The organism is Ramlibacter sp. JJN2-2R (assembly GCF_057747835.1).
The window spans coordinates 1,329,304-1,439,614 of sequence record NZ_CM173226.1; the positions used below are offsets into that span (position 1 = coordinate 1,329,304).

At 72.3% G+C, this 110,311-nt stretch carries 107 protein-coding genes (1 of these 107 cut by a window edge); 60 read left to right on the top strand and 47 right to left on the bottom strand.

Going from position 1 to position 110,311, the window contains the following annotated elements; genetic code table 11:
* Positions 1 to 9: 9 nt before the first annotated feature.
* Positions 10 to 771 carry a YdcF family protein gene (locus AC3ANR_RS06550; RefSeq protein WP_488291073.1) on the bottom strand — a complete coding sequence of 254 codons (762 nt, stop codon included), beginning with the start codon at positions 769 to 771 and terminating at the stop codon, positions 10 to 12.
* A 73-nt stretch (positions 772 to 844) separates the two neighbouring features.
* Between AC3ANR_RS06550 and msrA the strand changes: the two genes are divergently transcribed.
* The 3 genes from msrA to AC3ANR_RS06565 all read left to right on the top strand — a co-directional run bounded on the left by msrA (position 845) and on the right by AC3ANR_RS06565 (position 3,825).
* Positions 845 to 1,381 (top strand): peptide-methionine (S)-S-oxide reductase MsrA, encoded by a 537-nt coding sequence (msrA, locus tag AC3ANR_RS06555; protein ID WP_488291074.1) that lies wholly within the window; start codon positions 845 to 847, stop codon positions 1,379 to 1,381.
* A 10-nt stretch (positions 1,382 to 1,391) separates the two neighbouring features.
* Positions 1,392 to 1,748: a hypothetical protein gene (locus AC3ANR_RS06560; protein ID WP_488291075.1), complete on the top strand. Its 357-nt coding sequence runs from the start codon at positions 1,392 to 1,394 to the stop codon at positions 1,746 to 1,748.
* 64 nt (positions 1,749 to 1,812) lie between these two features.
* Positions 1,813 to 3,825 (top strand): TonB-dependent receptor, encoded by a 2,013-nt coding sequence (locus AC3ANR_RS06565; RefSeq protein ID WP_488291076.1) that lies wholly within the window; start codon positions 1,813 to 1,815, stop codon positions 3,823 to 3,825.
* A gap of 3 nt (positions 3,826 to 3,828) precedes the next feature.
* Here AC3ANR_RS06565 and cueR read toward each other — a convergent pair whose 3' ends face one another.
* Positions 3,829 to 4,254: a Cu(I)-responsive transcriptional regulator gene (cueR, locus tag AC3ANR_RS06570; RefSeq protein ID WP_488291077.1), complete on the bottom strand. Its 426-nt coding sequence runs from the start codon at positions 4,252 to 4,254 to the stop codon at positions 3,829 to 3,831.
* Positions 4,251 to 6,452 (bottom strand): heavy metal translocating P-type ATPase, encoded by a 2,202-nt coding sequence (locus tag AC3ANR_RS06575; protein WP_488291078.1) that lies wholly within the window; start codon positions 6,450 to 6,452, stop codon positions 4,251 to 4,253. Before AC3ANR_RS06575 ends, cueR begins: the two co-directional genes overlap by 4 nt.
* A gap of 148 nt (positions 6,453 to 6,600) precedes the next feature.
* Between AC3ANR_RS06575 and AC3ANR_RS06580 the strand changes: the two genes are divergently transcribed.
* Positions 6,601 to 6,792, top strand: a complete 192-nt coding sequence (locus AC3ANR_RS06580; RefSeq protein WP_488291079.1) for a heavy-metal-associated domain-containing protein — start codon at positions 6,601 to 6,603, stop codon at positions 6,790 to 6,792.
* 4 nt (positions 6,793 to 6,796) lie between these two features.
* Here AC3ANR_RS06580 and AC3ANR_RS06585 read toward each other — a convergent pair whose 3' ends face one another.
* The 13 genes from AC3ANR_RS06585 to pdxH form a co-directional block, all read right to left on the bottom strand.
* Positions 6,797 to 9,001, bottom strand: coding sequence for a copper-transporting P-type ATPase (locus AC3ANR_RS06585; protein ID WP_488291759.1), 2,205 nt, complete (start codon positions 8,999 to 9,001; stop codon positions 6,797 to 6,799).
* Between the two features lie 75 nt (positions 9,002 to 9,076).
* Positions 9,077 to 9,646, bottom strand: a complete 570-nt coding sequence (locus AC3ANR_RS06590; RefSeq protein ID WP_488291080.1) for a hypothetical protein — start codon at positions 9,644 to 9,646, stop codon at positions 9,077 to 9,079.
* 100 nt (positions 9,647 to 9,746) lie between these two features.
* Positions 9,747 to 10,010: a heavy-metal-associated domain-containing protein gene (locus AC3ANR_RS06595; RefSeq protein ID WP_488291081.1), complete on the bottom strand. Its 264-nt coding sequence runs from the start codon at positions 10,008 to 10,010 to the stop codon at positions 9,747 to 9,749.
* A gap of 65 nt (positions 10,011 to 10,075) precedes the next feature.
* Positions 10,076 to 10,972 carry a ribose-phosphate diphosphokinase gene (locus AC3ANR_RS06600; RefSeq protein WP_488291082.1) on the bottom strand — a complete coding sequence of 299 codons (897 nt, stop codon included), beginning with the start codon at positions 10,970 to 10,972 and terminating at the stop codon, positions 10,076 to 10,078.
* Positions 10,969 to 12,501, bottom strand: a complete 1,533-nt coding sequence (locus AC3ANR_RS06605; RefSeq protein ID WP_488291083.1) for a thymidine phosphorylase family protein — start codon at positions 12,499 to 12,501, stop codon at positions 10,969 to 10,971. The genes AC3ANR_RS06600 and AC3ANR_RS06605 overlap by 4 nt, the downstream gene beginning before the upstream one ends.
* 44 nt (positions 12,502 to 12,545) lie before the next feature.
* Positions 12,546 to 12,899, bottom strand: coding sequence for a copper-binding protein (locus tag AC3ANR_RS06610; protein WP_488291084.1), 354 nt, complete (start codon positions 12,897 to 12,899; stop codon positions 12,546 to 12,548).
* Positions 12,896 to 13,378 carry a DUF411 domain-containing protein gene (locus AC3ANR_RS06615; protein WP_488291085.1) on the bottom strand — a complete coding sequence of 161 codons (483 nt, stop codon included), beginning with the start codon at positions 13,376 to 13,378 and terminating at the stop codon, positions 12,896 to 12,898. The genes AC3ANR_RS06610 and AC3ANR_RS06615 overlap by 4 nt, the downstream gene beginning before the upstream one ends.
* Positions 13,375 to 13,911: a cupredoxin domain-containing protein gene (locus tag AC3ANR_RS06620; protein WP_488291086.1), complete on the bottom strand. Its 537-nt coding sequence runs from the start codon at positions 13,909 to 13,911 to the stop codon at positions 13,375 to 13,377. Before AC3ANR_RS06620 ends, AC3ANR_RS06615 begins: the two co-directional genes overlap by 4 nt.
* 17 nt (positions 13,912 to 13,928) lie before the next feature.
* Positions 13,929 to 15,338 (bottom strand): multicopper oxidase family protein, encoded by a 1,410-nt coding sequence (locus AC3ANR_RS06625; RefSeq protein ID WP_488291087.1) that lies wholly within the window; start codon positions 15,336 to 15,338, stop codon positions 13,929 to 13,931.
* 11 nt (positions 15,339 to 15,349) lie between these two features.
* Positions 15,350 to 16,762, bottom strand: a complete 1,413-nt coding sequence (locus AC3ANR_RS06630; protein WP_488291088.1) for a TolC family protein — start codon at positions 16,760 to 16,762, stop codon at positions 15,350 to 15,352.
* 12 nt (positions 16,763 to 16,774) lie between these two features.
* On the bottom strand, positions 16,775 to 17,089 hold the full coding sequence (locus AC3ANR_RS06635) for a hypothetical protein (RefSeq protein ID WP_488291089.1): 315 nt from the start codon (positions 17,087 to 17,089) through the stop codon (positions 16,775 to 16,777).
* A 90-nt stretch (positions 17,090 to 17,179) separates the two neighbouring features.
* Complete coding sequence (locus AC3ANR_RS06640; protein ID WP_488291090.1) at positions 17,180 to 17,602, bottom strand: hypothetical protein; 423 nt, start codon at positions 17,600 to 17,602, stop codon at positions 17,180 to 17,182.
* A gap of 45 nt (positions 17,603 to 17,647) precedes the next feature.
* Entirely contained in the window at positions 17,648 to 18,295 is a 648-nt protein-coding gene (gene pdxH, locus AC3ANR_RS06645; protein ID WP_488291091.1) for a pyridoxamine 5'-phosphate oxidase, read from the bottom strand.
* Positions 18,296 to 18,453: 158 nt separating this feature from the next.
* Here pdxH and AC3ANR_RS06650 point away from each other — a divergent pair, with 158 nt between their 5' ends.
* The 3 genes from AC3ANR_RS06650 to AC3ANR_RS06660 are packed head-to-tail and all read left to right on the top strand — an operon-like array spanning position 18,454 to position 21,639.
* Positions 18,454 to 18,918 carry a (2Fe-2S)-binding protein gene (locus tag AC3ANR_RS06650; protein WP_488291092.1) on the top strand — a complete coding sequence of 155 codons (465 nt, stop codon included), beginning with the start codon at positions 18,454 to 18,456 and terminating at the stop codon, positions 18,916 to 18,918.
* Between the two features lie 16 nt (positions 18,919 to 18,934).
* Positions 18,935 to 21,103 (top strand): xanthine dehydrogenase family protein molybdopterin-binding subunit, encoded by a 2,169-nt coding sequence (locus tag AC3ANR_RS06655; protein WP_488291093.1) that lies wholly within the window; start codon positions 18,935 to 18,937, stop codon positions 21,101 to 21,103.
* Positions 21,100 to 21,639, top strand: a complete 540-nt coding sequence (locus AC3ANR_RS06660) for a nucleotidyltransferase family protein (protein ID WP_488291094.1) — start codon at positions 21,100 to 21,102, stop codon at positions 21,637 to 21,639. Before AC3ANR_RS06655 ends, AC3ANR_RS06660 begins: the two co-directional genes overlap by 4 nt.
* A 10-nt stretch (positions 21,640 to 21,649) precedes the next feature.
* Here the strand turns inward: AC3ANR_RS06660 and AC3ANR_RS06665 are convergent, their stop codons facing one another.
* From AC3ANR_RS06665 to AC3ANR_RS06680, 4 genes are all read right to left on the bottom strand, one after another.
* On the bottom strand, positions 21,650 to 22,459 hold the full coding sequence (locus AC3ANR_RS06665) for a 3-hydroxybutyrate dehydrogenase (RefSeq protein WP_488291095.1): 810 nt from the start codon (positions 22,457 to 22,459) through the stop codon (positions 21,650 to 21,652).
* Positions 22,456 to 23,967: an AMP-binding protein gene (locus AC3ANR_RS06670; protein WP_488291096.1), complete on the bottom strand. Its 1,512-nt coding sequence runs from the start codon at positions 23,965 to 23,967 to the stop codon at positions 22,456 to 22,458. Before AC3ANR_RS06670 ends, AC3ANR_RS06665 begins: the two co-directional genes overlap by 4 nt.
* 81 nt (positions 23,968 to 24,048) lie before the next feature.
* The gene (locus AC3ANR_RS06675) at positions 24,049 to 24,609 is read right to left on the bottom strand and encodes a LuxR C-terminal-related transcriptional regulator (protein ID WP_488291097.1); all 561 of its coding nucleotides are present in this window, start codon (positions 24,607 to 24,609) and stop codon (positions 24,049 to 24,051) included.
* Positions 24,610 to 24,713: 104 nt separating this feature from the next.
* Entirely contained in the window at positions 24,714 to 25,295 is a 582-nt protein-coding gene (locus tag AC3ANR_RS06680) for a gamma-glutamylcyclotransferase (protein ID WP_488291098.1), read from the bottom strand.
* Positions 25,296 to 25,408: 113 nt separating this feature from the next.
* Between AC3ANR_RS06680 and edd the strand changes: the two genes are divergently transcribed.
* Together edd and eda are read left to right on the top strand one after the other, a co-directional pair.
* Positions 25,409 to 27,247, top strand: a complete 1,839-nt coding sequence (gene edd, locus AC3ANR_RS06685; RefSeq protein ID WP_488291099.1) for a phosphogluconate dehydratase — start codon at positions 25,409 to 25,411, stop codon at positions 27,245 to 27,247.
* A complete protein-coding gene (gene eda, locus AC3ANR_RS06690; protein WP_488291100.1) occupies positions 27,238 to 27,888 on the top strand; it encodes a bifunctional 4-hydroxy-2-oxoglutarate aldolase/2-dehydro-3-deoxy-phosphogluconate aldolase in 651 nt (216 codons plus the stop codon). The genes edd and eda overlap by 10 nt, the downstream gene beginning before the upstream one ends.
* A gap of 129 nt (positions 27,889 to 28,017) precedes the next feature.
* Here eda and AC3ANR_RS06695 read toward each other — a convergent pair whose 3' ends face one another.
* The 4 genes from AC3ANR_RS06695 to AC3ANR_RS06710 all read right to left on the bottom strand — a co-directional run bounded on the left by AC3ANR_RS06695 (position 28,018) and on the right by AC3ANR_RS06710 (position 31,140).
* Positions 28,018 to 28,677 (bottom strand): NUDIX hydrolase, encoded by a 660-nt coding sequence (locus tag AC3ANR_RS06695; protein ID WP_488291101.1) that lies wholly within the window; start codon positions 28,675 to 28,677, stop codon positions 28,018 to 28,020.
* A 29-nt stretch (positions 28,678 to 28,706) separates the two neighbouring features.
* Positions 28,707 to 29,051 carry a SorB family sulfite dehydrogenase c-type cytochrome subunit gene (gene sorB, locus AC3ANR_RS06700; RefSeq protein ID WP_488291102.1) on the bottom strand — a complete coding sequence of 115 codons (345 nt, stop codon included), beginning with the start codon at positions 29,049 to 29,051 and terminating at the stop codon, positions 28,707 to 28,709.
* Between the two features lie 11 nt (positions 29,052 to 29,062).
* Positions 29,063 to 30,283 carry a SorA family sulfite dehydrogenase catalytic subunit gene (sorA, locus tag AC3ANR_RS06705; RefSeq protein WP_488291103.1) on the bottom strand — a complete coding sequence of 407 codons (1,221 nt, stop codon included), beginning with the start codon at positions 30,281 to 30,283 and terminating at the stop codon, positions 29,063 to 29,065.
* 83 nt (positions 30,284 to 30,366) lie between these two features.
* Entirely contained in the window at positions 30,367 to 31,140 is a 774-nt protein-coding gene (locus AC3ANR_RS06710) for an SDR family NAD(P)-dependent oxidoreductase (protein ID WP_488291104.1), read from the bottom strand.
* 123 nt (positions 31,141 to 31,263) lie between these two features.
* Between AC3ANR_RS06710 and AC3ANR_RS06715 the strand changes: the two genes are divergently transcribed.
* The 9 genes from AC3ANR_RS06715 (at position 31,264) to AC3ANR_RS06755 (ending at position 40,865) form a co-directional block, all read left to right on the top strand.
* Positions 31,264 to 31,458: a CopG family transcriptional regulator gene (locus tag AC3ANR_RS06715; RefSeq protein WP_488291105.1), complete on the top strand. Its 195-nt coding sequence runs from the start codon at positions 31,264 to 31,266 to the stop codon at positions 31,456 to 31,458.
* 72 nt (positions 31,459 to 31,530) lie between these two features.
* Entirely contained in the window at positions 31,531 to 31,788 is a 258-nt protein-coding gene (locus AC3ANR_RS06720; protein WP_488291106.1) for a CopG family transcriptional regulator, read from the top strand.
* A gap of 34 nt (positions 31,789 to 31,822) precedes the next feature.
* Positions 31,823 to 32,320 carry a GNAT family N-acetyltransferase gene (locus AC3ANR_RS06725; RefSeq protein ID WP_488291107.1) on the top strand — a complete coding sequence of 166 codons (498 nt, stop codon included), beginning with the start codon at positions 31,823 to 31,825 and terminating at the stop codon, positions 32,318 to 32,320.
* A 346-nt stretch (positions 32,321 to 32,666) separates the two neighbouring features.
* A complete protein-coding gene (locus AC3ANR_RS06730) occupies positions 32,667 to 33,536 on the top strand; it encodes a MotA/TolQ/ExbB proton channel family protein (RefSeq protein WP_488291108.1) in 870 nt (289 codons plus the stop codon).
* 26 nt (positions 33,537 to 33,562) lie between these two features.
* Entirely contained in the window at positions 33,563 to 33,994 is a 432-nt protein-coding gene (locus tag AC3ANR_RS06735) for an ExbD/TolR family protein (RefSeq protein ID WP_488291109.1), read from the top strand.
* Positions 33,995 to 34,007: 13 nt separating this feature from the next.
* Positions 34,008 to 34,448 carry an ExbD/TolR family protein gene (locus AC3ANR_RS06740; RefSeq protein ID WP_488291110.1) on the top strand — a complete coding sequence of 147 codons (441 nt, stop codon included), beginning with the start codon at positions 34,008 to 34,010 and terminating at the stop codon, positions 34,446 to 34,448.
* Positions 34,445 to 35,101 (top strand): energy transducer TonB, encoded by a 657-nt coding sequence (locus AC3ANR_RS06745; protein WP_488291111.1) that lies wholly within the window; start codon positions 34,445 to 34,447, stop codon positions 35,099 to 35,101. The genes AC3ANR_RS06740 and AC3ANR_RS06745 overlap by 4 nt, the downstream gene beginning before the upstream one ends.
* Before the next feature lie 269 nt (positions 35,102 to 35,370).
* A complete protein-coding gene (locus AC3ANR_RS06750) occupies positions 35,371 to 38,217 on the top strand; it encodes a TonB-dependent receptor plug domain-containing protein (protein WP_488291112.1) in 2,847 nt (948 codons plus the stop codon).
* A 218-nt stretch (positions 38,218 to 38,435) separates the two neighbouring features.
* Entirely contained in the window at positions 38,436 to 40,865 is a 2,430-nt protein-coding gene (locus AC3ANR_RS06755; RefSeq protein ID WP_488291113.1) for a catalase, read from the top strand.
* A gap of 6 nt (positions 40,866 to 40,871) precedes the next feature.
* Here AC3ANR_RS06755 and AC3ANR_RS06760 read toward each other — a convergent pair whose 3' ends face one another.
* The 7 genes from AC3ANR_RS06760 to AC3ANR_RS06790 all read right to left on the bottom strand — a co-directional run bounded on the left by AC3ANR_RS06760 (position 40,872) and on the right by AC3ANR_RS06790 (position 49,692).
* On the bottom strand, positions 40,872 to 42,200 hold the full coding sequence (locus AC3ANR_RS06760; protein ID WP_488291114.1) for an MFS transporter: 1,329 nt from the start codon (positions 42,198 to 42,200) through the stop codon (positions 40,872 to 40,874).
* A 3-nt stretch (positions 42,201 to 42,203) separates the two neighbouring features.
* A complete protein-coding gene (locus tag AC3ANR_RS06765; RefSeq protein WP_488291760.1) occupies positions 42,204 to 43,190 on the bottom strand; it encodes an oligopeptide/dipeptide ABC transporter ATP-binding protein in 987 nt (328 codons plus the stop codon).
* Positions 43,191 to 43,195: 5 nt separating this feature from the next.
* On the bottom strand, positions 43,196 to 44,209 hold the full coding sequence (locus AC3ANR_RS06770) for an oligopeptide/dipeptide ABC transporter ATP-binding protein (protein WP_488291115.1): 1,014 nt from the start codon (positions 44,207 to 44,209) through the stop codon (positions 43,196 to 43,198).
* 3 nt (positions 44,210 to 44,212) lie between these two features.
* Positions 44,213 to 45,022, bottom strand: a complete 810-nt coding sequence (locus AC3ANR_RS06775; protein ID WP_488291761.1) for an ABC transporter permease — start codon at positions 45,020 to 45,022, stop codon at positions 44,213 to 44,215.
* Between the two features lie 214 nt (positions 45,023 to 45,236).
* Positions 45,237 to 46,157, bottom strand: a complete 921-nt coding sequence (gene oppB, locus AC3ANR_RS06780) for an oligopeptide ABC transporter permease OppB (RefSeq protein ID WP_488291116.1) — start codon at positions 46,155 to 46,157, stop codon at positions 45,237 to 45,239.
* Positions 46,158 to 46,231: 74 nt separating this feature from the next.
* The gene (locus tag AC3ANR_RS06785) at positions 46,232 to 47,845 is read right to left on the bottom strand and encodes a peptide ABC transporter substrate-binding protein (RefSeq protein ID WP_488291117.1); all 1,614 of its coding nucleotides are present in this window, start codon (positions 47,843 to 47,845) and stop codon (positions 46,232 to 46,234) included.
* A gap of 29 nt (positions 47,846 to 47,874) precedes the next feature.
* Positions 47,875 to 49,692, bottom strand: coding sequence for an ABC transporter substrate-binding protein (locus AC3ANR_RS06790; protein WP_488291118.1), 1,818 nt, complete (start codon positions 49,690 to 49,692; stop codon positions 47,875 to 47,877).
* Positions 49,693 to 49,810: 118 nt separating this feature from the next.
* Here AC3ANR_RS06790 and AC3ANR_RS06795 point away from each other — a divergent pair, with 118 nt between their 5' ends.
* Genes AC3ANR_RS06795 through AC3ANR_RS06805 form a run of 3 tightly spaced genes read left to right on the top strand, consistent with a single transcriptional unit; the run spans position 49,811 to position 53,524 of the window.
* Positions 49,811 to 50,749 (top strand): ABC transporter permease, encoded by a 939-nt coding sequence (locus tag AC3ANR_RS06795; RefSeq protein WP_488291119.1) that lies wholly within the window; start codon positions 49,811 to 49,813, stop codon positions 50,747 to 50,749.
* Positions 50,746 to 51,831: an ABC transporter permease gene (locus AC3ANR_RS06800; protein ID WP_488291120.1), complete on the top strand. Its 1,086-nt coding sequence runs from the start codon at positions 50,746 to 50,748 to the stop codon at positions 51,829 to 51,831. Before AC3ANR_RS06795 ends, AC3ANR_RS06800 begins: the two co-directional genes overlap by 4 nt.
* 7 nt (positions 51,832 to 51,838) lie before the next feature.
* The gene (locus AC3ANR_RS06805; protein WP_488291121.1) at positions 51,839 to 53,524 is read left to right on the top strand and encodes an ABC transporter ATP-binding protein; all 1,686 of its coding nucleotides are present in this window, start codon (positions 51,839 to 51,841) and stop codon (positions 53,522 to 53,524) included.
* 16 nt (positions 53,525 to 53,540) lie between these two features.
* Here AC3ANR_RS06805 and AC3ANR_RS06810 read toward each other — a convergent pair whose 3' ends face one another.
* From AC3ANR_RS06810 to AC3ANR_RS06820, 3 genes are all read right to left on the bottom strand, one after another.
* Positions 53,541 to 54,026: a hypothetical protein gene (locus AC3ANR_RS06810; RefSeq protein WP_488291122.1), complete on the bottom strand. Its 486-nt coding sequence runs from the start codon at positions 54,024 to 54,026 to the stop codon at positions 53,541 to 53,543.
* Between the two features lie 101 nt (positions 54,027 to 54,127).
* Positions 54,128 to 55,051, bottom strand: coding sequence for an NAD-dependent epimerase/dehydratase family protein (locus AC3ANR_RS06815; RefSeq protein WP_488291123.1), 924 nt, complete (start codon positions 55,049 to 55,051; stop codon positions 54,128 to 54,130).
* Positions 55,052 to 55,061: 10 nt separating this feature from the next.
* Positions 55,062 to 55,538: a thioredoxin family protein gene (locus AC3ANR_RS06820; RefSeq protein WP_488291124.1), complete on the bottom strand. Its 477-nt coding sequence runs from the start codon at positions 55,536 to 55,538 to the stop codon at positions 55,062 to 55,064.
* A 102-nt stretch (positions 55,539 to 55,640) separates the two neighbouring features.
* Between AC3ANR_RS06820 and AC3ANR_RS06825 the strand changes: the two genes are divergently transcribed.
* The 7 genes from AC3ANR_RS06825 to AC3ANR_RS06855 all read left to right on the top strand — a co-directional run bounded on the left by AC3ANR_RS06825 (position 55,641) and on the right by AC3ANR_RS06855 (position 65,184).
* Positions 55,641 to 56,984 carry a TldD/PmbA family protein gene (locus AC3ANR_RS06825; protein ID WP_488291125.1) on the top strand — a complete coding sequence of 448 codons (1,344 nt, stop codon included), beginning with the start codon at positions 55,641 to 55,643 and terminating at the stop codon, positions 56,982 to 56,984.
* Positions 56,984 to 58,273 carry a metallopeptidase TldD-related protein gene (locus tag AC3ANR_RS06830; RefSeq protein ID WP_488291126.1) on the top strand — a complete coding sequence of 430 codons (1,290 nt, stop codon included), beginning with the start codon at positions 56,984 to 56,986 and terminating at the stop codon, positions 58,271 to 58,273. Before AC3ANR_RS06825 ends, AC3ANR_RS06830 begins: the two co-directional genes overlap by 1 nt.
* A gap of 167 nt (positions 58,274 to 58,440) precedes the next feature.
* A complete protein-coding gene (locus AC3ANR_RS06835; protein ID WP_488291127.1) occupies positions 58,441 to 60,492 on the top strand; it encodes a M3 family metallopeptidase in 2,052 nt (683 codons plus the stop codon).
* Positions 60,489 to 61,007: a GNAT family N-acetyltransferase gene (locus AC3ANR_RS06840; protein ID WP_488291128.1), complete on the top strand. Its 519-nt coding sequence runs from the start codon at positions 60,489 to 60,491 to the stop codon at positions 61,005 to 61,007. Before AC3ANR_RS06835 ends, AC3ANR_RS06840 begins: the two co-directional genes overlap by 4 nt.
* Positions 61,008 to 61,021: 14 nt before the next feature.
* Positions 61,022 to 62,791 (top strand): bifunctional metallophosphatase/5'-nucleotidase, encoded by a 1,770-nt coding sequence (locus tag AC3ANR_RS06845; protein WP_488291129.1) that lies wholly within the window; start codon positions 61,022 to 61,024, stop codon positions 62,789 to 62,791.
* 77 nt (positions 62,792 to 62,868) lie between these two features.
* Complete coding sequence (locus AC3ANR_RS06850; RefSeq protein ID WP_488291130.1) at positions 62,869 to 64,677, top strand: DUF885 domain-containing protein; 1,809 nt, start codon at positions 62,869 to 62,871, stop codon at positions 64,675 to 64,677.
* Positions 64,678 to 64,905: 228 nt separating this feature from the next.
* Positions 64,906 to 65,184: a cupin domain-containing protein gene (locus tag AC3ANR_RS06855; RefSeq protein WP_488291131.1), complete on the top strand. Its 279-nt coding sequence runs from the start codon at positions 64,906 to 64,908 to the stop codon at positions 65,182 to 65,184.
* A 93-nt stretch (positions 65,185 to 65,277) separates the two neighbouring features.
* On the opposite strand, the gene AC3ANR_RS06860 is transcribed toward AC3ANR_RS06855, so the two are convergent.
* The gene (locus AC3ANR_RS06860; RefSeq protein WP_488291132.1) at positions 65,278 to 67,278 is read right to left on the bottom strand and encodes a S9 family peptidase; all 2,001 of its coding nucleotides are present in this window, start codon (positions 67,276 to 67,278) and stop codon (positions 65,278 to 65,280) included.
* 129 nt (positions 67,279 to 67,407) lie between these two features.
* Between AC3ANR_RS06860 and AC3ANR_RS06865 the strand changes: the two genes are divergently transcribed.
* Positions 67,408 to 69,576, top strand: a complete 2,169-nt coding sequence (locus tag AC3ANR_RS06865) for a prolyl oligopeptidase family serine peptidase (protein WP_488291133.1) — start codon at positions 67,408 to 67,410, stop codon at positions 69,574 to 69,576.
* 164 nt (positions 69,577 to 69,740) lie between these two features.
* Positions 69,741 to 70,151, top strand: coding sequence for a hypothetical protein (locus tag AC3ANR_RS06870; protein ID WP_488291134.1), 411 nt, complete (start codon positions 69,741 to 69,743; stop codon positions 70,149 to 70,151).
* Here the strand turns inward: AC3ANR_RS06870 and AC3ANR_RS06875 are convergent.
* Positions 70,148 to 72,304 (bottom strand): prolyl oligopeptidase family serine peptidase, encoded by a 2,157-nt coding sequence (locus AC3ANR_RS06875; protein WP_488291135.1) that lies wholly within the window; start codon positions 72,302 to 72,304, stop codon positions 70,148 to 70,150. The genes AC3ANR_RS06870 and AC3ANR_RS06875 overlap by 4 nt on opposite strands.
* A gap of 79 nt (positions 72,305 to 72,383) precedes the next feature.
* Here AC3ANR_RS06875 and AC3ANR_RS06880 point away from each other — a divergent pair, with 79 nt between their 5' ends.
* Entirely contained in the window at positions 72,384 to 73,082 is a 699-nt protein-coding gene (locus AC3ANR_RS06880; protein WP_488291136.1) for a hypothetical protein, read from the top strand.
* Between the two features lie 7 nt (positions 73,083 to 73,089).
* Here AC3ANR_RS06880 and AC3ANR_RS06885 read toward each other — a convergent pair whose 3' ends face one another.
* The 8 genes from AC3ANR_RS06885 to AC3ANR_RS06920 form a co-directional block, all read right to left on the bottom strand.
* Entirely contained in the window at positions 73,090 to 73,566 is a 477-nt protein-coding gene (locus AC3ANR_RS06885; RefSeq protein ID WP_488291137.1) for a hypothetical protein, read from the bottom strand.
* Positions 73,554 to 74,387: an FAD:protein FMN transferase gene (locus AC3ANR_RS06890; RefSeq protein WP_488291138.1), complete on the bottom strand. Its 834-nt coding sequence runs from the start codon at positions 74,385 to 74,387 to the stop codon at positions 73,554 to 73,556. The genes AC3ANR_RS06885 and AC3ANR_RS06890 overlap by 13 nt, the downstream gene beginning before the upstream one ends.
* Before the next feature lie 5 nt (positions 74,388 to 74,392).
* Complete coding sequence (locus AC3ANR_RS06895) at positions 74,393 to 74,938, bottom strand: FMN-binding protein (RefSeq protein WP_488291139.1); 546 nt, start codon at positions 74,936 to 74,938, stop codon at positions 74,393 to 74,395.
* A gap of 4 nt (positions 74,939 to 74,942) precedes the next feature.
* Positions 74,943 to 76,289, bottom strand: a complete 1,347-nt coding sequence (locus AC3ANR_RS06900) for a hypothetical protein (protein WP_488291140.1) — start codon at positions 76,287 to 76,289, stop codon at positions 74,943 to 74,945.
* A 36-nt stretch (positions 76,290 to 76,325) separates the two neighbouring features.
* Positions 76,326 to 77,564, bottom strand: a complete 1,239-nt coding sequence (locus tag AC3ANR_RS06905) for a cytochrome-c peroxidase (protein ID WP_488291141.1) — start codon at positions 77,562 to 77,564, stop codon at positions 76,326 to 76,328.
* Positions 77,565 to 77,774: 210 nt separating this feature from the next.
* Positions 77,775 to 78,779: an AI-2E family transporter gene (locus AC3ANR_RS06910; RefSeq protein WP_488291142.1), complete on the bottom strand. Its 1,005-nt coding sequence runs from the start codon at positions 78,777 to 78,779 to the stop codon at positions 77,775 to 77,777.
* 82 nt (positions 78,780 to 78,861) lie between these two features.
* Positions 78,862 to 79,284, bottom strand: a complete 423-nt coding sequence (locus AC3ANR_RS06915; protein WP_488291143.1) for a universal stress protein — start codon at positions 79,282 to 79,284, stop codon at positions 78,862 to 78,864.
* A 41-nt stretch (positions 79,285 to 79,325) separates the two neighbouring features.
* Entirely contained in the window at positions 79,326 to 79,769 is a 444-nt protein-coding gene (locus AC3ANR_RS06920) for a universal stress protein (RefSeq protein WP_488291144.1), read from the bottom strand.
* Between the two features lie 131 nt (positions 79,770 to 79,900).
* Between AC3ANR_RS06920 and AC3ANR_RS06925 the strand changes: the two genes are divergently transcribed.
* The 11 genes from AC3ANR_RS06925 (at position 79,901) to AC3ANR_RS06975 (ending at position 90,693) form a co-directional block, all read left to right on the top strand.
* Positions 79,901 to 82,213, top strand: a complete 2,313-nt coding sequence (locus tag AC3ANR_RS06925; protein ID WP_488291145.1) for a heavy metal translocating P-type ATPase — start codon at positions 79,901 to 79,903, stop codon at positions 82,211 to 82,213.
* A gap of 14 nt (positions 82,214 to 82,227) precedes the next feature.
* A complete protein-coding gene (gene ccoS, locus AC3ANR_RS06930) occupies positions 82,228 to 82,365 on the top strand; it encodes a cbb3-type cytochrome oxidase assembly protein CcoS (RefSeq protein ID WP_488291146.1) in 138 nt (45 codons plus the stop codon).
* A 58-nt stretch (positions 82,366 to 82,423) separates the two neighbouring features.
* Positions 82,424 to 83,857, top strand: a complete 1,434-nt coding sequence (gene ccoN, locus AC3ANR_RS06935; protein WP_488291147.1) for a cytochrome-c oxidase, cbb3-type subunit I — start codon at positions 82,424 to 82,426, stop codon at positions 83,855 to 83,857.
* Between the two features lie 19 nt (positions 83,858 to 83,876).
* On the top strand, positions 83,877 to 84,506 hold the full coding sequence (gene ccoO / locus AC3ANR_RS06940) for a cytochrome-c oxidase, cbb3-type subunit II (RefSeq protein ID WP_488291148.1): 630 nt from the start codon (positions 83,877 to 83,879) through the stop codon (positions 84,504 to 84,506).
* Between the two features lie 26 nt (positions 84,507 to 84,532).
* Complete coding sequence (locus tag AC3ANR_RS06945) at positions 84,533 to 84,670, top strand: cbb3-type cytochrome oxidase subunit 3 (RefSeq protein ID WP_488291149.1); 138 nt, start codon at positions 84,533 to 84,535, stop codon at positions 84,668 to 84,670.
* Positions 84,671 to 84,680: 10 nt separating this feature from the next.
* Positions 84,681 to 85,598, top strand: a complete 918-nt coding sequence (gene ccoP, locus AC3ANR_RS06950) for a cytochrome-c oxidase, cbb3-type subunit III (RefSeq protein WP_488291150.1) — start codon at positions 84,681 to 84,683, stop codon at positions 85,596 to 85,598.
* Positions 85,599 to 86,867: 1,269 nt separating this feature from the next.
* The gene (gene ccoG, locus AC3ANR_RS06955; protein ID WP_488291151.1) at positions 86,868 to 88,298 is read left to right on the top strand and encodes a cytochrome c oxidase accessory protein CcoG; all 1,431 of its coding nucleotides are present in this window, start codon (positions 86,868 to 86,870) and stop codon (positions 88,296 to 88,298) included.
* 18 nt (positions 88,299 to 88,316) lie between these two features.
* Positions 88,317 to 88,583, top strand: a complete 267-nt coding sequence (locus tag AC3ANR_RS06960; RefSeq protein WP_488291152.1) for a FixH family protein — start codon at positions 88,317 to 88,319, stop codon at positions 88,581 to 88,583.
* A gap of 7 nt (positions 88,584 to 88,590) precedes the next feature.
* Positions 88,591 to 88,893: a hypothetical protein gene (locus tag AC3ANR_RS06965; RefSeq protein ID WP_488291153.1), complete on the top strand. Its 303-nt coding sequence runs from the start codon at positions 88,591 to 88,593 to the stop codon at positions 88,891 to 88,893.
* A 103-nt stretch (positions 88,894 to 88,996) separates the two neighbouring features.
* Complete coding sequence (locus tag AC3ANR_RS06970; RefSeq protein WP_488291154.1) at positions 88,997 to 90,058, top strand: PAS domain-containing sensor histidine kinase; 1,062 nt, start codon at positions 88,997 to 88,999, stop codon at positions 90,056 to 90,058.
* Positions 90,055 to 90,693, top strand: a complete 639-nt coding sequence (locus tag AC3ANR_RS06975; protein ID WP_488291155.1) for a response regulator — start codon at positions 90,055 to 90,057, stop codon at positions 90,691 to 90,693. Before AC3ANR_RS06970 ends, AC3ANR_RS06975 begins: the two co-directional genes overlap by 4 nt.
* 19 nt (positions 90,694 to 90,712) lie before the next feature.
* Here AC3ANR_RS06975 and AC3ANR_RS06980 read toward each other — a convergent pair whose 3' ends face one another.
* Positions 90,713 to 91,453 carry a hypothetical protein gene (locus AC3ANR_RS06980; protein ID WP_488291156.1) on the bottom strand — a complete coding sequence of 247 codons (741 nt, stop codon included), beginning with the start codon at positions 91,451 to 91,453 and terminating at the stop codon, positions 90,713 to 90,715.
* Between the two features lie 220 nt (positions 91,454 to 91,673).
* Between AC3ANR_RS06980 and AC3ANR_RS06985 the strand changes: the two genes are divergently transcribed.
* The 7 genes from AC3ANR_RS06985 (at position 91,674) to AC3ANR_RS07015 (ending at position 98,244) form a co-directional block, all read left to right on the top strand.
* Positions 91,674 to 93,077 (top strand): efflux transporter outer membrane subunit, encoded by a 1,404-nt coding sequence (locus AC3ANR_RS06985; RefSeq protein WP_488291157.1) that lies wholly within the window; start codon positions 91,674 to 91,676, stop codon positions 93,075 to 93,077.
* Complete coding sequence (locus AC3ANR_RS06990; protein ID WP_488291158.1) at positions 93,074 to 94,342, top strand: efflux RND transporter periplasmic adaptor subunit; 1,269 nt, start codon at positions 93,074 to 93,076, stop codon at positions 94,340 to 94,342. The genes AC3ANR_RS06985 and AC3ANR_RS06990 overlap by 4 nt, the downstream gene beginning before the upstream one ends.
* A complete protein-coding gene (locus tag AC3ANR_RS06995) occupies positions 94,339 to 95,076 on the top strand; it encodes an ABC transporter ATP-binding protein (protein ID WP_488291159.1) in 738 nt (245 codons plus the stop codon). Before AC3ANR_RS06990 ends, AC3ANR_RS06995 begins: the two co-directional genes overlap by 4 nt.
* Position 95,077: 1 nt before the next feature.
* Positions 95,078 to 96,286 (top strand): ABC transporter permease, encoded by a 1,209-nt coding sequence (locus AC3ANR_RS07000; RefSeq protein ID WP_488291160.1) that lies wholly within the window; start codon positions 95,078 to 95,080, stop codon positions 96,284 to 96,286.
* Positions 96,287 to 96,441: 155 nt separating this feature from the next.
* Positions 96,442 to 96,819: a response regulator gene (locus tag AC3ANR_RS07005; protein WP_488291161.1), complete on the top strand. Its 378-nt coding sequence runs from the start codon at positions 96,442 to 96,444 to the stop codon at positions 96,817 to 96,819.
* A gap of 59 nt (positions 96,820 to 96,878) precedes the next feature.
* Entirely contained in the window at positions 96,879 to 97,628 is a 750-nt protein-coding gene (gene fnr / locus AC3ANR_RS07010; protein ID WP_488291762.1) for a fumarate/nitrate reduction transcriptional regulator Fnr, read from the top strand.
* Positions 97,629 to 97,641: 13 nt separating this feature from the next.
* Positions 97,642 to 98,244 (top strand): hemerythrin domain-containing protein, encoded by a 603-nt coding sequence (locus AC3ANR_RS07015; RefSeq protein WP_488291162.1) that lies wholly within the window; start codon positions 97,642 to 97,644, stop codon positions 98,242 to 98,244.
* 1 nt (position 98,245) lies between these two features.
* On the opposite strand, the gene AC3ANR_RS07020 is transcribed toward AC3ANR_RS07015, so the two are convergent.
* Positions 98,246 to 98,458 carry a DUF3606 domain-containing protein gene (locus tag AC3ANR_RS07020; RefSeq protein ID WP_488291163.1) on the bottom strand — a complete coding sequence of 71 codons (213 nt, stop codon included), beginning with the start codon at positions 98,456 to 98,458 and terminating at the stop codon, positions 98,246 to 98,248.
* A gap of 151 nt (positions 98,459 to 98,609) precedes the next feature.
* Here AC3ANR_RS07020 and AC3ANR_RS07025 point away from each other — a divergent pair, with 151 nt between their 5' ends.
* The 11 genes from AC3ANR_RS07025 to AC3ANR_RS07075 all read left to right on the top strand — a co-directional run bounded on the left by AC3ANR_RS07025 (position 98,610) and on the right by AC3ANR_RS07075 (position 109,875).
* Entirely contained in the window at positions 98,610 to 98,957 is a 348-nt protein-coding gene (locus AC3ANR_RS07025; RefSeq protein ID WP_488291164.1) for an Hpt domain-containing protein, read from the top strand.
* A gap of 5 nt (positions 98,958 to 98,962) precedes the next feature.
* Complete coding sequence (locus AC3ANR_RS07030; RefSeq protein ID WP_488291165.1) at positions 98,963 to 100,147, top strand: PP2C family protein-serine/threonine phosphatase; 1,185 nt, start codon at positions 98,963 to 98,965, stop codon at positions 100,145 to 100,147.
* 66 nt (positions 100,148 to 100,213) lie between these two features.
* Entirely contained in the window at positions 100,214 to 101,086 is an 873-nt protein-coding gene (locus AC3ANR_RS07035) for a glycoside hydrolase family 16 protein (RefSeq protein WP_488291166.1), read from the top strand.
* Positions 101,086 to 102,006, top strand: a complete 921-nt coding sequence (locus AC3ANR_RS07040) for a hypothetical protein (protein ID WP_488291167.1) — start codon at positions 101,086 to 101,088, stop codon at positions 102,004 to 102,006. Before AC3ANR_RS07035 ends, AC3ANR_RS07040 begins: the two co-directional genes overlap by 1 nt.
* 57 nt (positions 102,007 to 102,063) lie before the next feature.
* Positions 102,064 to 102,405, top strand: coding sequence for an STAS domain-containing protein (locus tag AC3ANR_RS07045; RefSeq protein ID WP_488291168.1), 342 nt, complete (start codon positions 102,064 to 102,066; stop codon positions 102,403 to 102,405).
* Between the two features lie 10 nt (positions 102,406 to 102,415).
* Positions 102,416 to 102,847, top strand: a complete 432-nt coding sequence (locus AC3ANR_RS07050) for an ATP-binding protein (protein ID WP_488291169.1) — start codon at positions 102,416 to 102,418, stop codon at positions 102,845 to 102,847.
* Between the two features lie 11 nt (positions 102,848 to 102,858).
* Positions 102,859 to 104,688, top strand: coding sequence for a glycosyltransferase (locus tag AC3ANR_RS07055; protein ID WP_488291170.1), 1,830 nt, complete (start codon positions 102,859 to 102,861; stop codon positions 104,686 to 104,688).
* Between the two features lie 34 nt (positions 104,689 to 104,722).
* Positions 104,723 to 106,054 carry a DUF3131 domain-containing protein gene (locus AC3ANR_RS07060; RefSeq protein WP_488291171.1) on the top strand — a complete coding sequence of 444 codons (1,332 nt, stop codon included), beginning with the start codon at positions 104,723 to 104,725 and terminating at the stop codon, positions 106,052 to 106,054.
* On the top strand, positions 106,054 to 107,517 hold the full coding sequence (locus tag AC3ANR_RS07065) for a DUF3131 domain-containing protein (protein ID WP_488291172.1): 1,464 nt from the start codon (positions 106,054 to 106,056) through the stop codon (positions 107,515 to 107,517). Before AC3ANR_RS07060 ends, AC3ANR_RS07065 begins: the two co-directional genes overlap by 1 nt.
* Positions 107,511 to 108,893: a DUF3131 domain-containing protein gene (locus AC3ANR_RS07070; RefSeq protein WP_488291173.1), complete on the top strand. Its 1,383-nt coding sequence runs from the start codon at positions 107,511 to 107,513 to the stop codon at positions 108,891 to 108,893. Before AC3ANR_RS07065 ends, AC3ANR_RS07070 begins: the two co-directional genes overlap by 7 nt.
* Positions 108,894 to 108,918: 25 nt before the next feature.
* Positions 108,919 to 109,875, top strand: coding sequence for an aldo/keto reductase (locus AC3ANR_RS07075; protein ID WP_488291174.1), 957 nt, complete (start codon positions 108,919 to 108,921; stop codon positions 109,873 to 109,875).
* A gap of 4 nt (positions 109,876 to 109,879) precedes the next feature.
* Here AC3ANR_RS07075 and AC3ANR_RS07080 read toward each other — a convergent pair whose 3' ends face one another.
* Positions 109,880 to 110,311, bottom strand: partial view of a hybrid sensor histidine kinase/response regulator gene (locus AC3ANR_RS07080; protein WP_488291175.1) — the end only. It continues 1,536 nt past the right edge of the window; the window shows 432 of its 1,968 coding nt (coding positions 1,537-1,968); its start codon lies beyond the right edge, outside the window; its stop codon occupies positions 109,880 to 109,882.

The window sequence follows — 110,311 nt, forward strand, 5'->3', positions numbered from 1 at the left end:
GCGGCGGCGCTACCGCTGCATCAGCAGTGCAAGCGCCTCGCGCAGCACGACGCGCGAATCGCTCAGGCCCTCGGCCGAGGGAATCCACTGCAGCAGCGGCCGCACCTGGGGCGCGATGAAGCCGGTGGGGGCCGGGGTGACCTGGAAGCCCGCGCGCTCGAACTCGCGCACCGCGCGCGGCATGTGCCAGGCGTGCGTGACCAGCGCGATGCGCTCCACGCGCGCCGGGGCCAGCAGCGCGCGGGTGCGTTGCGCGTTCTCCTGCGTGTCGCGCGATTCGCCCTCGACCCAGCGGGGCTCGATCCGGTAGTCCTGCGCCAGCACGCGCCGCGCGACCTCGCCTTCCGGCGCGATGCCGCCGTTGGCCGCCGCCCAGCCGATGCCGCCCGAGAATGCCAGCGGCTTGCCGGCCTGGCGCGCCAGCCGGGCGCCGTAGCGCAGCCGGGCCAGCAGGTGTCCGTTGGGCTGCGGCTCGGCGTACTCGGGCGCGTTGCGCATGACGCCGGCGCCCAGCACCACGATCGCCTGCACGCGTTCGAGCTCGGCCCGCGCGATGGGGCGCGTGCCGGGCAGCAGCGCGTCCGACAGCAGCATCGCCATCCCTTGGCAGCTCAGCGCCCAGAGCACGACGGTGCCCACGAGCGCCACCACGATGCCGGCCTTGCGCCGGCGGCCGGTCGCCAGCGCCAGGCCCGCGAGCACCAGCAGCGACGGCGCGGCCGGCGGCAGGGCGAGGGCGGCGAGCACCGGTTTCCACTCTCCAAAGTTCATGGGGCGATGCTAGCCCGGCAGGCGGGGCGGCCCCGCGCCCGCTACAGTTGCCACCTTTGCGGGAGACAAGGCCATGGACGAACAGACCATCGTGCTCGGCGGCGGCTGCTTCTGGTGCACCGAGGCGGTCTACGTGCGGGTGCGCGGCGTCACCGACGTCGAGTCCGGCTACGCCAACGGCTCGGTGGACAACCCCAGCTACGAGCAGGTGTGCACCGGCACCACCGGCCACAACGAGGTGGTCCGGCTCACCTACGACCCCTCCCGGATCAGCACACGCCAGATCCTGGAGATCTTCTTCGTCGTGCACGACCCGACCACGCTGAACCGCCAGGGCAACGACACGGGCACCCAGTACCGCAGCGGCATCTACTACACCACCGAGGAGCAGAAGCAGGTGGCGCAGGACCTCATCCGCGAGATGAGCCAGGACAAGCTGTTCGGCCGGCCCATCGTCACCGAGGTGCTGCCGCTGGCCAGCTACTGGCCGGCCGAGGAGTACCACCAGGACTTCTTCGCCAAGAATCCGCACCAGGGTTATTGCATGGCGGTGGCCGCGCCCAAGGTCGCCAAGTTCCGCAAGACCTTCGCCGAGCTGTCGAAGGACTGAGTCGCAAGCCGTGCTGCGCCGCCTCTGGTCCTGGTCGCTCGTCGCCGCGCTGCTGCTCGCGCAGACGTTCGGCGCGATGCACGGCGTGGCGCACGCGCGCGTGGTTGGCGCCGGACCTGCCGCCGTCAGCAGCGCACCCGGCACCGGCGCGGCCCAGCCCGTCGTGGCCGGACTGTTCAAGGCGCATGACGACGCCGGCTCCTGTCGGCTGTACGACCAGCTGACCCACGGCGACCTGCTGCCGGCGATCGCGCCGGCCGCCCCGCACGCACCGGCGGCCCCGCCGCCTGCCGCCCAGCCACGCAGCGGCGCTCGCGCGCTGCCCGTGGCGGGCTGCCCCGCCCGCGGGCCTCCCTTCCTCGCCTGACCGCATCGGTGGGCGCGTGCCGATGGCCGCGCCCGTGTCGTGTCATTGACGAGGTGTTCCTTCCATGCCTTCCCTTCCCGCGCGCGGCGCCGCCGCCGCGATCCTGGCCATTGCCGCCGCTGCCGCCGGGGCGCAGCAGCCGCCCCGCGCCGCGACCCTGAAAGAGGTCACCGTCACCGGCAACCCGCTGGGCGACGACGACGTCACCACCCCGGTCGTGCGCTATTCCGGCACCGGGCTGCTGCTGCGCTCGCAGTCGACGCTGGGCGAAACGCTCAGCGGCACGCCCGGCGTCTCGAGCACCTACTTCGGGCCGAACGCCAGCCGCCCCGTGATCCGCGGCCTGGACGGCGACCGCATCCGCATCCTGAGCAACAGCGGCGCGTCGCTGGACGTCTCGAACCTGAGCTACGACCATGCCGTCGCCTCGGATCCGATCACGATCGAGCGCATCGAGGTGCTGCGCGGCCCCGGCGCGCTGCTGTACGGCGGCAACGCGGTCGGCGGCGTGGTGAACCTGATCGACAACCGCATCCCGCGCGAGCCGCTGCAGGCCGCGGCCGGGCGCGCCAACCTGGGCTACGCCAGCGGCAGCCGCGAGGCGAGCGGCGCCGTGATGGTCGAAGGCGGCAGCGACCGCTTCGGCCTGCACGCCGACGCGTCCAGCCGTCGCAGCGACGACGTCGCGGTGCCGGCCGAGCTGGCCTGCACGCAGGGCGGCGCCGCGCGCGTGCAGCGGCGCATCTGCAATTCCGCCGCCCGGACGCACAGCGGCGCCGCCGGCGGCTCGCTGTTCTTCGACGGCGGCTACCTGGGCGCCTCCCTCGCAGACTACCGCAGCGACTACGGCGCGGTGTCCGAGGACGAGGCGACCATCCGCATGCGCTCGACGCGCTCGGCGCTGGAGGGCGAGGTGCGCGGCCTGCGCGGGCCGCTGCAGTCGGTCAAGGCCCAGGCCAGCCACACGGACTACCGGCACACCGAGTTCGATGCCGGCGTGGCGGGCACGGTGTTCCGCAACCGTGGCGACGACCTGCGCGTGCAGGCCCGGCACGTCCCCATCGGGCCGTTGCGGGGCGTGGTGGGCCTGCAGCTGGAGCGCACGCGCTTTTCCGCGGACGGACAGGAGGCGTTCGCGCCGTACAGCCGCACGGGATCGGCGGCCGTCTTCGCGTACGAGGAGCTCGCGCGCGACTGGGGCAAGCTCAGCTTCGGGCTGCGCGGCGAACAGGTGAAGGTGGAGTCGCTCGGGCACCCGACGCTGGCACGCTTCGCACCGGGCAGCCGCAGCTTCTCGCCGCTGAGTGCCTCGGCCGGCGCCCAGTGGAAGTTGGCGCCCGAGTGGCAACTGAGCGCCAGCGTGGCGCGCACCGAACGGGCGCCCAAGGACTACGAGCTGTTCGCCGACGGCCCGCACCTGGCCACCGCCGCCTACGAGCTGGGCAACGCCGCGCTCGGCACCGAACGCTCGACCAGCCTGGACGCCGGCGTGCGCTGGCAGCGCGGGCCGCAGCGGATGGAAGCGCGCGCCTACAGCACCTCGTTCGCCAACTACGTCGCGCTGCTCGCCACCGGCGCCACGCGCGACGCCGACGGCCAGCCCCTGCCCGAGTTCGCCTACCGGCCGGTGCGCGCGCGCCTGCACGGCGTGGAAGCCAGCGGCAGCCAGCGGCTGGCCGCCTCGCCGGCGACGCTGGACCTGGAGTGGCGCGCCGACCTGGTGCGCGCCACCAACCTGGACGCCGGCGAGCCGTTGCCGCGCATCGCGCCCGCGCGCGTGGGCGCGACGCTGGTGTGGAACCGCGAGGCCTGGGGCGCGCGGGTCGGCTTCGACAGCTTCGCCGCCCAGCGGCGCGTGCCGGCGGCCGAGCGCCCCACCGCCGGCTACACGCTGTGGAACGCCGCGCTCACCTACCGCATGCAGGCCGGCCCTTCGACCCTGCTGTGGTTCGCGCGCCTGGACAACGCCACTGACAAGCTCGCCGCCAGCGCGACGTCGATCCTCACCCAGACCGCGCCCGGACGCGTGCCGCTGCCGGGCCGCAGCCTGAAGCTGGGCGTGCAGGCGGCGTTCTGAGCGTCAGTGGCGGGCTGCCGCCTGGGCGCCGAGCTCGTCGAGGATGGGGCAGTCGGGCCGCTCGTCGCCGTGGCAGCAGTGCACCAGGTGCTGCAGCGTGCGGCGCATCGCCTCCATCTCCGCCATCTTGCGAGTGAGGTCCTCGACGTGGCGGCTGGCGATGCGGCGCACGTCGGCGCTGCTGCGGCGCTTGTTCTGCCACAGGCGCAGCAGCTCGGCGATCTCGGCCATCGAGAAGCCCAGGTCCCGCGCGCGGCGGATGAAGCGCAGCGTGTGCACCTCGCTCTCGCCGTACTGCCGGTAGCCCGACTCCGTCCGGTGCACGGCCGGCAGCAGGCCGAGGGATTCGTAGTGGCGCACCATCTTGGCCGACACGCCCGAGCGGCGCGCCGCCTCGCCGATGTTGAACAGCTCCAGGGTCGCAGTCATCGCGCAGTCCCCTTCCAGCGGCGCAGCAGCAGCGCGTTGGTCACCACGCTGACGCTGCTGAAGGCCATCGCCGCGCCGGCGATCACCGGGTTGAGCCAGCCGAGCGCGGCGAGCGGGATGCCCACCACGTTGTAGACGAAGGCCCAGAACAGGTTCTGCCGGATCTTGGCGTACGTGCGGCGCGAGATGTCGATGGCGTCGGCCACGAGCGCCGGGTCGCCGCGCATCAGCGTCACGCCCGCGGCATGCATGGCCACGTCGGTCCCGGTGGACATCGCGATGCCCACGTCCGCCGCCGCCAGCGCCGGCGCATCGTTGATGCCGTCGCCGACCATCGCCACGGTCCGCCCGCCGGCCCGCAGTTCGCCGACGATGCGCGCCTTGTCCTGCGGCAGCACCTCGGCGCGCACCTCGTCGATGCCGAGCTGGCGGCCCACCGCGCCGGCCGCGCCCGCGTTGTCGCCCGAGACCAGCACGGTGCGCACACCCTGCGAGCGCAGGGCCCGCACGCCGGCCGCCGCGCTGGCCTTGACCGTGTCGCCGAAGGCCAGCAGGCCCAGCAGGCGCGGCGTTGCCCCCACGTCGGCCAGCCACGACACGGTCTGGCCCGCCGCCTGGGCCTGCGCCGCGGCGTCGCCGAGCACGCCGGTGTCGACGCCCAGTTCCTTCATCCAGGCCGAGCTGCCCAGGCGCAGCTCGCTGCCGGCGACGCGGCCGGAGATGCCGCGCCCGGCCACGGCCTGCACGCCCTGGGCGGCCGGCCCGGCCACTCCCTGCTCGCGCGCCGCCACCAGGACGGCGCGCGCCAGCGGATGCTCGCTGCCGGCCTGCAGCGCCGCGGCCAGCGGCAGCAGCGGCGCGCCGGCCCCCGGGGCCGCCATCGCCTGCACGAGGCGCGGCTTGCCTTCGGTGAGCGTGCCGGTCTTGTCGAACGCCACCACCTGCACCTTGTGCGCCACTTCCAGGGCCTCGGCGTCCTTGATCAGGATGCCGTGCCGCGCGGCCACGCCGGTGCCGGCCATGATGGCCGCCGGCGTGGCGAGCCCGAGCGCGCAGGGGCAGGCGATGACCAGCACCGCCACCGCGTTCAGGATGGCGTGCTCCCAGTCGCCGGTGGCCAGACCCCAGCCCACCAGCGTGGCGAGCGCGATGCCGATCACGACCGGCACGAACACGGCGCTGACCTGGTCGACCAGCCGCTGGATCGGCGCCTTCTTGGCCTGCGCCGATTCGACCAGCCGCACGATGCGCGCCAGCGTGCTCTCGGCGCCGAGCGCGGTGGCCTGCACCACCAGCAGGCCTTCGGCATTCATGGAGCCGCCCGTGACGGCGTCGCCCGGATGCTTGGCCACCGGCAGGCTCTCGCCGGTGATCATCGATTCGTCCAGGTGGCTGCTGCCTTCCAGCACGCTGCCGTCGGCCGGCACGCGCTCGCCGGGACGCACCACCAGCCGGTCGCCGGGAACGACCTGGGCCAGCGGCAGCTCGACCTCGCGGCCCTCGCGCTGCACGCGCGCGGTGTCCGGCCGCAGCGCGTTCAGCGCGCGGATCGCCTCGGTGGTCTGGCGCTTGGCGCGGCCCTCGAGCCATTTGCCGAGCAGCACCAGCGTGATCACCACGGCCGACGCCTCGAAGTACAGGTGCGGCATGCCGTGGCTGCCGTGCGCCAGCAGCATGTACACGCTCAGGCCGTAGCCGGCCGAGGTGCCCAGCGCCACCAGCAGGTCCATGTTGCCGCTGCCGGCGCGCAGGGCCGCCCAGCCGGCGCGGTAGAAGCGCGCGCCCAGCCAGAACTGCACCGGCGTCGCCAGAGCCCACTGCAGCCAGCCGGGCAGGGCCCAGTCACTGCCCGCGGCCATCGCACCCATCTGCAGCAGCAGCGGCAGCGACAGCAGGGCGGCCGCGAGGACCGGCCAGGCCGTGTGCAGGGCGGTGTCGCCCGCGCCGGCCGGCGCGTCCTCGCGCACCACGTGCGCCTGGTAGCCGGCCTTCTGCACCGCGGCGGACAGCGAGCCGATGTCGGTGCCGCCATCGAGCAGGCAGACCTCGGCGGTCTCGGTCGCGAGATTCACTTCGGCGCTGGCGACGCCGGGCACTTTCTTCAGCGCGCGCTCGACGCGGCCGACGCACGAGGCGCAGGTCATGCCGTCGATCTGGAGCCGGACGGCCGGGCCGGAGGGGAGCGTTGCAGTGGTCATGGCAGTAGTGTGAACCTTACCATCATGGAAAGGTCAAGCGCCTGGCCGGAAAGCCGGTGCCGGCGTGGGGCCGGCGCCTCGCCCGGTTGACCTTGCCCCTGTGGCAACCTCCAGGATGACGCTTCCATCGAACCCAAGGAGAACCCGGATGCATGAATTCAAGCTGCCCGCGATGAGCTGCGGCCACTGCGTCAACGCCGTGACGGAGGCCGCCCACGAGGTGGACTCCCAGGCGCGCGTGGAGGTCGATCTCGCCCGCAAGGAAGCGCGCGTGGAGTCGGCGCAGCCGCGCGAGCGGTTCGTCGCCGCCCTGACCGAGGCGGGCTACACGCCGGCCTGAGGCGTCACTCGACCCGGACGGTCCGCAGCCGCAGCGCGTTGGCGATCACGCTCACCGAGGAGAGCGCCATCGCGGCGGCGGCGACCACCGGCGACAGCAGCAGCCCGAAGAACGGATACAGCACGCCGGCGGCCAGCGGCACGCCGGCGACGTTGTAGACGAAGCTCAGGAACAGGTTCTGCCGGATGTTGCGCATCGTGGCGTGCGACAGCCGGCGCGCGCGCACGATGCCCATCAGGTCGCCCTGGAGCAGCGTGATGCCGGAACTCTCCATCGCCACGTCGGTGCCGGTGCCCATGGCGATGCCCACTTCGGCGGCAGCGAGCGCCGGCGCATCGTTGACGCCGTCGCCGGCCATCGCCACCACGCGGCCTTCGCCGCGCAGTCGCTGGACGATGGCGGCCTTGTCCTCGGGGAACACCTCGGCCACGACCTCGTCGATCCCGAGCTGCCGGCCCACGGCCTGCGCTGTCGTCCTGCCGTCGCCGGTGAGCATCACGATCCGCACGCCGGCCTCGCGCAGCGCCTGCAGCGCGGCGGGCGTGGTGGCCTTGATCGGGTCGGCGATGGCCACGAAGCCGGCGAGCCGGCCGGCCACCGCGACGTAGATGACCGTCGCCGACCGGGCGCGCTGCTGCTCCGCGGCCGCATCGAGCGGCGCGACGTCGATGCCGTGCTCGGCCAGGAACCTGGCGGCGCCGCTGACCACCTGGGCCCCGCCGATCCGGCCGACCACCCCCTTGCCGACCGGCGAATCGAAGTCGGTGACGTCCGACAGCGCCAGCTGGCGTTCCTGCGCCGCCGCGAGCACCGCCATCGCCAGCGGGTGCTCGCTGGCGCGCTCGACGCTGGCGAGCTGGCGCAGCAGGTCGTCGGCGGCGAATCCGCCGGCCGGCTCGACGTGCACCACCCGCGGCCGCCCTTCGGTGAGCGTGCCCGTCTTGTCCACCACCAGCGTGTCGATTTTCTCCATCCGCTCCAGCGCCTCGGCGTCCCGGATCAGCACGCCGTGCTGGGCGCCGCGCCCCACGCCGACCATGATGGACATCGGCGTGGCCAGGCCCAGCGCGCACGGGCAGGCGATGATGAGCACGGCCACGGCGGCGACCAGCGCGTAGGAGAAGGCGGGACTCGGCCCCCACGTGAGCCATGCGACGAAGGTCGCGATGGCGACCAGCACGACGACCGGCACGAACCAGCCCGCCACCTGGTCGGCCATGCGCTGGATCGGCGCGCGGCTGCGCTGCGCGGCGGCCACCATGTGCACGATCTGCGACAGCAACGTGTCGGCGCCGACCTTCTCGGCCCGCATCACGAAGCCGCCGGTCTGGTTGATCGTGCCCGCGGTCACCTTGGACCCCGGTGCCTTGGCCACCGGCATCGGCTCGCCGGTGACCATCGATTCGTCGACGGTGCCCTTGCCCTCGGTGAGTTCGCCGTCCACGGGCACCTTCTCGCCGGGACGCACCCGCAGGCGTTCGCCGACCACGATGGCGTCGATCTGCAGGGTCTCGTCGCTGCCGTCGTCGTTCACGCGCACGGCGGTCTTGGGCGCGAGGTCGAGCAATGCCTTGATCGCGCCGGACGTCTTCTCCCGTGCCCGCAGTTCCAGCACCTGGCCGAGCAGCACCAGCACGGTGATCACCGCGGCCGCCTCGAAGTAGATCGCGACCGCGCCCTGCGGGTCGCGCAGCTCGGCCGGGAACAGGCCCGGCGCCAGCGTGCCGACCATGCTGTACAGCCAGGCCGCGCCCGTGCCCAGCGCGATCAGCGTGAACATGTTCAGGCTGCGGTTCACCACCGAAGCCCAGCCGCGGACGAAGAACGGCCAGCCCGCCCACAGCACGACCGGCGTGGCCAGCACCAGCTGGATCCAGTTGGACGTCTGCGAGCCGACCAGGTGGTGCAGGTCGACCAGGTGCCCGCCCATCTCGAGGACGACCACGGGCAGCGCGAGGGCCAGGCCGATCCAGAAGCGGCGGGTCATGTCGCGCAGTTCGGGGCTCTCGCCCGCTTCGCCCGTGGCGATGACCGGTTCGAGCGCCATGCCGCAGATCGGGCAGTGGCCCGGCCCCATCTGCCGGATCTGCGGATGCATCGGGCAGGTGTATTCGATCTCCTGGCCCGGCCGGGCCGGAGGGACGGGCACCCGCGCGGCGGCGTGGCCGTGGAGGTGGTGCGGGTGGCCCGCATGCTGCTCGGTCGGCATGGCGCGTTGCAAGGTGTTCTCCTCGTGCTGACTGGGCCCCGTCTCGTCCCCGGCCATGGATGGTGGGGCGGTGCCTTACTTGCGCGGCACGGCCGCCTCGCGGTCGACCATCATCTGCATCATCTGTTCCATCATGGCCATGCGGCGCTCCATCCTGCCGTGCATGTCCATCATGCCGCCCATGCCTTGCGGGCCCATGCCCGGTGCCGGTGCAGCGCCGCCGCGCGCCTGGGGCGCGGGCCCGCCCGGGCCGCCGGGGCCGGCTTGCGGACCGGGTCCGCCGGGCGCGGCGCCCATCGCACCCATGCCGCCCATGCCGCCCATGCCGCCCATGCCCTGGCCGGCGCCCATCGGACCCATCTGGCCCATCATGTCCATGCCGGACTGCATCAGCTTCATGTGCTCTTCGAGCAGTGCCTGGCGCTCGGCCGGCGTCCTGGCCGCCTGCATGCGATGGTGCATGTCCTGCATCCTGCGCATCTGCTCGGCGAAGCGGTCGCCCGCTGCGGGCCCGCCCGGCGCGGGGGACGCCGCCACGGGCGGCCCGCCGGCCGGATGGTGCGCCGCGTGATCCTCCTCGCCCACCTGGGCGGCGGTCGCGCAGCCGCCGAGGGCCAGCAGCACGACGAGGGACGAATAGTTCATGGCAATGCTCCTTGACTGGGATGCTCCAGCATGGACCGGGCCGGCGTCCGCCGCTTGACGGTCGTCAAGCGACGGTGCTGCCCGGCGCGACCGCGCTGGCTCAGGCGCAGCGGCGGGCCGCGCCGCCGCAACAGCAGCCACCGGCGGCGCTGGCGGGGGCCGGGTCGGACAGCGGCTCGGCCTGGTAGCTCGCGCCGCCGAGCGCGGCCAGCAGCGCGTCGTCCGTCGCGCTGCTGCGCACGCGGGCCGTGCGCTGGGCGACGTCGACTTCGACGGCGGCCGTGGGATCGACGCCGCGCACGGCGGCCGTGATGCGGGCGGCGCAGCTGCCGCAGTGCATGCCGGGGATGTGGAACGTGGTCATGGAAGCTCCTGGTGGTGACGCTCCCACTGTGAAGCTTCCCATGGTGGGAGGGTCAAGCGCGGCGGCTAGGGAGCGCGCTCCAGAAACGGTCGGACGGCCGCGGCCACGTCGGGCAGCACATCGATGGCATTGCTGGGATCGGGCACGGTATTGCAGGTCACGATGCGCTCGGCGCCCGCCTCCATGAGGTGCCGGCGCGCCTCGTCCGAGAACAGCGCATGGACGCCGATGCACAGCGGCGCGCGGCCGAACGCCGAGCGCACGTGGCGCACGGCCTCGGCCATGGTGTGGCCGCTGGAGATGATGTCGTCGATGAGCACGGGCGTGCGGCCCGCGGCGGCGCCGGGGTCGGGCAGGCTGATCTCCACATGGCGGTCGCCCAGCCGCGTCTTGGCGAGCACCTGCGCGGGGCAGCCGGCACGCCGCGCGACCTCGCCGGCCCACTGCTCGCTCTCGCTGTCGGGGCCGATGACCACCGGCCGCGGCACGTTGGCCGCCAGCCAGCGCGCGATCGCCGCGGCGCTGGCGACCACCGACGACGGGATCGTGTAGACGACGTCCAGCGACGGATGGCGGTGCAGGTGGGGATCGACGGTGACGAGCCAGTCGAACGCCTGCGAGACGAACCGGCCGAAGCTGCGCGAAGTCACCGCCTCGCCGGGCTGGAACCGCGCGTCCTGCCGCATGTAAGGCAGGTAGGGCGTGACGAGGCCCACGCACTTCGCGCCCATCTCGCGCGCGGTGTCGGCCATGTACCAGAGCCCCAGCGCCTGGGGGTCCGGGTCGCGCAGCGCCGCGACCAGCACCACCTGCAGGTCCTGCACGTCGCTGGCCAGGCGGAAGTACGACTCGCCGTCGGGAAAGCGGCGGTGTTCGACGGCGCCGACCGGCAGGGCCAGGTGCCGGCCCAGGCCGGCGGCCAGGCCCTCGGCGCCCGGCAGCGGCAGCAGGACGGCGCTCATGCCGGCCTCCCGACGACCAGCAGGTCCTTCTGGTGCGAGACGTAGTGGCGCGCGTAGTCCAGCTCGCCCCGGGTCTCGGCGTGCACGGTGAAGAGCGGCTGGCCGCGCTCGACGTGCCGGCCCAGCTGCACCTCCATGTGCACGCCGGCGGCGGGCGAGTGCGGCGCGCCGGCCAGCTTGGCGACCATGGCGATGCGGCGGTTGTCGATCGCGAGCACCGGGCCGGCCGCGCGCGCGAGCACCGGTTCGCGAAAGGGCGCGACGGGCGGGGCGCGCAGGCCGCCCTGGGCCTCGCAGATGGCGACGAACTGCGCCAGCGCGCGCCCGCTCTCCAGCGTGCTGCGCGCCAGCGCCATGCCTTCGCCCACCGGCGCGGCGCCGCCCATCTCGAGCAGCTGCGCGGCCAGGGTGAGGGCCCGCTCGCGCAGGTCGGCGGGCGCATCGGCCCGGCGCTCCAGCACCGACAGCACGTCGTGCGCTTCGAGGGCCGGCCCGATGCCGCGGCCCACGGGCTGGCTGCCGTCGGTCTGCAGCACGCGCAGCTGCAGGCCGATGGCGGCGCCCACGTCCACCAGCAGCGTCGCCAGCAGGTTGGCCGCCTCCGCGCTGCGGATCTTGGCCGTCGGCCCGACCGGGATGTCGAGCAGCACCTGCTGGGAGCCGGCGGCCGCCTTCTTGGACAGCACCGAAGCGACCAGCTGCGCCGTGGCGTCGAGGTCGAGCGGGCGCTCGATGCGGATCAGCACGTCGTCCGCGGGGCTGAGGTGCGCCGCGCCGCCCCAGACGATGCAGCCATGGTGGCGCTCGACCACGCGCTGCATCTGCCTGACGTCCAGCTGCACCGGCGCGAGCGTCTCCATCGCGTCCGCGGTGCCGGCCGGCGAGGTGATCGCGCGCGAGGACGTCTTGGGCATCGTCAGCCCGCAGGCGGTGACGATGGGGACGACCAGCAGCGTGGTCCGGTTGCCGGGCAGGCCGCCGACGCAGTGCTTGTCGACGATCGGCGAGAAGGGCCAGTGCAGCCGCTCGCCCACGTCGATCATCGCGCGCGTGAGCGCGATCGTCTCGTCGCGGTTCATGCGGTCGCCGGCGCAGGCGGTGATGAAGGCGGCCAGGTGCAGGTCCGACAGCCGGTTGCCCGCGACGTCGCGCATGATGGCCAGCAGCTGGTCGTAGTCGAGCCGCTCGCCATAGATCTTGCGCCGCAGGTAGTGCACCGAGCCGAGCACGGCCGGGTGCCGCACCTGCAGCGCCTCGCCGCCCGACACGGCGAGCGCGTTCCAGGCGGCCTCGGACAGGCCGGCCTCGCCGGGCGCCAGCCACTCGGCCATCACGTGGTGCACGGTGGCCACGACCTGCCGGCCGCGGTGCGTCAGCTCGACCCGGGCCTGGGCCGCGAATCCCTCGGCGCGGCAGATCTCGGAGTCCGCCCGCATGTAGACGATCGGCGCCTGGTAGGTGTCGATGCGGGCGCGCCGCGCGACCATGGTCGCGCCGGCGTCCGAGTGGGTGTCGCTGCCAGCCGTCATGGGCCGCAGTGTGGCCCAGTTCGGACCGGTCCGGTTGATCTGCCTCAGCCGGCCCGCTGGATGTCGGTGGCCAGGAACACGCCGTCCTGCTTCGCGGCCCGGAAGCGCACCTTGTCGCCCGCCCGCAGGCCCTCCAGCAGCGCGGGGTCGGCGACCTGGAACACCATGGTCATGCCGGGCATGTCCAGGTTGCGCAGCTCGCCGTGGCGCAGCGTCACCTTGCGGTTCTCGCGGTCCACGCGGCGCACCTCGGCGTCCACCCAGTCGGCGTCGGCCGCCTGCGTTGCCGGGGCCGCGGTCGCGGCGGGGGTCGTGGGGGCGGAGGAGCCCGCCTGGGCGTAGGCCGGCACGCCGGCCAGGGCCGCCGCGAGGGCGAGGACGAGGGTGGCGATCTTCATGCTTTCTTTCCCGGGTAACGTTGGAACACGGTGCTGGCGCCGCCGCGCTGCACCAGCAGGACCTCGTAGGCGTCCTGGCGGCCGCCGTAGGCCGCACCGTCCATGCCCGGCGAGCCGACGGGCATGCCGGGCACGGCGAGGCCGGCCGCCCGGGGCTTGTCCTCGAGCAGCCGGCGGATGTCGGCCGCCGGCACGTGGCCCTCGATGGCATAGCCGCCCACCAGCGCCGTGTGGCACGAGGCGTACTTGCGGTCGATGCCCAGCTTCTCGCGCATGGGGTGGTGGCCGCCGTCATGCACCTTGACCTCGAAGCCGTTGGCCTGCAGGTGCCGGACCCAGTCCTCGCAGCAGCCGCAGCCCTCGTCCTTCCAGACTTCGGCGAACAGCTTGCGCGGCTGCTGCGCGGCGGCGGACAGCGGCACGAGGGCGGCGGCGGCGGCGCCGGCCAGCAGGTGGCGGCGGGTGAGGGAGCGGTTCATCGCGAGGTCTCCTTGGGGGTGACGGTCAGGGCGCCGACCATGCCGGCGGGATAGTGGCCGGGCACCAGGCAGGCGAATTCGAAGCTGCCGGGCCGGTTGAAGTTCCACACCAGGCCGGCGTGGCCGCCCGGGGCGACGTGGACCATGTGCGCCTCGTCGTGCTCCATGCCGGGGTTCTTCTCCATCAGCGCCGCATGGCGCTGCAGTTCGTCCGGGGTGCCCAGCACCATCTCGTGCAGCACCTTGCCCCGGTTGCGCAGCTCGAAGCGCACGACCTCGCCCTCCCGCACACGGATGCGGGAGGGGGAAAAGCGCATGTCGTCCGTCATGGTGACGACGATGGTCCGGCCGGGCCGGCGGCCCGGAGCGGCGATGCCCCAGTCCTGCTGCTCGGGCTCGGCGGCGGGCGCGGTGGCGCCGCTGTGGTGGTGGTCGTGATCGTGGGCGTGGTGGTCGTGGCCGCTGCCCGCCGCGAAGGCGAGCGGAGCGGCCGCGCACAGTGCCGCCGCGAAGGCGAGGGTTCGTCGTTGCATCGATCGTTCTCCTGGATTCAGTGGTGTCCTTCGTGGCCGGCGCCGGGCTTGCGCACGCGCACCTCGACGTCGCGGGCCGGCGTGGCGGGCGTGCTGCGCCGGGCCGGCGCCTTGGGTGCCTGCGGCAGCTGGCCGGTGAATTCATAGGCGACGGTGCCGGCGGGGTGCCGGTACCAGCCCGGGTCGCGGTAGTCGCCCGGCTTCTGGTCGCGCCGCACCTTCAGCACGGTGAACATGCCGCCCATGCCGACCGGGCCGAAGGGGCCCTGGCCGGTCATCATCGGCAGGGTGTTCTCGGGCAGCGGCATCGGCATGTCGGCCATGTCGGCCATGCCGCGCGTGCCCATCTCCATGTAGTCGGGCACCAGGCCGGTGATCTTGCGCACGGCCTCGCGCTGGTCGACGCCGATCATGGTGGGCACGTTGTGGCCCATCGCGTTCATGGTGTGGTGGCTCTTGTGGCAGTGCAGGGACCAGTCGCCTTCCTCGTCGGCGACGAACTCCATCTGCCGCATCTGGCCGACGCCGATGTCCACGCCCACCTCGGGCCAGCGCGCGCTGCGCGGCGTGGGCCCGCCGTCGGTGCCGGTCACGGTGAACTCGTGGCCGTGCAGGTGGATCGGGTGGTTGGTCATCGTCAGGTTGCCGAAGCGCAGGCGCACGCGGTCGCCGCGCCGCACGTTGATCGAGTCGATGCCCGGGAACACGCGGCTGTTGAACGTCCACAGGTTGAAGTCCAGCATGGTCATCGTCTTGGGCGTGTAGGCGCCGGGTTCGATGTCGTACGAGCCGAGCAGGACCACGACGTCGCGGTCCACCGGATCGATCAGCGGATGCCTGGCGCGCGGGTGCGTGACCCAGAAGCCCATCATCCCCATGGCCATCTGCACCATCTCGTCGGCATGCGGGTGGTACATGAAGGTGCCGGGGCGGCGGGCGACGAACTCGTAGACGAAGGTCTTGCCCGGCTCGATCGCCTTCTGCGTGAGGCCCGACACGCCATCCATGCCGTTGGGCAGGCGCTGGCCGTGCCAGTGGACGCTGGTGTGCTCGGGCAGGCGGTTGGTGACGAAGATGCGCACCCGGTCGCCTTCGACGACCTCGATCGTCGGCCCCGGCGACTGTCCGTTGTAGCCCCACAGGTGGGCCTTGAAGCCGGGCGCCATCTCGCGCACCACCGGCTCGGCGACCAGGTGGAACTCCTTGACCCCGTCGTTCATGCGCCAGGGCAGCGTCCAGCCGTTGAGGGTCACCACCGGGTTGTACGGGCGGCCGTCGGGCGGCGCCAGCGGCGGCATGGTGTCGGGCCGGGTCTGGATCGGCGGCTCGGGCAGGGCGGCCATCGCCGCGCGGTTCACGCCCGCGGCGGCCACGGCGCCGGTGATGGCGCCGGCGCCGCCGAGGAAACGTCGTCTGCTGTTGTCCATGGATCTGTCCTTCAATGGCCGGCGTCGGCCGCCGGGGCGCCGCCCGCGGAGGGCGTCGCGATCGAGCTGGTGATGGGGCGGCCGATCAGGGCCGCCGAGAGCGCGGCGTCGGCCCGCCAGAACTGCTGCTCGGCGCGGATGGCGGCCATGACGCTGGCCACCTGCTCGCGCGCGTCGGCCAGCAGCTCGAACACGCCGATCTGCATGCCGTTGTAGCGCAGCAGGTTCTCGTCGCCGATCGACTGGCGCAGCGGCACGATCTCGTCGCGCCAGTGGCGCGCCAGCTGCCACGCGGTGCGGTAGCCGGAGTAGTTCTCGCGCAGCTGGGAGGTCGCTGCGCGCGCCGCCGCGTCGTAGCGGTGGGCGGCGGCCAGGCTGCGTTCGTCCAGCGCCGCCCGCCTGGCGTCGCCCCAGTCGAACAGCGGCAGCCGGATGTCGACCTCGAAGCCGCGGCGGGTGTCGCGCGCGCCGGCATCGAACACCGTGTCGCGGCGCACGCCCAGCTCCACGTCCAGCAGGCTGGGCAGCAGGTTCACGCCGCGGGCGGCGCCGGCCGCCTGCAGCTGCTCGCGCGCCAGCCGCACGTCCAGCCGCTGCGCGAGCGCCTCCTGCGACACGTCGGCCGGCGCGCGCGGTTGCCCGGGCAGGTCGGGCAGGCGCTCGGGCAGCGCGAGCCGGCCGGCCTGCGCGTCGTCCAGCCCGAGCTGGCGCACCAGGGCCTCGCGGGCGGCCAGCGCCGTGTGCTGGGCCGCGGCCAGCTGCGCGGTCGCGTCGGCATAGAAGGCCTGCTGGCGCGCGCGTTGCAGCTTGCTGAAGTTGCCCGCCTGCTGCATGCGCTGGGCGAGTTCGGCGCTCGCATCGGCGGCCTGCTGCACCTGGCGTGCATAGCCCAGGGTCTGCTGCGCGGCGACGGCGTCGACCCACGCCTGCCGCACCGCGCTCACCTGCTCCACGACCGTCGCGGCCAGTTGCGTGGCCGCCTGCGCCTGCAGGTGCCGGGACACGGCCAGCCGCTGCGGCAGCGTGACCAGGTCCACCAGGCCGAACGACAGCAGGCGGCCGATCTCCAGCTCGCCGCCCAGGCGAAGGCGCTCGAAGCTGAACACCGGGTTGGCGATGCGGCCCGACTGCACGGCCTGGGCCTGGTCGGCCAGGCGCTCGGCCAGCAGCGCCTGCAGGGCGGGGCTGTTGGCCAGCGCCACGCGGACGGCGTCGTCACGGCCCAGCGGGCGGGACAGCAGTTCGTCGACCAGGCGCTGCTGCTCGGTGCGTTGCGCGCCGGTGCGCTGCAGTTGCAGGGCGCCGCCGGTGAAGCCCGCGGCAGTGTCGTTGGCCGACGCGATGGCGCGGTCGGCATCCAGGCTGGCGCAGCCGGCCAGCAGCGCGGCGGCGGCCAGGGGAGCGAGAAGGAAGGTGCGTCGCACGGCGGAGTCCCTTCAGTGCTGGTGCCCGTGCATGGGCGTGGGCGGCGCGGCCGGCGCCGCAGCCGGCGCGGATGCGGCCAGTGCCGGCCGGGCCGGGGCGGGGGCCGTCGCGGCGGGGGTGCCGGGTGCGTTGGATGCAGCGGGTGCAGCTGCGGCGGCGCGACGCGGCGCCGGCGTCACCGCGTCGTTGGTGGCGCGCCAGGGGGCGACCTGCTGGTCGGAGAACGGCCGGTAGCCGGAGAACGCGTCAGTGGGCGGCTCGGTGGCCGCGACGGCCAGCGCGGCCGGCCACAGGAGCAGGGCTGCGCGGAGGCAGGGACGATGCATGAAGGAACAACCTCGTGTCGATGCGACGGCATGACCGTGCGCGGGGCGCGCACGGCACGGGGCGGCACCTGGCGGTGCCGGACGACGAGGTCAGGCGCGTGGGGGCTTGTCGGGCACCGTGGGCGCCCGGCTGGCGAGGCGAGCCGGCGGCTCGCTGCCGAACCACTGCGGAGCGGCCAGGAGCGGCGCGGAGGCATGCATCACCGGCGGCGCGGCGCCGGCCTGGCAGCCGGACGCGCACACGGGGCAGTGGTGGCTGGCGCCGGCCTGGCCGTCGTGCGGGGTTGCGTCGTGCCCGTGCTGGTGGTCCGCCTGGGACGATGCCTGCTCGTGCGCCATGGCATGGTGCGTGGCGTGGTCGTCCTGGTCGTTCATCGATGCGCCGAGGCCGGACACCGCCGCGGCGGCGACGGCCGGTGTGCTTCCGCAGAACAGCATGGTCGCGGCCGCGAAGCCCTGCAGGGGCATCGCGGCCAGCAGCAGCCAGGCGAGGAGCACGCGGAAACGGGCCATCGACGCCATTCTAGTCAACGGCCCATGGCCGTGCCTTGCGGCAGGTCAGGGCGCCAGCCGCTCGCGCAGCCAGCCGCCATCCTGCGGCGTGTAGCGCAGGCGGTCGTGCAGGCGGCTCTTGCGGCCCTGCCAGAACTGCCACTGGTCGGGGACCAGCCGGTAGCCGCCCCAGTTCGGCGGGCGCGGCGGCTGCAGCAGGAACTGGGCGCCGTACTTCGCCGCGTTCGCCACCAGCACCGTGCGGCTGGCGATCACCTCGCTTTGCGGGCTGGCCCAGGCGCCGATGCGCGAATCCAGCGGCCGGCTGGCGAAGTAGTCGTCGCTCTCCTGGGCGCTGGTCTTCTCCACGCGGCCCTCGATGCGCACGACCCGCTCGAGTTCGACCCAGTGGAACTGCAGCGCCGCATAGGGGTTGCCGGCCAGTTCCTTGCCCTTGCGGCTGTCGTAGTTGGTGTACCAGACGATGCCGCGCGCGTCGTAGCCCTTGAGCAGCACCACGCGCGTGCTCGGGCGCAGGTCGCTCGCCACCGTGGCCACCGTCATCGCGTTGGGCTCCGGCACCTCGGCGGCGATGGCCTCGGTGAGCCACTGGTCGAACTGCCGCAGCGGGTCGGCATGGCTCGCGTCCTCGCTCAGCTCGGCGCGCTCGTAGCTCTTGCGCAGGTCGGCAATGCGGCTGGACGTGTCGCTCATGGGTCGATTGTGGCACTGCACCATCCCGCCCCCCGCGCCGGTGTCTCAGCCTGAGAACTTTGACGGGGGTTCAGGGTTAACCCGCTGAAGCTTTGCGAACCGCCCCCTAGGCTCGACGGCGAGCCCTCGAGGGAGGGCGCAGCGCGAAGGAGACGACGATGGCCGTGAATTTCAACCTCAATGGCAAGGCCGTGGCGGCCCAGGCCGAACCCGACACCCCGCTGCTGTGGGTGATCCGTGACGAACTGGGCCTGACCGGCACCAAATTCGGTTGCGGCGCCGCGCTGTGCGGCGCCTGCACCGTGCACCTGAACGGCAATGCCGTGCGCTCGTGCCAGACGCCGCTGTCGGCGGTGCAGGGCCAGAAGGTCGCGACCATCGAGAGCCTGGGGCAGGAGAACCGGCACCCGCTGCAGGTCGCCTGGATCAAGCACGACGTGCCGCAGTGCGGCTACTGCCAGTCGGGCCAGCTGATGAGCGCGGCGGCGCTGCTGGCGAAGAACCGCAACCCCAGCGACGCGGACATCGACGCGGCCATGAGCGGCAACGTGTGCCGCTGCGGCACCTATGGGCGCATCAAGGCGGCCATCAAGGATGCGGCCGGCGCGATGCGCAGCGCCTGAACGCAAGGAGCCCGCCATGACCAACTCCGCTTCCACCGCCCACGCCGTCGAGACCTCGCGGCGCGACTTCCTCAAGACCGCCGCCGTCGCCTCGGGCGGCCTGCTGCTCGGCGTGAGCCTGCCCGGCCTGCGCGACGCGCAGGCGGCCGGCACGCTGCACACCCCCAATGCCTGGGTGCACATCGCCGACGACAACACCATCACGCTCATCTCCGCCCGCTCCGAGATGGGGCAGGGCGTCTACACCTCGATGCCGATGCTGATCGCCGAGGAACTCGGCGTCGGCCTGGACCGCGTCCGCGTGGCGATCGCGCCGCCCGACACCAAGGCCTACGGCAACGCGCTGCTCGGCGGCCCGCAGCTCACCGGGGGCTCGACCTCGGTGCGCGACGGCTGGGAGAAGCTGCGCGTCGCGGGCGCCCAGGTGCGCGAGATGCTCGTCACCGCGGCCGCCGCGCGCTGGGGCGTGGACCGCGACCAGGTCAAGCCCGGCAACGGAATCGTCACCGGCCCCAGGGGCCTGAAGGCCACGTTCGGCGAACTGGCCGCCAGCGCGGCCACCATGCCGGTGCCCGAGAAGCCGCCGCTGAAGGATCCGAAGGATTTCCGCATCGTCGGCAAGCGCACCCGGCGCCTGGACACGCCGGCCAAGACCAACGGCACCGCCACCTTCGGCATCGACGTGAAGGTGCCGGGCATGGTGTACGCGGCGCTCGAGCAGTCGCCGGTCATCGGCGGCAGCGTCAAGAGCTTCGACGCGGCCAAGGCCAAGGCGATGCCGGGCGTCATCGACGTCGTGCAGATCCCCGACGGCGTGGCCGTGGTGGCCGACAGCTGGTGGCGCGCAGACAAGGCCCGCAAGGCGCTGCAGATCCAGTGGGACGACGGCCCCGGCGCGGCGCTGACCACGGCGTCGATGCTGGAAGGCATCCGGGCGGCGTCGGCCACGGGCAAGCCGCTGGAGGTCAAGAAGCAGGGCGACCCGGATGCGGTGATCGCGGCCTCGCAGCGCGTGGTGCGGCGCGAGTACGTGAGCCAGCTGCTGTCGCACTCGCCGCTGGAGCCGATGAACTTCACCGCGTCCTGGAAGGACGGCAAGGTGATGCTGATCGGCCCCACGCAGTGGCAGGACGGCGCGCAGGGCGCGGTGGCCAAGGCGCTGGCGGTCCAGCCGGGCGACGTGTCGCTGCAGACCACGTTCCTGGGCGGCGGCTTCGGCCGGCGCATCGACGTCGACTTCATCGTGCAGGCGGCGCAGATCTCCAAGGCCGTGAACCGGCCGGTGAAGCTGGTGTGGTCGCGCGAGGACGACATGACGCACGACTTCTACCGGCCGCAGGCGGTGCACCAGCTCGCCGCCGCACTCGGGGCGGACGGCAAGCCCGCGGCGATGACCTTCCGCATGACGTCGCAGTCGATCACCGGCCGCGTGTTCGGCCTGCCGGCCGAGGTGCAGGACCCGCTGATGACAGAAGCGGCGCTGGCGCCCTATGCCATCCCTGCCTTCCGCCACGACGTGGTCAAGCACGATGCGGGACTGCGCGTGGGCTACTGGCGCTCGGTGAGCCACCTGCTCAACGCGTTCGCCAACGAGAGCTTCATCGACGAACTGGCGCGCGAGGCCGGCCAGGACCCGTACGCCTACCGCCTGGCCCTGGTGCAGGACAAGCCGCGCTTCGCCAACGTGCTGAAGCTGGCCGCCGACAAGGCCGGCTGGGGCAAGCCGCTGCCGGCCGGGCGCGCGCGCGGCATCGCGCTGATGGAGGGCTACGACACCTACATGGCGCAGGTGGCGGAAGTCAGCCTCGACAAGGACGGCGCCGTGAAGGTGCACCGCGTGACCTGCGCGGCCGACCTGGGCCGCATGGTCAACCCGGACACCGTCGAGGCCCAGATCCAGTCCAGCATCGTCTTCGGCATGGGGCCCGCGCTGATGCAGGAGATCACGGTCGACAAGGGTCGCGTGCAGCAGACCAACTTCCACCAGTTCCCGGTCGTGCGCATGCACGAGGCGCCGGCGATCGACATCGTGCTGGTCGACAGCACCGAGAAGCCCGGCGGCATCGGCGAGCCCGCGACGGCCGTGGTGGTGCCCGCCATCGCCAACGCCGTGGCGGCGCTCACCGGCGCCCGGGTGCGCAAGCTGCCGATCACCGCCGAGGCGATCCGCGGCGCGAAGGCGTGACCGCGCTGCCCGTCGTGCTCGTGCTCGCCTCCGGCCGGGGCGAGCGCTTCCTGGCCTCCGGCGGGCAGGGGTCCAAGCTGCAGGCGCCGCTGGGCGGCAGGCCGGTGCTGGAGCGCACGCTCGACGCCGTGCGCGCGAGCGGCCTGCCCTGGCACGTCGAGGATGCCGGCCATCCGGGCATGGGCGACTCGATCGCTGCCGCCGTGCGCGCCACGCGCGGCGCGCCCGGCTGGCTGGTGCTGCCGGGCGACCTGCCGCTGGTGCGGCCGCAGACCCTGCGCCGCGTCGCGCAGGCGCTCACCGGTGCCGAGGTCGTGGTGCCGGTTTTCCAGGGCCGGCGGGGGCATCCCGTGGGCTTTCCGCGCGACTGCGGGCCGGCGCTGGCGGCGCTCGCCGGGCCCAAGGGAGCGGCCTCGATCGTGCAGGCGAGCGCCGTGACCGAGCTGCCGGTGGACGACGAGGGCATTGCCATCGACATCGACACCGTCGACGCCCTGCGCGAGGCCGAGCGGCTGCTGCGGCAGCGCGGCGGCTAGGCGCTCACGCTCACTGCGCGGTCCAGCCGCCGTCCACCGGGATCGCAGTCCCGGTGAGGTTGTGGGCGGCGGGCTCGCACAGCCAGGTGACCACGCGGGCGATCTCCTGCGGCAGCGAGGTGCGCTGGCTGGGTTGCTTTTCGCGCAGCAGGTCGCGGATGGCCTCGTCGCGGGTGGCGCCGAGCGCGGCCGCGCGGGCCTCGATCTGCGGCTGGATGATGGCCGTCTCGGTCCAGCCGGGGCAGACGCAGTTGACCGTGACCCCGCCGCTGGCGCGCGAGCCGGCGCCCGCATATTCCAGCGCGGCCACCCGGCTCAGTCCCACCAGGCCGAACTTGGCGGCCACGTAGGGCGCCTTGTTCACCGAGGCCACCAGGCCGTGCACGGACGCGATGTTTACGACGCGCCCGTAGCCCGCCTCGGCCATCCTGGGCAGCAGCAGGCGCATGGTGTCGAAGGCCGCCGAGAGATTGATGGCGACGATCGCGTCCCAGCGATCGCGCGGCATGTCGGCCAGCGCCGCCGTGTGCTGGATGCCGGCGTTGTTCACCAGGATGTCGATGGCGCCGCCTTCGAGCGCGGACTGCACCAGCGCCTCCACCTGCGCGGCCTCGCGCAGGTCGTGGGTGAAGGCGTCCACGCGCGGCGCGCCGGCGGCCAGCAGCGTGCGCCTTGCCTCGTCGATCGCCGCCGGGTCGGCCAGGCCGTGCAGGACGACGGCGCAGCCCTGCGCCGCCAGCGCCTCGGCGATCGCCAGGCCGATGCCCTGCACCGAGCCGGTCACCAGGGCCCGCCGGCCCGCGAGGAGGGGGGAAGTCATTCGGGTTGCTCCTTCAGTTGCTGGCGCAGCGCGGTCTTGAGCACCTTGCCGTAGTTGTTCTTGGGCAGCGCGTCGACGATCACGTAGCGCTTGGGCCGCTTGAAGCGGCCGATGTGCTCGAGGCAGACCGCGTCCAGCGCCGCCGTCTCGATGGCCTGGCCCGCCCGCGGGACCACGAAGGCGACGACCACCTCGCCCCACTCGGGGTCGGGCGCGCCGACCACGGCCACCTCCGCCACGCCGGGGGCGAGCAGCAGCACCTCCTCGACCTCGCGCGGGTAGATGTTGGAGCCGCCGCTGATCACCAGGTCCTTGCTGCGGTCGCGCAGGGTGAGGAAGCCGTCCTCGTCCAGGCTGCCCATGTCGCCGGTGAAGAGCCAGCCGTCGCGCACCGCCGCGGCGGTGGCCTGCGGATCGCGCCAGTAGCCCAGCATCACCGTGTCGCCGCGCAGCAGCACCTCGCCCGTCTCGCCGGTGGGCAGCGGCCGGCCGTCGGCGTCGGCCACGCGCACTTCCACCGGCGACTGCGCGACGCCCACCGAGGCCAGCCGGTGCGCGTGGCGCGGGTGCGCGGTGTCCAGCAGGTGCCGGCGGGCGAGGGCGGTGCCCGCCATCGGGCTTTCGCCCTGGCCGTAGATCTGCACGAAGCGCGGCCCCATCACGCGCAGGGCGCGGCGGATGTCCTGCTCGTACATCGGCGCGCCGCCATAGACGATGGTCTTGAAGCCCTCGCCGTCCAGCCCGTGCGCCTCGGCATGGTCGACCAGCCGCTTGACGATGGTGGGGGCGGCGAACATCGAGAGCCGGCCGACGCTGCGCGCCAGCGCGAACATCTCGGCCGGCTCGAAGCCGCCGGAGGCCGGCACGACGTGCCGCGCGCCGGCCAGCATGTGCGGCAGGGCATAGATGCCGGCGCCGTGCGACATCGGCGCGCCGTAGACGATGGCGTCCTGCGGATCGATGGGGTCGACGTCCACGAAGTAGCCCAGTGCCATGGTCAGCAGGTTGCGGTGCGAGAGCATCACGCCCTTGGGCTTGCCGGTGGTGCCGCTGGTGTAGAACAGCCACGCCAGGTCGTCGGGGGCGCGGTGTGTCATCTCGATGGCTTCGGGCGCGAGCAACGCCTCGTACTCGGCGCTGTCGACGTCGATGGTCCGGCCGGGCGCGGCCAGGCCCTGACCGACGTCCTCGGTCACGAACGCCCAGGCCGCCTCGGCGTGGTCGGCGATCCACTGTGCCTCGCGCAGGTGCAGCTTGGCGTTCATCGGGACCGTCGCCAGCCCGGCCCACCAGCAGGCGTACATCAGCTCCAGGTAGGCGGGGTGGTTGCGCAGGAACAGGGCGACGCGGTCGCCCGGCTGCAGGCCGGCGCCGCGCAGCGCCGCGGCGCGGCGGGCGACCCGGTCGGCGAGCTGCCCGTAGGTCCACAGGAGTCGGTCGCCCAGGAGCAGCGCCGGGCGGTCGGGGTCCATGCGCGCGATGCGCGCGAGCGAGGCGGCCAGGTTCATGGCGCCTCACGATAGCCGCGCGGCGTGCGCCCCGCCAGAGCGTAGAAGTACCTCAGGGCCGGCCCTAGGCCGGTGCGCGGCTCAGGCGCCGACCAGCCGGGCGACCAGCTCGCCCTGGTTGCCCGCGCCCAGCTTCTTCATCAGCCGGGCGCGGTGCGCCTCGACCGTGCGCGGGCTGATGCCCAGCGTGCGCCCGATCTCCTTGCTGCTCGCGCCGGCCACCAGTTCGCGGGCGATCTCGCGCTCGCGGGCGGTGAGCTCGCCCGCCACCGGGCGGCGGGCCGACAGGTCCTCGAACATCCAGACCGCGCAGGCGAAGGGGTCGCTGCGGTCGACGGCGCGGCCGGCGACGTGGCACCAGAACAGGCTGCCGTCGCGGCGCTTCATGATCCGCTCGTCGCTGTACATGCCGGTCTCGCGCATCACCGGCAGCCCCTGCTGGCCGATCTGCTCGTATTCGTCGCGGCTCGGATAGAGCGGCACCAGCGGCAGGCCCAGCAGTTCGCCCGACGGGTAGCCGAACATGCTGCCGAAGGCCGCGTTGCACAGGGTCAGGATGCGGCGTTCGGTCACGCACAGGCCCACGGGCGAGAGCTCGAAGGCCAGGCGCAGGGCGTCGTTCGGAGTCGGGGGCGGGGTCATCGGGCGGGCCATCGGCGTCGGGGCCGCATTCTGCCGCGCCAGCCCGTCACCGCGCGTGCGGCCCTGGTGATGACGGCGCAGGCCGGGTGCCGGCCCGCAGGTGGTCAATCCCGGACCAGGCGCAACAGGCGTTCGAGGTGGCGGTCGCGGATGTTGTGGCGCTCGAGCTCTTCCAGCGTGCGGGCCGCGTATTCCAGCGTGGTGCCGTACTTGCCGCAGGCATCGGCAAAGATGCGGCGGTACTGTTCCTCGGTGAGCACGCCGGTGTGGCTGGGGCTCTTGCGCGAGAGCGTGAAGGCCAGGGCCTGCACCGGGCCGTGCAGGGTGTGGCAGGCCAGCCAGCGCGGGTCGTACACCCCCATCACCATCTCGCGTGCCCACAGGCGGGTGAGCACGGCGGCGCCGTCGGCCTTCGGGATGCGGAATGCCACGCCCTGGCAGCTGCCGCCGGTGAGCAGGCCGAACACCAGGCCGGGGCAGTCGGGCGTGCCGCGGTTGATGCGGCTCCACATCTTGAGGGCGCGGTGCCAGCCCTGCACGCGGGCCGGCCGCCGCTCCGCGTACTCGAATTCCGGCCGCCAGATGAGCGAGCCGTAGCCGAAGACCCAGAGGTCCTCGTGCCCGCCCCAGTCGGCGAGCGCCTTCTCCAGCATCGGCAGCGGATCGCGCAGCGGCTTGAGGTCCATGCCGAAACTGTAGCGCTGGCGGCCGCCGGCCGGTCACCAGTGGTCACCACGGCATGAACGCGGCGCTGCCTTGCGGGTAGGATGCCCAGTTCCCTTTGCAAGACCGCAACACCATGTCCCTGCACCCCGTCGTGGCCCGGGTCACCGACCGCATCCGCGAGCGCAGCGCCAATGGCCGCACCCGCTACCTGCAGCTGGTCGACCGGATGGCCGCACGCGAGCGCGGCAGCGACCGCCTCGGCTGCGCCAACGTCGCGCATGCCGTGGCCGCGCTGCCGGCGAACGACAAGCTCAAGGTGGTGGCCGAACGGGCGCCCAACCTGGCCATCGTCACCTCCTACAACGACATGCTCTCGGCGCACGCGCCCTACGCCCGCTATCCGGACGTGATCAAGGACGAGGCGCACCGCCAGGGCGCCACTGCCCAGGTCGCCGGCGGCGTGCCGGCCATGTGCGACGGCGTCACCCAAGGCACGCCGGCGATGGACCTGTCGCTGTTCTCGCGCGACGTGATCGCGATGGCCACCGCCGTCTCGCTCAGCCACGACATGTTCGACGGCGCCCTGATGCTGGGCATCTGCGACAAGATCGTCCCCGGCCTGCTGATCGGCGCGCTGCACTTCGGCCACCTGCCCACGGTGTTCGTGCCGGCCGGGCCCATGCCCAGCGGCCTGTCCAACAGCGACAAGGCCAAGGTGCGCGAGCTGGCCGCGCAGGGCAAGGTCGGCCGCGCCGAGCTGCTGCAGGCCGAGCAGCAGGCCTACCACTCCCCGGGCACCTGCACCTTCTACGGCACGGCCAACAGCAACCAGATGCTGATGGAGGCCATGGGCCTGCACGTGCCGGGCGCCGCGTTCGTCAATCCGGGCCAGGAGCTGCGCGAGGCGCTCACGCGCGAGGCGGTGCGCACGCTGCTGGGCAACGTCAAGGCCCGGCGCTTCACGCCGATCGGCCGCCAGGTGGACGAGCGCTGCATCGTCAACGCGATGGCGGCGCTGCTGGCCACCGGCGGGTCGACCAACCACCTGATCCACTGGGTGGCGGTGGCCCGCTCGGCCGGCATCTCGATCGACTGGGACGACTTCGCCGAGCTGTCGTCGGTGGTGCCGCTGCTGGCGCGTGTCTACCCGAACGGGCAGGCCGACGTGAACCAGTTCCAGGCCGCCGGCGGGCCGGGCTATGTGCTGCGCGAACTGATGGACGCCGGGCTGCTGCACGAAGACGTGCTCACCGTGCGCGAGGGCGGCCTGCGCGAGTACACCCGCGAGCCGGAGCTGGGCGACGGGCTGCAGTGGCGCGACATCGGGCCCTCGCGCGATGCGGCCGTGGTGCGCCCGGCGGCGGAGCCCTTCAGCCGCACCGGCGGGCTGCGGCTGCTCAAGGGCAACCTGGGCCGCAGCGTGATCAAGGTCTCGGCGGTGCCCGACGACCGCCACTTCATCGAGGCGCCGGCGCGCATCTTCGACACCCAGGAGGCGCTGCTGCAGGCGTTCCAGGCCGGCGAGCTGGAAGACGCCTGCCGCTCGAACGGCGCCAACGGGCTGGTGTGCGTGGTGCGCTGGCAGGGGCCGCAGGCCAACGGCATGCCCGAGCTGCACAAGCTCACGCCGCCGCTGTCGGTGCTGCAGGGCAAGGGCTACCGGGTCGCGCTGGTCACCGACGGGCGCATGAGCGGCGCGTCGGGCAAGGTGCCGGCGGCGATCCACGTCTCGCCCGAAGCGGCGGCCGGCGGCCCGCTCGCCCTGCTGCGCGACGGCGACGTCGTGCGGCTCGATGCCAGCCACGGTCGGCTGGAGGCGCTGGTGCCGCACGAGGACTGGATCCGGCGCGAACCGGCCCGCATGCCGCCGGCGCAGCACGAGGACAACGGCATGGGGCTGGGGCGCGAGCTGTTCGGCGCCTTCCGGCGCAACGCCGCGGAAGCGGAAGAGGGAGCGTGCACATGGCTGTGACCCGCGGAGGCATCCTGACCCCGCTGGACGTGATGAACGACGCGGCGGTGATTCCCGTCATCGTGCTGGACGACGTCGCGCATGCGGTGCCGCTGGCGCGCGCGCTCGTGCAGGGCGGCATCCGCATGCTCGAGGTGACGCTGCGCACGCCCGCGGCGATCGACTGCATCCGGGCGATCGCCAACGAGGTGCCGGCGGCTGTCGCCGGCGCGGGCACGGTGCGCAGCGCGGCCGACGCGCGGGCGGCGCTCGAGGCGGGCGCGCGTTTCGCCGTCAGCCCCGGCTACACGCGCGCGGTGGGCGACACCTGCCGCGAGCTCGGGCTGCCGCTGCTGCCCGGCGTGGCCACCGGCAGCGAGGTGATGGCGGCGCTGGACGGCGGCTACACCGAGCTCAAGTTCTTCCCGGCCCTGCAGGCCGGCGGGGTGCCGATGCTCAAGGCTTTCGGCGGCCCGTTCCACGACGTGCGCTTCTGTCCGACGGGGGGTATCCACGCGGGCAATGCGCACGAGTTCCTCGCCTTGCCCAACGTGGTGTGCGTGGGCGGCTCGTGGCTCACTCCGCCGGACCTGGTCCGGCGCGGCGACTGGGCCGCGATCACGGCGCTGGCGCGCGAGGCCGCCGCGCTGCGCCGCGCCTGAGCAAGCAAGCCTCGGCGGTCGCGCGGGCCGGGCGAGGGCTGCGCGGGCGCGCCAGCAGCCACAAAGCGGCGCCTGGCGCCGGCCGACCCGGGGCCGGCTGCAGGTGCGCCGGGCCGGCAGCGGCGCGCGTCAACGGCGGGCGAAGAGCGGCTGCTCGTAGTGCGCCACCCGGGTCGCGCGGCCCGCGATGCAGACCTCGCGGAACTGGTACAGCACCGCCGCGGTGGGGGCGGCGATCCAGCCGTGGCCCACGGGCATGCGCAGCACCGGCCGCGCCGCGTCGTCCGACGGCTCCAGCATCGGGGCATCGCCGCGCATGAACTCGCCCACCGGAATGCGATGGATGCTGGCCACCTCGGCGGGGTTGGGCGTGAGGTCGCGCGCCTCGCCTGCCCACACGACCACCGGCGTGATGACGAAGCCGGAGTGGGTGACGAAGTCGTCCAGCACGCCCAGCACGGCGTCGCCGGCCAGGGCCAGGCCGACTTCCTCCTGCAGTTCGCGCAGCGCCGCCTGCTCGGGCGTCTCCCCTCCGTCGACGCGCCCGCCGGGCAGCGCCCACTGGCCGGGATGGTTGCCCAGCGTGGCGGCGCGGCGGGTCAGGAGCAGGGCCGCCTGGCGGCTCCAGTGGGCAGGCGCGGCGATGCCTGGCAGGTGCGCGCCCCAGCCTTCCTCGGCCACGGCCACGGCGACGGCGGCATGCCTGTGTTCGCCGTGGTGGGCACGCTGCACCGGCCAGCGGCGCAGTTGCAGCGCGATGGCGTCGCGCAGGGAATCGTCCAGCAGCATGCGGCCATTGTTGCAGCCGCGGCGGCGGCCTACTTCGGCTGTTCGTTGCCGTAGGTCCGGACCAGGTAGTCGACGATCTCCGGCATGTCGGCGTCGTCGATCGGCGCCTTGAACACGCCCTTCATGCGCTTGACCATCGCGTCCCAGTAGGGGCGCGGCGCGGTGGGCGGCTGGTACAGCATGTACTCGGCCGAGTGGCAGGCGACGCAACTGGCCTGGGCCTTGGCGTAGCCGGGCAGCGCGCTCGGCTTGAGCTGCACGGGGTCGGGCGGCAGCGTGATGGTCTTGACGGCGGCCTGTGCGCTTCCCGCGCCGAGGGCCGTGGCCAAGAGCGCAGTGGCGAGAAGGGCGGTGCGGAGGAGGGCGGTGCGCATGGTCGGCTCCTTCAGGCCGCGGTGACCTTGACGGACTCGACCACGTTGCGCATGTAGCCGGCCGGCTGCCACAGGGCCTCCATCGGCTGGCTCTGGCCCGAGCGGTTCCAGGCCCGCACGCGCAGGTCGTGGGCGCCAGGCTGTGGCGTGAAGCCGAAGGTGAACTCGCGGAACGAGTAGCGGCCCAGCTCCTGTCCGAGCGCCGCCGGTCGCCAGGTCTGGCCGCCGTCGGCCGACCAGGCGACCTCCCGGATGCCCTGGCCGCCGTCGAAGGCGATGCCGCGCACCGCCAGCGGCTGTCCCGCGCGCACCTGCGCGCCGTTGGCCACCGAGGTGATGAACGAGCGCACCGTGAAGCGGCCGATGGGGCGGGTGGCGGCCGGCGTGGTGCCCGGCTCGATGCAGGCGCAGTCGTTGTCGGGCACGCGGTAGGCCGGGTTCATCCAGAAGCCGTCGAAGACGGAGTCGATCACCTCGATGGCCGACAGGTGCTTGACCCAGTAGGTGCCGTAGTACCCCGGCACGACCAGCCGCACCGGGAAGCCATTGAGCATGGGCAGGTCGGCGCCGTTCATCTGGTAGGCGAGCAGCACCTCGCCGTCCATGGCATGCCGCATGTCCAGCGCCTTGACGAAGTCGCCGCCGCCGAACAGCGCCTGGTCGAGGCCGTCGAACGTGACCTGACGCGCCGAGTTCTTCGGCTCGGCGCGGGCGAGCACGTCCTTGAGCGGCACGCCCGTCCAGCGCGCGTTGCCCATCGCGCCGTTGGCCAGCTGGCCGCCGGTGACGCGTGGGTTGAACAGGCCGCGGCTGTTGCCCGAGCACTGGTTCACGGCCACGATCTCCACCGGCTTGAACTGCGTGCGCAGGTCCTGCATGGTCAGCTTGAACGGCTTGCCCACCGCGTTGCCGCCGATGGCGATGGTGTGGCGGTCACCGTCGATCGAGGTGGGCAGCCCCGCGTTGTGGTACCGGACGAAGAAGGCGTCGTTGGGCGTCAGCAGGCCGTCGTTGAACACCTCGAACGGCGTCTCCAGCTGCGGCGGCCGGGTGGTCAGCACGATCAGCGGCCGTTTCTCCGGGAAGGCGGCGAGCGCGCGGCGGCCGTTCGCGAGCGGCAGGTCCACCGTGCTGCCTTGCGCGAAGGCCCCGCGCCAGGGGCCCAGGCCGCCCGCGAGCGCGGCCCCCGTGGCGGCCACGAGCCGCCTGCGCCATCCATCGATCTCGTCCATGGGATCACCTCCTGCAAGGGATGCGGGCAGTGTTCCTCGCTTTGTGCCGGCGCGGAACTCCGGACAGACCCCGATGCCGCCGATCAGCTTCGCGCCGCGCGGCCGAGGTGCGTGCCGCTGTCGAGCAGGAGCAACTCGCCCGTCACGGTGCGCGCGCCGTCGACCAGCCAGACGATCGCCTCGGCGACGTCCTCGGGCGTGCAGGCGCGCCCGAGCGGCACGTCCGCCTCGTAGGCGCGCCGCACCTTCTCGTAGCCTTCCTCGCCGATCCCGCGCGCGAACCAGCGCGAGGTGATCAGGCCGGGGCAGACGGCGTTGACGCGCACGTCCGGCGCGAGCGAACGCGCCAGGTGCAGCGTCATGGCATTCAGGGCCCCCTTGGACGCGATGTAGGGCACCGACGAGCCGATGCCCAGCGCGCCGGCGACGGACGAGACGTTGACGATCGAGCCCTTGGCCGCGCGCAGGTGCGGCAGCGCGGCGCGCACCATCTGGAACGTGCCGACGGTGTTGACGCCCAGGATCTTCTGGAAGGCCGCGGCGTCCAGCGCATCCCAGCTGGCCGACTGGCCGAAGACCGAGATGCCCGCGTTGTTGACCAGCGCATCGAGGCGCCCCCAGCGGTCGACGGCGGCCTGCACGAGGCGGCGGCAGTCGGCGTCGTCGGCCACGTCGGCCTGCAGCAACAGCACGTCGGCGCCGGCGGCCCGGCACGCGGCGGCGCTCTCCTGCGCTTCCTTCTCGCTGCGCGAGTAGTTGACGACGACGTCGTAGCCGCGGCCCGCCAGTGCCAGGGCGGTGGCGGCGCCGACGCCGGTGCCCGAGCCGGTGATGAGGGCGGTCTTGCGCTGGGTCATGGGGTTCCTCGCATGGGTGCCGCAGTCTAGGCGCTGCGGGCCGGTGGACGCCACCGCGGGGCGGGAAGGCTTGCCCACGGATGAGCCAGACATTACAATGTTATTACCCTAACCGACGATCCCATGCCGACCTCTCCCGCACGCTTCACCTTCCTGCTCGATCCGCAGTTGAAGCAGGCTTTCGAGAAGCTTTGCGAGGCGCAGGACATCACTGCGTCGCAGATGATGCGCCAGCTGATCAAGAGCCACCTCGCCGCCCATGGCGCGCGACCGGCCGCACCGGGCTCGGGCCGGCACCGCACCCGCCGCGACGAATAGCCGATGCCCTGGCGGCCGCGCCACGATCGAGTTCGAATTAGAATTTGATGCACATTCGAGGTGCCCGTGGAGATGCAACTCAAGACCGCCCGGCTGACGGTGCTGCTCGACCCGTCGAGGAAGCTCGAGTTCGAGCGGGTGTGCCAGGAAGACGACGTGACCCCGTCGCAGGTGCTGCGCCACCTGATCCGCGATTACATCCAGGCGCATGCGGTGCCGGCGCTCCCCGTCGCCCGCGCGTCGCGCGCCCGGCCGGCGCGCAAGCCCGCCACCCCCGTCAAGGCGCAGACCGCTGCGGCCCCGCGCCGGGCCAGCAGCCGCGCAGGCTGACTCCCGCGCAGCGCGCGTCGCGGATACTTCCGCGATGTCCGCTCCTTCCAGTCCGTCCCCCACGCTCCACCTGCGCCGCGGCGAGCCGCGCGACCTGCAGGCCATCACCGGCTTCAACCGCGCCATGGCGCTCGAGACCGAGGGCCGCCGGCTCCAGGACGAGCGCTCGCTCGCCGGCGTGCGCCGCATGCTGGGCGACCCGGGCCTGGGCTTCTACCTGGTGGCCGAACGCGATGGCGAAGTGGTGGGCTCGCTCATGGTGACCTTCGAGTGGAGCGACTGGCGCGACGGCCTGTTCTGGTGGATCCAGAGCGTGTACGTGCGGCCCGAGGCGCGCCGCCAGGGCGTGTTCCGCGCCCTGTACGGCCATGTCGCGGGGCTTGCGATGGCCGACGAGCGCGTGTGCGGCCTGCGGCTGTACGTCGAGGCGGAGAACCGGCGCGCCCAGCAGACGTATGCGGCGCTCGGCATGGAGCGCACGCACTACCAGCTGTACGAGCAGGAGCGCCCCGGCGCGTCGTTCTTCGACTGAGGGCGGCGGCCGGGCGTCGGGCCTCCGGGCCCGCGCCGCCCGAGACTGTGTCGGACCGCCATCGGGTGCAGGGCATCGGGGCCGCAGTCTTCACACGTAGTGGAACGCCACACCACGATGCGCGATGCAATTCGTCGAAGCGGGCGCGCCCGGCATCAACCTTGCTGCTTGGATCGCAGTTTTAGGGGTTTGCACTAATCACCAAGGGCGGGTTCGCCCAGCTTTGGTGCAAGACGGGTGGGTCGGGAACTTTATACTCGCCGGTTGTCCTGCGCTGCACAACAGTGGCCGGATAGCCAGCCCCACCCTACCCGGTGAGGCCTCTCTCTTTCGCGTTCACAAAGGAATGATTTTGCGGTCCGTTTCCCTGCGCATCCTCGTAGCCGCCGCGACGCTGGCGCTCACAACCCTCGGTGCCCCAATCGCTCACGCGCAAGCGCAGACGGCACCCTCCGCCCCGGCCGCCAGTGCTGCCGCCGAGCCCGCTCCCGCGACCGCACCGGCCGCCGTGGCACCCGCCGCATCGCAGCCTGCCGCCGCCAAGAACGGTGAGGCCCTCGACAACCCGTACGGCATCGAGGCCCTCTGGAAGGGCTCCGACGTCATCGCCCGTTCCGTGCTGATCCTGCTGGCCATCATGAGCGCCGGCAGCTGGTACATCCTGGTGGTCAAGCTGCTGGAGCAGACCAAGCTGGCCCGCGCCGCCCGCACCGCCCAGGCCAAGTTCTGGCAGGCCGGCACGCTGCGCGACGGCGTCAACTCGCTGGAGAAGAACAGCGCCTACCGCTTCATCGCCGACTCGGGCGTCAGCGCCACCGAGGACCACGCCGGCCTGAAGAAGCACATTCCGATGGAAGACTGGATCTCGATGAACGTGCAAGGCGCCGTCGACCGCGTCCAGGCCAGCACCCAGAAGGGCCTGGCGTTCCTGGCCACCGTCGGCTCCACCTCCCCCTTCGTCGGCCTGTTCGGCACGGTGTGGGGCATCTATCACGCGCTCACCGCGATCGGCATCTCCGGCCAGGCGTCCATCGACAAGGTGGCCGGCCCCGTGGGCGAGGCGCTGATCATGACCGCCATCGGCCTGGCCGTCGCGATTCCCGCGGTGCTGGCGTACAACTGGCTCGCCCGCCGCAACAAGGCCATCATGGACGAGGTGCGCGAGTTCAGCGGCGAGCTGAACGCCGTGATCGTCGGTTCCGCAGGCCGCGCCTGATCGCCGGCCTTTAAGGGAGCATTCCCATGGCCATGGCAGTTGGGTCGTCGGAAGACGACGACGACGCAGTCATTTCCGCCATCAACACCACGCCCCTCGTGGACGTGATGCTGGTGCTGCTGATCATCTTCCTGATCACCATCCCGGTGGTCACCACCTCCATTCCGGTGCAGCTCCCCAAGGAGCGCGTGGAGGTGCGGGAGACCAAGCCCGAGAACATCGTGATCTCGGTCGACCCCGCGGGCAACGTGTTCTGGTACGACACCCGCGTGAACGATGTGGAGAACCTGGTCGGCCGCCTGAAGAAGGTGGCCACCATGAAGCCGCAGCCCGAGGTGCACATCCGCGGCGACAAGGATGGCAAGTACAACGGCGTCGGCAAGGTGCTGTATGCCTGCCAGCGCGCCGGCATCACCAAGGTCGCCTTCATCACCGAACCGCCCCCGCTGGGCGGCTGACGGAGGCACACACATGCTGCGTAACAAGAAGCCGATCCGGAGCATGCGCGCCGCGCACGCCGACCCGGAGCCGATGATGGACATCAACACCACGCCGCTGATCGACGTGATGCTGGTGCTCCTGGTGATGCTGATCATCACGATCCCGATCCAGCTGCACGCGGTCAACCTGGAGCTGCCCGTGGGCACGCCCCCGAACGACTCGATCAAGCCGGAGAAGATCCAGATCGACATCGACGAGAAGAGCACGGTGTACTGGCAGGGCCTGCCCGTCACGCCCGCCGAGCTCGACCAGAAGATGACGGAGCTGGGCAAGCTGCCCGTGCCGCCGGACATCCACGTTCGCCCGAACAAGGATGCCCAGTACGCCGTCTTCGCCAACGTCCTGTCCACCTCCAAACGCAAGGGGCTGTCGAAGCTGGCCGTCATCGGCAGCGAGCAGTTCGTCCAATGACCACCACCACCGTTCACGACCGCCGCCGCTATCCCGGCGCGGACCCGAAGCGGCGCACGGTCGGCTGGATCGTCGTCGCGCTGCTGCACATCCTGATCGCCTGGGCGCTCATCACGGGCACCGCCCGCAAGGGCCTGGAGTTGATCAAGAAGCCGATGGAAGCCGCGGTGATCCAGGAAGTGATCATCCCGCCGCCGCCTCCGCCGCCCCCGCCGCCCAAGAAGATCGAGACCCCCAAGCAGATCGAGCAGCCCAAGGCCCCGCCGCCGCCGTTCATCCCGCCGCCGGAGGTCACGCCGCCGACCACGACCGCCCCGGTCGTGCAGTCGGTGCAGGCGCCGCCCCCGGCGCCGCCGGTGATCGCGCCGCCGCCGCCCCCCGCGGCGCCGGCCGGCCCGACGCGCGGCGACATGGGCGTGGTCTGCCCCACGCAGGTCAAGCCGGACATGCCCAAGCAGGCGCTGCGCGAAGGCATCGAAGGCGACGTGACGGCCCAGGCCCTGATCCGCAACGGCCAGGTCGTCGAGGTCACGATCCTGTCCGGCCCGCGCGTGTTCCACAACTCGGTTCGCCAGGCGATGATGCAGTACCGCTGCATCAGCGGCCCGGGCGAGGTCGTGGCCACCCAGGTGTTCGGCTTCAAGGTCGAATAAGCGCTCGCCGCGACCCCTCCGAAGAGGGCGGCTTCCGAGAGGAGGCCGCCCTTTTTTCATGCGTGCGCGCACGCTGCGCGAAGTGCTGATGTATTTCGACAACAGACGGCGCCGAACACGCGTTTCCCCAAGTGACCGTTTGACACAGCTGTGTCACAGTGGAGAACGGGAGGCGGAGTGTTCGGCACAACTGCACTCGGCCCACCATCAGGCGAGCCCCCGGCCTTTCAGGGCGGGCGGATCGAAATAGTCAACGGTCTGGAGTCAACATGAAAAGCGGCACCACGGTGTTCCAAAGGACACAGGTCGCACGCGCTGTCATCACAGCGCTCTGCGGCACTGCATCCCTGTTCATCGCGCAGGAAACCCTTGCGCAGAACCAACAAAACCTGCAACGCGTCGAGGTCACGGGCTCGAACATCAAGCGGTCCGACAGCGAGACCGCATCCCCGATCCAGGTGATCACGCGCGACCAGATCGAGCGCACCGGCAAGCAGTCGCTGGCTGAAGTCCTGCAGGAACTGCCCTTCAACAACAACGGCAGCGTGCCGACCACCTTCGGCATCGGCTTCGCCGCCGGCGGCTCGGGCGTGTCCATGCGCGGCCTCGGCGCCAACGCCACCCTGGTCCTGATCAACGGCCGCCGCATCGCCCCGTACGGCCTGGCCGACGACGGCCAGCGCAACTTCGCCGACCTCAGCTCCATTCCCCTGGACCTGGTCGAGCGCGTCGAAGTGCTCAAGGACGGCGCCTCCGCCATCTACGGCTCCGACGCCCTGGGCGGCGTGGTCAACATCATCCTGCGCAAGGAGTTCAACGGTTTTGCCGCTTCCGGCACCGTGGGCACCTCGCGCTACGGCGATGCCAACAAGCAGCGCGCTTCGCTGACCGGCGGCATGACCCGCGGCGACGTGTCCGGTTTCCTGAACCTGGAAGTCAGCAACCAGGACCAGCTGAAGCAGAAGGACCGCACCGGCAAGCGTGAGTTCCTCGGCGTGGCCGACCTCACCCCCTACGGCTACACCCCGCTGGGCACCGGCATCACCCAGGTGCGCGGCTACCAGGTCAGCAACACCTCGGTCAGCGCCAGCCCCACCGGCTGGGCGCGCGCCGTGACCGGCCCCTTCAGCGCCACCGGCACCAGCCCGTACGTGCAGCTGGGCGGCGCAGGCAACTGCGTGGCCAGCCCCTCGCAGCTCGCGCAGGTCAATGCGCGTCCCGCCTGCCTGTGGAACGTCTTCGACTACGAAGACATCATCCCGGCCGAGAAGAAGATCAACCTGTTCGGCCGCGGCACGCTGAAGATCAACGCCGACAACGAGGCTTACGTCGAAGCCGGCATCTTCAACTCGCAGGTCAAGACGCACTACACGCCGGCGTCGGTGTCCAGCACCTGGGTGAACCCGGCCACCAACGCCGTGATGGACAACACGTTCATCACGATGGGCCCGGCGCATCCGGACAACCCGTTCCCGGGCAGCTACTCGCGCCTGCGCTACGTCACCGCCGACCTCGGCGGCCGCAACGGCAACTACGACACGACGACGTCGCGTTTCCTCGCCGGCCTGAAGGGCACCGTGGCGAGCTGGGACTACGACACCGGCCTGCTGTACACCGAGAGCCAGACCAAGGTCGAGCGCAGCGGCTACATCCGCAACAGCGTCCTGCGTCCCGCCCTCGACGGCACCGGCCCCTATGGCTACTACCGCCTGGGCGTCAATTCCGGCCTGAACTCGCCGGCCCTGATCGCCGCGCTGTCCCCGAAGCTCAACAACAAGACCAAGACCTCGGTCACGTCGCTCGACTTCCACGCCTCGCGTGAGCTGATGAAGCTCGCGGGCGGCAACATGGGCATCGCCGTCGGCGCCGAAATCCGCCAGGAAAAGCTGAACAGCCCCCCGACCCCGTACACCGACACCGGTGACATCGTGGGCCTGGGCTACTCGGCCTTCAAGCAGTCGCGCAACGTGTCCGCCATCTTCGCGGAAGTGGTGGCCCCGGTCACCAAGACCCTCGAACTGAGCGCCGCCGCCCGCGCCGACCGCTACTCCGACTGGGGTTCGGTGGTCACGCCGAAGGTGGGCTTCAAGTGGCAAGCGCTCAACCCGCTGATGGTCCGCGGCTCGTACGCCGAAGGCTTCCGCGCCCCGGGCGCCGCCGAAAGCGGCAACAGCTCGGTGTCGGCCTTCACCTCGTACGTCGACCCGGTCCGCTGCCCGGGCGGCACCCCGCTGCCGGGCGCCCTGGCGACCGATTGCGGCGCCGGCCAGACCTCGGTGTTCTCGGTGGGCAACAAGGCCATCAAGCCCGAGAAGTCCAAGAGCTGGAACTTCGGCCTGGTGATCGAGCCCACGCGCAACTTCAACGTTGCCCTGGACTTCTGGCAGATCGAGCGCAAGAACGAGATCATCGGCGCCGACGTCCAGTCCGTGCTGAACAACCCGAGCGGCTACCCCGGTTCGACGATCGTGCGTGACCCGTCCACGGCCCTGGCCGGCGTGCCCAACTCGGGCGTGCTGCTGTCCGTGTCGGCCCCGTACGAGAACGGCCCGAAGACGGTGACCAACGGCTTTGACCTCGACATGCGCTTCCGCCAGCCCGACGCGTTCGCCAACGGCGTGCGTCTGACCGGTGGCATGACCCTGTCGTTCATCAACCGCTTCCGCCGCACCAACCCGGACGGCACGACGCTCGACTACGCCGGCACCTACGGCCCGACCGCGCTCTCCAGCTCGGCCGGCATGCCGCGCGCCCGTGGTTCGTTCGACCTGACGGCTGCCGCCGGTCCCTGGTCGGTGACGGGCCGCGTCAACTACGTCAGCGGCATCCGCGTGATCGAGAGCCGCCAGGATCCCACCTGCCTGGCCCACGACAGCAACGGCAACGACTTCAACGCCGGCTGCCGCGTGCCCGCGTTCTCGACGTTCGACCTGTTCGGCTCCTACAAGATCACCAAGCAGCTCGAGCTGACCGGCTCGGTGCTGAACGTGTTCGATCGCGTGGCGCACCTCGACCCGCAGGCCTCCTACGGCACGACGTTCTACAACCCCAGCTACAGCATGCAGGGTGTGGTCGGCCGCTACTACCAGGTCGGCGTGAAGTACCGCTTCCAGTGATCGGTCGGCTGCTTCGGCAGCCTTCCATCCGGAACGCCCAACGGAAAAGCCCGCTGCTCGCGCAGCGGGCTTTTTTCATGGGTCCAGTGTCGTGACGCGGGCTGCCTCGGCAGCCCGCGCCGCTGGGCTTCGGTCCCGACGGTGTCCTACAGCTGGCACAGCGCACCGCGCTTATGGTCCGCCGGCCCAGCCAAGCACGAACCCGATTCGAGGACCCCATGACCAAGCCTTCCCGACCGGCGAGCAAGTCGCCCAGCAAGCCAGACGCCGCGGCCAAAGCGGCTGCCCGCAACACCGATAGCGGCCCCGCCGCGCCGGGCGCCGCGGCCGGCGACCTGCCGGCCCGCAAGATGGCCGAGGCCGAGCAACTGGCGGCCGGCATGCCCGCCAATGCCAACAAGCCCAAGGAACACGGCCTGCAAGGCGGCCTGCAGCCCGCGGCCGGTGCGACGGTCGAGCCGCCGAGCCGGCTGCCGCTGGGCAGCACGCTGTCGGAGGAGAACGGCTCGGCCAAGACGGGCAGCGTCGCGCCCGAAGGTTTGAACGCCACCATCGAGCCGCTGGACCGGGTGCGCGTCGATGCCGCCGGCCAGGTGCTCACCACCAACCTCGGCGTGCCCATCGCCGACAACCAGAACTCGCTCAAGCACGGCCTGCGCGGGCCCGCGCTGCTCGAGGACTTCATCCTGCGCGAGAAGATCACGCACTTCGACCACGAGCGCATCCCCGAGCGCATCGTGCACGCCCGCGGCTCGGCCGCGCACGGCTTCTTCGAGTGCTACGAGCCGCTGACCAAGTACACCAAGGCGGCGCCGTTCCGCGAGAAGGGCAAGGTCACCCCGGTGTTCGTGCGCTTTTCGACCGTGGCAGGCGAGCGTGGCTCCAAGGACACGGCGCGCGACGTGCGCGGCTTCGCGGTGAAGTTCTACACCGACGAGGGCAACTGGGACCTGGTGGGCAACAACATGCCGGTGTTCTTCATCCAGGACGCGATGAAGTTCCCGGACCTGGTGCACGCGGTCAAGACCGAGCCGCACCACGGCATGCCGCAGGCGGCCAGCGCGCACGACACCTTCTGGGACTTCGTGTCGCTCATGCCCGAGAGCACGCACATGCTGATGTGGGTGATGTCCGACCGCGCCATCCCGCGCAGCTTCGCGACCATGCAGGGCTTCGGCGTGCACACCTTCCGGCTCGTGAACGAGCAGGGCGAGTCGGTGTTCTGCAAGTTCCACTGGCAGCCGACGGCGGGCACGCACTCGCTGGTGTGGGACGAGGCGGTGAAGATCTCCGGCGCCGACCCCGACTTCCACCGCCGCGACCTGTGGGAGCGCATCGAGGCCGGCGCCTACCCCGAATACGAGCTGGGCGTGCAGATCTTCACCGAGGAACAGGCCGAGGGCTTCTCGTTCGACATCCTCGACGCCACCAAGATCGTGCCCGAGGAACTGGTGCCCATCACGCCGGTGGGCCGCATGGTCCTGAACCGCAACCCGGACAACTTCTTCGCCGAGACCGAGCAGGTGGCGTACTGCACGGCCAACGTCGTGCCCGGCATCGACTTCTCCAACGACCCGCTGCTGGCCGGGCGCATCCACTCGTACGTGGACACGCAGCTGTCGCGCCTGGGCGGGCCCAACTTCCACGAGATCCCGATCAACGCGCCGATCCGGCCGGTGCACAACAACCAGCGCGACGGCCTGCACCGGCAGGCCATCCACCGCGGCCGCGTCGCCTATGAGCCGAACTCGCTCGCCGGCGGCTGCCCGTTCCAGGCCGGCGCGGCCCAGGGCTTCGTCACCTTCCCGGCCCGGCTGCGGGCGCAAGAGGAACAGGTCAAGGTGCGAGGCAAGCCCGAGAAGTTCGCCGACCACTACACCCAGGCCCGGCTGTTCTTCGACAGCCAGGCGCCGGTGGAGCAGGCCCACATCGAGGCCGCGTTCCGCTTCGAGCTGAGCAAGGTGACGGTGCCCGCGATCCGCGTGCGCGTGGTCTCCATGCTGCGCAACGTCAACGAGGGGCTGGCGGAGCGGCTGGCGCAGGACCTGGGCATGGCGCAGGTGCCGCCGCCCATGCCGCTGGCGATCGACCAGGTCGCGCCGCCCGAGGTCACCGTCTCCAAGGCGCTGTCGCTGTTCGCGCGGCCGGGCGACGGCAGCCTGCAGGGCCGCAAGGTGGCGATCGTGGTCGCGCCCGGCGTGGAATCGGCCTCGATCGCCGAGGTCCAGCAGGCGCTCGTCGCCGAAGGCGCGGTGGCGCGCCTCATGGGCCCGCGCATCGGGCCCGTGGCCGGCGCCGACGGCACGGCGTTCGATGCCGACGTGTCGCTGGAGAACGAGCCGGGCTTCCTGTTCGACGCGCTGGTGCTGCCCGACGGCAAGGCGGCGGTGAACCTGCTGGCCGAGAACGGCCGCGTCCTGGAGCACCTGAAGGACCAGCACCGGCACTGCAAGCCGATCCTCGTGCTGGGGGCTTCGTCGGCGCTGCTGACCGCGGCCAACGTCAGCGCCACCTTGCCCGATGGCGGCGAGGACGAGGCGCTGGTCGTCGCCGAGGGCAAGCAGGCCGCGCAGGGCATCGAGCGGTTCATCGCGGCGATGCGCAAGCACCGCCACTTCGAGCGCGAGACCGACCCGCCGCGCGTGTGAGGGCGTTCAGGCCGGCTGGGGCAGCTTGCGCACGTGGCGCAGGCCGCTGAAGGCCAGGCCGAGCGCGGCGAGCAGAAGCGATGCGCAGCCGCCGGCGCCCAGCGCCCAGCGCAGGCCCACGTGCTCGCCCACCCAGCCGCCCAGCAGCGCGCCCACGGGGGCCGGCAGCAGGATCAGCCAGCGCATGGTGCTGGTCATGCGGCCCAGCAGCGGCTGCGGCGTCACGGCCTGCCGCAGCGCGAGGAAGTTGATGAAGATCAGCACCGCGCCGGCGCCGAAGCACACCAGCATCAGCACGAAGCTCAGGACGCCCCAGCGGCCCACCGGCGTGAGCGCCAGCTGCAGCCAGCCCAGGCCCGTCACCGTGAACCCCAGCAGCAGGCACTGCCCGACGCCGATGCGCGCGGACAGCCGGTGGCCGAAGACGCCGGCGCTCACGGTGCCGACGCCCAGGCCGACGTAGCACAGGCCGAGCTGGCGCTCGTTCAGTCCCAGCTCGCGGGTGGCGAACAGGATCTGCACCACCATCGCCGTGTGGTGGCACAACTGCCAGCCGCCCACCAGCAGGGCGAGCACGACCAGCAGCCGCGTGCCGGCGACGAATCGCAGGCCCTCCTGCAGCGCGGCGCGGAAGGCGCCCTTGACCAGCGCATGCGTCGGCTCCTCCACGCGCAGGCCGCGCAGGATGGTGACGCTGACGGCCAGGATGGCGGCGTTCGCCAGCAGGGCCATCGGCGCGCCCACCAGGCGGATCAGCGCGCCGGCGGCGCCCGGGCCCGTGACCTCGGCGAACGAGCCGGCGAGGGCGTTCTTCGCGTGCGCCTCGACCAGCCGGGGCCGCGGCACGATCTGGGTCAGCACGATCTGCGCGGCGCTGCCGGCGATCACCGACACGCTGCCGATCAGGAACGCCACGCCGTAGAGGAAGGGCATGCCCAGCAGGCCCAGCGCCCAGGCCGCCGGCACGCTGGCCAGCGCGAAGGCGACCATGGCCTCGCCCGTCACGTACACGGGCAGCTTGCGGATGCGATCGAGCCACACGCCGGCAGGCAGCGAGAACAGCACGAAGGGCGCGAGCTCCATCGCCGTGAGCCAGCCCATCTGCGTCGGCGTCGCGTGCAGCAGCACGGCCGCGGCCAGCGGCAGCGCCAGCATGGTGATCTGGTTGCCGAACGAGCTGATGAAGACGGACAGCCACAGGCGCCGGTACAGCGGCTCGCGCAGCAGGTCGCGCGGCGAGAGCCACTGCGAGGGGGAGCGCCACCAGCCGAGGCGGCGCGCGGCGGCCCCGGTGGCGCCCGCCTCCTGCACGGCCGGTTCAGGCGCCTGCTGCATCCGTCAGTACAACCAGCAGGCCGCCTGGCTTTCGGCGTCCACCGGCTTGAGCGGCGGCACCTCGGCGGCGCAGCGGTCGAACGCGCGCGGGCAGCGGGTGCGGAACACGCAGCCCGAGGGCGGGCTGATCGGCGAGGGGATGTCGCCCTGCAGCAGCTGCACGGTCTTGGCGCGCTCGATGCGCGGGTCGGGAATCGGCACCGCGGACTGCAGCGCCTGGGTGTACGGATGGCGCGGGTTCGCGTACAGCGCGTGCTTCTGCGCGATCTCCATCGTTCGGCCCAGGTACATCACCAGCACGCGCTGGCTGATGTGGCGCACCACGGCGAGGTCGTGCGCGATGAAGATCAGCGACAGCTGCATCTCCTCTTGCAGGTCCTGCAGCAGGTTGATGATCTGTGCCTGGATCGACACGTCCAGCGCCGAGACCGGCTCGTCGCACACGACGAGCCTGGGGCGCAGGATCAGCGCGCGGGCGATGCCGATGCGCTGGCACTGGCCGCCCGAGAACTCGTGCGGATAGCGGTACATCTGCGACTCGGACAGTCCCACGCGCGCCAGCATCGCCTTCACGCGCGCCAGCACCTCCGCCTGCGACAGCTGCGGCTCGTGCGTGCGCAGCGGCTCGCTGACGATCTGTGCCACGTTCATGCGCGGGTTGAGCGAGGCCAGCGGGTCCTGGAAGATCATCTGCGCGTCGCGGCGCAGCTTCTGCCAGGCGGCGGGCGAGGCGCCGCGCATCTGCTGGCCCATCCAGACGATGTCGCCCTGCTGCGCGGGCACCAGGTTCAGCAGCGCCCGGGCCAGGGTGGACTTGCCGCAGCCGGACTCGCCCACGATGCCCAGCGTCTCGCCGGGGTAGACGTCCAGGCTCACGCCGTTGACGGCCTGCAGCGTGCGCCGGCCGGCCCAGGGCAGGGCGCTGTCGGCGCGCACCTGGAAGTGCACGTGCAGGTCGCGCACGGACAGCAGGGGGGATGCGTCGGTCATCGCCATCAGCGGGCACTCCAGCCGCGGCTGCGCACGTCGTCCGGCGTGCGGTGGCACGCGCGCAGCACCTGGTCGTCGTTGGCCGCTGACAGCGGCGGGCGTTCGGTGGCGCAGCGCGGCTCGGCCATCGCGCAGCGCTCGCTGAAGGGGCAGCCGGCGGGCAGCCGGGCCATGCTGGGCGGCATGCCGGGAATGGCCAGCAGCCGGTCGCCTTCGTGCTCCAGCCGCGGCGCGGCGCCGAGCAGGCCGATGGTGTACGGGTGCGTGGGCCGGTAGAAGATGTTTTCGGCGTGGCCCTGTTCCATCACGCGGCCGCCATAGAGCACCATCACCTCGTCGCACAGGCCGGCGACGACGCCCAGGTCGTGCGTGATCAGGATGATGGCGGTGCCGAACTCGCGCTGCAGGTCGCGCAGCAGCGCCATCGTCTGGGCCTGCACGGTGACGTCCAGGGCGGTGGTGGGCTCGTCGGCGATCAGCAGGTCGGGCTGGCACAGCAGCGCCATGGCGATCATGATGCGCTGCCGCATGCCGCCCGAGAACTCGTGCGGGTACATGCGGATGCGGCGCGCCGCGTCCGGGATGCGCACCTGCTCCAGCGTCTGGATGGCCAGCTGCAGCGCGCTGCGGCGCGTCAGGCCCTTGTGCAGCTCCAGCACCTCGGTCATCTGCCGCTCCACCGTGAGGTACGGATTGAGCGACGTCATCGGGTCCTGGAAGATCATGGCGATGCGGTCGCCGCGCACCTGGTTCAGGCGCTGCGGCGCCATCGCGAGCAGGTCCTCGCCCTGGAACAGCGCCTGGCCGGTGGCCCGCCCGTTGGAGGCCAGCAGGCCCATGAGCGACAGCATGCTCTGGCTCTTGCCCGAGCCGCTCTCGCCGACGATGCCCAGGGTCTGGCCGCGCTGGAGGGTGAACGACAGGCCGTTGACGGCCGACACCTCGCCGTCGGGCGTGGCAAAGCGCACGCCCAGGTCACGCACGTCGAGCAGGGGGGAAGTGGACACGGGATCGACCACGGGTCATCGCTCCTTGGGATCGAGCGCGTCGCGCAGGCCGTCGCCGATGAAGTTGAAGCAGTACAGGGTCAGCGACAGCAGGGCCGCCGGGAACAGCAGCATCCAGGGCGCCACTTCCATCACCTTGGTGCCGTCCTCGATCAGGACGCCCCAGCTGGTCATGGGCTCCTGGATGCCCAGGCCGAGGAACGACAGCACGGATTCGGTGAGGATCACCGAAGGCACGGTCACCGTGGTGTAGATGACCACGATGCCCAGCAGGTTCGGCACGATGTGCGAGGCGATGATGCGCCAGGTGGGCACGCCGGTGGCGCGCGCGGCCTCGACGAACTCGCGCGTGCGCAGCGACAGCGTCTGGCCGCGCACCACGCGGGCCATGTCCATCCACGAGAACGCCGTGATCGCCACCACCACCAGGTAGAACTCGCGCCCCAGCAGCGTGACCAGCAGGATCGCGATCAGCAGGTAGGGGATGGCGTACATCATGTCGACGAAGCGCATCATCAGCGCGTCGGTGCGCCCGCCGATGAAGCCGGCCGTGGCGCCCCAGGCGATGCCGATGGCGACCGAGGCCAGCGTCGCCAGCACGCCGACCATCAGCGAGATGCGCCCGCCGATCAGGCAGCGCACCAGCAGGTCGCGGCCGGACTCGTCGGTGCCCCACCAGTGCATGTTCTGCCAGGTGGGCGGCAGCTTCATCGCGTCCCAGTCGGTGGTGTCGAAGCCGTGCGGCAGCAGCAGCGGCCCGACGAGGCAGGCCAGCGCGATGGCGGCCAGCAGGATGACGGAGAAGACGGCGGCGCGGTTGCGCATGAAGCGCCGGCGCGCGTCGCTCCACGGGCTGCGGCCCGGGGTCGCCACGGGCGCTTGCGCCAGCAGGCCGGCCACGGCCTCTCGGTTGGTGCCCAGACTCACTTTAGGACTCCGGATAACCAGCGGCCACCGCGGAACCGGCTTTGCCGGGCCGCTGGTGGCGCCCCCTTGAGGGGGAGGCGGCCGCAGGCCGCTTCGGGGGGGAACTCATACATCAGTAACGGATCTTGGGGTCCAGCGCCGCGTAGGCGAGGTCCACCAGCAGGTTGAGCGTGACGGCGATGACGGTGATCAGCACCACGAGGCCGAGCACCAGCGTGTAGTCGCGGTTGGCGGCGCCGTTGACGATCAGCTTGCCCAGGCCGGGCAGCGAGAACACGGTCTCCGTGACGATGGCGGCGGTGATCGACGAGATGGCCAGCGGGCCGACCAGCGAGACCACGGGCAGCAGGGCCGGCTTGAGCGCGTGGCGCAGCACCACGACGCGCGTGGGCAAGCCCTTGGCGCGGGCGGTGCGGATGAAGTTGCTGTGCATCACCTCGATCAGGCTGCCGCGCATCACGCGCCCGATGGTCGAGACGTTGATGAACGTGAGCAGGGCGACCGGCATGGCCATGAAGGCGGGCTGGAAGCCGTCCCAGCCGCCGGCGGGCAGCCAGCGCAGCCAGAGCGCGAACACCAGCACCAGCACCGGGCCGATGACGAAGGAGGGCACGACGCTGCCGATGTTGGCGATGGCCATCACGGCGTAGTCGGCGACGCTGTTCTGCCGCAGCGCCGCGGCGATGCCCAGGCCGACGCCGAGGACGAAGGAGATCAGCATCGCCAGGCCGCCGATGGCGAACGAGACGGGCAGCGCCGCCGCCACCAGGTCGTTGACGGACCAGTCGGCATAGCGGAACGAGGCGCCCAGGTCGCCGTGCAGCAGGTTGTTCAGGTAGAACAGGTACTGCTTCCAGGCGGGCTGGTCCAGGTGGTACTTGGCCTGCAGGTTGGCCAGCACCGCCTCGGAGACCTGCTTGTCGCTGTCGAAGGGGCCGCCCGGCGCCGCATGCACCAGGATGTAGCAGACCGTGATGACGGCCAGCAGCGTGGGAATGGTCACCAGCAGGCGACGCAGCGTGTACGACCACATGTCGGGCAGGTCTCTCGAAAGCCGACGCCTCGCGGGTTGCGCGAGGCGTCGCGGTAAAAGCGCGTTGTGCGCGCTCAGTGCTTGATGATGTACAGGTCCTTGCTGCGGAAGCGGTCTTGCGCGTTCTGCAGCGAGTAACCGCCCACGTACGATTTTACCAGCCGGGGCAGCGAGTACTGCACCAGCGGGATGATCGGGTAGTCGTCCATGTTCATGCGCGCGGCCTGCGTCAGGAGCTGCTTGCGCTTGGCCGGATCGTCGCTCTGCTCGGCCTGCACGATCAGCTCCTCGGCCTTGCGGTTGCAGTTGAAGTTCAGGTTCTGGTCGGAGTCGCAGCGCACCAGGGCCAGGAAGTTGGTGGCGTCGTTGTAGTCGGCGATGAAGCCGTCGCGCGCCATCTGGAAGGCGCCGTCATGGCGCTTCTTGACCAGCACCTTGAACTCCATCGCCTCCAGCTCCAGGTTGATGCCCAGCTTGGTCTTCCACTCGGACTGGGCAAAGATGGCCATCTTCTTGTGGTACTCGCTCGTGTTGTACGAGAACGTGTATTTGGTGCCGGGCTGCACGCCCGCGGCGGCCAGCAGCTTCTTGGCCTCCTCGACCTTCTTCGCCATCGGCCAGCGGGCCCACTCGTATTCGACCATGTCGGCGCCTTCCATGCCCTTGACGACCAGGCCGTAGGCGGGCGTCTGGCCGTCGGCCGTGATCTTCTGCGCCAGGATGTCGCGGTCCAGCACCATCGACAGCGCCTTGCGCACGCGCACGTCCTTGAACGCCGGGTTCTGGGTCTGGAAGTCGTAGTAGCGCAGGCCGAGCATCGGCGCGTTGCGCACTTCCTTGGGGTACTTGGCCTTCAGGCCCTCGTAGGTGCCCGGGGGCAGCTGGTAGACCCACTCGTTCTGGCCGGCCTCGTACAGCTTGACGTCGGCGTTGCCGTCCTCGACGCCCAGGTACGTCACGCGCGTGAGCTGCACGTTCTTCGCATCCCAGTACTGCGGGTTCTTCTCCAGCACCACGCTGCGGTTGACCACCCACTCCTTGAGCACGTACGCGCCGTTGCTCACCATGTTGCCCGGCTTGGTCCAGTCCTTGCCGAACTTCTCGACGCTGGCCTGGTGCACCGGGCCCAGGTTGTTGTTGGACACCAGCTGCGGCAGGAACGAGACCGGGAACGCGGTCTTGATCTCCAGCGTGTGCTTGTCGGTGGCCTTGACGCCGACGTCGGCCGGCGGCTTCTTGCCCATCGCCACTTCCTTGCCGTTCTGCAGGAAGACGCCGTAGGTGGCCGCGTACTTGGACGCCGTCTTCGGGTCGAGGAAGCGGCGGATGCCGTACACCACGTCCTGCGCGGTGACCGGGTCGCCGTTGGACCACTTGGCGTTCTGGCGCAGCTTGAACACCCAGGTGGTGGCATTGACCTGCTTCCAGCTCTCGGCCAGGCCCGGGACGACCTTGCCGTCGGCGTCGTTGGCGGTGAGCGCCTCGAACAGGTCGCGGGTGATGTTGTTGGCGCCCACGGTCTCGGCGATCGCCGGGTCCAGCGACTCGGGCTCGGAGCCGTTGTTGCGGATCAGGGTCTGCGTCGGGTGCAGTTGCACGCCGGGGGGGACGACCGCCGCGAAGGCGGGGAACGCCGCGGCCAGGGCCAGGGCGAGGGCCGCGAGGCGGCCGGAAGCGATACGGGTCATGGAAAAGTCTCCTTCGGGGAGGGGGGGCGTCACTTGGGCAGCTTGCTGGTGTCGATGTCGACGTAGCGCCAGAACTCGCGGGCGAACGGGTGGCGCACGTAGCCCACCACCCAGGGTTGCGTCAGGTCGATGCCGATGCGGTGCGTGCGCCACTTGTACGGCATGTAGGCCACCATGATGCGCACCGCCTCGCGGATGACGGCGTCGCGCTCGGGGCCGTCGGGCATCAGGCTCTGCTTCTGGTACAGCTCGTCGAACTTGTCGTTCTTGAAGCGCGAGAGGTTGCCCTGGCCCCACGACTTGCTGTAGCCGCGCTCGAGCACGCCGCCGCTGTCGGGCGTGCTGGCCGACAGGCCCAGCGCCCACATCTGCAGCTTGCCGGCGCGCGCGGACTTCAGGTGGTCGGGCCACTTGCCGATGCGCAGCACCACCTTGACGCCGATGGCGTCCATCGACTTCTTGAAGATCTCGTCCAGCTCGCGGTATTCGGCGGTGCTGAGCGTGTAGTAGTCGATCGACAGCGGCTGGCCGTCCGGCAGCTCGCGCCAGCCGTCGCCGTCGCGGTCCTTGTAGCCGAACATGTCCAGCAGCGCGATGGCGCGCGCGCGGTCGAAGGTGCCGTTCTCGGTGCGGAAGTCGGCCTTGTAGCTGTTGGTGAGCGGCATCACCGGGCTCTGGGCGACGATGGCCTGCCCGCGGCGCGGGCCGCGCACCTCGGCGGCGGCCTCGTAGGCCAGGGCCATGGCCCGGCGCAGCGCCACCTTCTCGGGGCTGTAGCCGCCCACCACCGGGTCCTGCATGTTGAAGTACGCGAACGTGACGTCCGACAGCGGCACCCGCTCCATCTGGATGCCGCGCTTGGCCAGGCTGGGACTGAGCTTGTTGTTCGGCAGCACCTGGTTGGCGTACGCGTACGGCAGGCGCTCGATGAACTCGTGCTCGCCGTTCAGGAAGGCCAGCCAGCGCGGCTGCGGCTCCTCGATGATCGAGACTTCCACCTTGTCGACCATCGGCAGGCGCTTGCCCTTCATCTTCGCGAGGATGGCCTGGCCGCGCGCGTCGTCCGCCGCGGGCTCGGCCCGGTAATACTCCTCACGGTAGTTGGGATTGCGCGTCAGCGTGATCTTCGACGCGCGCCGCCACTCGCTCAGAACGAAGGGGCCGGTGCCCACCGGGTGCTCCATGATCGCGGGGCCGTATTTCTCCACCACCTCGCGGGCCATGATGCCGAAGATGCCGGGGTCGGCCAGCGTGTAGATGAAGCGCGGGCGCGGTTCGGCGACGCGGAACTGCACGGTGTAGCGGTCCAGCGCGCGGATGCCCTCGAGGGCTTCGTCGTAGTTGAACTTGCCGCTGGCGACGGCGCGCCTGTTCAATTCCTCGGTGCCGAGGATCTTCTCCTCCAGCACGCCGCTCAGGCTGGGGCTCTTGGTGGCCGGATCGAAGATGCGCTTGTACGTGTAGACCACGTCGTCCGCGGTGAGCTCGCGCTTCTTGCCGTTGAAGGCCGCATCGTCGGCGAAGAAGATGCCGCGGCGCAGCTTCACGGTGTACGTGCGGAAGTCGGGCGAGACCTCCGGCATGCCGTCGGCGAGCACGGGCTGGATTTTGGCCGGGCGCGCGAGGTAGTCGTAGCCGTAGAGCGCGTCGAAGATGTTCGCGGTGACGATGCGCGAATACAGGTCGGACAGCTGCGCGGGATCGAAGCCGGTCTCGGCGATCGGGAACGCGTAGCGGAAGACCTTTTCTGTCGTGGGTGAGGGGGCCTGACCTTGGGCGCCGCACGGATAGGCGGCGCCGAGTGCCAGGCACAGGCTGATGGCCCGTGCCCAGTTCCGGAGGTTCATGCTTGGAAATACCTATAGGGGGATCGCGAAGGCGCAAGCATAATGCGCGCCCAGACGGCCGCCACAAGCGGTTTCCCCAAGACCTGCCCGGCCCGCGATCCGCGGGCCGATTCACAACATGCTCTCGTATCTGCTCCGACGGGTCCTGCAGATGATCCCCACGCTTGCCGGGGTCATCCTGCTGGTCTTCTTCCTGTTCAAGTACTTCGGTGGCGATCCGGCGGAAATCCTGGGCGGCCTGCAGGCTTCGGCCGCGCAGATCGAGTCGATCCGCAAGCAACTGGGTCTGGACAGGCCGGTGGTCGAGCAGCTGTGGATGTTCGTGCAGAAGGTGGCGACGTTCGACTGGGGCCGCAGCTGGACCACCAACGAGTCGATCTCCAACATCTTCGCGACGCGCCTGCCCGCCACGCTGACCATCATGATCCCCATCATGGTGCTGGAGGTCGTGCTGGCCATCGCCGCCGGCCTGGCCGTCGCCTACGTGCGCGGCAGCATCACCGACCGCGCCGTGATGATCATCACGACCGTCGCCCTGTCCATCAGCTTCCTGGTCTACGTGATCATCGGCCAGTACGTGTTCGGCTTCCTGCTCGGCTGGTTCCCGGTGCAGGGCTGGAGCCACAGCACGCTCACCAACCTCGCGGTCTACGCGCCGCTGCCGGTGATGCTGGCGGTGATGGTGAGCCTGGCGCCCAACACGCGCCTGTACCGCAGCTTCTTCCTCGACGAGATCGGCCACGACTACGTGCGCACCGCGCGCGCCAAGGGCGTGCCCGAGAAGACGATCATGTTCCGCCACGTGCTGCGCAACGCCATGATCCCGATCCTGACCAACGTGGCCACGCAGCTGCCCGGCGTGTTCATCGGCTCGTTCCTGATCGAGGTGTTCTTCTCGATCCCCGGCCTGGGCCGCGAGGTCTACAACGCGGTGAACCGCAGCGACTATCCCGTCATCCAGGCGGTGACCATCTACCTGGCGGTCCTCACCATGGTCATCAACCTCCTCACCGACGTGCTGTACAAGCTGGTCGACCCGCGGGTGGTCCTCAAATGAGCAGCATCGCCCCGGCCGCGCTTGCCGAAGCGCATGTCCCCGTTCCCCAATCGCTGCCCCATTCGCCGGGCGTCTGGGCCCAGGCCTGGGCGCGCCTGCGCCGCGACCGCGTGGGCATGGCCTGCCTGTGGATCGTCGGCGCGTTCCTGGCGCTGGTGCTGCTGGCGCAGGCCGGCCTGGTGGGCGCGGGCTGGCAGCGCGAGGTCGGCGAGGCGTTCGCGCCGCCCACCTTCGTGGGCGCCGGCGCGCGCGAGGCGGTCACGGCCGAAGCCGCGGGCGGGACCAGCGTCGACCTGAGCGACATCGATCCGCTCGCGCCGTACTACAAGCAGTGGTCCGAGCGCGCCGCGCAGGTCAAGTCCGAGGTCGTCGTGAAGGCCCCGACGCTGCCGCTGGGCGGCGACCGCCTGGGCCGCGACGTGCTGTCCAAGACGATCAAGGGCGCGCAGGTGTCCATCCTGGTGGGCATCGCCGCGGCGCTGCTGGCCACCTTCATCGGCACGCTGCTGGGCGCGCTGGCGGGCTACTTCGGCGGCCGCGTCGACGACCTGCTGGAGTGGCTGTACAACGTCTTCACCTCGGTGCCGTACATCCTGCTGATCTTCGCGCTGGCCGCGGTGTTCAAGTCGGGGCCGCTGGCCAAGACGTTCACCAATGGCATCGCCGCGGTGGTCATCATCCTGAGCGCGGTGGGCTGGACCAGCATCTACCGCCTGGTGCGCGCCGAGTACATGAAGCACCGCGGCCGCGAGTACGTGCGCGCCGCCGAGGCCATCGGCGCCGGCAACATGGCGCGCATGTTCGGCCACATCCTGCCGAACGTCAGCCACGTGGTGCTGGTGCAGCTGAGCCTGCACGTCGTGGCCTTCATCAAGGCCGAGGTGATCCTGTCGTTCCTCGGCCTGGGCGTGCCGATCGACATGGTGAGCTGGGGCACGATGCTGTCGGAAGCGCAGACCGAGCTGGTGCTGGGCATCTGGTGGCAGCTGGCCGCCGCCACGGTCTTCATGGCCGTCTTCGTCACCGCCTTCGCGCTCCTGACCGACGCGCTGCGCGACGCCCTCGACCCCAAGCTGCGCTGAGTCCACCATGAGTTCGATGATCGAAGTGCGCGACCTGCGGGTCGGCTTCCGCCTGGGCCAGGAACTGCACGAGGCCGTGCGCGGCGTCAGTTTCGACATCCCGGCCAACACCACGGTCGCCCTGGTCGGCGAGTCCGGCAGCGGCAAGAGCGTCAGCGCCATGAGCATCGTGCGGCTGCTGCCCGACAACGCGGTGGTCGATCCGGCCAGCCGCATCCTGTTCGAGGGCCGCGACCTGCTGCGGGCCTCGCCCGAGGAGATGCGGCGCATTCGCGGCAAGGACATCTCGGTGGTGTTCCAGGAGCCCATGAGCTCGCTCAACCCGGTGATGACCGTGGGCGAGCAGGTCGCCGAGGCGATCCGCATGCACCTGCCGCTTTCCGCGCGCGACGCGCGCGAGCGGGCGATGGACCTGCTCAACGAAGTCGGCATTCCCGAGCCGCGCGCGCGGCTGGACGCCTATCCGCACGAGCTGTCGGGCGGCCAGCAGCAGCGGGTGATGATCGCCATCGCCATCGCGTGCGAGCCCAAGCTGCTGATCGCCGACGAGCCCACCACCGCGCTGGACGTCACCGTGCAGCGCCAGGTCGTGGACCTGCTGGCGCGCCTGCAGGAGCGCCACCGCATGAGCATGCTGTTCATCAGCCACGACCTCGCGCTGGTCGGCGAGGTGGCCAGCCAGGTGATCGTCATGCGGCACGGCACGGTGCGCGAGGCCGGTGACGCGCAGCGCCTGTTCGAATCGCCGCAGGATGCCTACACGCGCGCGCTGCTGGCGTGCCGCCCCCGGCTGGACACGCGTCCGCTGCGGCTGCCGGTCATCGACGACATCGTCAACAACCGCCCGCTGGTCACCGAGCAGCGCGTGTCGCCGCCGGTCACCGGCGAGCCGCTGATCAAGGTCGAGGGCCTGCGCAAGGCCTACCGCCTGAAGGACGGGCTGTTCCGCCACAAGACCATCGACGCCGTGCGCGGCGCCGACTTCGAGCTGCACCGCGGCCGCACGCTGGGCGTCGTGGGCGAGTCCGGCTCCGGCAAGACCACCATCGGCATGATGCTCACGCGCCTGACCGACGCCAGCGGCGGCCGCATCCTGTTCGAGGGCCAGGACCTGGCCGCGCTGGCCGCCAGGGAGATGCGCCCGTACCGCCGGCGCATCCAGATCATCTTCCAGAACCCGTACGCCAGCCTCAACCCGCGCTTCACCATCGGCCAGATCCTGATGGAGCCGATGCGCATCCACGGCATCGGCGCCAGCGACGACGAGCGCGCGCGCCTGGCCCTGGGCTGGCTGGAGAAGGTCGGGCTGCCCGCCACGGCGTTCGGCAAGTACCCGCACGAGTTCTCGGGCGGCCAGCGCCAGCGCATCGCCATCGCGCGCTGCCTGACCATGCGGCCCGAGATCATCGTGTGCGACGAGAGCGTCAGTGCCCTGGACGTCAGCGTGCAGGCCACCGTGCTGAACCTGCTGCTGGACCTGCAGGAGGAGTTCGGCCTCACCTACGTCTTCATCAGCCACGACCTGGCGGTGGTGAAGTACATGGCCGACGACATCCTGGTGATGAACCGGGGCGAGATCGTCGAGCGCGGTTCGGCGCAGGCGATCTACGCCAACCCGCAGCACCCGTACACGCGCCAGCTGCTCGCCGCCATCCCGCGCGGCGCCGAGGCGGCGGCGCACGCGGTGCACTGAGCGCCTCGCCCGCGCGTCAGCGGATCTGCAGCGTCACCGTCGCGGCGTCGCCCGCGTCGAAGCGGGAGATCGCGGTGAGCGTCACGGTGACCGGCAGCACGGCCGGCCCGTTCAGCGCCGTCGCGACGGCCACCCGTGACGCGCCCAGCACCGTGAAGGTGATCGACAGGCCGCCCACCGCGACCGTGGCGCCGCTGCCGAGGGGCGGGCCGCCGTTCACCGCGAAGCTCCAGGAGGCCGGGCCCGAGGCGTCGAACTCGATCGACTGGCCGGGGTGGATGGCCACGCTCAGGAACTGCCCGCTCGAGGCCGGGTTGGACACCGCGAAGCCGTCCAGGAAGGCCGTCACGTTCAGGGACAGGCCGCTCGAGCCGATCACGATCGCGCCGCCGCCGCAGGCCGGCAGCAGGGCGCAGGCCACGGCCAGCACGACCCACGCGCGCCGGCCGGCGCCGGGCGCCGGGCGCACGCCGGCTGCGGCCGGAAGGTTGCGCGTTCCCATGGCCGTGTTGTCGCACCGGGCGCGGCGCAAAGCTGTGTTCAGTTGTGTCGCCCGCGCCGCGCCTGGCGGCCGGGGCGCTCTTCGGTCGCGGGCGCGCCGCCTCAGGCCGGCGTGCCGGCCCGGATCCAGGCCAGGGTGTCGGCGGCGGTCTGTGCCAGCGGGCGGCAGCGCAGGCCCTGCGCGCGCGCCGCGTCGCTGTTCATCGCGGCATGGCCGGGCGACTCGCCGCCGTGCCAGAGCGGGAACGACTGCCCGCTCGCATGGGCCTGCGCGGCGGTGATCCAGGACAGGTGCGTGCCGGGCGGCGCCACGCCGGCGGCGATGCCCGCCAGCAGGTCGGCGAACCCGAACGGCACCTGGGGCGCAGCGGTGTTGAACGTGCCGTGCACGCCGCGCTCCAGCGCGTCGAGCATGAACGCGGCCAGGTCGCGCGCGTCGATGTACTGCACGGCGGCGTCCTGCGGGCCGGGGGCGACCACCTCGCCGCCGGCGGCGAGGCGCCGCACCCACTCGGGAAAGCGCTGCGTGTAGTCGTCCGGGCCCACGATGTAGGTGGGCCGCACGATCAGCGCGTCGGGATGGCGCGCGAGCACGGCGTCCTCGCACAGGACTTTCAGCGGCCCGTAGTTCTCGGCCGTGATCGCCACCGTGTCGAGCGTCGCGGGGTCGAGGTCGGAGGTGTCCGCGCGCGCGGCGGACTCGTCGGCGTCGCGCGGGATGTCGGGCGCGTAGACCGACACCGAGGACACGAACAGGTAGCGGCCGATGCGCCCCTGCAGGGTGTCGGCCATGCGGTGGATCTCGCCCGGGCGGTAGGCGCAGGTGTCGATCACCGCGTCCCACTCGCCGTGCGCGAGCGCGCCGCGGTCGAGGTTGCGGTCGCCGATGCGCTGGCCGGCTCCGTCCACGCCTTGGGGATGGGTGCGGCCGCGGTGGAACAGGTCGACCTGGTGCCCGCGCGCCAGTGCCTGCCGCGCCGCGGCCAGGCCGCAGAAGCGGGTGCCGCCGATGAACAGGAGACGCACGACGGGCTCCTTACTTGCGCCGGTACTGGCGCAGGAAGGCCAGCACCTTGGCCTCGTCGTAGTCCTTGCCCGCCTCCAGCTGGCTGGTGTCCTGCGAGTGCACCAGCCGGCCCTGGTCGTCCAGCACGAACAGGTGCGGATAGCCCTTGATCTTGGGCCACTGCGACAGCACCGCCTCGTTGCGGTTCTGCGGCGAGAAGTTGACCTTGACCACGACGTAGTTCTCGTCGACCAGGCGCTTGACCGGCTCGTGCGACGCGATGAACTTGTCGAGGATGTGGCACCAGATGCACCACTCGCCGCCCACGTCCACCAGCACGTGCTTGCGCTGCGCGCGGGCCGCGTCGACCGCGGCGCGCACGTCGGCGGCGGCGTCGCGGGCGGGGTCGAACCTGGCCTGCGCGTGGGCAGTGACGGCGAGGCAGGCACAGGCGATCGCGAGCAGCCACAGGCGCGCGGTCGCGAGGAAGGAGGGGGACGTCGGCATGGGCCGATCTTAGCGGCGGACCTCCCCCGCAAGCATGCTGACTTCCCCGGGGTTGAAGTGCTGTAATTTCCGCTCGGCCGCCGGTGCGGCCGGGAGCGCGCGATGACCTATCTCGAGACCCGCAGCCACGAGCTGCGCAAGCGAAGCCTGCTGATGATCGACGGCAGCCTCACCGCCGACCAGCAGTCCGCCGAGGCCGGCGCCAGCGTGCGCGTGCACCGCGACGGCTACTGGGGCTTTGCGGCCGCCACCGGCGCGGCGGATGCCGCGGCGACCGGCCGGCTGAAGGACCAGGCGCTGCGCAACGCGCAGGCGATGGCCGCCTTCGGCCCGCGCGCCGCGCTGGCCCTGCCGGGCGGCTCGTACCAGGGGCGGCACGAGTTCGCCGGCAAGCCGGCCCTCGGCCGCCACGAGCTCGTGCAGCGGCTGGCCGAGCTCGATGCCTGGTGCCGCGCGCGCTACCCGCGGCTGAAATCCGTGCGGCTGCGCGCCGAGGACGAGCGCCACACCAAGCACGTGACCAACTCGCTGGGCTCCGATGCGGTCAACGGCATCGCGCGCGGCGTGCTGCATGTGGTGTTCGCCGCCGCGGGCGCCGACGGCACGCCCGTGGAGCTGTCGGAGGCGTTCAGCGCCAAGGGCAGCCTGGCCGACATCGACCTGCGCCCGCAGGCGCTGCAGGCCGCGCTGGACGAGCTGCACGGCCACCTGATGGCCAAGTGCGAGGCCGTGCCGGCGCGCGGCGGCATCCACACCGTCGTCATGGGCCCGCACCTGGCCGGCATCCTCGCCCACGAGGCGATGGGCCACCCGTGCGAAGCCGACCTGGTGCTGGGCGGCGCGGTCACCGGCAACCTGGTCGGCCAGCGCGTGGCCAGCGAGCTGGTCACCATGGTCGACATCGCCCACACCTTCCGCGGCGAAGAGGCGATGGTCCCCGTGTATTGCGACGACGAAGGCACGCCGTCGACCGACGCGGTGCTGATCCAGGACGGCATCCTGCGCCAGTTCATGACCAGCCGCGAGACGGCCGGCCAGCTGGGCCTGCCCAACACCGGCAGCGCGCGCGCCTATGCGCCGGCCGACGAGCCGCTCGTGCGCATGCGCAACACCGCCATCCTGCCGGGCACCAGCCACCTGCAGGACATGATCGCCGGCGTCGACGACGGCTACTACCTGGTGCGCACCAGCAACGGCCAGGCGGACACCACCACCGAGTTCATGTTCGGCATCACGCTCGGCTACGAGATCCGCGGCGGCAGGCTCGGACGCGCGATTCGCGACACCACGATGTCGGGCTCGGCCATCAAGGTGCTGCAAAGCGTCGATGCGGTCTCCTCCGACGTGTACTGGACGGCCTCGGGCTACTGCGGCAAGAAGCAGGTGATGGTGGTCTCGCTCGGCGGCCCCGCGTTGCGGGCCCGCGCCCACCTGGGAGGCCAGTGATGGATCCGCGGCAACTCCAGGACACGGCGCACGCGGCGCTCGAGGCGATGCAGGGCGCGGGCTTCGAACACGCGCAGGCCAGCGCCGCCGGCGTGCTGCTGCACGAACTGAGCGCGCAGGACAACCGGCCCAGCCTGCTGCGGTCCGTGCAGACCGACACCCTCACGCTGGTGGGCATCGTCGACGGGCGGCTCGCCAGGACCACGACCACGACGCACGACGCCGCCGGGCTGCGCGAAGCCGTGGCGGCGCTGTTGCGGGACGCGAAGGGCGCCCCGCGCGACGATGCGCATGCGGTCTCGGCCGGCCAGCGGCTGCGCCTGGCGCAGGGGCCGCTGGCGTGCGACCCGGGGCAGCTGACGCAGGCGCTGTCGGACCTGCTCGCCTACCGCGAGGGCGCGGCGCCGGCGATGCACCTGCAGTCGGTGGTGGCATCGCACGAGCTGCGCTCGTTCCACACGCTCACCACCGGCGGCACCGACCTGGCGGGGCAGGTGGGCTGCTACGCCATGCTGGCCATGGGCACGGCGCGCGAGGGCGCCCGGTCGAGTTCGTTCAACTACGCGTTCGGCACCACGCACGACCTGGGCGCGGCGCCGGTCCAGGATCAGTTCGGCCTGGGCGCCATGCTGCGCGACACGGTGCGCCAGGTCGATGCGCAGCCGCTGGGCGACAAGTTCGTCGGCGACGTGGTGCTGGCGCCCAATGCGGTGGAAGACCTGCTGGCGTGGCTGACGGGCCAGCTGGGCGACGCGGCCCTGATCGGCGGCACGTCGCTGTACCGCGACCGCGTGGGCCAGGCCATCGCTTCGCCGCTGTTCACGCTGGAAGGCCGCTACGACCTGCCCGGCGTGGTGGGCGTGACGGCCGATGCGTTCGTCGCGCCGTCCGTGCCCATCGTGCGCCAGGGCGTGCTGCAACGCGTGCTGCCCACGCTGTACGGCAGCCGCAAGACGGGGCTGCCACATTCGCCCGCGGCACCCCAGGGCGGTTGGGACCTCGAGGCCGGCGCCACGCCGCTGGCGCAGGTGGTCGGCGGCGTGCAGCACGGCGCGCTGGTCGGCCGGCTGTCGATGGGCCGGCCCGCCGCCAACGGCGACTTCTCGGGCGTGATCAAGAACAGCTTCCGGCTGCGCGGCGGCGAAGTCGCCGGTGCGCTGTCGGAGACCATGGTCACGGGCAATGTCGCCTCCATGCTGCGCGACATCGTGGCCGTCAGCCGCGAGCGCCAGGACGGGCCGGGCACGCGGCTGCCGTGGCTGCGGGTGGCGAACCTGCATTTCAGCTGAGGCCCGCCTCGGCGGCTGCGGCCGCTGCGCCGGGGACGCCGCCCGGGCCGCCCGCGCCGCCCGCGGGCGCCGGAGCGGCCCCGCCGCCTCCTAGAATGGGCGCCCGGACGCGACGCCCACCCGGCGCCCGCGGCAACGCCGCCACCAGCGGCCCATCCCCCCTGCCCATGACCCCTTCCACCGACACCAATCCGTTGCTGCAGCCGTGGGACGCCCCGTTCCAGCTGCCCCCGTTCGACCGCACCGCCGCCGCGCACTTCGAACCCGCGCTGCAGGAAGCCATGGCGCGGCACCGCGCCGAGGTCGACGCCATCGCGGCCAGCGCGGACGCGCCGACGTTCGAGAACACCATCGCGGCGCTCGACCGCAGCGGTCGGCTGCTGGCGCGCATCCAGGGGATGTTCCACAACCTGTGCTCCTCGGAAAGCTCCGACGAGCTGCGCGCCGTGCAGCGCCGCATGGCCGTGCCGCTGGCCGCGCACGCCAACGCCATCTCGATGCACGCGGGCCTGTTCCGGCGCGTCGACGCGCTGCACGAGCAGCGCCGGCAACTCGGCCTCACCAGCGAGCAGCTGCGCCTGCTCGAGCGCGTGCACCTGGACTTCGTGCGCGCCGGCGCGCTGCTGCCGGGCGATCGCCAGGCGCGCCATGCCCGCATCACCGAGCGGCTCGCGGCGCTGAACACCGCCTTCGGCCAGAACGTGCTGCACGACGAGTCCGGGTGGAGCCTGCTGCTGCGCGACGAGGCCGACCTGGCCGGGCTGCCCGACTTCCTGCGCGCCGCCGCGCAGCGCGCCGCGGCCGACCGCGGCCAGGAGGGCGCGTACGCCATCACGCTGTCACGCTCGTCCATCGTGCCCTTCCTCACCTTCTCGCAGCGGCGCGACCTGCGCGAGACGGCCTGGCGTGCCTGGACCGGCCGCGGCGAGGCCGACGGCGAGCACGACAACCGGCCGCTGATCGGCGAGATCGTCCGGCTGCGCCACGAGCAGGCCGGCCTGCATGGTTACGCCACCTATGCCGACTACGCGCTGGTGGACCGCATGGCGCGCGAGCCCGCGGCGGTGCACCGGCTGCTGGACGACGTGTACGAGCGCGCGTGCAAGGCGCTGGCGCGCGAGCGGGCGGCCATCGACGAGGTGCGCCGCGCCGCCGGCGACACCGGCGAGCTCGAGCCCTGGGACTGGCGCTTCTGGTCCGAGCAGGTGCGCCAGCGCCAGTACGCCGTGGACGACGCCGAGGTCAAGCCGTATTTCCCGCTCGAGGCGATGGTGCAGGCCGCGTTCGATTGCGCCCAGCGCCTGTTCGGCGTGCGCTTCCTGCCGCGCCCCGAGCTGAAGCTGTACCACCCGGACGTGAAGGCGTACGAGGTCGTCGACGCGGCCGGTGCGCCGGTCGGCCTGTTCCTGCACGACAACTTTGCCCGGCCGAACAAGCGCAGCGGCGCCTGGATGAGCGGCTTCCACTGGCAGTGCCGCAACGGCGGGCCGACGCGGCCGGTGATCATCAACAACAACAACTTTGCCAAGGGCGAGCCCACGCTCCTGAGCTTCGACGACGTGCGCACGCTGTTCCACGAGTTCGGCCACGGGCTGCACGGCCTGCTGTCGGACGTGACGTACCGCCAGCTGTCCGGCACCGCCGTGCTGCGCGACTTCGTCGAGCTGCCCTCGCAGCTGTTCGAGCACTGGATGGCGGAGCCGCAGGTGCTGCGCCGCCACGCGCGGCACGTCGCGACGGGCGAGCCGATCCCCGAGGCGCTGGTCGGGCGCATCCAGGCGGCGCAGAACTTCGGCCAGGCCTACGACACGGTGCGCTACTGCGCCAGCGCGATCGTCGACATGGCGGTGCACGGCCATCGCGATCCCGCCGGCGTGACCGACTGGCCCGCCTTCGAGGCGCAGGTGCTGCGCGAGCGCGGCCTGCCGCCCGCCGTGGGCCTGAACCACCGGCTGGTGCATTTCCAGCACCTCTTTGCCGGCGGCTATGCGGCCGGCTACTACGTGTACCTGTGGGCCGAGGTGCTGGACGCCGATGCCTACGACGCGTTCGTCGAGGCGGGCGACCCGTTCGCCCCCGAGGTGGCCGAGCGCCTGAAGCGCTGCATCTATTCGTCCGGCAACACGATGGAGCCGGGCCGCGCCTACGAAGCCTTCCGCGGCCGCGCGCCGCGCCTGGAGCCGCTGCTCGCCCAGAAGGGCCTGCTGGAGCCGGCGTGACGGCGCCGCGCCGGCTGGAGACGCCGCGGCTCGTGCTGCGCACGTTCGAGCCGCAGGACCATGCGGCCTATGCGCGCATCTGCGCCGATCCCGAGGTGATGCGCTACGTGGGCGTCGGGCAGGCGAACACGCCCGAGATCACCTGGCGCAGCATGGCCGGCATGCTCGGCCACTGGGCCCTGCTCGGTTACGGCATCTGGGCCGTGCAGTTGCGCGACGGCCCGCTCATCGGCCATGCGGGCTTCATCGACGTGCCGGGCTGGCCCGGCTTCGAGCTCGCCTGGCTGCTGGGGCGCGACCACTGGGGCCAGGGCTACGCGCGTGAGGCCGCGGGCGCGGCCCTGCGCGTGGCCACCGACGTCCTGCACCGCCAGCGCGTCATCAGCCTGATCCGGCCGCAGAACACGCCGTCGATCCGGCTCGCGCTGGCACTGGGCGCGCAGCGCGAGGGCGAGGTGGAGCTGCTGGGCAGCCCGGCGCAGGTGTACGTGCATCGCGCCGGCGCGGCCGGCTGAACGGCGCGTCCGCGATGCAACTCGTGTCCCGTTTTCTCGCCTCGGCGGCGCTCGCCGCGGCCGGCCTGCTCGCGGGCTGCGCGCAGCCGCCCGTGGCCGAACCGGCGGCGCCGATCCGCATCCAGCTGATCGCGCTGAACGATTTCCACGGCCACCTGGAGCCGCCGCGCATCGCCATCAGCGCGCCGGTCGCCGGCACCACGGCCACCGTGACCGTGCCGGCCGGCGGCGCGGCCTACCTGGCCACGGCAGTGCGGCAGCTGCGCGCGCGCAACCCGCACACCGCCGTGGTTGCCGCCGGCGACCTGGTGAGTGCCAGCCCGCCCGTGTCGTCGCTGTTCCTCGACGAGCCGGCCGTGGCGGTGATGAACGCGGTCGGCCTGGACGTGGCCGCGGTCGGCAACCACGAATTCGACCGCGGCGTGCCCGAGCTGCTGCGCCTGCAGAACGGCGGCTGCGAGCAGCACACCCGCCGCGAGCCGTGCGCGGTCGACCGGCCGTTCCCGGGCGCGCGCTTCCAGTACCTAGCGGCCAACGTGCTGCGCGGCGACGGCGCGCCGCTGCTGCCCGCGACGGCGCTGAAGGAATTCCGCACGGCCGCGGGTCCGGTGCGCGTGGGCTTCATCGGCATGACGCTGCGCGGCACGCCGACGCTGGTGTCGCCCGGCGGCGTGGCGGGCCTCACGTTCGCCGACGAGGCCCGCACGGCCAACGCGCTGGTGCCGGGGCTGAAGGCGCAGGGCGCCGATGCCATCGTGGTGCTGGTCCACGAAGGCGGCGCCACCACCGGCGGCTACGACGACAAGAGCTGCCCCAACCTGACCGGCGACATCCTGCCCATCCTGCAGGGGCTGGATCCCGCCGTCGACGTGGTCGTGTCCGGCCACACGCACCGGGCCTACGTCTGCGACCACGGCCGCATCGACCCGTCCCGGCCCTTCCTGCTCACCAGCGCGGGCCAGTACGGCACGCTGCTCACGGCCATCCGGCTCGACTTCGACCCGCGCTCGCGCCGCCTGGTCGGCAAGGACGCCGACAACGTCATCGTGCAGGGCGAGGGCTTCGCCGCCGCCAGCGGCGAGCGCATCGAGGTCACGCCGCGCCTGCCCAGCTTCGCGCGAGACCCGGCGGTGGACGCCATCGTCACGCGCTATGCCGCTGCCGCGGCGCCGCTGGTGCAGCGGGTCGTCGGCCGGCTGGCCGGAGCGGTGACCCGCACCGCCACCCCTGCCGGCGAGAGCGCCCTCGGCAACCTCGTGGCCGATTCGCAGCTGGCCGCGACCCGCGCGCCGGAGCACGGCGGCGCCCAGGTCGCCTTCATGAATCCCGGCGGCGTGCGGGCCGACCTGCTCGTGCCGCCGGGCGGCGGCCCGGTGACCTACGGGCAGCTGTTCACGGCGCAGCCGTTCGGGAACACGCTGGTGGTCAAGACGCTCACCGGCGCCCAGCTGAAGGCCGTGCTGGAGCAGAACCAGTTCGGCGCCCAGCCGGTGCCGCGCGTGCTGCTGCCCTCGGCCGGCTTCGCGTACCGCTACGACCCGCGGCTGCCCGCCGGCGCGCGCGTGACCGCGATGACCCTGGACGGGCAACCGGTGGAGCCGGCGCGGCGCTACCGCGTCGCCATGAACAGTTTCCTGGCGGCCGGCGGCGACGGCTACACCGTGTTCACCGAGGGCACGGACGTGACCGGCGGCGTGCTCGACCTGGACGCCTTCGAGAGTTACGTCGCCGGGCAGGGCGCCCTCGCGGCGCCGGCCACCACGCGCATCGTCCGAGAGCCCTGAAGCCGGCCGCTCGGGCCGCGCGCCGGCCCGCCGCGCCGGATCCGGACATCCGGCCGGCACGGTTAGCATCGCGGCCCATGACGATGTTCCCGATCTCCCGCCGCGGCGTGCACCGCGTCCTGTCCGTTGCGGCGCTGGCCGGTGCCGCCCCCTGGCGCACGGCCCTGGCGAGTGCGCCGGCTTCCTCCGGCGGCTCCGCCGCGCTCGCCGCCCTGGCGGACCGCTACGACGCCGCGAAGATGGCGCTGTTCCCGGTCGACGCGACCGAGAACACGGGCGATCCGGCCTACGAAGGCGCGTTCGAGATCGACATCGCCCCGGCGCACCTGCGGCGCCAGGAACGCCTGTACCGCGGCGTGCTGGCCGGACTGCGCCGCATCGACGTCGCCAGCCTGTCGGCGGCCGACCGCACCACCCACGAGCTGCTGCAGTACGAGGCCAACGACCGCCTCACGCTGCTGGAGTACCCGTGGCACCTGACCCCGGTGGGGCACATGGACAGCCTGCCGGTGAAGCTGTCGCAGTGGGCCACGGGCCGGGCGGCCCAGCCGCTGCGCACGACCGCCAACTACGAGCACTTCCTGCGCCGCCTGCAGGGCCTGCCGGCCTGGATCGCGCAGGCGATCCGCAACATGGACGAAGGCATCGCGCGGGGCATCGTGCTGCCGCGCGCCCTGGTCGAGCGCACGCTGCCGCAGCTGGAGGCGCTGGACACGCGCGATCCGCAGGCCAGCCCCTACCTCGCGGGCGTCCGGCAGTTTCCCGACACCGTCCCGGCCGCCGACCAGGCGCGGCTGGCTGCGGCCTACCGCGCGGTCGTCACCCGCTCGCTCGCGCCGGCCGTGCATCGGCTGCGCGTCTACATGGCCGAGCGCTACCTGGCCGCGGCGCGACCCAGCTCGGGGATCGGCGCGCTGCCCGGCGGCAAGCGCTGGTACCGGCTGCTCGCCGCGTCGAGCACCACCACGTCGATGGAGCCGGCGGCCATCCACGAGCTGGGGCTGCGCGAGGTGGCCCGCATCCGGGCCGAGATGGACGGCGTGCGCCAGCGCGTGGGCAGCACGCAGACGCTGGACGAGTTCCTGCGCGACTACGACGAGGCGCCCGGCCTGCGACCGTTCCGCACCGAGGCGGACGTGCTGCGGGCCTATGCGGCGATCAACGAGCAGGTGAAGGCCAGGCTGCCATCGCTGTTCGAGCGCGCGCCCAAGGCGGCGCTGGAGATCCGCGCGGTGGAGCCGATCCGCCGCGACACGGCCTCCGACCACTACATCCCGCCGGCTGCCGACGGCTCGCGGCCCGGCGCGTTCTACACCGTGATCACCGACCCGGCGAAATACAGCACGCCCGGCATGACCTCGCTGTTCCTGCACGAGGGGCAGCCCGGGCACCACTACCACATCGCCCTGCAGCAGGAGCTGCCGCTGCCGGCCTTCCGCCGCCACGCCTGGTACGACGCCTTCGGCGAAGGCTGGGCGCTGTATGCCGAGAGCCTGGGCAACGACATGGGGCTGTACGACGACCCGCTGCAATACCTCGGTCGCCTGCAGATGGAGCTGCTGCGCGCGGTGCGCCTGGTGGTCGACACCGGGCTGCACGAGAAGGGCTGGTCGCGCGAGCAGGCCATCGCCTACGTGCGCGACATGCAGGGCCGCAGCGAGTCGTCCGCGCGCCGCGCGATCGAGCGCTACATGGCGTGGCCCGGCCAGGCGCTGGCCTACAAGGTCGGCGAACTGAAGATCCTGGAGCTGCGCGAGCGCGCCCGCCGCGCGCTGGGCGAGCGCTTCGACATCCGCCGCTTCCACACCCAGGTGCTCGGCGAGGGCTCGATGCCGCTGAGCATGCTGGAAGCCAGGATCGACCGCTGGATCGCCGCGCAGCGCTGAGGCGCAACGGGCCCGCGCCGCGGGCCGGCTTTCTGCCGGATGGGCCGCTCCTATCCCGGCCATGCAGCGCGCCCCATTGAGCGCCGCGCCGGGCTTGCCTACAGTGTGGGCTTCGACCAGGAGACCGCCCATGCGCAACCGATCCAGACTCATCGTCGGCTTCGCCATCCAGCTCGCCGGCCTGGCGGTGCTGGCCGGCCACCTGGTGTGACGCCGGGGACCGCCGCCATGCAGCTGCCCGACTTCGACGAGTTCCGCCGCCAGGCCCTGGCCCAGGGCTTCGACCAGGTGCTGGCGCGCACCTGGGAGCCCGGCCTGGTGCTGGCGAGCCACACGCATCCCTTCGACGCCAGCGCGCTCGTCGTCGAAGGCGAGATGTGGCTGGCCGTGGATGGCCGCGAGCGCCACCTGCTGCCGGGCGACACGTTCGAGCTGGCGCGCGAGACGCCGCACGCCGAGCGCTATGGCGCGCGCGGCGCCACCTACTGGGTCGCTCGTCGCGCCTGATCGCGCGCGGAGGACCGTCGCGGCTCGCGCCGCGCCCGTTGCGGCACGTCGACCCCGGGGCGCGAACGCCCCCGCGCGGGCCGTGCACGCCGTTCAGCGCGGCGCCATGTGCCGGCCGACGAACCCCAGCACCTGCTGGTACCAGGCCACGACGTTGCGCGGCTTGAGGATCCAGTGGTTCTCGTCGGGGAACACGACCAGCTCGCTGTCCACGCCGTGGTACTGCAGCGCCTCGAACAGGTTCAGGCCCTCGCCGATCGGGCAGCGGTAGTCGCGCTCGCCGTGCAGGATCAGCACCGGCGTCTTCCAGTTGGCGATGTGGCGGATCGGCGCGTAGCGGTCGTAGCCGGCCGGGTCGGCATAGGGGTTCTCGCCGCCCATCTCCAGGTACCACCAGCCGGGGTGGTCGGTGGTGCCGGTGAAGTTGGCCATGGTCACGATGCTGGCGTGCGTGACCAGGCAGCGGAAGCGCTGGGTCTGGGTGCCGATCCAGTTGGTCATGTAGCCGCCGAAGCTGCCGCCCATGGCCATGATGCGGGCCGGGTCCATGTCGGGCCGGCGCTCCAGCGCGTCGGTCACGGCCATCAGGTCGCGGTAGCACTGCTCGCCCCAGACGTTGCCCCAGATGCCCTGCACGAACGCCTGGCCGAAGCCGGTCGAGCCGCGCGGGTTGGGCTGCACCACCGCGTAGCCCTGCGCCACCGCCAGCAGCGCGTTCCAGCGCCAGTGCCAGCCGTCGCCGCTCATGCCGATCGGGCCGCCGTGGATCCACAGCAGCACCGGGCGCGCCTGCCTGGCGCCGCGCGGCCGCGTGACCCAGCTCTGGATCGGCGTGCCGTCGCTCGACACGGTGGTGATGCTTTCGGTCTCGGCCCACGCGTGGGCCGGCGTGAAGCCGGACAGCCGCGCCAGCGGCCGCAGCGCGGCGCCGGGCCGGCCCTCGTGCACGTAGCACTCCGGCGCGTCCAGCAGCGACGAGCGGCTGCAGGCGAAGCCGCCCCGTGGCAGGGCCACGACCTCGGCATGCGCGCCTTCGGCCGGCCCGGTCAGGCGCTCGACGCGGCCCGAGGCGGCGTCGATGGCGAACACCGGCACACTGCCTTCGTCGTCGGCCGTGGCCAGCACCTGCCGGCCGTCGGCGGACCAGTCATGCGGATGCGGCCAGCGGTCCCAGTCGAGCGCCAGTTCGCGCACCGCCTGCCCGGCGACGTCGACGATCACCAGGGTGGGCCGCACCACGTCCTTGGCGGACCGGGTGGCGCGCACCGCGGCCAGCTGCGTGCCGTCGGGCGAGAAGCGCGGGCCCTCCATGGTGGTGAAGGAAGCCTGGGGCAGGATGGTGCGCGCTCGCGTCGCCAGGTCGACGAGCGCCAGGTGCGTGTCGCCGGCGCGGTCGTCGCCGGGCGTGCGCCACGTCATCACGGCGCGGGCGCCGTCGGCGGCGATGTCCAGGTGCGGCTCGATGTCCAGCTCGCCGGCCGCGTCCGGCGTCAGGTCGGCGCGGTCGGTGCCGCGCGCGCTGGCCGCCAGCAGGTGCGTGTGCGCGCGGTCGGCGTCCTGGTGCAGCCAGTGGTCCCAGTGCCGCACCGGCTGGCGGCGGAAGGTGCGCGCGCTGGGGCCCTTCTTCGCCCGTTCGGCGGCCGTCTCGCGCTGCTTGTCGGCCGGCACGTCGCGCAGCACCGGCGCGAAGAACACCATGCGGTCGGCGCGGGCCGCGAACCGGAACGCCTCGATGCCCAGCGGCTCGTCGGTGAGCTGCTGCGGCTCGCCGCCGCTGGCCGGCAGCAGCCAGACCTGCATGCGCTTGTCGGCCTCCTCGTCCGGCTTGACCTCGTTGGGCTGGCGGTTCGACAGGAAGCCCAGCGCGCCGTCGTGGCGAAAGCACGGCGCGACGTCGTTGCTGTCCCCGCGCGTGAGCTGGATCGCCTCGCCGCCCGCGGTGGGCAGCTTCCACAGGTCCGACACGTACCTGGTGCCGTCGCGGTCGAGCCGCTGCACCGCCACCGCCAGCCAGCTGCCGTCGGGCGAGCGCGCGATGCTCGCCACCCGGCGCAGGCGGATGTGGTCTTCGACGGTGAAAGTGCTCGTGGCCATGGGCGGTCTCGCGAAGAAGGGAGTGACTCGGCATTGTGTCGCACGGTGCGGCGCGGCCCGCCGGGGATTGCCCACCCCCGGCCCGCCGCCGCGGGCTGCCGGGCCAAGTGCCGGACAATCGCCGGGCCCATGCCCACCCGACGACAAGCCCTGCCGATGCTGGCCGCCCTGGCCGCGTCCGGCTGCACCACCCCGCCCAGGAGCCCCATGACGCCCACCCCTGCGACCGACGCCACGCCGGACGACCCGAACCTCTGGCTCGAAGGCGTCAGCGACGAGCGCGCCCTTGCCTGGGCGCGCGAGCGCAGCGAGGCCGCCCAGGCGCTGCTGGCCGCGCGGCCCGGCTTCCAGGCCGACGAGGCGCGGATGCTGCAGATCCTCACCTCGCGCGAGCGCATCCCCTACGTGCGCCGCGTGGGCGACCACGTCTACAACTTCTGGACCGACGAGGCGCACGTGCGGGGCCTGTGGCGGCGCACGACGCTGGCGGACTTCGCCTCGGCGCAGCCGGCCTGGGACGTGGTGCTGGACGTCGACGGGCTCGGCCGCGCCGAGAACGAGAGCTGGGTCTGGCACGGCGAGCAGCCCGTGCCGGCGCGCCGCGCCGCGGACATCGACCGCGCGCTGGTGGTGCTGTCGCGCGGCGGCTCGGATGCGAACGTGGTGCGCGAGTTTGACCTGCGCGCGCGGCGCTTCGTGCCGGACGGCTTCGTGCTGCCCGAAGCCAAGACGACCTTCCAGTGGATCGACCGCGATGCGATCTATGTGGCCACCGACTTCGGCCCCGGGTCCATGACGACCTCGGGCTACCCGCGCATCGTCAAGCGCTGGCGCCGCGGCACGCCGCTGGCGCAGGCCGAGACGGTGTTCGAGGCGCAGCCCGGCGACGTGCGCGTGGCGGTGCACGTGCTGCACGAGGGCGGCCGCCAGCGCCACCTGTTCATGCGCGTGATCGACTTCTACCGGCACGAGCTGTTCCTGCTCGGCGAGGCGGGGCTGCAGCGCATCGACAAGCCCGACGATGCGGACGTCGACCTGCGCGACGACCTGATGCTGCTGCAGACGCGCAGCGACTGGACCGTCGCCGGCACGACGCACCCGTCGGGCGCGCTGCTGGCCACCAGCCTGCAGGCGTTCCTGCGCGGCGAGCGCCGCTTCGAGGTGCTGTTCGCGCCCACGCCCAGCCGCAGCCTGGAGCGCGGCGGCATCGTGCCCACGCGCTCGCGCCTGCTGCTGCACGTGCTGGACAACGTCAGCAGCACGCTGGAGGAGCTGGTGCCCGAGGGCGGCGGCTGGCGCCGGCGCGTCGTGAACGTGCCGGGCAAGGGCCAGCTGTGGGCCACGGCGCTGCACGACCCGGGCCTGGACGACGACCCGCTGGCCGAGGACTACTTCCTCGGCTACGAGGACTTCCTCACGCCCGACTCGCTGTTCCTCGCGCGCACCGGCACCGACGAGCGCCGGCTGCTCAAGCGCGGCCCCGCGTTCTTCGACGCCGCCGGCATGCGCGCCGAGCAGGCGTTCGCCACCAGCCGCGACGGCACGCGCGTGCCGTACTACGTGGTGTGGCCGGCCGGCGCGCACGCGGGCGGCGACAACCCGACGCTGCTGTACGGTTACGGCGGCTTCGAGGTCAGCCTGCAGCCGGCCTACGCGCCGGTGCGCGGCGAGTTCTGGCTGCGCCGCGGCGGCGTGCTGGTGATCGCCAACCTGCGCGGCGGCGGCGAGTTCGGGCCGGCGTGGCACCAGGCCGCGGTCCGCGAGCACAAGCAGCGCAGCTACGACGACTTCATCGCGATCGCCGAGGACCTGGTGGCGCGGCGCATCACCTCGCCCGCGCACCTGGCCATCCAGGGCGGCAGCAACGGCGGCCTGCTGGTCGGGGCGGCGATGACGCAGCGGCCCGAGCTGTTCGGCGCCGTCGTGTGCGAGGTGCCGTTGCTGGACATGCGCCGCTACCACCGGCTGCTGGCCGGCGCGAGCTGGATGGCCGAGTACGGCGACCCGGACGATCCCGCCGACTGGGCGTTCATCTCGCGCTACTCGCCCTACCAGCAGGTGCGCGCCGGCGTGCGCTATCCGCGCACCTTCTTCACCACCAGCACGCGCGACGACCGCGTGCATCCGGGGCACGCGCGCAAGATGGTGGCCCGCATGCAGTCGCAGGGCCACGACGTGCTGTATTACGAGAACATGGAAGGCGGCCACGGCGGCGCCGCCGATGCGCGCCAGCGCGCGCACATCCAGGCGATGGTCTACGCCTTCCTCTGGATGCAGGTCGGGCCGGCCGCGCGCTGACCGCGCCCGGGGGCTCGCGCGGCGGCGGGGGAGGGCCGGCGCGCCCCACTGTCGCGCACGTGCCCGCAGTCGGAACCGTCCCGCACAGCCTGCCGGCCGATTCCGACCCACGGGCGGCGCCGCCCGCGAGACAAGGTGGGCGAGCCAGCACTGGAGAGTCTCGTATGAAGCAGCAATGGATGGGCGCGGCCCTGTTGTGCGCCGCGATCGCCGCCAGCCCCGCGGCCCTGGCCGCGGGCAAGAAGGACAAGGTCAAGAAGCCCGCGCCGGAACCCGAGCTGGTGACCGACGTCGCGCCGCCTTCGGGCTCGTGGGAGACCACGCCCCCGCCGGCCGAGGGCTACGTCTGGTCCAAGGGCTACTACACCTGGAAGGACGGCCGCTACGAGTGGCAGCGCGGCGAGTGGGTGCTCAAGAAGGAAGGCATGGCCTACGAGCAGCACAAGTGGGTCCAGCGGCCGGACGGCAAGTGGACCCTCACCGGCGGCAAGTGGGTGCCCGAGGACCAAGTCGCCGGCAAGAAGGACGACGAGGCCCGCTCCATGGGCGCCGACAAGGACAAGGCCACGCGCTAGCGGGCCGACACCTTCCCCATCTGCCAGAGCAGGAAGCTGTAGACGTCCGCCGCCATCGCGTAGCGCTGCGTGGCGGTGCTGCCGACGCCGTGGCCGGCCTGGGCGTCCAGGCGCAGCAGCACCGGCTTGCCGCTGGTGCTGGCCGCCTGCAGCCGCGCGGCCGTCTTGGCGCTGTGCCACACGTCCACGCGCGGGTCGTTCAGCCCGTGCACCAGCAGCACGGCCGGATAGGCGGTGCCGTCCTGGATGTGGTGGTAGGTGCTCATCTCCAGCAGGGCCGGGAACTCGGACGGGTCCTTGTAGCTGCCGAATTCGGAGATGTTGGTGACGCCGTTGGCGCTTTCCTCGGCGCGCACCGCGTCCATCACGCCGACGTTGAACACCGCCGCGGCGAACAGCTGCGGCGCCTCGGTGACCGCGCGGCCGACGAAGATGCCGCCGGCGCTGGTGCCCATCACGCCCAGCGTCGCCGGTGACGCATAGCGCTGCGCGAGCAGGTACTGCGCGCAGGCGATGCCGTCCTTCCAGGTGTTGCGCTTGGTGGCCTTGAAGCCGGCGCGGTGCCACGGCTCGCCGTGCACGCCGCTGCCGCGCACGTTGGCGTACGCCAGCACGCCGCCGCGCTCCAGCCACGCCAGCGACGCCGGGTTGAAGTGCGCCGTCTCCGAGTGGCCGTAGGAGCCGTAGCCGTTCAGCAGCGTGGGATTGCTGCCGTCGCGGCGCAGGCCCTTGCGGTGCAGCAGCGTCATCGGCACCTCGACGCCGTCGTGGCTGCGAACCTGCACCTCGGTGACCTCGATCGGCGGCACCCCGGGCAGCCTGACCTGCGGCCGCAGGCCGGTGTCGGTGGACCGCGTGCCGTCCAGGCGGAAGGTGCGCGGCCACTGCGTCCAGCCGGCGAGCGTGTAGAGCCAGTCGGCGTGCACGTGCGCGGGATCGTCGTGCGCCACGGCGGCGCCCGTGAAGGGCAACGGCATCGCGCGGCCTGCCGTGTCGCCCGGCGCGTACAGGCGCAGGCCGATCGCCGTGCCGCTGCGCACCATGCCCATCACGCCGTTGCGCCCGACGACGAAGCCCTCGAGCACGCCGCCCGCGGGCGGGCGCGCCACCTCGACGGCCCGCGCCAGCTGCGGCTGGCGCAGGTCCAGCTTGAGCAGGCGGTACAGCGGCGCGTCTTTGTGCGTGCGCAGGTAGAGGTCGTCGCCCTTCAGGTCGATCTCGACGATCCGGTCGGCGGGCGAGGCGATGCGCTTCCACGGCACCTCGCCGCCGCGCGCGAGGTCGGCCACCTCGGCCACGAACAGCGACCCTTCGGGCGACGTCGTGTCGGTGGTGCGCGCCACCATCCAGCGGCTGCCCGGCGTGAAGGTGATGGCGCCCACGTCCAGGCGCACCAGGCCGAGCTGCCGGTTCACCGTCGGGCCGAACACGGCACGCGCCTGGGCGGCCGGCGCGCCGACGCGCTGCCACATCACGGCGCTGTCCTGGTAGGTCTCCGTCTCGGGCGACTCGGGGTCGAGGGCGCGCAGCTGGTTGTAGGTGAACGAGCGGCTGTCCGGCAGCCAGCTCACGTTCGGCTCGCGCACGCGGGGGATCGGCTCGCCCACGGGCTGGCCGGTACGCACGTCCAGGATCGACAGCGAGGCCTCCTCCGAGCCGCCGGCCGACAGCCCGTAGGCGACGTGGCGGCCGTCCCACGACGGCTTGTAGTAGTTGATCGCGTGCGGCACCCCGGTGCGCGCGCTCTGCACCTGCGGATCGACCAGCACGCGGTCGCGGCCGGCCTCGCGCAGCACCAGCTTGTACTGGCGCTCGCCGCGCGCGCGCCGGAGGAAATAGAGGCGGTTGCCCGGCATGCGCGTCACGGCGGTGATCGCATCGCCGGCCGCCGCGGACAGCTCGGCGATGCGCTTTTCCATCGCATCGCGCCCCTCGATGCGGTCCAGCGACTGCCGGGCCTGCGCGCCCTGGTCGCGCATCCAGGCCTGCACCTCGGGGTCCTTCACGTTCTCGAAGTACCGGTACGGGTCGTGGACCTTGACCCCATGGATCGTCTCCGCGGTGTCGCGCACCGGCGGCGGCGCGGCCAGCGCGGGAGCGGCCGCCAGGGCCAGGGCGGCGGCGGCCGCGAGCGAACGCAGGGGGATCCTCATCGTGGTCTCTCCGGGGACAAGCGCGCGATTGTAGGCAGCGGCCCCAGCGCGGCGCGAGTCGCCGTTATGCTGCGCCTCGATGCCCCTGCGCCCCCTGAAGCGAGCTTGGCCGGCCGGTGTGCTCGGCCTGCTGCTGGCGGTCGCCGCGCCGCCGGCGGCGGCCCAGGACGCCACGAGCGTCCAACGCCAGGACGACGCCATCGTGTTCGCCGGGCGCATCACCGCGACCGCGGTGGCGCGCTTTCGCGAGCTGCTGCGCGAGCCGGGCGTGGCCAGAGTCGTGATCACCTCCGGCGGCGGCCTGGTGGACGCCGCGCTGGACATGGCCGAGGCCATCCACGAGCGCGGGCTCGACCTGGAAGTGCCGGCGAAATGCCTGTCCTCGTGCGCGAACTACGTCTTCCCGGCCGCGCGCCACAAGCGCCTGGCCACGCTCGCATCGGTGGGCTGGCACGGCAACATGGCGCACGTGCTGTACCTGGACCGGACCGGGCAGGGCCAGTGGAGCCAGGCCGAGATGGACCAGGCCCGCGCGCTCGCGCGGCGCGAGGCGGCGTTCTTCGATCGGCTCGGGGTGGACGGCTTCGTGTGCTGGTTCGGCAAGCTCGCGCCGTTCGCGGCCGACGACTTCTACACGCTCGCGCCGCAGGCACTGCGGCAGTTCGGGATCACGGACGTGACCGTGGGCGACCCAGCCGCGCCGCTGCCGGCCGACATCCGCCTGCTCGAGGCCGATCCGCAGCAGGTCGAGGCGATCCGGCCGCCTCCGGCCGACTGACGCGGCTTCAGTGCCGGCGCCGCCCGGCCCAGGCCGCCGGCGACAGCAGCTTGCGCGCGTGCGCCACGATCACGAGCGGCCAGCCGACCGCCGTCCACCAGTGCGTGACGACGAGCCCGTCGCGCAGCGATCCGGGGCCGTACAGCAGCAGCAGGCCGGTGACGGCGGCACCCAGCGCGAGCGCGCCGGCGGCCATGCCCAGCAGCCATTTCGTGTCCGCGGCGCGGCGCCAAACAAGCTGCGCGTGCGGCCACATCCAGCGGCCCGCGAACAGGCAGAACAGCCAGGCGCCGGTGCCGTGCGCGACCACCGCCGCGTGGCGCAGCGCCGCCTGCCAGCCCTCCAGCAGCGGCGCCTGCTCGGCGGGCCACCACTCCAACAGCAGGCCGGTCGCCCAGAGCGCCAGCACCAGCAGCGACGTCCAGGCCGCGCCCGAGCGCGGCCAGCCGCCGTGGTGGCGGGCGAATTCGCTCAGGCGCGCCACAGGCGGGCTCCCAGGCGCGACAGGGCGGCGTGCAGGCGCAGCGACGGCGCGGGGTCCTGCAGGGCCCACTTGGTGAGCGCGTCGGCGGTGGCGCAGTCGCGCGCCAGCACGGTCGTGTGCTGCCAGCGCGCCGCGCGCCGCCGCGTGGGCACGAAGTCGGCGTTGGCCGGCGCGCCCAGCGAGGTGGCGACGGCGCCCTCGCGCAGCCGCAGCAGCCGGCGCGAGCGGGCGCGCACGACCGGGTGCTGGACCTCGATGCGCCAGGTGCGCTCGCCGAACGCGCGCAGGTCGCCGCCGGCGTTGACCAGGCCGCTGCGGATGCCGTGCGCGCGCAGGGCGGCGACGGCCTGGTCGACGGCATGGCCTTTGGCGATGCCGCCGAGGTCCAGGCGCACCGGGCCTTCGGCCTGCACGACGTCGCCCGGCAGCAGCTCCCACGCGGGCAGGCCGGCGCCGGGCACGCGCGGCGCGTCGAGGCCGGGCCGGGCGCCGCGGGCCGCCAGCTGCTCGCCGGCGCGCTGGGCGTCGAACGCCCCGGCGCTGGCCTGCCGCCACGCCTGCGCCATGCGCAGCACCGCCGCGGTGTCGGCGCTCACGCCGATGCGGTCGCCGCGGCGCGCGCGCGCCAGCCGGGCCAGGTCGGAATCGGGCGCATGCGCGCTCATCGCCGTGTGCACGCGCGCGATCGCGCTGAACGCGGCGTCGAGCGCCTGCGCGATCGCCGCGTCGGCCATGCCTTCGCTCGCGGCCTGCACGGTCACGAGCGTGCCCAGCCAGGGCTGCGCACGCTGCACGAGGTCGCCGTGGATCGCCGGGTCCATGCCGTTCAGCGCTGCAGTTGCGCCAGCACCAGCGCCGAGAGCCGCTGCATGCCTTCGGTGACGTGCTGGCACGAGAGCGTGGCGCCCGAGATGTTGCGGATGTCGTCGCCAAAGCGCAGCTGGCCCGGCCCCTTGCGGCCGGCGAACTGCTTGCGCCAGGCGAGGTTGCGGATCTCCGCGCCGTGCGATTCGCGGTAGGCCAGCACCTCCACCTGCGTGACGGTGCCGTCGGGGGCGAAGCCCGCCGCGTAGTCGATCAGCTCGAACTTGCCGACCACGCGGTCGGCCAGCACGAAGCCCACGCGCGCGCCCTGGTCGTCCAGGCCCACCCAGCCGGCCGGCGCGTAGCCGGGCGGGATGCGGGTCTGGCTGGCCTGCGCGACCGCGGCGAGCGAGGCCGCGTCCAGCGGCAGCGCCCAGGGCTGGAAGGCCGCGGCCCGCGGCAGCAGGAGCTTGCGCGCCTGCTCGATGTCCATGTACACGGCCGCGAAGGCGCGCGCGTTCCAGAGCGCGGCGCCGGCGGCGAGGGCGAGGGTGCGGCGGCGGAGCATGGCGTCAGAAGTGGAAGCCGACGCCGAGGTTGAAGCGGTCGAGCTGGCTGTCGTTGAGGAAGCGCATGTAGTCGGCCTTCACGACCACCTGCGGGTGCAGGTAGTAGTTGGCGCCGACGGTGAGCACGCGCGTGTCGGGCTGGATCGCCGGCGCCAGGCCCGCCGGTAGGCCCGAGTAGGCCTGCGCGGTGTTCACGCGCTCGTAGCGCGCGAACGGCCACAGCGCCTGCTCGCCGCGCTGCCAGGCCTTGTACGCGGCCTGCGCGTACCAGCCGCCGAAGCGCTCGGGGACCGGCGTGTCCTGGCCGGCGAACGTGGCGTTGAGCGCGGAGACGCCGCCGAAGCGGCCGGTGGCGGCCAGGGCCGACAGGTCCCAGCGGCCCGGCTGCCAGCGCACGTGCGCCTCGGCCAGCGAGACGGTCGCATCGGCGCCGGCGAAGCCCGGCTGCCGGTGGCCCGCGCCGCCGTGGTAGGCGCTGCCGCCCACGTTCAGGCCCGGGATGCCGTTGTAGTTGACCGCCGCGTAGCCGGCCAGGCTGCGCGCCTTGGCCAGCTGGCCTTCCTGGTGGATGGCGCCCAGCGGCGACTCGCGTCCTTCGCTGCTGTCGGCGTCCCACTTGGTGAGGTCGAAGCCGGTGACGACGCCGGCGTCCCAGCGCAGGCCGGCGTCGGTCGTGCCGCGCAGGCCCACGCCCAGCTCGCGCCAGGTGGTCGGGATGATGGCCGTCTCGACCAGGTTGCGCTGCACGCCGAAGTAGCGCGTGGGCTCGTGCGTTTCGTTCATGTAGCCCACGGGCATCAGGAACAGGCCGGCGCGCGCCGACAGCGAGGGCTGGATGTCGTGCTCGACGTACAGCTGCTCGAAGGCCACCTCGCCCTGGTCCGACGCGGACGCGACGGCGTTCTCGATCTCGATCTCGGCCGCCATGCGGGTGCGCTCGCTGAACGCGTAGCCGAAGCCGAACACGCCGCGGCCCGCCGTCGCGACGGCGCTGGCGGCGTCGCGACGCGGGCGCGAGTAGCTCAGCTCGCCGTAGCCGAAGAAGCTCAGGCCCGTGCCGGACGGCGCGCTGGCGGACCCCGGTGCGGCCGTGGGTGCCGGCGCGGCACTGCTCCAGGCGCCTGCGGTCGACGCGGTCGGGGCCGTGGGCGCAACGGGAGCAGCCGGAACATCGGCCTGCCGGCGCTTGAGCGTGTCGAGCTCCTGGCGCACCTGCTGCAGCTCCTGGCGCAACTGGCGCAGCTGCTGCGCGACTTCGCTGTCGGATTGCGCTGCGGCGCTGCCGCAGGCGGCCAGGGCGGCGAGCGCGAGGGTGCCCAGGCGCAGGGCGGGGGTGGTGGTTTTCTTCATGCGGTCGTTCTCTTCTGTGGAATCGGGTGCGCGGGCTCAGGGCGTGTAGCCGTCGGTGAGGGTGCGCAGGAAGCTGGCGAGATCCTGGATCTCGTCATCCGTGAGCGCCGGCGCCTGGCCGGGGCGGCGGTTGTAGGGCGCCTCGCTGGTGTTCACGTTGGCGCGCAACGCGGGCTGGATGTCGTCGTAGGGCACCGGGTTGCCCAGCGGATCGAGCGGGTACCACAGCTGCGGGTCGGTGTCGCGCCGCACATAGAAGCGGATCGCCTGCTCCAGCGAGGTGAAGGCGCCGTTGTGGAACAGGTGCTTGCGCAAGGCGACGTTGCGCAGGCTCGGCACCTTGAACGCGCCGCACAGGTCGGTGCGCGCGGCGAGGTCGGCCCGGGTGGCGCCGCACAGGCCGCCGTCGAAGAAGGACGGGTCGGCGTTGTCGGCGATGGCCGCGTTGCGCGGCAGGCCGAGGTTGTCGTAGCTGAAGTCGGTGAACAGCGCGCCCGGCGCGTTGGCCGGTCGGGTGCTCGAGTGGCAGGCGGCGCAGTTGCCCTTGTCGGCCCGGTTGAAGAGCGCGAGGCCGTTCATCTCCTGCGGCGTGAGGCTGGCGCGGCCGGCCGTGAACGCATCGAACTTGCTCGAGAACGGCGCGAACTCGGGCGCCTCGAGCTGGTAGCGCTGCAGCGCCATCGTCACGCGGTCGAAGGCGGCGTCGGGGCTGGCCAGGATGTCGTCGCCGAACACGGCGCGGAACCGGGCCGCGTAGGGCGCGGCGGCCAGCTTGGCGACGATCGACGCGACGTCGGGGTTGGCCATCTCGCGCGCATTGAGGAAGGGGCCGCGGGCCTGTTCCTGCAGCGTCGCCGCGCGGCCGTCCCAGAAGAAGCCGCCCGTGGGCGTGCCGTCGGCCTCGATCCGGAAGCTGCCGTTGAAGCGCAGGTAGCGCAGCGAGGGCGGGTTGCGCAGGCCGGCCTGGTCGAGGTTCGGCCCGCCCATCGCCACCGGCGTGTCGAACGGCGAGGCGTGCCCGAGCTGCGGGTCGTGGCAGGAGGCGCACGACAGCCGGCCCGACGCCGACAGCGTCGCGTCCTTGAAGATCAGCTCGCCGAGCTCGGCGGCGGGGCTGAGCTGCTGCGCGGCGGCCTGCGCCACCGCCGCCGGCGCGGCCGACCCCGGGCTGCCGCCGCCACCGCCGCAGGCTGCGAGCACCGCCGCCGCGGCGAGCGCCGGCAACCAGCGGAACGGGAAGGAGAGGGGCGAGCGGATCGGCAGGGGAAAAGGCATGGCACGCAAATGAGAACGATTCGCATTTTATGCATGCCAACGGCCGAGACAAGGAAAAACCGTGGGAGCGGGACGAAAACGTCGCCGCGAGGAGACAACCTTGGGGCGCAGGGCATTCCCGTGCGGATCACGTGGGCCGGGCAGCGGAGGTTGCGAGCCGCAGTCGCAGCGAACAGCGCAGCGCGCCGGCCCGCGAAAGCGCGCCGCCGCTCAGACGACGTCCGCGATCTGCAGTTCGCGCACCAGCCAGGCGCAATAGATCGGCGCGGCGATGAGGCCGGCGATGCCGAAGGCGGCCTCGCCCACCAGCATCGCTCCCAGCAGCGCATAGGGCGGGATGCTGGTGCGCTGGCCGACGAAGTGCGCATTCAGGAAGTATTCGAGCTTGTGGATCGCCAGCAGGAACACGAGGCACGCGACGCCCACGCCGGCCGAGACGGTCAGTCCCACCACCACGATGGCGGCGTTGGACAGCAGGTTGCCCAGGATCGGCACCAGCCCCACCACGAAGGTGAACACGACCAGCGTGCGGGCCAGCGGCAGCGGCGAATCGGCCAGCGGGAGCACCACCAGCAGGAACAGGCCGGTGAGCACGGTGTTCACGATCGCGATGCGCACCTGCGCCGCCACGACGTTGGTGAACGCCGTGCTCAGGCCCCACAGCCGCTCGCGCACCAGCGCCACCCAGCGCGAACGCGGCGCCGCGTGCCGGCTGAAGGCCACCAGCAGGCCGATGCCCAGGCCGATCAGCAGGTGGGCCCCGATGCGCAGCGCCTCGTTGCCCCAGTGCTGCAGTTCGCGCGAATGGGTGCGCAGCCACGTCGACAGCGCGTGCTGCAGGTCGGCGGCCGACTCGGGCAGCCGCGCCGCCACCGCCGGCGGCGCCGCCGTGCGGACGCGATCGATGGCATCGGCCAGCACCTGCATCAGCTTCGCCAGTCCCTCGCCTGGCGCCCACAGCCACTCGAATGCCTGCACGCCCGCCGCGGCCAGCAGCGCCAGCACCAGCACCGTGAGCACCACGGCGGCGATGCGCGCGTGCAGCTCGCCGAAGCGCGGCGCCAGCCGCGCCTGCAGGAAGACATAGATCGCGTGCGTGCCCAGCGCCGCCACCAGCGCCGGCAGCAGCCGCAGCGCCAGCAGGGCGAGCAGCGCGATGCCGAACGCGACGACCACGGTCGTGCGCGCGCGAGTGGTCGGGAGGTCGATCGCCATGGGCAGTGGGCCTGCAGCATGGCGCAGCTGCCGGCGGCGTCGGTGGGACGCCGGCGCGACAGCAGGTAGGAACAGGCGGTGGTTACTTGACGAGCAGGACCGGCACGTCGGCGTCCACCAGCACGCGCTGGGCGACGCTGCCCATCACCGCGCGGCCGATCAGCCCGTAGCCGTGCGTGCCCATCACGATCATGTTGGACTTGTTCTTCTTGGCCGCCTGCAGGATCTGCTGCGCCGGCTCGCCCACCTTCCACTCGCAGCGGAAGGCGATGCCCTTGCGGCCCAGGAACTTCTCGATCGGCGCCAGCACCTTGGTCGCCTCGTCCTCGTGGTAGCTGTTGACGGCGGCGGCGCCCACCAGGGTCTTCACGCGCGGGGGCATCGGCGGCTGCACGTTGATCACGAGCAGTTCGTCCTCGGTGCCGGCGAGGGACTCGTGGGTGGCGAGGAAGGCCAGCGCCTTCTTGGTGAACTTGCTGCCGTCGGCGGCCAGGATGATGCGCATGCGGAAGTCTCCTCGGGTTCGGGTTCGGATTCGGGCGGGCGTCAGCGTAGCACCAGCACGGGGATGGTGCTGTGGGTCAGCACGTGCTGGGTCTCGCTGCCCAGCAGCACGCGGCTGATGCCGCGGCGGCCGTGCGAGGCCATCACGATGAGGTCGCACTTGTGCTTCTTGGCCGCGCTCATGATCGCCTCGGACACGGCGTCGGACTGGGCGATCACGCCGCGCGCCTGCACGCCGGCCTTGGCGGCCTCGGCGGCGACCTTCTCCACCATCGCGTTGCCGCGGTCGGCCCATTCCTTCTCGATCCGGCCGACCTCCTTGGGCTGCAGGGCGACGGCGCCCTCGAAGTAGCTGACCGGATACCGAGGCACGACGTGCAGCGCCACCAGTTCGGCCTGCACGGCGCCCGCGAGCTCGATGGCCGCCTTGACGGCCTTGCGCGAGAGCTTGGAGTCGTCGGTGGTGACGAGGATGCGTTGGTACATGGTCGGTCTCCAGGCCGCGGCAGCCGCGGCAGCCGCGGCAGTGCGGATGGCACGAGCTTAGCAGCGCACCCGTTCCGGCGCCGTTGATGTAAGTCAACCGGCACGGCCGGCACGGCCCGTACCCTTGGGGCATGACGTCCCCGAGCCCCGCCCTGCCTGCCGACGCCGCGTGGGCGCCCCTGGACGAACGGGCCGCCTGGGAAGAGTTCAGCCGCCCGGTGCGCGGGCGCGACGGCTGGTGGGAGTCCTTCCTCGCCATCGAGGGGATGTACTGCGCCGCCTGCACGCTCACCGTGGAGCAGGCGCTGGCCCGCGTGCCGGGCGTCGAGTCGGTGCAGGTCAACGGCAGCACGGCCACGGCCCGCATCGTGTGGGCGCCCGACCGGTGCCAGCCCAGCGACTGGCTCGCGGCGCTGCGGCTCGCCGGCTACGGCGGCCTGCCCGCGGCCGACCAGCTCGCCGCGCAGCCGCGCCTGCAGGCGCGCCGCCGGCTGCTGTGGCGCTGGCTCGTGGCCGGCTTCTGCATGATGCAGGTGATGATGTACGCGTACCCGGCGTACGTCGCCCCGCCCGGCGACATCACGCCCGATGCCCAGGCGCTGCTGCGCTGGGCCTCCTGGATGCTCACCGTCCCGGTGGTGCTGTTCTCGTGCTGGCCCTTCTTCGCCTCGGCCCTGCGCGACGTGCGCAACGGCCGCATCGGCATGGACGTGCCGGTGGCCCTGGGCATCGCGATCGCGTTCGGCGCCAGCACGGTGGCGACGGCGGATCCGGCCGGCCCGCTCGGCGGCGAGGTCTGGTACGACTCGCTGACGATGTTCGTGTTCTTCCTGCTGTCCGGGCGGCTGCTCGAGCAGCGGCTGCGCGACCGCACCGCCGGCTCGCTGGAGGCGCTGATGCGCCGGCTGCCCGCCACCATCGAGCGCCAGCGCGCCGACGGCAGCTTCGAGCGCGTCGCCGTGCGCCGGCTGCGCGTGGACGACCGCATCCGCGTGCTGCCCGGCGAGGCCTTCCCGGCCGACGGCCGCGTGCTCGAGGGCGACAGCCGCGTCGACGAGGCGCTGCTCACCGGCGAATCCGAGCCGCTGCCGCGCGCGGCGGGCGACGCGGTGATCGCCGGCAGCCACAACCTCAGCGGCGCGCTGCTGGTGCGGGTCGAGCGCTTGGGCGACGACACCCGCTACGCCGGCATCGTGGCGCTGATGGAGCAGGCGTCGGTGGACAAGCCGCGGCTCGCGCGCCAGGCCGACCGCATCGCGGGCCCCTTCCTGCTGGGCGTGCTCGCTGCTGCCGCCGCCGCCGCCTGGTGGTGGTGGCCCGCCGGCGCCAGCCATGCGCTGGGCATCTCGGTCGCCGTGCTGATCGTCACGTGCCCCTGCGCGCTGTCCCTGGCCACGCCGGCGGCGACGCTGGCGGCGGCGGGGGCGCTGGCGCGGCGCGGCATCCTGGTGCGGCGCCTCGAAGCCCTGGAAGCCGGCGCCCAGGTCGACACGGTGGTGTTCGACAAGACCGGCACCCTCACGCGCGAGCGCATGGCGGTCACCGGCGTGCAGCTGCGTGCCGGCGCCACCCGCGACGACGCGCTGCGGCTGGCTGCCGCGCTGGCCAGCCACTCGCTGCATCCGGCCTCGCGCGCGGTGGTCGACGCCGCCGCCGGCCTGGACCTGCCGCCGCTGGCCGACGTGGCCGAAGCCGCGGGGCAGGGCGTGCAAGGCCGGCTGGAGGGCGGCGTGGGCGCGCCGCTGCGCCTGGGCTCGGCCGCGTTCTGCGGCGCCCCCGACGGCATCGCCGATGCCGCGCAGGTGCACCTGGCCGACGACCGCGGCTGGCTCGCCAGCTTCGCGCTGGACGAGCAGTTGCGCCCGGAGGCGCCGGCGGCCGTCGCGCAGCTGGTGAGCGAGCGGCTGCGCGTGCAACTGCTCTCGGGCGATCGCCTGCGCGCGGTCCAGCGCCTGGCCGCCCGCGCCGGCATCGCGCAGGGCTGGGGCGGCCAGTCGCCCGAGGACAAGCTGGCGCACGTGCGGGCCGAACAGCTGCGAGGCCATCGCGTCGCGATGGTGGGCGACGGCCTGAACGACGGCCCCGTGCTCGCGCGCGCCGACCTCTCGATCGCGATGGGGCAGGGCGCGCCGCTGGCGCAATCGCGCAGCGACTTCATCGTCGCGGGCGGCCAGCTCGAAGCCGTGCCGTTGATCCTGGCCCTCGCGCGGCGCACGCGCCGCGTGGTGCGCCAGAACCTCGCCTGGGCCGCCGCCTACAACGCGGTCAGCGTGCCGCTGGCGCTCGTGGGCTGGATGCCGCCGTGGGCCGCCGGCCTGGGCATGGCGGCCAGCTCGCTGCTGGTGGTGCTCAATGCGGCGCGGCTGTCGCGGCTGCCGGCGCCGCCCGCCCAACCCCTCCCATCGGCCTCGCGCCTGGCCGGGGCCGCGCTCGCGCGCGCCTGACACGGACTCTCCCCATGGACATCCTCTTTCTCCTCATCCCGCTGTCCGTCGGCCTGGGCCTGCTGATCCTCGGCGCGCTCGGTTGGGCCGTCTGGCGTGGCCAGTTCGACGCACTCGAAGCCGAGGGCCAGCGCATTCTGGAGACCGATTGACCTTCATCAACCCTGCAGGGCGGGGCTGAGCCGACACTGGGGGCGAAAGGTGCTCCCAATGAACGACCAACAACCTCCAGCAGTTCCGTACCACGACACCGTGGTGCGGCAGTTCACGCTGATGGCCGTCGTCTGGGGCGTGGTGGGCATGCTCGTCGGCGTGTTCATCGCGGCCCAGCTCGCCTGGCCCGAACTGAATTTCGGCATCCCGTGGCTGTCGTACGGCCGTCTGCGGCCGCTGCACACCAACGCGGTGATCTTCGCGTTCGGCGGCTGCGCGCTGTTCGCCAGCAGCTACTGGTGCGTGCAGCGCACCTCGCACGTGCCGCTGTTCCTGCCGAAGCTGGCCTCGTTCACCTTCTGGGGCTGGCAGGCCGTGATCGTCGCCGCCGCCATCAGCCTGCCCCTGGGCTACACCACCAGCAAGGAATACGCCGAACTCGAGTGGCCGATCGACATCCTGATCACGCTGGTGTGGGTGTCCTATGCCATCGTGTTCTTCGGCACCGTCGGCACGCGCAAGGTGCGCCACATCTACGTGGCCAACTGGTTCTACGGCGGCTTCATCCTGGCCATCGCCGTGCTGCACCTGGTCAACAGCGCCGCCGTCCCCGCGGGCTGGATGAAGTCGTACTCGGCCTATGCCGGCGTGCAGGACGCGATGGTGCAGTGGTGGTACGGGCACAACGCGGTGGGCTTCTACCTCACCGCCGGCTTCCTGGGGATGATGTACTACTTCGTCCCCAAACAGGCCGAGCGGCCGGTCTACAGCTACCGCCTGTCGATCGTGCACTTCTGGGCGCTGATCTTCACTTACATGTGGGCGGGCCCGCACCACCTGCACTACACCGCGCTGCCGGACTGGACCCAGTCGGTGGGCATGCTGTTCTCGCTGATCCTGCTGGCCCCCAGCTGGGGCGGGATGATCAACGGCGTGATGACGCTGTCGGGCGCCTGGCACAAGCTGCGCGACGACCCCGTGCTGCGCTTCATGATCGTCGCCCTGTCGTTCTACGGCATGGCCACCTTCGAGGGGCCGATGATGTCCGTCAAGACCGTCAACGCCCTGTCGCACTACACCGACTGGACCGTCGGCCACGTGCACGCCGGCGCGCTGGGCTGGGTGGGCCTGATCTCCATGGGCTGCCTGTACTACCTGATCCCGCGCCTGTTCGGCCAGAAGAAGATGTACTCGGTGCCGGCCATCGAGCTGCACTTCTGGATCGCCACCGTGGGCATCGTGCTGTACATCGCCGCGATGTGGATCGCCGGCGTGATGCAGGGCCTGATGTGGCGCGCCATCAATGCCGACGGCACGCTCACCTACACCTTCGTCGAGAGCGTCAAGGCCACCTACCCCTTCTACGTGATCCGCGTGATCGGCGGCCTGCTGTACCTGGCCGGCATGCTGGTGATGGCCTGGAACACCTGGATGACCGTGGCCAACGGCCGCGCCGTGCGCATCAACGTGCCGGTGCCGCAGGCCGCCTGAAACCGCTGGAGCGATCCCCATGAGCCACAACGCCAATCCCCCCACCGGTTTCACCCACGAGAAGGTCGAGACCAACAACTTCCTGATGATCGTGCTGATCCTGCTGGTCGTCGCCGTCGGCGGCCTGGTCGAGATCGTGCCGCTGTTCTTCCAGAAGTCGACCACGCAGCCGGTCGAGGGCGTCAAGCCCTACACCGCGCTGCAGCTGGCCGGCCGCGACATCTACCAGCGCGAGGGCTGCTACAACTGCCACTCGCAGATGATCCGGCCGTTCCGCGCCGAGACGCTGCGCTACGGCCACTATTCGGTGGCCGGCGAGTCGGTGTACGACCACCCGTTCCAGTGGGGCAGCAAGCGCACCGGCCCCGACCTCGCCCGCGTGGGCGGCAAGTACAGCGACGAGTGGCACCGCATCCACCTGAACAACCCGCGCGACGTGGTGCCCGAGTCGAACATGCCCGCCTACAGCTGGCTGGAGAAGACCCCGGCCGACGATGCCAGCATCGGCGCCCACATGAAGGCCCTGCGCGTCGTGGGCGTGCCCTACACCGACGAGCAGATCGCCAAGGCCCCGGCCGAGCTCAGGGGCAAGACCGAGATGGACGCGCTGGTCGCGTACCTGCAGTCGCTCGGGCTGGCCCTGAAGTGAGCCGGCGCCCGACAGGAGAACACACCATGGACATCACCACCCTGCGCATCGTCGCCACGCTGGCCAGCTTCGCCACCTTCATCGGCATCCTGGCGTGGGCCTACGCCCGCTCCAACCGCGCCGGCTTCGAGGAAGCCGCGCAGATCCCGTTCCGCGGCGAGTGAGGAGCCTGCCATGAGCGACTTCACCAGCAACTTCTGGTCGGTCTACGTGACCGGCATCACCCTGGCGGGCATCATCGCCTGCCTGCTGCTGCTGTGGATCACGGCCCGCAAGAAGGTCGTCTCCACCGCGGACAACACCACCGGCCACGTCTGGGACGAGGACCTGACCGAGATGAACAACCCCATGCCGCGCTGGTGGATGTGGCTGTTCGTGCTGACCATCGTGTTCTCGCTGCTGTACCTGGCGGCCTACCCGGGACTGGGCACCTACCAGGGCCAGCTCGGCTGGACGTCCAGGCAGGAGTACGAGGCCGAGGTCGAGAAGGCCAACAAGGAACTCGCGCCGCTGTACGCGCAGTTCACCGCCCGCAAGGCCGAGGACGTGGCTGGCGATCCGCAGGCCATGGCCATCGGCGAGCGGCTGTTCATGAACAACTGCGCGCAGTGCCACGGCTCCGACGCGCGCGGCAGCAAGGGCTTTCCCAACCTCACCGACGTCGACTGGCTGCACGGCGGCTCGACCGAGAAGATCACCGAGACCATCAAGGGCGGCCGCCAGGGCATGATGCCCCCGATGGCGGCGGCGGTGGGTTCGGCCGACGACGTGAAGAACGTGGCCAACTACGTGCTGTCGCTCTCCGGCGCCCCGCACGACTCGGTGCGCGCGCAGCTGGGCAAGAGCAAGTTCACGGCCTGCGCGGCCTGCCACGGCACCGACGGCAAGGGCAACCAGGCCATGGGTGCGCCCAACCTCACCGACGACGTCTGGCTGCACGGCTTCGGCGAGCAGGCGGTGATCAGCATGATCAACAACGGCAAGACCAACGTCATGCCCGCGCAAGCCGGCAAGCTCACCGACGCGCAGATCCACGTGCTGGCGTCGTACGTCTGGGGACTGTCGAACAAGCCGGGCACGGCCAAGCCTTAGGCAACGGCTCCAGAACGGCTTCCTTGCGGCCCGCCGCGGTTTGTGCCGTGGCGGGGCGTTTTCGTTTGTTCCGCTTGGGTCAGGCTCGATTTGGGCTGAGGTGGCGCGACGAAGAAGCGAAGCTGAAGCTGCGGGGGCGGCGCGGCAGGCGGCGTCCGTCGGGGGCTCATGCCGTGGCGGTTCCGTGCTGCGCTGCGCTCGCACAGGAACATCGCGCGCCTTGCGTGGCCGGCCCGCAGCGGCCGAACTCGTTGCGCGCTGCGCGCGCCACTCAGACAAGCGGCCGCAAGCCAGTGGTTCATCGACGAGCTTCGCTCCTGCGTCGCTCGCAGCGGGCCGGCCACTGCGGCGTGCCGCCCCGGAAATCGCCCCCGCCAGACACCGCCTGCCGCGCTGGGCACCTTGTGCGCGATCGGGCAGGGCCTCGGTCAAGCCGCATCTGTTCTCCGCCGCAGCCCAGGAACAGCGCTCGTGCGAACGCGTGGATTCCCGCTTTCGCGGGAATGACAGGGGAGGGTGCCTAGGCGTGGTCGACCACGCATGTGCGTCCGGCGTGCGCGCCCAGGAATGTGCGCCCAGGCATGTGCGCCCAGGAATGTGCGCCCAGGACATGTGCGTCCAGGACATGTGCGTCCAGGACATGTGCGTCCAGGACATGTGCGGACAGGCATGTGTGCCCGGCACGTGTGCCAGGCATGTGTGCCAGGCATGGCTGGCCGGGCACGCGGCCAAAGAGCGGCATGGCCAAGGCTTCCGCGGGCGGCTCGGCCCGGTGGGGGGCTCCCACCGCTGCTGCCAGGCGGCAGGGCGATGCACGTCGGGGGCGATTTCTGGCCTGAGCGTTGCCGCAGGGGCGCGGGCCCTGGCGAGCGACCGCAGGGAGCGCAGCTCGACATGAGCCTCTGACTCGCGGCACGTGTTTGAGCGGAGCCGTAGGCGCAGCGAGTTGTGCCGCGTGGGCCCGCGCCCCGGAAGGCAACGCGCGACTGTGCGTGAGCCGCAGGCGAAGCACGGAGAGGCCAGCATGAGCCCCTGGCGGGCATCGCCCTGCCGCCCGCCCCGGGCGCCCCCGCCCCCCGGACACCTCCGTCTCCTCTGCAGCCGCCACCCTCAGTTCCCAGCTCCCCGACCTCACGCGGTCCGGCCCCACCCTTCCCACACCCGCGAGGCAGCCCGTCCGTCCCGCGTTTCCATGATCTAGCTCAAACCCCCACGGCACCCCCGCCGGCAAGATGCGGTGGTCGGGTGAACACCGCCCGGCAACCTGCCATGAACCAGAAAGTCATCCCCATCGTCCCTGTGCCCGCCGGCGACGAGACCGTCTCGCTGTACGAGGCGCAGAAGAAGATCTATCCGCGATCGGTCACCGGCCTGTTCGCCAAGTGGCGCTGGGCCTTCGTGTGGCTCACGCAGATCGTGTTCTACGGCCTGCCGTGGCTGGCCTGGTCCACCGAGGCGGGCAGCCGCCAGGCGGTGCTGTTCGACCTGGCCGCGCGGCGCTTCTACCTGTTCGGGTACGTGCTGTATCCGCAGGACTTCATCTACCTCACCGGGCTGCTGGTGGTCAGCGCGCTGTCGCTGTTCCTGTTCACCGCCGTGGCGGGGCGCCTGTGGTGCGGCTTTGCCTGCCCGCAGACCGTCTACACCGAGATGTTCCTGTGGATCGAGCGCAAGGTCGAGGGCGACCGGCCGCAGCGCATGAAGCTCGACGCCGCCAGCTTCTCGCTGGAAAAGCTGGTCAAGAAGTCCTTCAAGCACATCCTGTGGGGCTCGCTCGCCATGTGGACCGGCTTCACCTTCGTCGGCTACTTCACGCCGATCCAGGAACTGGGCATGGAATTCCTGCAGACCCGCATGGGCTCGTGGGAAGTGTTCTGGGTCTTCTTCTACGCCTTCGCCACCTACGGCAACGCCGGCTTCCTGCGCGAGCAGGTGTGCAAGTACATGTGCCCGTACGCGCGCTTCCAGAGTGCGATGTTCGACAAGGACACGCTGATCGTCAGCTACGACACCGTCCGCGGCGAGCCGCGCGGCACCCGCGGGCGCAAGGACGACTTCGTGGCCAAGGGGCTGGGCTCGTGCATCGACTGCGGCCTGTGCGTGCAGGTGTGCCCGACGGGCATCGACATCCGCCAGGGCCTGCAGTACGAGTGCATCGGCTGCGCCGCCTGCGTGGACGTGTGCGACACCGTGATGGACAAGATGAACTACCCGCGCGGGCTGATCCGGTTCACCACCCAGAACGCGATGGCCAAGGGCTGGTCGGGCCGCGACATCCTGCGCCACGTGCTGCGCCCACGCATCCTCATCTACACCGCCATCCTCGGCGCGATCTGCCTGGCCCTGGCCTTCAGCCTGGTGGTGCGCACGCCGCTCAAGGTCGACGTGGTGCGCGACCGCGCCGCGCTCGCCCGCATCGCCCCCGGCGGCAAGCTCGAGAACGTCTACCGGCTGCAGGTGATGAACGCCACCGAGCAGACCCAGCGCTACCGCATCAAGGCCGAGGGACTGCCCGGCCTGCAGGTCGCCTCGGAGGACGAGTTCACCATCGGGCCCGCCGAGTCGCGCTGGGTGCCGGTGCGACTGCAGATCCCGTACGGCTCGGCCGCGGCCGGATCCCACCCCATCCACTTCGAGGTCGAGGCCGCCGGCGGCGATGCCGAAGTGCGCGAGAAGTCCGTCTTCCTCGTTCCCCGCTGACCCTGCAAGGAGACAAGCATGAGCAATGCCGATCCGTCCCCCGCCGCGCCGCCGCTGCCGTGGTGGCGCCATGGCCACCTGTGGCTGGTGATCGCCGGCCCGGCCGTGGTGGTGGTGGCCTCCATCGTCACGGCGTTCATTGCCGCCCGCGGCGCCGACAAGGTGGTCGACGCCGACTACTACCGCAAGGGCATCGAGATCAACAAGCAGCTGGCCGCCGAGCGCGCGCGCCTGCCCGCGGTGCAGGCGCGCAACCACGCGGCCACGCCGACGTCGGACCGCTGAGGCCGCCATGCGCGTGCGCAAGCTGATGTGGATCCTGTGGCCGGCCTTCCTGGCCGCCTGCCTGCTGCAACTGGTGGTGTTCGCCGCCGTCGACCCGCACGACGTGCAGTGGTTCCACGACGGCCAGTCGTGGTCGCGGCAGGCCGTGTACGCCACCGCGTTCTTCGCGTTCTGGGCCATCGCCACCGCCGCCTGCGCGTTGACCATGCTGCTGCGCATGACGCCGGACGAGGTCAACCAGTGCCCGTTCGATCCCGCGCAGCGCCCGCCCGGCTGCCCGGGCCAGCTGGTCGACGCGCGCGACCTGTGAGCCGCGCGGCGCGCCGCGCCGCCGGTGTCCCTTCAACCGCCGGGTTTGTCGGCCCGGCGGCGGGATGCTTGTGCTGTAATTTCGCCCAGCACCCCGCTGTCCCATGCCCTTCCAGGTTTCCCCACGCAACGGCGACATGGTCGCCGCCCGGCTTTCCGGCCTGCTCGACTCGGCCATGGACGGCATCCTGTCCGTGGACGAGGACCAGGTCATCGTCATGTACAACCGCGCGGCCGAGAAGATCTTCGGCTGGACGGCGGCCGAGGCCATCGGCCAGCGGCTGGAGCTCCTGCTGCCCGACCGGTTCCGCGGCGGCCACGCCGGCATGGTGCGGCACTTCGGCGAAACCGGCGTCACCTCGCGCCGCATGGGCGACGGCACCGTCATCCTGGGCCGCCGCAAGGACGGCACCGAGTTCCCGATGGACGCGTCCATCTCGCAGCTGGACACCACCGAGGGCAAGCTCTACACGGTGATCCTGCGCGACGTCACCGAGCGCGTGCGCGCCCGCGAGGAGCTGGCGCTGTTCGCCGCCGAGGCCAGCGCCGTGCGCGAGCAGGAAAAGACCCGCATCGCGCGCGAGCTGCACGACGAGCTGGCACAGTCCCTCACCGCGCTGAAGATGGACACCCTGTGGGTGCGCGAGAACCTGCGCACCGACCCCGACGGCGCCACGGCCAAGCTGTCGCAGATGCTGGCCATGCTCGACGCCAGCGTCGCCGCCACGCGCCGCATCTCGGCCGACCTGCGCCCGCTGCTGCTGGACGACCTGGGCCTGGCGCCGGCCATCGAATGGCTGGTGCAGAACTTCCAGCAGCGCACCGGCGTCGGCTGCGAGCTCGACCTCGACGAGGAACTCGAGCTGCAGGAGCCCTATGCCACCGCGGTGTTCCGCATCGTCCAGGAATCGCTCGCCAACGTCGGCAAGCACGCCCGGGCCGACTTCGTGCAGGTGCGCGTGGCGCGCGAGGGACAGGAGATGGTGCTGAGCGTGCAGGACAACGGGGTCGGCTTCGAGTCCGCCGGCCCGCGCAAGCCCCAGTCGCTGGGCCTGGTCGGCCTGCGCGAGCGCGCCCACCTGCTCAAGGGCAAGGTCCACATCCGCAGCGCGCCCGGCCAGGGCACCCGCGTCGAGGCACGCATCCCCGTGCAGGAGGACGCTTGATCCGCATCGTCATCGCCGACGACCACGCCATCGTCCGCGAGGGGCTCAAGCGCATCGTCGGCGAGGCCGGTGACCTGCAGGTGGTGGGCGAGGCCGCCGACGGCACGCAGGTGATGCAGCGCGTGCGCGAGCTCGACTTCGACGTGCTGGTGCTCGATTTGTCCATGCCCGGTCGCAGCGGCATGGAGCTGATCAAGCTGGTCAAGGCCGAGAAACCCAGGCTGCGCATCCTGGTGCTGTCCATGCACCAGGAGACGCAGTACGCCGTGCGCGCCATCAAGTCGGGCGCCAGCGGCTACCTCACCAAGGAAAGCGCGCCGGCCCAGCTGGTGCAGGCGCTGCGCAAGATCGCCGGCGGCGGCGCCTACATCAGTGCCGAGGTCGCCGAGCAACTGGCGCTGGGCGCCATGCCCGGCGGCGCCGGCGCCGCGCCGCACGAGTCGCTGACCGATCGCGAGTTCGACGTCATGCGGCGCCTGGCCGCCGGCGACTCGGTCACCGACATCGCCACCGCGCTCAACCTGTCGGTCAAGACCGTGAGCACGCACAAGGCCAACCTGATGGCCAAGCTGTCGCTGCACAACCCGACCGACCTGGTGCGCTACGCCCTCAAGCACGGGCTGATCGACGAGTAGCGGGCGCCGCCGCCGCGGCTCAGAACCGCGCGCCGGCCGACAGGCGCAGCATGTCCTGCGGCGTGAAGTTGACCTTGGGGTCCCAGGCCACGCGCACGAACACCCGCGGCCAGTCGTAGGTGGCCGAGACGCCCCAGCGGCGGATGCGCTCGCCCTCGACCGTGCCGCGCTTGGCCAGCAGGTCCAGCGTCAGGCGCTCGCCGCCCGCCAGCGACTCGCGCCAGTTCAGGTGCAGGTGCCGCTGGTCCGGGTTCTGCCGGTTGTCGGCCACCAGCTGCAGCATGAGCGAGCGCGCCTCGCCCCAGCGCCGCCCCGCGGCCACCGTGATCGCGTCGTTGGGGTCGAAGTTCAGGTTGGCATAGGGCCGCAGGTTGGTGCGGCCCAGCCCGGCACCCGCGACCCACGTGGAGCCGACCTCGGCGTAGAGGCTGCCGCCCCGAAAGCCGCCCGAAGCCACCTGCACCGACGGCTGGACGCGCAGCGCGCCGGTGTCGAACTGGCGGTCCCAGCCGGCCCGCCACTGCTGGAAGCCGTTGGAGCGGTCGTCGTACCAGCCCAGCCACGCATTGCCGAGCCGCGAGGTGTGCCGCAGGTTGACGTCGTGGGCGGGGCCTGACGGCGTTCCGCCACCGGACAGGTGGTACTCGCCGAGCGTGAGCTTGAAGGGATGCTGCTCCGGGTCCTGCGCCCGCGCCGGACCGAGCGCGCCGGCAAGGATCAGCAGCAGGGCGAGGCGGGGGGCGAACGGGACGGTGGGCATGGCGGGCGATTGTGAGGCCGGCCGGGCATGACCTGCCGCAAGCCGGGAAGGCCGGGCGCGGCGCATCATGGCTTTCGCACCGGCGAGCGTGGCGCGAGGGACGGCGCCGGCGCGACGCACCATGACGCCTTCCATCCCCTCCCGGCCGACCGGCGGCTGCCGGCCCGCGCGTTGCCTGGCCATTTCACAGGCGTCCTCGCTGGCGTCGTCGCGAGCGTCCTTGCGCGCGTCTTTGCGCGCGTCGTGGCTGGCGGCGCTGCTCCCGGTCCTGCTGGCCGCCGGCTGTGGCACGACGCCCGTGGCACCGACGGCAACCGACGCACCGGCGCCGCCCGCCGCGTGGGCGCAGCCGGTGCCGGCCGGTGGCGCGCCGGCGCCGGCCTGGTGGCGCGTTTTCGGCGATCCCACGCTGGCGTCGCTGGTGGCCGATGCGATGGCGGCCAACACCGGCGTCGCGCTGGCGCAGGCCAATCTGCGCGAGGCCCGCGCCGCGCGCGAGCAGGCCGCCGCGGCGCTGCTGCCCGTGGTGGCGGGCTCCGTCAGCGCCGCTCGCAGCCGCACCGCGGCCACGGCCAGCCGCAACACCGCCAGCGTCGGCCTGGACGCCTCGTGGGAGGCCGACCTGTTCGGCGCCAACCGCAGCGGCGTGCTCGCGCAGGCCGCGCTCGAGCGCGCCGGCGCCGCGACCCTGGCCGCCACCCGCGTGTCGGTGGCCGCGGAGGTGGCGCTCGCCTACGTGGACCTGCGCGTCGCGCAGCAGCGCGCCGCGGTGGCGCTGGCGAACCTGGCCGCGCAGGAGGACACGCTGCAGATCAGCCGCTGGCGCAACCAGGCGGGGCTGGCGACGTCGATCGAGGTCGAGCAGGCCACCACGGCGGCCGAGCAGACGCGGGCGCAGGTGCCCGCGCTGGGCCGGGCCGCCGACCAGTCCGCGCATGCGCTCGCCGTGCTCACCGGCCGCGCCCCCGGCGCCTTGCTGGCGGCGCTGCGCCAGCCGGCCGCCGTGCCCGCGGGGACCGGCGAGGTGGCGATCGCCTTCCCGGCACAGCTGCTGCGGCAACGCCCCGACGTGCTGGCGGCCGAGGAGCAGTTGCGCGCCGCCGCCGAGCGGGTGGCGCAGGCCGACGCGCAGCGCAAGCCCGGCCTCGCGTTGCAGGGCAGCCTCGCCTGGACCGGCGCCACGCTGGGCGCGGTCGGCAGCACCGCGGCCGCGGCGTCGCTGCTCGCCTCGCTGGCCCAGCCGCTGTTCGATGGCGGCGCGCGCGATGCGGTGCTCGCCGGGCGCGAAGCGGCGCTCGATGCCGCGCGCGCCGCCTACCGCGCCCAGGTGCTGCAGGCGCTGCAGGACGTCGAGGACGCGCTGGCCGGACTGGCGGCCGGGCGCGAGCGCGTGGCCACGCTGCAGCGCGCCGGCGAATCGGCGGCCAATGCCCAGCTGTTGGCGCAGCATCGCTACACCGCCGGGCTGATCGACTTCCAGACCGTGCTGGAGACCCAGCGCACGCTGCTGAACGTGCAGGACGCCGTCGTCGCGGCGCGCGGCGAACTGGCCACGGCCCGGGTGCGCCTGTATAAGGCGCTCGGCGGCGGCTGGCTGCCGGGCGGTGCGGAGGCTCCGTCATGAACGACGCCACCCGCACGGCTTTGGAGGACCTGGTCGGGGCGGGCGTTCGCTCGCGCCGCCGCCGGCTGGCCGCCTGGATCGCGGCCGGAGCGGTCGTGCTGCTGGCGGGGGCTTGGTGGCTCCTGCGCACGCCCGCCGACACCGGGCCGACCTACCTCACCGAGCCCGTCGCGCGCGGCGACCTGGTGGTCAAGGTCACGGCCAACGGCACCTTGCAGCCCACCAACAAGGTCGACATCGGCAGCGAACTCTCGGGCACCGTGGCCAAGGTGCACGTCGACGTGAACGACCGCGTGGCCAAGGGCCAGGTGCTCGCCGAGCTGGACACCACCAAGCTGCGCGACCAGGTCGCCCGCTCGCGCGCCGCGCTGGGCGTCGCGCTGGCCGGCGCCCGGCAGGCCGCCGCGACGGTGGAGGAGGCGCGGGGCAACCTGCAGCGGCTGCAGGAGGTGGCGCGCCTGAGCGGCGGCAAGGTGCCGTCGCGCAGCGAACTGGCGACGGCGCAGGCGGCGCTCGCGCGGGCGCAGTCGCAGGTCGCCAGCGCGCAGGCCGGCATCGCCGACGCGCGGGCGGCCGCGAGCGTGGACGAGACCAACCTGCGCAAGGCCTCGATCCGCTCGCCGATGGACGGCATGGTGCTGTCGCGCGCCGTCGATCCGGGCAACGCCGTGGCCGCCTCGCTGCAGGCGGTGACGCTGTTCACGCTGGCCGAGGACCTCACGCGCATGAAGCTGCAGGTCAACGTGGACGAGGCCGACGTGGGCATCGTCAAGGAAGGGCAGCAGGCCACCTTCACCGTCAGCGCCTATCCGAACCGCGACTACCCGGCGACGATCCGGCGCGTGAGCTACGGCTCCACCACCAAGGACAACGTCGTGACCTACGTGGCGGAACTGCAGGTGGACAACGAGGACCTCTCGCTGCGGCCCGGCATGACGGCGACGGCCTCGATCCGCGCGGCCGAGCGCCGCAACGTGCTGCTCGTGCCCAACGCGGCGCTGCGTTTCACGCCGGCCGCGGCGGCCGCGAGTGCCGGCGGCGGCATCACCGCCAGGCTGCTGCCGCGCATCCCGCAGCAGCCCAAGCGCGCCTCGACCCGCAGCACGGCGGGCGCGCGGCAGGTCTACGTGCTGGAGGACGGCCAGCCCCGGGCCGTGCCCGTCACCGCCGGCCTGTCGGACGGCCGCCTGACGGAGGTCGCGGGCGGCGGGCTGCAGCCCGGGGCGGCCGTGGTGGTCGAGCAGCGGGCGGAGGCGGCCCGGTGACGGCGGTCGCCGGCGACACGCCCCTGATCCGCCTGCGGGGCATCAGCCGCGTCTACGGGCAGGGGCAGGCCGCGCTGTACGCGCTGCGCGACGTCGACCTGGACATCCGGCGCGGCGAGTTCGTCGCCATCATGGGCCCCAGCGGCTCGGGCAAGTCGACCTGCATGAACATGATCGGCTGCCTGGACACGCCGAGCGCGGGCGAGTACCTGTTCGACGGCATCCCGGTGCACACCATGACGCGCGACCAGCGCGCGCGCCTGCGCCGCAGCCAGCTGGGTTTCGTGTTCCAGGGCTTCAACCTGCTGCCGCGCACCTCGGCGCAGGAGAACGTGGAGCTGCCGCTGCTGTACCGCGGCGAGGATGCCGCCACCCGCCGGGCCAAGGCGCGCGAGGCGCTGGCTGCGGTGGGCCTGGCCGGCCGCGAGGCCCACACGCCGGCCGAGTTGTCGGGCGGCCAGCAGCAGCGCGTGGCCATCGCCCGCGCGCTGGTGACCGGTCCCACCGTGCTGCTGGCCGACGAGCCCACCGGCAACCTGGACAGCCAGCGCGGCGCCGAGATCATGGAGCTGCTGCGCGGGCTGAACACCGGGCGCGGCATCACCATCATCATGGTCACGCACGAGGCCGAGATGGCCGCGTACGCGCAGCGCGTGGTGCGGTTCGTCGACGGGCACATCGCCAGCGACGAGCGCACGCCCCGCAAGGCCGCCGGCGCGGCGGAGGCGGCCTGAGATGTGGTGGAACACCTTCCTGCTGTCGCTGCGCGAGATCCGGCGCAACCTGATGCGCTCGTTCCTCACGGTGCTGGGCATCGTGATCGGCGTGGCGGCCGTGATCACGATGGTGACGCTGGGCAACGGCGCCACGCTCTCGGTGTCCAACCAGATCTCCAGCCTGGGCAGCAACCTGCTGATGGTCCGCCCCGGCCAGCGGCTCGGCCCCGGCAGCGACCAGGCCGGCGCCGCGCCGTTCAAGGAGGCGGACGCCCAGGCCCTTGCCACCCAGGTGGGCGGCATCCGCGCCGTGGCCCCCTCGCAGGGCAGCGGCGTCACCGCCGTCTACGCCGGGCGCAACTGGTCCACCTCGGTCACCGGCTCCACGCTCGACTACTTCGAGACCAACAACCGCAAGGTCGCCGCGGGGCGGCTGTTCACCGAGCCGGAGGTGCGCAGCGGCGCGGCCGTGTGCCTGATCGGCGAGACGGTGCGCCGGCAGCTGTTCGGCGGCACCGACCCGCTGGGCCAGCAGCTGCGCGTCAAGCAGTTCTCCTGCCAGGTGATCGGCGTGCTGGCCGCCAAGGGGCAGGCCGGCATGGGCCAGGACCAGGACGACCTGGTGGTGCTGCCGCTGCACACGGTGCAGCGGCGCCTGACCGGCAACCAGAACGTGGGCACGCTGCTGGTATCGGTGCGCGACGGCGCCGACGCCGACCAGGTCAAGCAGGCCATCCGGCAGCTGCTGCGCGAGCGCCGCAAGCTGAGCGACGCGGACGAGGACAACTTCAACATCCTTGACACGCGCCAGATCGCCGAGACGCTGTCGGGCACGACCAAGGTGATGACCATGCTGCTGGGGGCCGTGGCCGCCGTCAGCCTGCTGGTGGGCGGCATCGGCATCATGAACATCATGCTGGTGAGCGTGACCGAGCGCACGCGCGAGATCGGCGTGCGGCTGGCCATCGGCGCGCTGGAGCGCGAGGTGCTGCTGCAGTTCCTGATCGAGGCGGTGGTGCTGTCGTCGGTGGGCGGGGTGCTCGGCATCGCGCTGGCGATCGGCGCGTCCGTGCTGCTGGCCCGGCTGATGCACGTGCCGCTGGTGTTCGATCCCTCGATCGTGCTGCTGGCCTTTGCCTTCTCGGCCGCGATCGGGGTCGTGTTCGGCTACTTCCCCGCCCGTCGCGCCGCCCGCATGGATCCCATCGAGGCCCTGCGCCACGAGTGACGGGGCCTCCCCGAGGCACGTGCGGCCTAGGAATCGTCCTAGGCCGCCTCGGCGGTCCGCCCGGCCGTTTTCCGGAGCACTCCGAGCCGCGGTTCGGAGCCCGCCGATGTCGGACGGCGGCGACGCCGGGCAAAGTCCATCCCATGCCCAGCGCCATGCATCACGTGAGAGTGTTCCTCGCCGACGACTCCGCCGCCATCCGCGAGCGGGTCGCCCAGCTGCTGTCGGTGCGCGAGATGGACATCGTCGGCCAGGCCGAGACGCCGCAGGGATCCATCGACGGCATCCTGGCCGCCCGGCCGGACGTCGTCGTCCTGGACGTGCAGCTCGAGGGCGGCACCGGCCTGCAGGTCCTGCGCGCGGTGCGCCAGGCCGAGCCCGGCATCGCCTTCGTCGTCTTCTCCAACAACTCGGCGCCCGCCTACCGCAAGCGGTACCTGGGCGAGGGCGCCGACCGTTTCCTCGACAAGAGCAGCGAGTTCGACCAGCTCGCCGCCGCCGTGGCCGACGTCTCGGCCCGTCCCGTGCACTGATTTCCCAAGGACCAACAATGAACAACACCGCGACCCTCGAAGCAGCCCGCCCCGCGCCGATGAAGTTCATCCCCGTGCGCGACACCCGCGCCCCGGCGCCGACGACGCTGACCACGCTGTGCTCGAGCTGCCACCTGAAGGACCTGTGCCTCCCGTGCGGCCTCACGGGCAACGAGGTGGAGCGGCTGGACGGCCTGATGTTCGGCCGCCGCAAGGTCAAGGCCGGACAGACGCTGTACCGCGAGGGCGAGGGGTTCCACAACATCTATGCGGTGCGCAGCGGCACGTTCAAGTCCAGCCTGACGCTGGCCGACGGCCGCGAGCAGGTCAGCGGGTTCCACATGGCCGGCGAGCTGATGGGCCTGGACGGCCTGGCGCAGGGCCGCCACGCCAGCAGCGCCACGGCGCTCGAGGACGCCGAGATCTGCTCGATCCCGTATTCGCAGCTGGCCGAGCTGTCGGTGGGCAGCACCAACCTGCAGATGGTCATGGGCCGCCTGATGAGCCGCGAGATCGTGCGCGAGCACAGCCTGATGGTCCTGCTGGGCAGCATGAACGCCGAGGAGCGCCTGGCCGCGTTCCTGATCAACATCTCGCAGCGCATGAAGGCGCGCGGCTACTCGCCCAGCGAGTTCCACCTGCGCATGACGCGCGCCGAGATCGGCAGCTACCTGGGCATGAAGCTCGAGACCGTCAGCCGCACCTTCTCGGCCTTCCAGCAGCAGCGCCTGCTGGAAGTGGACAAGCGCCACATCCGCATCCTCGACCTGCCGGGGCTGACCCGCGCGCTCGAAACGCGCGTGCACTGAAAGCGAGGCCAGGATGACCACCCACTCCGCCCTGCAGGTCCTGCGCGACGAACACGGTGCCGTGGCCGCGGTGCTGCGGTCGCTGGGCATGATGCTCGATCGGGGCCCGGGCGACGCGCCCGGCCGCTTCTTCGACGTGATGCGCGCGATGCTGTTCTACATCGACGAATTCCCCGAGCGGCTGCACCACCCGAGCGAGTCGAACCTGCTGTTCCCCAAGATCGCCCGCGCCCGGCCCGACCTGATGCCGGTGATCCAGAAGCTCGAGGCCGACCACATGCAGGGGGAAGGGCGGGTGCGCGAGCTGCAGCACCTGCTGCTCGGCTGGGAGCTGCTCGGCGAGCCGCGGCGCGCGGCCTTCGCCGCGGCGCTGGGCGCCTACGTGGAGTTCTACCTGGGCCACATGCGCGCCGAGGAGACGCTGCTGCTGCCCGCCGCGCAGGCATCGCTGGGGCCGCAGGACTGGGCCGAACTGGACGCCGAGTTCGCGGCCGGGCGCGACCCGCTCACCACCGACGTGCGCGATCCGAGCTACGACCGGCTGTTCACGCGCATCGTGCTGAGCGCGCCGGCGCCCGTGGGCGTGGGCCCCGCGCTGGAGCGCCAGGCGGCCTGATTCAGCGGCCGGACGGCCGCTCGCTGCGCGACTGGCGCCTGCTTTCCAGGTGCGCGCGCACGCTGTCGGCCCGGTCCCCGACGGCGGCGACGGCTTCCTTGACCTGCTTCTCGCTGGTGTTGAAGTGCCGGGCCCACGCGCAGACCGCGTAGTCCCAGGTCACGTCGATGCGTTCGTCCTTGCGGCCGCTCGATGTCCCGTTGCTGCCCGACATGGCTGGCTCTCCAGGTGATGGTGTGGGTGGATGGGTGGCTGGCACGGATGCTAGGCAGGCTCGGCCGCCGGGGCTGTAGGACGAGGTTGATCGCCGCTGCGATCCCCCGCCGTGCCCGGCCGGGCGCAGGCCGCGTGGTACCTTCGCCGCCATGAGCCCCGCGCCGTCCGCCGCCCCGCTCTCGTTCGAGGAACGCTACGCCGCCCTGCGCCGCGACTGGCGGGCGCAGCTGCCGGCGCGGCTGGCCGACGTGCAGGCCCGCCTGGCCGCCTGCCGCGCCGCGCCCGCCGACGGAGCGGCGCTGGAGGAACTGCATCGCGCGGTGCACACGCTGGCCGGATCGGCCGGCACGTTCGGGCTGGACGCGCTGGGCGAGCGCGCCCGCGCGATGGAGCAGGAACTGGAGCAAGCGATGGAGCGGCCCGCCCGCACCGCCTCGGACTTCGAGGGCGCCGGGCTCGCGCTGCGCGCGCTGCTCGCCGCGGCACCGCAGGACTGAAGGCGGTGGCGCAGGCGATCCGGGCCCTCCTCGTCGACGACGACCCGCTGCTGCTGGGTCTGCTGGCCGCTTTCCTCGAGTCGCGCGGCTACGAGGTGGCGCAGGCCGCCGACGGCGCCGAGGCGCTGGAGCAGCTGGCGCAGGGGGGCTTCAACCTGGTGGTCACCGACCGCCACATGCCCCGCATGGACGGCCTCGCGCTGTGCCGCGCCATCCGCGCGCGGCCCGGCGAGCACTACGTCTACTGCATCATGCTCACCGCCTCCGCCGACCACCAGGCACTGCAGGTGGCGATGGAGGCCGGGGTCGACGACTTCCTGGCCAAGCCGCTGCGGCCGGCGGAACTCGGCGCCCGGCTGCACGCCGCCGAACGGGTGCTGGCGCTGGAGGCCGGGCTGGCGGCGCGCAACGACGAGCTCAGCCGCGCCTACGGCCAGTTGAGCCGCGACCTCGAACTGGCCCGCACGCTGCAGCGCTCGCAGCTGCCGCCGGCGCAGGCGTTCGGCCGCCTGCATTGCGAGGGCTGGTTCGAGGCGTCCAGCTACGTCGGCGGCGACCTGTACGACTATTTCCCGCTCGGCGAGCGCCTGCTCGCCTTCTACCTGGCCGACGTGTCCGGCCACGGGGTGGCGGCGGCGATGGCAGGCGTGGCCGCCCAGCACCAGCTGCGCTCGGCGTCGCAGCAGGTGGCGCGGTCGATCCGGCCCGACGCGCCGCTGGGCGAGGCCGCGGTGGCGATCCTGCGGCGCTTCAACGACCATTTCCTGCGCACCAACGTGAGCGACCTGTACCTCACGCTGGCCTTCGGCCTGGTCGATCGCGTCGCCGGCATGGCCGCGCTGGTGCAGGCCGGTCATCCGCCGGCGCTGCACGCCGCGCCGGGCGCGCGCGAGTTCACCGCGTTCGGCGAAGGCAGCGTGCCGGTCGGCATCCTGCCCGACCCGGGCTGGGAGGCGTGCACCGTGCCGCTGGCGCCGGGCAGCCGGCTCGTGCTGTATTCCGACGGCGTGCCGGACTGCCGGCGCGCGGACGGGGCGGCGTTCGGCGAGCAGCGGCTGCACGAGCTGCTGGCGGCGCATCGCTCGACCGCGGCGGCGGACTCCTGCCGCGCGCTGGCCGAGGCCCTGCATGGCTGGCGGTCCGGCGCCTTCGACGACGACGTCACGCTGCTGGTGGTGGAGGCGGGTTGAGGCATGCGGGCAGGGCGATGGCTGCAGGCCGGCGCGGTGGCGATGCTGTTCGCCCACGGTGCGGCCATGGCTGACTGGCAGCTCGCGCACGACGAGCGCTTCGCCGCCGGGCGCGGTCCGGACGCGGCGTGGTGGCGGCTGGAGAGCGGCTTCGTGCGCAACCGCGAGGACCAGTACTACACCGAGCGCAACCTGTCGGTCGAGGGCGGCGCGCTGCGGCTGCAGGCGCGGCGCGAGGAGGTGCCCAACGCGCAGTGGCGCGCCGGCAGCCGCGACTGGCGGCTGTCTCGCCGCACCGCGCAGTACACGTCCGCCTCGCTGGTGGCGCGCCAGCCCATGCAGTACGGCCGCATCGAGGTGGTCGCGCGCACCCCTTCCGGGGCGGGCGCCTGGCCGGCGATCTGGCTGGTGCACGAAGGCGAGGGCGTGTATGGCGAGATCGACATCTTCGAGGCCGTCGGCAAGCATCCCGACACCGTGTTCGCCGGCGTGCACTGGGGGCGCGAGCCGCGCACGCGGCGGCACCGCAACGACAGCCGCGTCGTGCCGGGCTTCGAGGGCAGCTGGCACACGCACACGCTGGAATGGACGCCCACCGCCGTGCGCGTGCTGCTCGATGGCCAGCCCTGGTTCAGTTTCGATCCCGACGAGGCGCGGCTGGCCGGCGGCGTCGATCCGCTGCGCCAGCCGATGACGCTGCGCATCAACCTGGCCCTGGGCGGCTCCTGGGGCGGCCCGATCGACGAGGCGCGGCTGCCGGCCTCGTTCGACATCGCCTCGGTGCGGATCTGGCGCTGGCTGCCGGGCGGCAACGACGCGGTGGAGCCGGTGCCGACGCCTGCCGCTGCCGCGGGCGGCGCCGATGCGGCCCGTGCCGACGCGCCGCCGACGACGCCGGCGCCGCAGCCCGCCAGGGCACCGATGCGGTGGGGCCGCTGATGCGCCGGTGGCTCGCCGCTTCGTCCCTGCTCGCGCCGGCGCTCGCGCTGGCGCAGGCCGCCGCCGCCCCGCCCGTGCAGCAGCGCGGCGGCACGTTCATCGAACCGCCGGCGCAGGTCGATCCGGCGTACACGCCGGCCGGGCCCAACCAGCCGGCCGAGGCGCGCGCGCCGGACGCATCGTTCACCCTGCGCCTGACGCTCGACCTGCCGCTGCGCGGCGCCGCCGCGGCGGGCGCCGCCACGCAGGGCACCCGCCCGGGGTCGCCGACCGTGCAGGCGCTGCTGCGCTGGCGGCCCTGGCAGGACGGCTGGTTCGTGCAGGGCACGGCGTTCGGCTACCTCGACGCCGCCCGGCAGCGCTCCTGGGACCCGGACTTCACCTACGCCCTCGGCTACGACGACGGGCAGGCCGGCCACTGGGCGGTCTTCTATGCCAACTACACCGGCACCCGCTGGCGCCCCGACGCGCGGCGCGGCGAGCAGCGCTGGAACGCCGACCAGGGCCAGTGGACCGCCAGCTACCGCATCGAGCTGCCGCCGGCCTGGCGGCCTTGGCTGCTGGCCGGCGACGGCGATGCCGCGCTGTGCCATGCCGACGCCAACCTGGTGCCGCGCTTCACCCGCGTCGAGGGCGGCCTGGGCAGCGGCAAGGTGTCGCTGGCGCTGGGCTGCCGCTACACGCGGCCGGAGGGCTGGTTCGCGCACGCCGCCGCCTTCGCCTGGCCGGACCGCTCGCGCCAGCAGCCCTGGGACCCGGACTACGTCTATGGCTTCGGCTGGACCGACCCCGGGCCCACCGGCCTGACGCTCCAGTACGCCAACTACTCGGGCAACCGCTGGCCGGGCCGCGCGCGCGGCGCGGGCGAAGGCCGGTTTCGCAGCGGCAGCGTCTCGGTCAGCTGGGGAACGGCATGGTGACGGTCCCGGATCGCCTAGGATGGCGGCGCTGAGCGGCACCGGCCGCCAGGAGACACCATGCCCTTGATCGAAGTCCACCGCGACGGCGCCGTGCCGGTCGTCGCTCCCCGCGTCCGGCGGCTCGACGCCGCCGTCGCCCCCACCTTCAAGCAGGAGGTCGTCCAGCTGGTCGACAGCGGCGAGCGCCGGCTGGTGCTGGACCTGAGCGGCGTGGATTTCCTCGACTCCAGCGGCCTGGGCGCCCTGGTCTCCATCCTCAAGGCCCTGGGCAGCCAGGGCGCGATGGCGGTGTGCGGCGCCCGCGGCGGGGTGCTGAGCCTGTTCAGGCTCACGCGGATGGACAAGGTGTTCACCATCGACGCCGACCGCGCCGCGGCGCTCGCCCGCCTGGGCGCCTGACACGCCGCCGATGCGCGAACTCGAATTCGTCGCTCCCGCCCGCCTCGACGCGGTGGCCGATGCCACGCAGCGCGTGCGGCAGGCGCTGCCCGACTGGCTGGACGAGGGCGAGCGCGACGCGATCGAGCTGGCGCTGGCCGAGGCGCTGACCAACATCGCCGAGCATGGGTACGCGCCGGACGCGGCCGACCCCCGCGTGCGCCTGCGCATGCTGGAGCGCCCGGGCGCGCTGGAGGTCGACCTCTGGGACCGCGGCCGGCCCATCCCGCCGGGCCGCCTGGAGGAAGCCGACGCCGCCACCACTTTCCAGTTCGATCCCACGGACCTGGCCGGCCTGCCCGAGGGCGGCATGGGCCTGGCCCTCATCAAGTCCGCCTTCCACGAGGTGCGCTACGGCAGCCGCGACGGCGTGAACCGCCTGCACCTGGTGCGGCGGCTGTGACGAAAGATCCCTTGCCTTCCTTCTACTTCGACCGCTTCGAGGACCGCCGTCCGCCCGCGCCGCTGCCGGCCTCGCCCGCGCGCGAGCTGCTGTGGCAGTTCCTCGTGATCATCGCCCTGGTGCTGGGCGCCAACTACATCCGCTGGCGCTGGACCTCGTCGCTCAACCCGGAGGCGCTGTGGTTCGCGATCCCGCTGGCGGTGGCCGAGACGCTGGCCTACATCGGCCTGGTGCTGTTCACGTTCAACCTCTGGCGCACGCGCGACGTGCCGCAGCAGCCGCCCCCGCGCACCGTGGGCGAGTGCACCGCCGACAGCGGCGAGTGGGCACGGCGGCCGGTCGCCGTGGACGTCTTCATCACCACCTACAACGAGGACGAGGAACTGGTGCGGCTGTCGATCCGCGACGCCAGGCGGCTGCAGTACCCGCACCCGGTCGACCTGCGCGTGCACGTGCTCGACGACGGCCGCCGCGCCTCCATGCGGCAGGTGGCCGAGGAGGAGGGCGTCCGCTACATCACCCGCGGCAACAATGTCGGCTTCAAGGCGGGCAACCTGCGCAACGCGATGGAGCTCACCAGCGGCGACTTCATCGTGATCTGTGATGCCGACACGCGGCTGTTCCCGACCTTCCTCGCCCACACGCTGGGCTACTTCCGCGACCCCGACGTGGCGTGGGTGCAGACGCCGCAGTGGTTCTACGACCTCCCCGAGGGCACGCCGCTGCCGCAGTGGCTGGGCCGCCGCCTCGGCGGCGCCGGCCGCGCGCTCGGGCGCGGGATCGAGCGGCTCGTGGGACGCGTGCACCTGGGGCGCGATCCGTTCGTCAACGACCCGCAGATGTTCTATGACGTGATCCTGCGCCGGCGCAACTGGTGCCACGCGGCGTTCTGCTGCGGCGCCGGCTCGGTGCACCGGCGCGAGGCGGTGATGCAGGCGGCGCTGCGCAGCTTCGCGCTCAGCGTCGACCGCGAGGTCAGCCGCTTCGAGCGCGACGTGCCGGACGAGGAACTGCGGCGCGACCTGGGCACCGCGATGCGCACGCAGGCGGCGCTGGAGCAGGAGCTGACGCCCTACAAGTTCCATGTGTCCGAGGACATCTACACCTCGATCGTGCTGCACAACGACCCCGACCGGCGCTGGAAGTCGGTGCTGCACCCGCAGGTGGAGTCCAGGATGCTGTCGCCGCAGGACCTGCTGACCTGGATGATCCAGCGCTTCAAGTACGCCGGCGGCACGCTGGACATCGCGCTGCGCGACAACCCGCTGCTGCAAGGCGGCATGCGGATGCCCCAGCGGCTGATGTACCTGACCACCTTCTGGTCCTACCTCGGCTGCCTGTGGAACATCGTCTTCCTGGCCGCGCCGATCCTCTATCTGTTCACCGGCATCGCGCCGCTGGCCTCGTACTCGGCGGCCTTCTACCTGCATGCCCTGCCGTTCATCCTGCTGACCGAGCTGGCCTTCATGGTGGGCACGTGGGGCGTCAACAGCTGGGACGGCAAGGCCTCCTACCTGTCGTTCTTCCCCGTCAACTTCCGCGCGCTGTGGACGGTGCTGCGCGGCGAGAAGATCAAGTTCCACGTCACGCCCAAGGAGCGGCAGGAGGGCAACTTCCTGCACCTGGTGTACCCGCAGCTGGCGGTCATCGTGCTCACGCTGGCGGGCCTGGGTTACGCCGCGTGGCGCGTCTTCGGCCAGGGCGCGCAGGGCGAGCTGCCCAACCTCGTCGTCAACGTGGCGTGGGGGCTGAACAACGTGTTCGCGATGCTGCCGCTGGTGCGCGCGGCGCTGTGGAAGCCGCCCGAGGAGTCCGGCGCCCCGCAGGCGCAGCCGGCGTGAGCACGGAACAACGACAACGAAGTACGACAGGCACATGCAAGACAGCAACTGGGTCAAGGCGCGCAGCTCCATCGTGTGGATCGCCGCCATCGTCATCGCCTTCGGCGCGGTCTGGTGGATCGAGCGCGAGACCGGCAGGGAACTGATCGACAAGTCGCGGCCGGCCGCCGCGGCGCGCACCCCGCTCGCGCCCAGCGCGGACCTGCCGGCGCTGCCGGGACCGCGGGCGCTGACGGCGCAGGAGCAGCAGTGGGCGCGCACCGCCTGGTCGTACTTCGAGCGCAACACCGAGGCGGCCACGGGCCTGCCGCCGGCGGTGCAGGGCTTTTCCGGCGCGACGCTGTGGGACTCGGCGTCCTACCTGCTGGCCCTGCTGTCCGCGCGGCAGCTCGGGCTGGTGGACGAGAAGGCGTTCGACGACCGCATGGCGCGCGCGCTCGCCTCGCTCGGCCGGCTGCCGCTGTACGCCGACGCGCTGCCCAACAAGTCGTACGACGTGCGCACGCTGCAGATGACCGACTACGCCAACCGGCCCGCGCCCGGCGGCATCGGCTGGTCGGCGATCGACGTGGGCCGGCTGCTGGTGCCGCTGAACATCGTCGCCTGGCACCACCCGCGGCACACCGAGGCGGCGCGGCGCGTGATCGCGCGCTGGAACACCGCGCAGCTCGTGCGCGACGGCCAGCTGTGGGGCATGGAGGCGGGCGCCGGCGGCGCGCCGCAGGTGGTGCAGGAAGGGCGCCTGGGCTACGAGCAGTACGCCGCGCGCACGCTCGCGCTGATGGGACTGGACGTGGACCGGGCCGCCGACCCGCTGGCGCACCTGCGCCTGGTGGACGTCGAGGGCATCCGCGTGCCCGCGGACGACCGCGATCCGCGCGAGTGGGGCGCGCAGGACCACGTGCTGAGCGAGCCCTGGGTGCTGCAGGGGCTGGAATTCGGCTGGACCCGCACCGGCCGCGAGATGGCCTGGCGCGTGTACCGCGCGCAGGAGGAGCGGCACCGCCGCACCGGCGTGCTCACGGCCGTGAGCGAGGACCACGTCGACCGCGCCCCGTACTTCGTCTACAACACCGTGTGGACCGCGGGGCAGCCGTGGGCGGCCGTCACCGACAAGGGCGAGCCGGTGCCGCAGCTGCGCACGCTGTCGACCAAGGCCGCGTTCGCCTGGCATGCGCTGCTGCGCACCCCGTACACGCAGCAGCTGGTCGCCGCCGTGGCGGACCTGAACGAGGCCGGCGGCTGGTATGCCGGCCGCTACGAAACGGACGGCCAGCCCAACCGGGTGCTCGCCGCCAACACCAATGCCGTGGTCCTCGAGAGCCTGGCCTACATCGCCCACGGCCCGCTGCTGCAATACCGCTGATGTCCCGCCATTCCATCTTCCGCCGCACCCTGGGCCTGGCCGCGCTCACCTTGCCGCTGCTGGCGCACGCCGCCGGTGCGGCCGCTGCGCCCGACGCGGCCCCCGGCGCCGCCGACTGCAAGCCCGGCGAGCTGCCCGCGGCCACCTACGGACGCCGCTCCGGCCCGCTGACCGACCGCGAGATGGGCATGGCGCGCATCGCGTGGAAGTACTTCGAGAACAACACCCAGCCCACGGGCCTGGCCAACGCCGTCGACAACTATCCGTCGACGACGATGTGGGACACGGCGTCCTACCTCGGGGCCATCGTCGCCGCGCGCGAACTGCGCCTGGTCACGCCGCAGCAGGCGGACGAGCGCCTCGCGCGCGCGATCGCGGCGCTGGGGGGGCTGGCGTTCTTCCGCGACGAGCTGCCCAACAAGGTCTACCACACCAGGACGCTGGAGAAGGTGGACTACGCCAACAAGCCCGGCGAGATCGGCTTCTCGGCGCTGGACCTGGGGCGGCTGCTGGTGTGGCTGAAGATCGTGAAGGAGCGCTATCCGCGCCATGCCGACGCGATCGACCGCTTCGTGCTGCGCTGGAAGTGGACCCACGTCGTCGACCGCGGCGGCATGATGTTCGGCGCGCTGCTCGACAAGGACCGCAACGTGCAGTACGTGCAGGAGGGGCGCCTGGGCTACGAGGAGTATTCGGCCAAGGGCTTCCAGCTGTGGGGCGTGCCCACCGAGCTGGCCTCGCGGCCGCAGCCCTATGCGATGGCGCCCATCTACTGCGTGGACGTGCCGTACGACGCGCGCGACCCGCGCAAGTTCCACCAGCACAACTACGTGGTGACCGAGAGCTACGCCCTGGACGGCATCGAGTTCAACTGGGACCTGCCGGGCGACCGCGGCACCGACGACGACGCGCACAGCCACGCGTGGATGGCCGACTTCGCGCACCGCGTCTACCAGGCGCAGGAGAACCGCTGGCGCGCCACCGGCATCCTCACCGCGCGGTCGGAGCACCAGCTCGACGCCGAGCCCTACTTCGTCTACGACACGGTGTTCACCGACGGCTACCCGTGGAACACGATCACCGAGCCGGGCCAGTACGTGCCGCAGTTCGCGGCCGTGTCGCTGAAGGCGGCGCTGGGCATGTGGGCGCTGTGGAAGTCGCCCTACACCGACCGCCTGTTCGAGGAGGTGGTGCGCCACGGCGACCCCGCCCGGGGCTTCATGGAAGGCGTGCTGGAAAACGGCAAGGGCCCGATCCGCGCCTTCACCGCCAACAACAACGGCATCATCCTGGAGACCCTGCTGTTCAAGGCGCAGGGCAAGCTGCTGCGGTGGGGCGGCGAGCCCGCGGCGAGCCTGTGGGACCGCACGCTGAACGCGATTCCCGCCGGCGCGCCCGGGCGTCCGGGGACGGCGCCCTGCCGGCGCGACGCGGCCAGCGCAGCCGGGGCGCCCGCATGCTGACGCGCCGCTCGCTGCTGGCCGCGGGCGCCTCGGCCGGGCTGGGCGGCTGCGGCGTGGTGGCGCGCGGCACCGCTGCCGCCGCCGCCGGCCGCGACGCGCTGCCCGCGAGCCCGGTGGCGGGACTGACGCCGCAGCAGTTCCAGTGGGCGCGCACCGCCTGGCGCTACCTGGAGAACAACACCGACTACGACACCGGCCTCACCGGCGGCCTGGACCGCTCGCCGGTGTTCACCGCCTGGAACGCCGGCGACGCGATCGCCGCGATCGTCGCGGCGCACGAGCTGCAGGTCATCGGCGCGCAGGAGTTCGACCTGCGGCTGTCGCGGCTGCTCGGCTTCCTGGCCACCATGGACCTGTCGCAGGGCCAGCTGCCCAACAAGGCCTACAGCGCGCTCACCGGCAAGATGGTCGGCTTCGACCAGCGGCCGGCGGACATCGGCTGGTCGGCGGTGGACGTGGGCCGGCTGCTGCTGTGGCTGCGCATCGCCGGGCAGCGGCATCCGCGCTGGCGCGAGTACGCCGACAAGGCCGTCGTGCGCTGGACCTTCTGCAACGTGATCGACGACTGCGGGCGGCTGCAGGGCGCGTCGGTCAACGGCGGCCAGGTGGTCCGCTACCAGGAGGGGCGCCTGGGCTACGAGCAGCTCGCCGCGGCGGGCTACGCGGCGTGGGGGTTCGACACCCGCGAATCCGCCGCGCTGCCGGCGCTGCACACCGCCAACATCGACGGCATCGCGGTGCGCTACGACGCGCGCGATCCGCGCACGTCCGGCGCGCAGGCGCCGGTGCTCACCATGCCCTACGTGCTGGCCGGCATCGAACTGGGCTGGGCGGGGCCCGGCGCCGGCGCGCTGCGCGGGCTGGCGCCGGCCGTCTACCAGGTGCAGGAGCAGCGCTGGCGGCGCGAGCGCCAGTTCACGGCCCGCACCGACTGCCAGCTGCGCGAGGCGCCGTACGTGGTGCTGGACGCCGTCTATGCGTCGGGCTACCCGTGGAACACGGTCGCGGGCGACGGCCAGGAGCACGAACGCCTCGCCCAGGTGGCGACCCGCGCCGCGTTCGGCATGTGGGCGCTGTGGCCCGGCGATTACACGGCCGCGCTGGTCGAGAACGTGCGCTACCTGTTCGACCCCGACCGCGGCTGGTTCGAGGGCCGCTTCGAGCAGGGCGGGGGACCCAACGCGACGCTCTCGCTCACCACCAACGCGGCCATCCTGGAGACGCTGCTCTTCAAGGCCAAGGGGCCGCTGCACGGACGGGAGGCGAACGAACCGCCGGGCTTCTTCGCCGTGCGCACGGCTGATCCGTTCGGCCGGCTGGGGCGGTGCTGGCCGGGCGAACGCGCGGGTTGCGCCCGCGCCGCCGCCTCGTCATAGTGGTTGTCCGCTCCGGAGTTCGATCATGCAACTGCGCCCGCTCGGCCGCTCGGCCCTCCAGGTCTCCCCCCTCTGCTTCGGCGGCAACGTGCTCGGCTGGACCGCCGACGAGAAGACCTCGTTCTCGCTGCTCGATGCCTGGCTGGACGCCGGCTTCAACTTCGTCGACAGCGCCGACGTGTATTCGCGCTGGGCGCCCGGCCACGTGGGCGGCGAGTCGGAGACGGTCATCGGCAAGTGGCTCAAGCAGTCCGGCAAGCGCGACCGGGTCGTGCTGGCCACCAAGGTCGGCATGGACATGGGCGACGGCAAGGTGGGCCTGAAGGCGGCCTACATCCGGCAGGCGGTGGAGGACTCGTTGCGGCGGCTGCAGACGGACCGCATCGACCTGTACCAGGCGCACCAGGACGACGAGGCCACGCCGCTGGAGGAGACGCTGGAGGCGTTCGCGGCGCTGTTCAAGGAGGGCAAGGTGCGCGCCATCGGCGCGTCCAACTACAAGGCGGACCGGCTGCGCCAGGCGCTGGAGGCCAGCCGGCGCCTGGGCCTGCCCCGGTACGAGACGCTGCAGCCGCTGTACAACCTGTACGACCGCGCGGTGTTCGAGCACGAGCTGCAGCCGCTGTGCGTGCACGAGGGCATCGGCGTCATCAACTATTACGCGCTGGCCGCCGGCTTCCTGACCGGCAAGTACCGCGAGCCGGCGGACGTGTCCAAGAGCCCGCGCGGCGCCGGCGTGGCCAAGAAATATCTCAATGAACGCGGCCGCCGGATCCTGGCGGCCCTGGACGAGGCGGCCACGCGCACCGGCAGCACGCCGGGCGAGGTGGCCATCGCGTGGGTGATGTCGCGGCCGGCGGTGGCCGCGCCGATCGCCAGCGCCACGACGCTGGAGCAGCTGCGCGGCCTGGTGAATGCGGCGCACCTGCGGCTGGACTCCGAGACCATGACGCTGCTGGACCGCGCGAGCGCGGAGACCTGAAGGGTCAGGCGGCGCGCGGCGGCAGCAGTTCGGCGATGGCGCCGAGCAGCTTGTGCGGCTTGAGCGGCTTGGCCAGGTGCATGTCGAAGCCGGCGCTCAGCGAGCGCGTCTGGTCCTCGGGCCGGGCGAACGCGGTCAGCGCCACCATCGGCAGGTGGCCGGTGCCGGCTTCCATCCGGCGCACCTCGCGCGCGAGGTCGTAGCCGTCGCGCCCGGGCAGCCCGATGTCGCTGACCAGCACCTGCGGCCACCCCTGGCGCAACTGCTCGAGGGCGCTGTCGTAGTCGCGCGCGACCCGCACCCGCGCGCCGCGGTCGCTCAGCACGATGGTCATCATCTCGCCGGCTTCGCGGTCGTCCTCGACCACCAGCACGTCGACGCCGTCCAGGGCCTGCACCGCGGCCTCGCCCTCGTCGTCGAAGACGGAGTCCGGATC

Bases quoted from the DNA above. Each gene is read 5' to 3' on its own strand.
- AC3ANR_RS06590 (WP_488291080.1), bottom strand. From the start codon at position 9,646: ATGAACTATTCGTCCCTCGTCGTGCTGCTGGCCCTCGGCGGCTGCGCG.
- AC3ANR_RS06610 (WP_488291084.1), bottom strand. From the start codon at position 12,899: ATGAAGATCGCCACCCTCGTCCTCGCCCTCGCGGCGGCCCTGGCCGGC.
- AC3ANR_RS07060 (WP_488291171.1), top strand. From the start codon at position 104,723: ATGCAAGACAGCAACTGGGTCAAGGCGCGCAGCTCCATCGTGTGGATC.
- ccoG (WP_488291151.1), top strand. From the start codon at position 86,868: ATGAACCAGAAAGTCATCCCCATCGTCCCTGTGCCCGCCGGCGACGAG.
- AC3ANR_RS06775 (WP_488291761.1), bottom strand. From the start codon at position 45,022: ATGCGCAACCGCGCCGCCGTCTTCTCCGTCATCCTGCTGGCCGCCATC.
- AC3ANR_RS06760 (WP_488291114.1), bottom strand. From the start codon at position 42,200: ATGCAGCAGGCGCCTGAACCGGCCGTGCAGGAGGCGGGCGCCACCGGG.
- AC3ANR_RS07025 (WP_488291164.1), top strand. From the start codon at position 98,610: ATGAGCCCCGCGCCGTCCGCCGCCCCGCTCTCGTTCGAGGAACGCTAC.
- AC3ANR_RS06900 (WP_488291140.1), bottom strand. From the start codon at position 76,289: ATGAAGAAAACCACCACCCCCGCCCTGCGCCTGGGCACCCTCGCGCTC.
- AC3ANR_RS06785 (WP_488291117.1), bottom strand. From the start codon at position 47,845: ATGACCCGTATCGCTTCCGGCCGCCTCGCGGCCCTCGCCCTGGCCCTG.
- AC3ANR_RS07070 (WP_488291173.1), top strand. From the start codon at position 107,511: ATGCTGACGCGCCGCTCGCTGCTGGCCGCGGGCGCCTCGGCCGGGCTG.
- AC3ANR_RS06795 (WP_488291119.1), top strand. From the start codon at position 49,811: ATGCTCTCGTATCTGCTCCGACGGGTCCTGCAGATGATCCCCACGCTT.
- AC3ANR_RS07000 (WP_488291160.1), top strand. From the start codon at position 95,078: ATGTGGTGGAACACCTTCCTGCTGTCGCTGCGCGAGATCCGGCGCAAC.
- AC3ANR_RS06965 (WP_488291153.1), top strand. From the start codon at position 88,591: ATGCGCGTGCGCAAGCTGATGTGGATCCTGTGGCCGGCCTTCCTGGCC.
- AC3ANR_RS06565 (WP_488291076.1), top strand. From the start codon at position 1,813: ATGCCTTCCCTTCCCGCGCGCGGCGCCGCCGCCGCGATCCTGGCCATT.
- ccoO (WP_488291148.1), top strand. From the start codon at position 83,877: ATGAGCCACAACGCCAATCCCCCCACCGGTTTCACCCACGAGAAGGTC.
- AC3ANR_RS06745 (WP_488291111.1), top strand. From the start codon at position 34,445: ATGACCACCACCACCGTTCACGACCGCCGCCGCTATCCCGGCGCGGAC.
- AC3ANR_RS06855 (WP_488291131.1), top strand. From the start codon at position 64,906: ATGCAGCTGCCCGACTTCGACGAGTTCCGCCGCCAGGCCCTGGCCCAG.
- AC3ANR_RS06925 (WP_488291145.1), top strand. From the start codon at position 79,901: ATGACGTCCCCGAGCCCCGCCCTGCCTGCCGACGCCGCGTGGGCGCCC.
- AC3ANR_RS06970 (WP_488291154.1), top strand. From the start codon at position 88,997: ATGCCCTTCCAGGTTTCCCCACGCAACGGCGACATGGTCGCCGCCCGG.
- AC3ANR_RS06725 (WP_488291107.1), top strand. From the start codon at position 31,823: ATGTCCGCTCCTTCCAGTCCGTCCCCCACGCTCCACCTGCGCCGCGGC.
- AC3ANR_RS06895 (WP_488291139.1), bottom strand. From the start codon at position 74,938: ATGCTCCGCCGCCGCACCCTCGCCCTCGCCGCCGGCGCCGCGCTCTGG.
- AC3ANR_RS06990 (WP_488291158.1), top strand. From the start codon at position 93,074: ATGAACGACGCCACCCGCACGGCTTTGGAGGACCTGGTCGGGGCGGGC.
- AC3ANR_RS07045 (WP_488291168.1), top strand. From the start codon at position 102,064: ATGCCCTTGATCGAAGTCCACCGCGACGGCGCCGTGCCGGTCGTCGCT.
- AC3ANR_RS06620 (WP_488291086.1), bottom strand. From the start codon at position 13,911: ATGCAACGACGAACCCTCGCCTTCGCGGCGGCACTGTGCGCGGCCGCT.
- AC3ANR_RS06670 (WP_488291096.1), bottom strand. From the start codon at position 23,967: ATGAACCTGGCCGCCTCGCTCGCGCGCATCGCGCGCATGGACCCCGAC.
- AC3ANR_RS06865 (WP_488291133.1), top strand. From the start codon at position 67,408: ATGCCCACCCGACGACAAGCCCTGCCGATGCTGGCCGCCCTGGCCGCG.
- AC3ANR_RS06960 (WP_488291152.1), top strand. From the start codon at position 88,317: ATGAGCAATGCCGATCCGTCCCCCGCCGCGCCGCCGCTGCCGTGGTGG.
- AC3ANR_RS06640 (WP_488291090.1), bottom strand. From the start codon at position 17,602: ATGGCCCGTTTCCGCGTGCTCCTCGCCTGGCTGCTGCTGGCCGCGATG.
- oppB (WP_488291116.1), bottom strand. From the start codon at position 46,157: ATGTGGTCGTACACGCTGCGTCGCCTGCTGGTGACCATTCCCACGCTG.
- edd (WP_488291099.1), top strand. From the start codon at position 25,409: ATGTCCCTGCACCCCGTCGTGGCCCGGGTCACCGACCGCATCCGCGAG.
- AC3ANR_RS06945 (WP_488291149.1), top strand. From the start codon at position 84,533: ATGGACATCACCACCCTGCGCATCGTCGCCACGCTGGCCAGCTTCGCC.
- AC3ANR_RS06765 (WP_488291760.1), bottom strand. From the start codon at position 43,190: ATGACCGACGCATCCCCCCTGCTGTCCGTGCGCGACCTGCACGTGCAC.
- AC3ANR_RS06905 (WP_488291141.1), bottom strand. From the start codon at position 77,564: ATGCCTTTTCCCCTGCCGATCCGCTCGCCCCTCTCCTTCCCGTTCCGC.
- AC3ANR_RS06625 (WP_488291087.1), bottom strand. From the start codon at position 15,338: ATGGACAACAGCAGACGACGTTTCCTCGGCGGCGCCGGCGCCATCACC.
- AC3ANR_RS07035 (WP_488291166.1), top strand. From the start codon at position 100,214: ATGGCTGACTGGCAGCTCGCGCACGACGAGCGCTTCGCCGCCGGGCGC.
- AC3ANR_RS06835 (WP_488291127.1), top strand. From the start codon at position 58,441: ATGACCCCTTCCACCGACACCAATCCGTTGCTGCAGCCGTGGGACGCC.
- ccoP (WP_488291150.1), top strand. From the start codon at position 84,681: ATGAGCGACTTCACCAGCAACTTCTGGTCGGTCTACGTGACCGGCATC.
- AC3ANR_RS06675 (WP_488291097.1), bottom strand. From the start codon at position 24,609: ATGACCCCGCCCCCGACTCCGAACGACGCCCTGCGCCTGGCCTTCGAG.
- AC3ANR_RS06910 (WP_488291142.1), bottom strand. From the start codon at position 78,779: ATGGCGATCGACCTCCCGACCACTCGCGCGCGCACGACCGTGGTCGTC.
- AC3ANR_RS06600 (WP_488291082.1), bottom strand. From the start codon at position 10,972: ATGAGCGCCGTCCTGCTGCCGCTGCCGGGCGCCGAGGGCCTGGCCGCC.
- AC3ANR_RS06730 (WP_488291108.1), top strand. From the start codon at position 32,667: ATGATTTTGCGGTCCGTTTCCCTGCGCATCCTCGTAGCCGCCGCGACG.
- AC3ANR_RS06740 (WP_488291110.1), top strand. From the start codon at position 34,008: ATGCTGCGTAACAAGAAGCCGATCCGGAGCATGCGCGCCGCGCACGCC.
- AC3ANR_RS06635 (WP_488291089.1), bottom strand. From the start codon at position 17,089: ATGCATCGTCCCTGCCTCCGCGCAGCCCTGCTCCTGTGGCCGGCCGCG.
- AC3ANR_RS06615 (WP_488291085.1), bottom strand. From the start codon at position 13,378: ATGAACCGCTCCCTCACCCGCCGCCACCTGCTGGCCGGCGCCGCCGCC.
- AC3ANR_RS06550 (WP_488291073.1), bottom strand. From the start codon at position 771: ATGAACTTTGGAGAGTGGAAACCGGTGCTCGCCGCCCTCGCCCTGCCG.
- AC3ANR_RS06880 (WP_488291136.1), top strand. From the start codon at position 72,384: ATGCCCCTGCGCCCCCTGAAGCGAGCTTGGCCGGCCGGTGTGCTCGGC.
- AC3ANR_RS06850 (WP_488291130.1), top strand. From the start codon at position 62,869: ATGACGATGTTCCCGATCTCCCGCCGCGGCGTGCACCGCGTCCTGTCC.
- AC3ANR_RS06655 (WP_488291093.1), top strand. From the start codon at position 18,935: ATGACCAACTCCGCTTCCACCGCCCACGCCGTCGAGACCTCGCGGCGC.
- AC3ANR_RS06845 (WP_488291129.1), top strand. From the start codon at position 61,022: ATGCAACTCGTGTCCCGTTTTCTCGCCTCGGCGGCGCTCGCCGCGGCC.
- AC3ANR_RS06890 (WP_488291138.1), bottom strand. From the start codon at position 74,387: ATGGACCCGGCGATCCACGGCGACCTCGTGCAGCGTGCGCAGCCCTGG.
- AC3ANR_RS06605 (WP_488291083.1), bottom strand. From the start codon at position 12,501: ATGACGGCTGGCAGCGACACCCACTCGGACGCCGGCGCGACCATGGTC.
- AC3ANR_RS06715 (WP_488291105.1), top strand. From the start codon at position 31,264: ATGCCGACCTCTCCCGCACGCTTCACCTTCCTGCTCGATCCGCAGTTG.
- AC3ANR_RS06750 (WP_488291112.1), top strand. From the start codon at position 35,371: ATGAAAAGCGGCACCACGGTGTTCCAAAGGACACAGGTCGCACGCGCT.
- AC3ANR_RS06870 (WP_488291134.1), top strand. From the start codon at position 69,741: ATGAAGCAGCAATGGATGGGCGCGGCCCTGTTGTGCGCCGCGATCGCC.
- pdxH (WP_488291091.1), bottom strand. From the start codon at position 18,295: ATGAGCGACACGTCCAGCCGCATTGCCGACCTGCGCAAGAGCTACGAG.
- AC3ANR_RS06875 (WP_488291135.1), bottom strand. From the start codon at position 72,304: ATGAGGATCCCCCTGCGTTCGCTCGCGGCCGCCGCCGCCCTGGCCCTG.
- AC3ANR_RS06580 (WP_488291079.1), top strand. From the start codon at position 6,601: ATGCATGAATTCAAGCTGCCCGCGATGAGCTGCGGCCACTGCGTCAAC.
- AC3ANR_RS06805 (WP_488291121.1), top strand. From the start codon at position 51,839: ATGAGTTCGATGATCGAAGTGCGCGACCTGCGGGTCGGCTTCCGCCTG.
- AC3ANR_RS06825 (WP_488291125.1), top strand. From the start codon at position 55,641: ATGACCTATCTCGAGACCCGCAGCCACGAGCTGCGCAAGCGAAGCCTG.
- AC3ANR_RS06710 (WP_488291104.1), bottom strand. From the start codon at position 31,140: ATGACCCAGCGCAAGACCGCCCTCATCACCGGCTCGGGCACCGGCGTC.
- AC3ANR_RS07005 (WP_488291161.1), top strand. From the start codon at position 96,442: ATGCATCACGTGAGAGTGTTCCTCGCCGACGACTCCGCCGCCATCCGC.
- AC3ANR_RS06650 (WP_488291092.1), top strand. From the start codon at position 18,454: ATGGCCGTGAATTTCAACCTCAATGGCAAGGCCGTGGCGGCCCAGGCC.
- AC3ANR_RS06790 (WP_488291118.1), bottom strand. From the start codon at position 49,692: ATGAACCTCCGGAACTGGGCACGGGCCATCAGCCTGTGCCTGGCACTC.
- AC3ANR_RS06680 (WP_488291098.1), bottom strand. From the start codon at position 25,295: ATGGACCTCAAGCCGCTGCGCGATCCGCTGCCGATGCTGGAGAAGGCG.
- AC3ANR_RS06915 (WP_488291143.1), bottom strand. From the start codon at position 79,284: ATGCGCATCATCCTGGCCGCCGACGGCAGCAAGTTCACCAAGAAGGCG.
- sorB (WP_488291102.1), bottom strand. From the start codon at position 29,051: ATGCGCACCGCCCTCCTCCGCACCGCCCTTCTCGCCACTGCGCTCTTG.
- AC3ANR_RS06820 (WP_488291124.1), bottom strand. From the start codon at position 55,538: ATGCCGACGTCCCCCTCCTTCCTCGCGACCGCGCGCCTGTGGCTGCTC.
- eda (WP_488291100.1), top strand. From the start codon at position 27,238: ATGGCTGTGACCCGCGGAGGCATCCTGACCCCGCTGGACGTGATGAAC.
- AC3ANR_RS06920 (WP_488291144.1), bottom strand. From the start codon at position 79,769: ATGTACCAACGCATCCTCGTCACCACCGACGACTCCAAGCTCTCGCGC.
- AC3ANR_RS06755 (WP_488291113.1), top strand. From the start codon at position 38,436: ATGACCAAGCCTTCCCGACCGGCGAGCAAGTCGCCCAGCAAGCCAGAC.
- AC3ANR_RS07015 (WP_488291162.1), top strand. From the start codon at position 97,642: ATGACCACCCACTCCGCCCTGCAGGTCCTGCGCGACGAACACGGTGCC.
- AC3ANR_RS06810 (WP_488291122.1), bottom strand. From the start codon at position 54,026: ATGGGAACGCGCAACCTTCCGGCCGCAGCCGGCGTGCGCCCGGCGCCC.
- AC3ANR_RS07020 (WP_488291163.1), bottom strand. From the start codon at position 98,458: ATGTCGGGCAGCAACGGGACATCGAGCGGCCGCAAGGACGAACGCATC.
- AC3ANR_RS06980 (WP_488291156.1), bottom strand. From the start codon at position 91,453: ATGCCCACCGTCCCGTTCGCCCCCCGCCTCGCCCTGCTGCTGATCCTT.
- AC3ANR_RS06830 (WP_488291126.1), top strand. From the start codon at position 56,984: ATGGATCCGCGGCAACTCCAGGACACGGCGCACGCGGCGCTCGAGGCG.
- AC3ANR_RS06695 (WP_488291101.1), bottom strand. From the start codon at position 28,677: ATGCTGCTGGACGATTCCCTGCGCGACGCCATCGCGCTGCAACTGCGC.
- AC3ANR_RS06595 (WP_488291081.1), bottom strand. From the start codon at position 10,010: ATGACCACGTTCCACATCCCCGGCATGCACTGCGGCAGCTGCGCCGCC.
- ccoS (WP_488291146.1), top strand. From the start codon at position 82,228: ATGGACATCCTCTTTCTCCTCATCCCGCTGTCCGTCGGCCTGGGCCTG.
- AC3ANR_RS07065 (WP_488291172.1), top strand. From the start codon at position 106,054: ATGTCCCGCCATTCCATCTTCCGCCGCACCCTGGGCCTGGCCGCGCTC.
- AC3ANR_RS07040 (WP_488291167.1), top strand. From the start codon at position 101,086: ATGCGCCGGTGGCTCGCCGCTTCGTCCCTGCTCGCGCCGGCGCTCGCG.
- msrA (WP_488291074.1), top strand. From the start codon at position 845: ATGGACGAACAGACCATCGTGCTCGGCGGCGGCTGCTTCTGGTGCACC.
- AC3ANR_RS06735 (WP_488291109.1), top strand. From the start codon at position 33,563: ATGGCCATGGCAGTTGGGTCGTCGGAAGACGACGACGACGCAGTCATT.
- AC3ANR_RS06585 (WP_488291759.1), bottom strand. From the start codon at position 9,001: ATGCCGACCGAGCAGCATGCGGGCCACCCGCACCACCTCCACGGCCAC.
- sorA (WP_488291103.1), bottom strand. From the start codon at position 30,283: ATGGACGAGATCGATGGATGGCGCAGGCGGCTCGTGGCCGCCACGGGG.
- fnr (WP_488291762.1), top strand. From the start codon at position 96,879: ATGAAGTTCATCCCCGTGCGCGACACCCGCGCCCCGGCGCCGACGACG.
- AC3ANR_RS06860 (WP_488291132.1), bottom strand. From the start codon at position 67,278: ATGGCCACGAGCACTTTCACCGTCGAAGACCACATCCGCCTGCGCCGG.
- cueR (WP_488291077.1), bottom strand. From the start codon at position 4,254: ATGACTGCGACCCTGGAGCTGTTCAACATCGGCGAGGCGGCGCGCCGC.
- AC3ANR_RS06575 (WP_488291078.1), bottom strand. From the start codon at position 6,452: ATGACCACTGCAACGCTCCCCTCCGGCCCGGCCGTCCGGCTCCAGATC.
- AC3ANR_RS07075 (WP_488291174.1), top strand. From the start codon at position 108,919: ATGCAACTGCGCCCGCTCGGCCGCTCGGCCCTCCAGGTCTCCCCCCTC.
- ccoN (WP_488291147.1), top strand. From the start codon at position 82,424: ATGAACGACCAACAACCTCCAGCAGTTCCGTACCACGACACCGTGGTG.
- AC3ANR_RS06665 (WP_488291095.1), bottom strand. From the start codon at position 22,459: ATGACTTCCCCCCTCCTCGCGGGCCGGCGGGCCCTGGTGACCGGCTCG.
- AC3ANR_RS07050 (WP_488291169.1), top strand. From the start codon at position 102,416: ATGCGCGAACTCGAATTCGTCGCTCCCGCCCGCCTCGACGCGGTGGCC.
- AC3ANR_RS06720 (WP_488291106.1), top strand. From the start codon at position 31,531: ATGCAACTCAAGACCGCCCGGCTGACGGTGCTGCTCGACCCGTCGAGG.
- AC3ANR_RS06800 (WP_488291120.1), top strand. From the start codon at position 50,746: ATGAGCAGCATCGCCCCGGCCGCGCTTGCCGAAGCGCATGTCCCCGTT.